This window comes from Photorhabdus thracensis (assembly GCF_001010285.1).
Lineage (GTDB): Bacteria > Pseudomonadota > Gammaproteobacteria > Enterobacterales > Enterobacteriaceae > Photorhabdus > Photorhabdus temperata.
Map to the genome: position 1 here is coordinate 3,398,352 of NZ_CP011104.1, position 115,343 is coordinate 3,513,694.

Annotated in this window: 97 protein-coding genes, 8 pseudogenes and 1 riboswitch (2 of these 106 cut by a window edge); of the genes and pseudogenes, 72 read left to right on the forward strand and 33 right to left on the reverse strand. The window is 43.1% G+C overall.

What is annotated here, in order from left to right:
• Together qseG and VY86_RS14635 are read right to left on the reverse strand one after the other, a co-directional pair.
• Positions 1-91 carry the start of a two-component system QseEF-associated lipoprotein QseG gene (gene qseG / locus VY86_RS14630; RefSeq protein ID WP_046975486.1) on the reverse strand. It extends 752 nt beyond the left edge of the window, so the window shows 91 of its 843 coding nt (coding positions 1-91); its start codon is at positions 89-91; its stop codon lies beyond the left edge, outside the window.
• 3 nt (positions 92-94) lie between these two features.
• Entirely contained in the window at positions 95-1,534 is a 1,440-nt protein-coding gene (locus VY86_RS14635) for a sensor histidine kinase (RefSeq protein ID WP_046975487.1), read from the reverse strand.
• Positions 1,535-2,328: 794 nt separating this feature from the next.
• Between VY86_RS14635 and VY86_RS14640 the strand changes: the two genes are divergently transcribed.
• From VY86_RS14640 to VY86_RS14695, 14 genes and pseudogenes are all read left to right on the forward strand, one after another.
• On the forward strand, positions 2,329-2,601 hold the full coding sequence (locus VY86_RS14640; RefSeq protein ID WP_021323918.1) for a type II toxin-antitoxin system Phd/YefM family antitoxin: 273 nt from the start codon (positions 2,329-2,331) through the stop codon (positions 2,599-2,601).
• 572 nt (positions 2,602-3,173) lie between these two features.
• On the forward strand, positions 3,174-4,550 hold the full coding sequence (locus VY86_RS14650; RefSeq protein ID WP_046975489.1) for an IS4 family transposase: 1,377 nt from the start codon (positions 3,174-3,176) through the stop codon (positions 4,548-4,550).
• 322 nt (positions 4,551-4,872) lie between these two features.
• Entirely contained in the window at positions 4,873-5,877 is a 1,005-nt protein-coding gene (locus VY86_RS14655; RefSeq protein ID WP_046975439.1) for an IS110 family RNA-guided transposase, read from the forward strand.
• A 1,103-nt stretch (positions 5,878-6,980) separates the two neighbouring features.
• A pseudogene (locus tag VY86_RS23575) lies at positions 6,981-7,119 on the forward strand (IS1 family transposase); the annotation flags it as partial.
• 90 nt (positions 7,120-7,209) lie between these two features.
• Positions 7,210-8,475: an IS4 family transposase gene (locus VY86_RS14660; RefSeq protein WP_046975490.1), complete on the forward strand. Its 1,266-nt coding sequence runs from the start codon at positions 7,210-7,212 to the stop codon at positions 8,473-8,475.
• A 243-nt stretch (positions 8,476-8,718) separates the two neighbouring features.
• Positions 8,719-8,997, forward strand: coding sequence for a hypothetical protein (locus tag VY86_RS25405; protein WP_202967584.1), 279 nt, complete (start codon positions 8,719-8,721; stop codon positions 8,995-8,997).
• On the forward strand, positions 8,894-10,003 hold the full coding sequence (locus VY86_RS14665) for a radical SAM/SPASM domain-containing protein (RefSeq protein WP_202967585.1): 1,110 nt from the start codon (positions 8,894-8,896) through the stop codon (positions 10,001-10,003). The genes VY86_RS25405 and VY86_RS14665 overlap by 104 nt, the downstream gene beginning before the upstream one ends.
• A 63-nt stretch (positions 10,004-10,066) precedes the next feature.
• Positions 10,067-10,312 carry a hypothetical protein gene (locus VY86_RS14670; RefSeq protein ID WP_036812610.1) on the forward strand — a complete coding sequence of 82 codons (246 nt, stop codon included), beginning with the start codon at positions 10,067-10,069 and terminating at the stop codon, positions 10,310-10,312.
• A gap of 85 nt (positions 10,313-10,397) precedes the next feature.
• Positions 10,398-11,171, forward strand: a complete 774-nt coding sequence (locus tag VY86_RS14675) for an alpha/beta fold hydrolase (protein WP_046975491.1) — start codon at positions 10,398-10,400, stop codon at positions 11,169-11,171.
• On the forward strand, positions 11,158-11,517 hold the full coding sequence (locus tag VY86_RS14680) for a tautomerase family protein (protein WP_046975492.1): 360 nt from the start codon (positions 11,158-11,160) through the stop codon (positions 11,515-11,517). Before VY86_RS14675 ends, VY86_RS14680 begins: the two co-directional genes overlap by 14 nt.
• Positions 11,505-11,987: an SAM-dependent methyltransferase gene (locus tag VY86_RS14685; protein WP_046975493.1), complete on the forward strand. Its 483-nt coding sequence runs from the start codon at positions 11,505-11,507 to the stop codon at positions 11,985-11,987. The genes VY86_RS14680 and VY86_RS14685 overlap by 13 nt, the downstream gene beginning before the upstream one ends.
• A 48-nt stretch (positions 11,988-12,035) precedes the next feature.
• Positions 12,036-12,770 carry a radical SAM protein gene (locus VY86_RS25410; protein ID WP_202967586.1) on the forward strand — a complete coding sequence of 245 codons (735 nt, stop codon included), beginning with the start codon at positions 12,036-12,038 and terminating at the stop codon, positions 12,768-12,770.
• A 48-nt stretch (positions 12,771-12,818) separates the two neighbouring features.
• The gene (locus VY86_RS25415; protein WP_202967587.1) at positions 12,819-13,496 is read left to right on the forward strand and encodes a hypothetical protein; all 678 of its coding nucleotides are present in this window, start codon (positions 12,819-12,821) and stop codon (positions 13,494-13,496) included.
• A gap of 12 nt (positions 13,497-13,508) precedes the next feature.
• On the forward strand, positions 13,509-14,309 hold the full coding sequence (locus VY86_RS14695) for a class I SAM-dependent methyltransferase (protein WP_046975494.1): 801 nt from the start codon (positions 13,509-13,511) through the stop codon (positions 14,307-14,309).
• 580 nt (positions 14,310-14,889) lie between these two features.
• Here the strand turns inward: VY86_RS14695 and VY86_RS14700 are convergent.
• Positions 14,890-16,110 carry a trans-sulfuration enzyme family protein gene (locus tag VY86_RS14700; RefSeq protein WP_202967588.1) on the reverse strand — a complete coding sequence of 407 codons (1,221 nt, stop codon included), beginning with the start codon at positions 16,108-16,110 and terminating at the stop codon, positions 14,890-14,892.
• 528 nt (positions 16,111-16,638) lie between these two features.
• Between VY86_RS14700 and VY86_RS14705 the strand changes: the two genes are divergently transcribed.
• Positions 16,639-17,136, forward strand: coding sequence for a hypothetical protein (locus tag VY86_RS14705; protein ID WP_046975495.1), 498 nt, complete (start codon positions 16,639-16,641; stop codon positions 17,134-17,136).
• Complete coding sequence (locus tag VY86_RS14710; protein WP_238591482.1) at positions 17,136-17,513, forward strand: hypothetical protein; 378 nt, start codon at positions 17,136-17,138, stop codon at positions 17,511-17,513. The genes VY86_RS14705 and VY86_RS14710 overlap by 1 nt, the downstream gene beginning before the upstream one ends.
• 7 nt (positions 17,514-17,520) lie before the next feature.
• On the opposite strand, the gene VY86_RS14715 is transcribed toward VY86_RS14710, so the two are convergent.
• Together VY86_RS14715 and purL are read right to left on the reverse strand one after the other, a co-directional pair.
• A complete protein-coding gene (locus VY86_RS14715) occupies positions 17,521-18,897 on the reverse strand; it encodes an IS4 family transposase (protein ID WP_046975165.1) in 1,377 nt (458 codons plus the stop codon).
• A 137-nt stretch (positions 18,898-19,034) separates the two neighbouring features.
• The gene (gene purL / locus VY86_RS14720; RefSeq protein WP_046975496.1) at positions 19,035-22,922 is read right to left on the reverse strand and encodes a phosphoribosylformylglycinamidine synthase; all 3,888 of its coding nucleotides are present in this window, start codon (positions 22,920-22,922) and stop codon (positions 19,035-19,037) included.
• Between the two features lie 267 nt (positions 22,923-23,189).
• Between purL and mltF the strand changes: the two genes are divergently transcribed.
• Positions 23,190-24,611 (forward strand): membrane-bound lytic murein transglycosylase MltF, encoded by a 1,422-nt coding sequence (mltF, locus tag VY86_RS14725; RefSeq protein ID WP_046975497.1) that lies wholly within the window; start codon positions 23,190-23,192, stop codon positions 24,609-24,611.
• Between the two features lie 76 nt (positions 24,612-24,687).
• On the opposite strand, the gene tadA is transcribed toward mltF, so the two are convergent.
• A complete protein-coding gene (gene tadA, locus VY86_RS14730; protein ID WP_071881034.1) occupies positions 24,688-25,194 on the reverse strand; it encodes a tRNA adenosine(34) deaminase TadA in 507 nt (168 codons plus the stop codon).
• Positions 25,195-25,663: 469 nt separating this feature from the next.
• Between tadA and VY86_RS14735 the strand changes: the two genes are divergently transcribed.
• The 3 genes from VY86_RS14735 (at position 25,664) to VY86_RS24860 (ending at position 27,254) form a co-directional block, all read left to right on the forward strand.
• Positions 25,664-26,491 (forward strand): phage tail protein, encoded by an 828-nt coding sequence (locus VY86_RS14735; RefSeq protein WP_046975498.1) that lies wholly within the window; start codon positions 25,664-25,666, stop codon positions 26,489-26,491.
• A 1-nt stretch (position 26,492) separates the two neighbouring features.
• A complete protein-coding gene (locus VY86_RS14740; protein ID WP_046975499.1) occupies positions 26,493-26,927 on the forward strand; it encodes a tail fiber assembly protein in 435 nt (144 codons plus the stop codon).
• Between the two features lie 180 nt (positions 26,928-27,107).
• Positions 27,108-27,254: a hypothetical protein gene (locus VY86_RS24860; RefSeq protein ID WP_158019969.1), complete on the forward strand. Its 147-nt coding sequence runs from the start codon at positions 27,108-27,110 to the stop codon at positions 27,252-27,254.
• 2 nt (positions 27,255-27,256) lie between these two features.
• On the opposite strand, the gene VY86_RS14745 is transcribed toward VY86_RS24860, so the two are convergent.
• A complete protein-coding gene (locus VY86_RS14745) occupies positions 27,257-28,741 on the reverse strand; it encodes an aldehyde dehydrogenase family protein (protein ID WP_046975500.1) in 1,485 nt (494 codons plus the stop codon).
• 331 nt (positions 28,742-29,072) lie between these two features.
• Entirely contained in the window at positions 29,073-30,209 is a 1,137-nt protein-coding gene (locus tag VY86_RS14750) for an ABC transporter substrate-binding protein (RefSeq protein ID WP_046975501.1), read from the reverse strand.
• Between the two features lie 687 nt (positions 30,210-30,896).
• On the opposite strand from VY86_RS14750, the pseudogene VY86_RS26550 reads away from it, so the two are divergent.
• The 3 genes and pseudogenes from VY86_RS26550 to VY86_RS14765 form a co-directional block, all read left to right on the forward strand.
• Positions 30,897-31,113: pseudogene (locus VY86_RS26550) on the forward strand (hydroxylamine reductase); the annotation flags it as partial.
• Between the two features lie 182 nt (positions 31,114-31,295).
• The gene (locus VY86_RS14760; protein WP_046975503.1) at positions 31,296-31,628 is read left to right on the forward strand and encodes a DUF6694 family lipoprotein; all 333 of its coding nucleotides are present in this window, start codon (positions 31,296-31,298) and stop codon (positions 31,626-31,628) included.
• 153 nt (positions 31,629-31,781) lie between these two features.
• Positions 31,782-31,953, forward strand: a riboswitch (M-box (ykoK) riboswitch).
• 74 nt (positions 31,954-32,027) lie between these two features.
• Complete coding sequence (locus VY86_RS14765) at positions 32,028-33,095, forward strand: magnesium transporter (RefSeq protein WP_046975504.1); 1,068 nt, start codon at positions 32,028-32,030, stop codon at positions 33,093-33,095.
• Positions 33,096-33,290: 195 nt separating this feature from the next.
• Here VY86_RS14765 and VY86_RS14770 read toward each other — a convergent pair whose 3' ends face one another.
• Both VY86_RS14770 and metK read right to left on the reverse strand, forming a co-directional pair.
• Positions 33,291-33,791 (reverse strand): SprT family zinc-dependent metalloprotease, encoded by a 501-nt coding sequence (locus VY86_RS14770; RefSeq protein WP_046975505.1) that lies wholly within the window; start codon positions 33,789-33,791, stop codon positions 33,291-33,293.
• Positions 33,792-33,940: 149 nt separating this feature from the next.
• The gene (metK, locus tag VY86_RS14775; protein ID WP_046975506.1) at positions 33,941-35,113 is read right to left on the reverse strand and encodes a methionine adenosyltransferase; all 1,173 of its coding nucleotides are present in this window, start codon (positions 35,111-35,113) and stop codon (positions 33,941-33,943) included.
• Positions 35,114-35,747: 634 nt separating this feature from the next.
• On the opposite strand from metK, the gene speA reads away from it, so the two are divergent.
• Both speA and speB read left to right on the forward strand, forming a co-directional pair.
• Positions 35,748-37,652, forward strand: coding sequence for a biosynthetic arginine decarboxylase (gene speA / locus VY86_RS14780; protein ID WP_046975507.1), 1,905 nt, complete (start codon positions 35,748-35,750; stop codon positions 37,650-37,652).
• A 174-nt stretch (positions 37,653-37,826) separates the two neighbouring features.
• On the forward strand, positions 37,827-38,750 hold the full coding sequence (gene speB / locus VY86_RS14785; protein WP_046975508.1) for an agmatinase: 924 nt from the start codon (positions 37,827-37,829) through the stop codon (positions 38,748-38,750).
• 151 nt (positions 38,751-38,901) lie between these two features.
• Here the strand turns inward: speB and VY86_RS14790 are convergent, their stop codons facing one another.
• The 8 genes from VY86_RS14790 to leuA all read right to left on the reverse strand — a co-directional run bounded on the left by VY86_RS14790 (position 38,902) and on the right by leuA (position 48,688).
• Positions 38,902-39,621, reverse strand: a complete 720-nt coding sequence (locus tag VY86_RS14790) for a TerC family protein (protein WP_046975509.1) — start codon at positions 39,619-39,621, stop codon at positions 38,902-38,904.
• A gap of 92 nt (positions 39,622-39,713) precedes the next feature.
• Positions 39,714-40,400, reverse strand: a complete 687-nt coding sequence (gene mutH / locus VY86_RS14795) for a DNA mismatch repair endonuclease MutH (RefSeq protein WP_023044018.1) — start codon at positions 40,398-40,400, stop codon at positions 39,714-39,716.
• A gap of 624 nt (positions 40,401-41,024) precedes the next feature.
• The gene (sgrR, locus tag VY86_RS14800) at positions 41,025-42,695 is read right to left on the reverse strand and encodes an HTH-type transcriptional regulator SgrR (RefSeq protein WP_046975510.1); all 1,671 of its coding nucleotides are present in this window, start codon (positions 42,693-42,695) and stop codon (positions 41,025-41,027) included.
• A gap of 438 nt (positions 42,696-43,133) precedes the next feature.
• On the reverse strand, positions 43,134-43,304 hold the full coding sequence (locus tag VY86_RS24865) for a hypothetical protein (RefSeq protein ID WP_158019970.1): 171 nt from the start codon (positions 43,302-43,304) through the stop codon (positions 43,134-43,136).
• A 703-nt stretch (positions 43,305-44,007) separates the two neighbouring features.
• Entirely contained in the window at positions 44,008-44,613 is a 606-nt protein-coding gene (gene leuD, locus VY86_RS14805) for a 3-isopropylmalate dehydratase small subunit (RefSeq protein WP_158020037.1), read from the reverse strand.
• 7 nt (positions 44,614-44,620) lie between these two features.
• Positions 44,621-46,030: a 3-isopropylmalate dehydratase large subunit gene (gene leuC, locus VY86_RS14810; protein WP_046975512.1), complete on the reverse strand. Its 1,410-nt coding sequence runs from the start codon at positions 46,028-46,030 to the stop codon at positions 44,621-44,623.
• Position 46,031: 1 nt separating this feature from the next.
• Positions 46,032-47,123, reverse strand: a complete 1,092-nt coding sequence (gene leuB, locus VY86_RS14815; protein ID WP_046975513.1) for a 3-isopropylmalate dehydrogenase — start codon at positions 47,121-47,123, stop codon at positions 46,032-46,034.
• Positions 47,124-47,125: 2 nt separating this feature from the next.
• The gene (gene leuA / locus VY86_RS14820; protein ID WP_046975514.1) at positions 47,126-48,688 is read right to left on the reverse strand and encodes a 2-isopropylmalate synthase; all 1,563 of its coding nucleotides are present in this window, start codon (positions 48,686-48,688) and stop codon (positions 47,126-47,128) included.
• A 1,064-nt stretch (positions 48,689-49,752) separates the two neighbouring features.
• Between leuA and leuO the strand changes: the two genes are divergently transcribed.
• The 29 genes from leuO to lpxC all read left to right on the forward strand — a co-directional run bounded on the left by leuO (position 49,753) and on the right by lpxC (position 82,945).
• Positions 49,753-50,697, forward strand: coding sequence for a transcriptional regulator LeuO (gene leuO, locus VY86_RS14825; RefSeq protein ID WP_046975515.1), 945 nt, complete (start codon positions 49,753-49,755; stop codon positions 50,695-50,697).
• Positions 50,698-50,934: 237 nt separating this feature from the next.
• Positions 50,935-52,734 (forward strand): AMP-dependent synthetase/ligase, encoded by a 1,800-nt coding sequence (locus VY86_RS14830; RefSeq protein ID WP_193386986.1) that lies wholly within the window; start codon positions 50,935-50,937, stop codon positions 52,732-52,734.
• Between the two features lie 178 nt (positions 52,735-52,912).
• On the forward strand, positions 52,913-53,479 hold the full coding sequence (locus VY86_RS14835) for an RBBP9/YdeN family alpha/beta hydrolase (protein WP_046975517.1): 567 nt from the start codon (positions 52,913-52,915) through the stop codon (positions 53,477-53,479).
• A gap of 812 nt (positions 53,480-54,291) precedes the next feature.
• A complete protein-coding gene (locus tag VY86_RS14840) occupies positions 54,292-55,335 on the forward strand; it encodes a nucleotidyltransferase domain-containing protein (RefSeq protein ID WP_046975518.1) in 1,044 nt (347 codons plus the stop codon).
• Positions 55,336-55,352: 17 nt separating this feature from the next.
• Positions 55,353-56,375, forward strand: a complete 1,023-nt coding sequence (locus VY86_RS14845; protein WP_052760851.1) for a hypothetical protein — start codon at positions 55,353-55,355, stop codon at positions 56,373-56,375.
• Positions 56,372-57,223 (forward strand): inositol monophosphatase family protein, encoded by an 852-nt coding sequence (locus VY86_RS14850; protein WP_046975520.1) that lies wholly within the window; start codon positions 56,372-56,374, stop codon positions 57,221-57,223. Before VY86_RS14845 ends, VY86_RS14850 begins: the two co-directional genes overlap by 4 nt.
• Positions 57,220-57,879 carry a hypothetical protein gene (locus VY86_RS25960; RefSeq protein WP_238591483.1) on the forward strand — a complete coding sequence of 220 codons (660 nt, stop codon included), beginning with the start codon at positions 57,220-57,222 and terminating at the stop codon, positions 57,877-57,879. Before VY86_RS14850 ends, VY86_RS25960 begins: the two co-directional genes overlap by 4 nt.
• A gap of 5 nt (positions 57,880-57,884) precedes the next feature.
• A complete protein-coding gene (locus tag VY86_RS25965) occupies positions 57,885-58,352 on the forward strand; it encodes a radical SAM protein (RefSeq protein WP_238591485.1) in 468 nt (155 codons plus the stop codon).
• Positions 58,345-59,016, forward strand: coding sequence for a dTMP kinase (locus VY86_RS14860; RefSeq protein WP_046975521.1), 672 nt, complete (start codon positions 58,345-58,347; stop codon positions 59,014-59,016). Before VY86_RS25965 ends, VY86_RS14860 begins: the two co-directional genes overlap by 8 nt.
• 49 nt (positions 59,017-59,065) lie before the next feature.
• The gene (locus tag VY86_RS14865) at positions 59,066-60,247 is read left to right on the forward strand and encodes an MFS transporter (RefSeq protein WP_046975522.1); all 1,182 of its coding nucleotides are present in this window, start codon (positions 59,066-59,068) and stop codon (positions 60,245-60,247) included.
• A 952-nt stretch (positions 60,248-61,199) separates the two neighbouring features.
• The gene (gene ilvI / locus VY86_RS14870) at positions 61,200-62,927 is read left to right on the forward strand and encodes an acetolactate synthase 3 large subunit (protein WP_046975523.1); all 1,728 of its coding nucleotides are present in this window, start codon (positions 61,200-61,202) and stop codon (positions 62,925-62,927) included.
• 2 nt (positions 62,928-62,929) lie between these two features.
• On the forward strand, positions 62,930-63,421 hold the full coding sequence (gene ilvN, locus VY86_RS14875; protein ID WP_023043363.1) for an acetolactate synthase small subunit: 492 nt from the start codon (positions 62,930-62,932) through the stop codon (positions 63,419-63,421).
• An 88-nt stretch (positions 63,422-63,509) separates the two neighbouring features.
• Complete coding sequence (gene cra, locus VY86_RS14880; RefSeq protein WP_021323946.1) at positions 63,510-64,514, forward strand: catabolite repressor/activator; 1,005 nt, start codon at positions 63,510-63,512, stop codon at positions 64,512-64,514.
• A gap of 630 nt (positions 64,515-65,144) precedes the next feature.
• A complete protein-coding gene (gene mraZ / locus VY86_RS14885) occupies positions 65,145-65,603 on the forward strand; it encodes a division/cell wall cluster transcriptional repressor MraZ (protein ID WP_021323947.1) in 459 nt (152 codons plus the stop codon).
• Positions 65,604-65,605: 2 nt separating this feature from the next.
• Positions 65,606-66,550, forward strand: coding sequence for a 16S rRNA (cytosine(1402)-N(4))-methyltransferase RsmH (gene rsmH / locus VY86_RS14890; RefSeq protein WP_046975524.1), 945 nt, complete (start codon positions 65,606-65,608; stop codon positions 66,548-66,550).
• Positions 66,547-66,867 (forward strand): cell division protein FtsL, encoded by a 321-nt coding sequence (ftsL, locus tag VY86_RS14895; protein ID WP_036842735.1) that lies wholly within the window; start codon positions 66,547-66,549, stop codon positions 66,865-66,867. Before rsmH ends, ftsL begins: the two co-directional genes overlap by 4 nt.
• Positions 66,868-66,894: 27 nt before the next feature.
• Entirely contained in the window at positions 66,895-68,661 is a 1,767-nt protein-coding gene (locus VY86_RS14900) for a peptidoglycan glycosyltransferase FtsI (RefSeq protein WP_046975526.1), read from the forward strand.
• A complete protein-coding gene (gene murE, locus VY86_RS14905) occupies positions 68,648-70,135 on the forward strand; it encodes a UDP-N-acetylmuramoyl-L-alanyl-D-glutamate--2,6-diaminopimelate ligase (protein ID WP_046975527.1) in 1,488 nt (495 codons plus the stop codon). Before VY86_RS14900 ends, murE begins: the two co-directional genes overlap by 14 nt.
• Positions 70,132-71,511: a UDP-N-acetylmuramoyl-tripeptide--D-alanyl-D-alanine ligase gene (gene murF, locus VY86_RS14910; RefSeq protein ID WP_046975528.1), complete on the forward strand. Its 1,380-nt coding sequence runs from the start codon at positions 70,132-70,134 to the stop codon at positions 71,509-71,511. Before murE ends, murF begins: the two co-directional genes overlap by 4 nt.
• On the forward strand, positions 71,505-72,587 hold the full coding sequence (gene mraY, locus VY86_RS14915) for a phospho-N-acetylmuramoyl-pentapeptide-transferase (protein ID WP_046975529.1): 1,083 nt from the start codon (positions 71,505-71,507) through the stop codon (positions 72,585-72,587). Before murF ends, mraY begins: the two co-directional genes overlap by 7 nt.
• Positions 72,588-72,589: 2 nt before the next feature.
• Positions 72,590-73,900: a UDP-N-acetylmuramoyl-L-alanine--D-glutamate ligase gene (murD, locus tag VY86_RS14920; RefSeq protein ID WP_046975530.1), complete on the forward strand. Its 1,311-nt coding sequence runs from the start codon at positions 72,590-72,592 to the stop codon at positions 73,898-73,900.
• Positions 73,900-75,093, forward strand: coding sequence for a cell division protein FtsW (gene ftsW / locus VY86_RS14925; RefSeq protein ID WP_046975531.1), 1,194 nt, complete (start codon positions 73,900-73,902; stop codon positions 75,091-75,093). Before murD ends, ftsW begins: the two co-directional genes overlap by 1 nt.
• Positions 75,090-76,157, forward strand: coding sequence for an undecaprenyldiphospho-muramoylpentapeptide beta-N-acetylglucosaminyltransferase (gene murG, locus VY86_RS14930; RefSeq protein WP_046975532.1), 1,068 nt, complete (start codon positions 75,090-75,092; stop codon positions 76,155-76,157). Before ftsW ends, murG begins: the two co-directional genes overlap by 4 nt.
• A gap of 56 nt (positions 76,158-76,213) precedes the next feature.
• Positions 76,214-77,689, forward strand: coding sequence for a UDP-N-acetylmuramate--L-alanine ligase (gene murC, locus VY86_RS14935; protein WP_046975533.1), 1,476 nt, complete (start codon positions 76,214-76,216; stop codon positions 77,687-77,689).
• Positions 77,682-78,602 carry a D-alanine--D-alanine ligase gene (locus tag VY86_RS14940; RefSeq protein WP_046975534.1) on the forward strand — a complete coding sequence of 307 codons (921 nt, stop codon included), beginning with the start codon at positions 77,682-77,684 and terminating at the stop codon, positions 78,600-78,602. The genes murC and VY86_RS14940 overlap by 8 nt, the downstream gene beginning before the upstream one ends.
• A gap of 1 nt (position 78,603) precedes the next feature.
• The gene (gene ftsQ, locus VY86_RS14945; RefSeq protein WP_046975535.1) at positions 78,604-79,410 is read left to right on the forward strand and encodes a cell division protein FtsQ; all 807 of its coding nucleotides are present in this window, start codon (positions 78,604-78,606) and stop codon (positions 79,408-79,410) included.
• A gap of 38 nt (positions 79,411-79,448) precedes the next feature.
• Complete coding sequence (gene ftsA, locus VY86_RS14950; RefSeq protein ID WP_012777290.1) at positions 79,449-80,705, forward strand: cell division protein FtsA; 1,257 nt, start codon at positions 79,449-79,451, stop codon at positions 80,703-80,705.
• 63 nt (positions 80,706-80,768) lie between these two features.
• Complete coding sequence (ftsZ, locus tag VY86_RS14955; RefSeq protein ID WP_036842753.1) at positions 80,769-81,929, forward strand: cell division protein FtsZ; 1,161 nt, start codon at positions 80,769-80,771, stop codon at positions 81,927-81,929.
• A 98-nt stretch (positions 81,930-82,027) separates the two neighbouring features.
• Positions 82,028-82,945 (forward strand): UDP-3-O-acyl-N-acetylglucosamine deacetylase, encoded by a 918-nt coding sequence (lpxC, locus tag VY86_RS14960; RefSeq protein WP_036839045.1) that lies wholly within the window; start codon positions 82,028-82,030, stop codon positions 82,943-82,945.
• Positions 82,946-83,036: 91 nt separating this feature from the next.
• On the opposite strand, the gene VY86_RS14965 is transcribed toward lpxC, so the two are convergent.
• The gene (locus tag VY86_RS14965; RefSeq protein ID WP_046975536.1) at positions 83,037-83,561 is read right to left on the reverse strand and encodes a DUF721 domain-containing protein; all 525 of its coding nucleotides are present in this window, start codon (positions 83,559-83,561) and stop codon (positions 83,037-83,039) included.
• A gap of 32 nt (positions 83,562-83,593) precedes the next feature.
• Here VY86_RS14965 and secM point away from each other — a divergent pair, with 32 nt between their 5' ends.
• From secM to mutT, 3 genes are all read left to right on the forward strand, one after another.
• A complete protein-coding gene (secM, locus tag VY86_RS14970) occupies positions 83,594-84,118 on the forward strand; it encodes a secA translation cis-regulator SecM (protein WP_046975537.1) in 525 nt (174 codons plus the stop codon).
• Positions 84,119-84,200: 82 nt separating this feature from the next.
• Positions 84,201-86,912 (forward strand): preprotein translocase subunit SecA, encoded by a 2,712-nt coding sequence (gene secA / locus VY86_RS14975; RefSeq protein WP_046975538.1) that lies wholly within the window; start codon positions 84,201-84,203, stop codon positions 86,910-86,912.
• A 117-nt stretch (positions 86,913-87,029) separates the two neighbouring features.
• Positions 87,030-87,422: an 8-oxo-dGTP diphosphatase MutT gene (mutT, locus tag VY86_RS14980; RefSeq protein WP_046975539.1), complete on the forward strand. Its 393-nt coding sequence runs from the start codon at positions 87,030-87,032 to the stop codon at positions 87,420-87,422.
• 38 nt (positions 87,423-87,460) lie between these two features.
• Here mutT and yacG read toward each other — a convergent pair whose 3' ends face one another.
• The 7 genes from yacG to nadC form a co-directional block, all read right to left on the reverse strand.
• Positions 87,461-87,658, reverse strand: coding sequence for a DNA gyrase inhibitor YacG (gene yacG / locus VY86_RS14985; RefSeq protein ID WP_046975540.1), 198 nt, complete (start codon positions 87,656-87,658; stop codon positions 87,461-87,463).
• Positions 87,659-87,676: 18 nt separating this feature from the next.
• Entirely contained in the window at positions 87,677-88,429 is a 753-nt protein-coding gene (gene zapD, locus VY86_RS14990) for a cell division protein ZapD (RefSeq protein ID WP_046975541.1), read from the reverse strand.
• Complete coding sequence (gene coaE / locus VY86_RS14995; RefSeq protein ID WP_046975542.1) at positions 88,422-89,045, reverse strand: dephospho-CoA kinase; 624 nt, start codon at positions 89,043-89,045, stop codon at positions 88,422-88,424. Before coaE ends, zapD begins: the two co-directional genes overlap by 8 nt.
• Before the next feature lie 91 nt (positions 89,046-89,136).
• Positions 89,137-90,336, reverse strand: coding sequence for a protein transport protein HofC (gene hofC / locus VY86_RS15000; RefSeq protein ID WP_046975543.1), 1,200 nt, complete (start codon positions 90,334-90,336; stop codon positions 89,137-89,139).
• Entirely contained in the window at positions 90,336-91,781 is a 1,446-nt protein-coding gene (gspE, locus tag VY86_RS15005; protein ID WP_046975544.1) for a type II secretion system protein GspE, read from the reverse strand. Before gspE ends, hofC begins: the two co-directional genes overlap by 1 nt.
• A gap of 41 nt (positions 91,782-91,822) precedes the next feature.
• On the reverse strand, positions 91,823-92,248 hold the full coding sequence (ppdD, locus tag VY86_RS15010) for a prepilin peptidase-dependent pilin (RefSeq protein WP_046975545.1): 426 nt from the start codon (positions 92,246-92,248) through the stop codon (positions 91,823-91,825).
• Between the two features lie 201 nt (positions 92,249-92,449).
• Positions 92,450-93,340, reverse strand: a complete 891-nt coding sequence (gene nadC, locus VY86_RS15015) for a carboxylating nicotinate-nucleotide diphosphorylase (RefSeq protein ID WP_046975546.1) — start codon at positions 93,338-93,340, stop codon at positions 92,450-92,452.
• A 276-nt stretch (positions 93,341-93,616) separates the two neighbouring features.
• On the opposite strand from nadC, the gene ampE reads away from it, so the two are divergent.
• The 10 genes and pseudogenes from ampE to VY86_RS23585 all read left to right on the forward strand — a co-directional run.
• Entirely contained in the window at positions 93,617-94,471 is an 855-nt protein-coding gene (gene ampE / locus VY86_RS15020; protein WP_046975547.1) for a beta-lactamase regulator AmpE, read from the forward strand.
• Positions 94,472-94,701: 230 nt separating this feature from the next.
• The gene (locus VY86_RS15025; RefSeq protein ID WP_046975548.1) at positions 94,702-95,280 is read left to right on the forward strand and encodes a hypothetical protein; all 579 of its coding nucleotides are present in this window, start codon (positions 94,702-94,704) and stop codon (positions 95,278-95,280) included.
• Between the two features lie 8 nt (positions 95,281-95,288).
• On the forward strand, positions 95,289-95,510 hold the full coding sequence (locus VY86_RS15030) for a helix-turn-helix domain-containing protein (RefSeq protein ID WP_046975549.1): 222 nt from the start codon (positions 95,289-95,291) through the stop codon (positions 95,508-95,510).
• A 332-nt stretch (positions 95,511-95,842) separates the two neighbouring features.
• Positions 95,843-96,115 (forward strand): hypothetical protein, encoded by a 273-nt coding sequence (locus VY86_RS15035; protein WP_046975550.1) that lies wholly within the window; start codon positions 95,843-95,845, stop codon positions 96,113-96,115.
• 47 nt (positions 96,116-96,162) lie between these two features.
• Positions 96,163-96,531: a hypothetical protein gene (locus tag VY86_RS15040; protein WP_046975551.1), complete on the forward strand. Its 369-nt coding sequence runs from the start codon at positions 96,163-96,165 to the stop codon at positions 96,529-96,531.
• Between the two features lie 490 nt (positions 96,532-97,021).
• Positions 97,022-97,786 (forward strand): pyruvate dehydrogenase complex transcriptional repressor PdhR, encoded by a 765-nt coding sequence (pdhR, locus tag VY86_RS15045; RefSeq protein WP_046975552.1) that lies wholly within the window; start codon positions 97,022-97,024, stop codon positions 97,784-97,786.
• A gap of 188 nt (positions 97,787-97,974) precedes the next feature.
• Positions 97,975-100,638 (forward strand): pyruvate dehydrogenase (acetyl-transferring), homodimeric type, encoded by a 2,664-nt coding sequence (gene aceE / locus VY86_RS15050; protein WP_046975553.1) that lies wholly within the window; start codon positions 97,975-97,977, stop codon positions 100,636-100,638.
• Positions 100,639-100,651: 13 nt separating this feature from the next.
• Positions 100,652-102,250 carry a pyruvate dehydrogenase complex dihydrolipoyllysine-residue acetyltransferase gene (gene aceF / locus VY86_RS15055; protein ID WP_046975554.1) on the forward strand — a complete coding sequence of 533 codons (1,599 nt, stop codon included), beginning with the start codon at positions 100,652-100,654 and terminating at the stop codon, positions 102,248-102,250.
• Positions 102,251-102,458: 208 nt separating this feature from the next.
• Positions 102,459-103,886 (forward strand): dihydrolipoyl dehydrogenase, encoded by a 1,428-nt coding sequence (gene lpdA, locus VY86_RS15060; protein WP_046975555.1) that lies wholly within the window; start codon positions 102,459-102,461, stop codon positions 103,884-103,886.
• Positions 103,887-104,001: 115 nt separating this feature from the next.
• A pseudogene (locus VY86_RS23585) lies at positions 104,002-104,579 on the forward strand (transposase); the annotation flags it as partial.
• Between the two features lie 124 nt (positions 104,580-104,703).
• Here VY86_RS23585 and VY86_RS23590 read toward each other — a convergent pair.
• Positions 104,704-104,835 (reverse strand): annotated as a pseudogene (locus VY86_RS23590) (hypothetical protein); the annotation flags it as partial.
• Between the two features lie 241 nt (positions 104,836-105,076).
• Between VY86_RS23590 and VY86_RS15070 the strand changes: the two are divergent.
• Entirely contained in the window at positions 105,077-105,286 is a 210-nt protein-coding gene (locus VY86_RS15070; protein ID WP_046975557.1) for a YbfA family protein, read from the forward strand.
• A 137-nt stretch (positions 105,287-105,423) separates the two neighbouring features.
• Positions 105,424-105,832, forward strand: a pseudogene (locus VY86_RS15075) (transposase); the annotation flags it as partial.
• On the opposite strand, the gene VY86_RS26690 reads toward VY86_RS15075, so the two are convergent.
• On the reverse strand, positions 105,735-106,775 hold the full coding sequence (locus VY86_RS26690; protein WP_228939527.1) for an MATE family efflux transporter: 1,041 nt from the start codon (positions 106,773-106,775) through the stop codon (positions 105,735-105,737). The pseudogene VY86_RS15075 and the gene VY86_RS26690 overlap by 98 nt on opposite strands.
• A gap of 248 nt (positions 106,776-107,023) precedes the next feature.
• Between VY86_RS26690 and VY86_RS15085 the strand changes: the two are divergent.
• Both VY86_RS15085 and VY86_RS26565 read left to right on the forward strand, forming a co-directional pair.
• Positions 107,024-107,329: pseudogene (locus VY86_RS15085) on the forward strand (IS982 family transposase); the annotation flags it as partial.
• A gap of 55 nt (positions 107,330-107,384) precedes the next feature.
• Positions 107,385-107,471 carry a hypothetical protein gene (locus tag VY86_RS26565; protein ID WP_420800628.1) on the forward strand — a complete coding sequence of 29 codons (87 nt, stop codon included), beginning with the start codon at positions 107,385-107,387 and terminating at the stop codon, positions 107,469-107,471.
• Positions 107,472-107,588: 117 nt separating this feature from the next.
• Here VY86_RS26565 and VY86_RS24205 read toward each other — a convergent pair.
• From VY86_RS24205 to VY86_RS15105, 3 genes and pseudogenes are all read right to left on the reverse strand, one after another.
• Positions 107,589-108,442, reverse strand: a pseudogene (locus VY86_RS24205) (IS5 family transposase).
• Between the two features lie 818 nt (positions 108,443-109,260).
• Entirely contained in the window at positions 109,261-109,443 is a 183-nt protein-coding gene (locus tag VY86_RS15100; protein WP_162200378.1) for a hypothetical protein, read from the reverse strand.
• A gap of 503 nt (positions 109,444-109,946) precedes the next feature.
• Entirely contained in the window at positions 109,947-110,984 is a 1,038-nt protein-coding gene (locus tag VY86_RS15105) for an IS5 family transposase (protein WP_046976644.1), read from the reverse strand.
• A 409-nt stretch (positions 110,985-111,393) separates the two neighbouring features.
• On the opposite strand from VY86_RS15105, the pseudogene VY86_RS15110 reads away from it, so the two are divergent.
• Positions 111,394-112,767, forward strand: a pseudogene (locus VY86_RS15110) (IS4 family transposase).
• 193 nt (positions 112,768-112,960) lie between these two features.
• Here VY86_RS15110 and modF read toward each other — a convergent pair.
• Positions 112,961-114,436 carry a molybdate ABC transporter ATP-binding protein ModF gene (gene modF, locus VY86_RS15115; RefSeq protein ID WP_046975558.1) on the reverse strand — a complete coding sequence of 492 codons (1,476 nt, stop codon included), beginning with the start codon at positions 114,434-114,436 and terminating at the stop codon, positions 112,961-112,963.
• Positions 114,437-114,612: 176 nt separating this feature from the next.
• Positions 114,613-115,343, reverse strand: partial view of a molybdenum-dependent transcriptional regulator gene (modE, locus tag VY86_RS15120; RefSeq protein WP_046976904.1) — the 3' portion only. The gene runs 61 nt beyond the window's last position; the window shows 731 of its 792 coding nt (coding positions 62-792); its start codon lies off the right edge, out of view — the gene reads right to left on this strand; its stop codon occupies positions 114,613-114,615.

The window sequence follows — 115,343 nt, forward strand, 5'->3', positions numbered from 1 at the left end:
GTCTGGCGACAAAAGCGTTTTTCCCAGGCTGCACTGCAATATTCTGCCGATCCGTCTTTTGTACAAAACGGTAAGTAGACCTGTTATGCATTATTTATTCATTCTCAGCAGTTAATGGCAATTCAATACGAAAACAGACGTCAGCAAATTCGCTCTGAATTAATAACAGTTCCCCCCCCATACGCTTAATACAATCCTGCGCAATACTGAGCCCAAGACCGCTGCCTTTCACTGCGCCTTTACGCTGGAGCGTTCCCTGGTAGAACGGTTCAAAAATCATGCTACGTTCTGATTCAGGAATTGGTGTACCTGTATTGGCAACATCAATTTGAACACATTTGCCGATCTGACGACTTGAAACCCAGATGTTACCGGATTCAGCGCCATAGTGCACCGCATTGGAGTAGAGATTATCAATAACCCGCATTAATAGTGTCGGTTCTGCCCAACAAATATCAGTATTAAGCTGAATTTCTGTCTGAATATTCTTTGATCTTGCCGGTAAACTGTGTGATAAAACCACTTCATTAACAATTTCCCGTAAAGAAACCTGCTGTTGTTCCGCCGGGCTATCTGCCAGTTTACGGTTATAATCCAGTAATTGCTCGATCAATTGCTGTAAATGTTTACTACTATTATCAAGAATCGCAACCACTTCTTGCTGATCAGCCGTTAATGGGCCTGCAACTTCATCAGCCAATAATTCTGTTCCTTCCCGCATACTTGCCAGCGGTGTTTTCAATTCATGAGAGATATGACGCAAAAACTCATGGCGTTGTGATTCCAGCCAGGCCAATCGTTCACTGAGCCAAACAATCCGTTGCGCCAGGGAACGAAGTTCTCTTGGTCCCGGAAAAGAATCTATACGAACCCCCAATGATCGCCCTTCACCCAGTCGGTTAATCATTCGTTCAATACCTTTAACCGGCCCGATAATCATACGGGTAAATAACGCGACCAGTAATGCACTAAGCAGAAACAAAATGAGGCTCTGCCAGCCAAAAAATTGGCCTTTATCAGCAATATCTCTCTGTAGCTGTTCTCCTCGGCTGAAAATAACATCACGGGTAGCCTGTACCATCTGACTATTGGCATTAGAGAACTGTTCAAGCAACTGAGCGGCGGGTTCGGTGGGTTCACTATTGAGACAAGTGATTTTTGTTAATTGCAACAGTAAGTTGTCAAGCGTCTTAATATGCTGCTGATCATCAAGTATCGCCATCTGATCTTTCAGCATCTTAGAATATTGTCGATATTGCCTTTGGTAGAGGTTTTCCAGCGTTTTATCCCCCAACACACAATATTGGCGGTAACTGCGTTCCATCTCCAACGCAATACCCGTCATCGCCTCACTGCGGCGGGCATCAGCCAACGTGGTACGGTTTATATCAGCCGCTTTCTCACTGAGCTGATCAAGACTTTGATAAGCCTGATAAGCCAAAACCAATAGCGGCAATAACACCAGCCAGAAGGCCATGACAACTAATTGGCGCAATGAGCGCGGAAACAAACGCCATTTTTTCAAGGAAATCATCTCACAACCTGCCAGTACACTTATGCTAACCGACAAAGGGCAGATAGAAAAACCCATCGGCGGGTAAATTTTGCTGCTACTGATAAATAGTTAAGATGCGAACAATCAACAATGTCGCAGGCAGAAACCTGGAATTATGATGGCGGGATAGTAGTTTTTGCTACTACCCCGCCAGTGAGGATAACGTATATCTGCTGTTTATCTACAATCAAACATAGGTTGGTGCCTCACTCCACGTGTCGCCCGATGTTTGATAAGGCTCGAAAGCGATATCACTGAGTTGGACGGTAGGCACCTTAATCTGGCATCATTCGATAGTTTATGTGGTATATCTCCACCTTGTTGTGGACCGACATAAGAAGTTGAATGAGCTACTGGGCTAACTTAATGCAGGTTCCGTGCCAACGTTAAAATTAAAATCATAATAAATTGATTTTATTATTAAAAATAAAAAACTTAACGTTTCAGCTACAAAATATCTTGTTTCTGGCATAAATAAAATTTGTCTTCTGTCGCCAATTACAGACACCTGAAATCATGAAAATAAAAATATATATAAATCAAATAATTAAATGTCTCCTTTTTGAGACATTCATAATGGCGTTTGTCGGGTAATTGAGACAATGAAGAAATAGGGCCTGAATTCCTAAGAATTTCCGGTACAAGACTTCTACATTTGAATCATTAGCACTAGTATCATACTAGTGGTCTATATTTGCCCCAGATATGGCCTTTATCAGCAAATGATGTATTATTAAAGATAGAAGCAATAAGGTTTCTACTCGGAGGACAATATGTATCAAACCCAAAATTCGCGGATTACGACAGTTTCTGCGTTTAAAAAAGAATTGGCTTCTATGGATGTATCTCAGCCAGTCATAGTAACCCAAAACGGGGAGCCGCTATATGTGGTTCAAGATCCTACTCAATTTGAGATGCAGCAAGAACAAATGGCATTGCTGCGCTTGCTATCTTTTGCTGAAAAAGACGTAAAATCTGGACGAATCGTGTCATCCAATGAACTGCGAAATAACCTACGGAACTTAGCAAGCAGTGATCGTAAATAAAATTGAATATACTCAGACGTTTGAGAACCAGCTTCATGAACGCTTTGACTATTTAACCAGACATATAGGCACAGAAGCATCTTGGGAAATGCTAGAAACATTTTTAAACAGCTTTGAAGTCCGTATTCTTAAGCATCCCAAAAGTACTCCATTGTGTGAAGGAACAGCTGATATTGGGTTAACCAGCTACCATGACTATATAGACCCTAAATTGCAACTACGAGCAATCTACAAGATAGATGAAACAAACCATACCGTAATTGCTATGCTGCTCCTAAGTACACGGCAGAGCTTACCCCAAGCACTGATCCAATATTGCCTACGTAGGGACTGAACTTCTGAAATTTCATTAACAAAAAGGGCGAACAATTTCTGTTCACCCTTTTCATATCAGTTGAGAATATCCTTCAACTGCTGTGGCTTCATAAGCCTATTTATCCGGTGCGCCGTAAAACCCTGTCCTTCAGCTGTCTTTCATACACAAATCCCCTGATAAAAAATCGGGGGATTTTTTTGAATCTTTTTCTATTTTGCTGATCTTAGTAATAACTATTTCATTGAGGTACGGTAAAATGTTCCAAACTCACGCAGAACAATGGGCTTATGAGACTTTTTCTCGCGCAAATTTGGGCGATAGCCGACGAACCCAGCGTCTTATCAAATTCACCGCCTCTTTAGCCAACCATATCGGGCAATCTATTGTGCAATCACTCAAAACACCTGCGGATATTGAAGCCGCTTATCGATTTACGCGTAACCGGGCCATTGACGCAACGGCCATTGCAGAGGCCGGATTTGCAGCAACGGCTGAACAAGCTAAGTCCTATGACTGTTTGCTGGCATTGGAAGATACAACCTCACTGGAGTTCACTCATCAGACGGTTCGGGATGAAATGGGCTATACCTCATCACGAAAAAGTGCCACCGGCCTGCATGCCCATTCCGTTTTGCTTTTTGCCCCCAGAGAAGAACAGGTCATTGGCCTGATTGAACAAACGCGCTGGACGAGAGAGCTGAGTCATTATGGCAAGAAAGCGCAACGGGCTTCCCGGCCGTATAAAGACAAGGAAAGTTATAAGTGGGAACGCGCCTCTCAGGCAACAGAAACTCGTCTTGGCAGTGATATGAATAAGGTCATTTCAGTTTGTGATCGCGAGGCAGACATTATTGACTATCGGACCTATAAAATCACGCATCAGCAGCGTTTTATTGTGCGTTCAATGCAAAGCCGTTGCATTGAACAAAGCTCAGATAAACTTTATCTGTTCAGTGAATCTTTGCAGCCCGCAGATAAAAGAACCGTTCAGGTTAAACAACGAGGTGGGCGTAAGGCGCGTGAAGCTCTCTGCGACGTCCGTTACGCCCCTGTCACGCTCAAAATGCCGGCCAATAAACGAGGGGAGCCGATACCGCTGTATTATGTGAGTTGTCAGGAAACGAATAACGACAAGGAGCTGAGCTGGCACATTCTGACATCGGAGCCGGTAAAAGGTAAAGAAGATGCCCACCGTATTCTGGACTACTATGAAAAACGCTGGCTCATTGAAGAGTTTCACAAAGCGTGGAAAAGTGGCGGGACACAGGTAGAAGCGCTACGGATGCAACGTAAAGAAAATCTGGAAAAAATGGTGGTGATCCTGGCGTTTATCGCCGTGCGTGTTCATCAGTTGCGCTATGTGGGTCTCAATAGATCAGAGGCGGAAAAACAGAGTTGTGAAACGCTATTAAGCCCGCTAGCGTGGAAGTTATTGTGGGTAAAGCAAGAAAAGAAAAAGGTCCCTAAGACAGCGCCAAGTGTTTACTGGGCCTATATTAATTTGGGAAAACTAGCGGGTTGGTATGACTCAAAACGAAATGGCCGAGTGGGATGGGAAAGGCTGTGGCAAGGATGGTTCATGTTACAAACCATCCTTGAAGGTTATTTACTGTCCAAGTCTCTTGATCTATGAAATATGATCAAGAGACAGGGTAAGCCAGGGAACTATTTTTGGCTTTATTATGCAGCTACTGCCAAGTCTATGTGCAATCGTTATCTCGATAATAAATGCTTTTTCAATAAAAGTGGGAAAGCGGTTCAGGTTATGAGCCAGCTTCCAATGCGTAGCTAGTTGGCGGTTCTTCTCCTATCTTGCCATGGTGCTCAGTTCTCCGACATAAAGTGAAAGACACCAGGCCCCAGTTTTGTGAATGCAAGATTAGGGTTAATGAGATGGTCACCCCCACCCTGTGAGAGGTACGCTAGCAGGGTATTTTATTTTAGAGGGAACCATCATGCAAAACGTTACGCTTATTGGTATCGATCTCGGTAAACATTCCTTCCATGTCCACTGTCAGGACAGGCAGGGTAACGCCCTGCTGCGTAAGAAGTTTTCCCGCACTCAGCTTATTAATTTTCTCGGTTCCTGCAAGGCTGCAACCGTAGTGATGGAGTCCTGCGGTGGGGCGCACTTTATGGCTCGCCGGATCGCTGATTTAGGCCATGAGGCAAAGCTGATTTCTCCGCAGTTCGTCCGTCCTTTTGTTAAGAGTAACAAGAACGATTTTGTCGATGCTGAAGCTATCTGCGAGGCAGCTTCCCGGCCCTCCATGCGCTTTGTGCCCCCCCGCACAGAAGACCAACAGGCGATGGCCGCCCTCCATCGCGTCAGAGACTCACTGATACGGCAACGCGTTAAAACCCCCAATCAGATGCACGCTTTTTTGCTGGAGTTCGGCGTCAGTCTGCCGCGCGGTATTGCCGTGATACGACGTCTGGCCGCTGTGCTGGAAGAAAATGACTTTCCGCCTTATCTGGCAAGGGTTCTGAGCAGACTCCACAGTCATTATGTTTACCTCAGCGGAGAAATTGAGGAAGTCGATAAGGAACTGAAAACGCATCTGGCGGAAGATGAAACCGCGCAACGCCTGCTGACCATTCCTGGCGTTGGGCCGGTAACGGCGAGTCTGTTAGCCATGCGGCTGGGGGACGGTAAAAACTATGCCAGCAGCCGTGACTTTGCGGCTTCAACAGGGCTGGTTCCCCGCCAGTACAGCACGGGTGGAAAAACGACACTGATGGGCATCAGCAAGCGGGGTGATAAAAATCTGAGGCGGCTGCTGGTACAGTGTGCCAGGGTCTTTATGCAGCGGCTGGAGCATAATCCAGGGCGTCTGGCAGAGTGGGTGAACAGGCAGCTTGCCCGCCATCACTCGAACGTTGTGGCGTGCGCGCTGGCGAATAAACTGGCACGAATAGCCTGGGCCGTTACGGCACATCAGACGGTGTTCATTAAATAAAAGAGCCAACGAAAAACGGCGTTAGCTCAGAAAGTTAAGCAGTTACCATCTGGTTTTGCGACGACAGATAATTGATGACATGAACGGCATATCGGCCTGCTGATGAACCTGATATAAAAAATGGCTCTCTGAAGCCGACCGGTTTTTAAGGTTCGGCAGGCACGGAACTCATCGTGGCGCGGGCATGACTGCTCACCAGACGCCGAATAGATTTACGCAAGCCCACCATACATCAAAATTTGTGTTGCAAAAACGGGGGTGACCATAGATTTTTATATGTGTTGATAGATAACGTATTTCATCCTTCATCTGTTAACATAGTTCTTGGCATGATGGTAAGGTAGAGTCGTTTTTTTATTTCTACGGCTGTAGTACGGCATCTAATTCATACTGTTTCTTGAATGTTTGTTGAAAATCTTTCAGCGTCTCCAGTTTTCTTTTCCTGATGAAGATAAGTCATTCCACCATTTGTCACAGAGTGAATTATAGAATAGTGAGCAATTAGTCGAAGTTTTATTGTTAGTGTGTCGCTTATATTCTGTCGCTATATCTATGCATGTTAAATAAAATCTGCCCAGCTTTGAAGTATGCATATCCTAAGTTATATAACTGCTTTTCAATACACTTTTGGCAATAGCGAATTTGGACATGCTGCCCTGAGTAGCTTTTCTGTTTCTCCGGGTAAAAAACATCAATAAAAAGGGACCTTAGTGAAAAAGGGGAGGAAAAGTAAGTGCGATTAACATATTTGTTTTTTTCATATAGGACGAATAAATCATTAGGGTTAAAAGTCTCAAATTCACTTCTTGCTTGATAGGGAACACCGGGCTTATCCTCCCAAACTCCATTAGTTATATCCAGTCCGTTTTAAAACTCGAAAAATAAAGCTCTGCAATGATTCACCCAACGCCGGGCTAAAACCGTTTTTCCTTTTACTCATACCAACCTTCCCCCTGATTTTAGCTCGTTCAGAAAAACCAGATTAAGTAGCCGTCTTTGCAAAGGCCGGCGCACAACGCAGCGGCCAATATTAGTTGAACACTACATACCAGAAATGAGCATAACTTGTAAGAATTAAGTGAACACAACCAAGACTATTGGAGCATATTGTTGGAAAACGTTACACACATGAGGATAGAGCGAACCAATCTCACCCTACGGACACGGTTAAAGAGGTTAGCGAGAAGAGCGATTGGCTTTTCCAAATCAGAATCTATGCACGACACATATACAGGATCTTAAGCAGTAACCGTATATTTTAGATAGCAAAAAGGCTTCATTTATGATCTGATAATCGTCGCCAAACTCATATCAAAATCAAGGATGAAGCCTGTGACAATTATCGCTATAAAACATCAGTTAATGCAATTCTTCAGTGACGTTTCTTTGCAAAAAATTGCCTTCCAGTGTGGGTTTATTCAGCGCGTGAGAAATATTGAGCCTCGCGTGTTGAGCCTCAGCCTTATTGCCGCGCTTAGTACGGGTAACGTGACGTCGATTGCCCAATTACATCAAAAATTTAATGGCCTGTGCCCCGATAAAAAACAACAGGTCAGTTATCGCCCTTTTTATAATCAACTCTGCAAAGCCGCCTTCATCGAATTTGTTAAAATATTAGTGAGATTTGCCATGGCACAATGGGTAGAAAAGCAGGTCGCTGTGCCCAAAAAACTGACAAAATTTCAAAATGTTATTTTACAGGATGGCAGTTCATTCAAAGTTCATCCGGCACTGGCTGACGTTTTCCCTTGTCGGTTCAAGACCACTGCCGCTGCCGTGGAATGTCATCTGACGCTGTCCCTGTTCACCCAGTCTCCGGTCAAGATGACCGTGACCGCCGATACAGCGTCAGAGCGGGCTTACCTGCCTGCACCGGCGACGCTGCGCGACCAATTATTACTGGCAGATGCGGGTTATCTCGATTTTGATTATTTTGAGCGCGTATCACATTCAGGCGGTTCATTTGTTGTCAGGGGAAGTAAATCACTCAATTCTCAGGTCATGACAGCACGCAACGGTCAGGGAAAATTATTACCCAAATTGTCTGATAAACCCTTGAAATCTATCACCCGCAGAACTAACCGTTCAGAGGTACTGGATCTGATTTGTCGGCGTAATGGCTATGAGTTTCGCCTTATTCGTCGCTGGTTTGCCGAAGAAAAACGCTTCTGCGTGTGGCTAACTAATTTGCCCGTGGAAGAGTTTACAGCCAGTGACATCATGGATATTTATCGTTGCCGCTGGCAAATAGAACTGTTGTTCAAAGAACTCAAATCGCATACCAATTGGCGCGGGTTTACCACACGGAAAGAAACGTTAGCCACGGGGCTTATCTGGCTCAGCTTACTGGCTTTGTTGCTCAGGCGCTTGCTGGCAAGACAATTATTCCCTGCGGTCTCATTGCTTAAAGCAGCCCAAAATACAGAGAGCTGGCTTAGGCCAATAATAGAAAACCTGCTCCAAAAGGCATGGTCGGAAACATGTTTTTGGCTGGAAAAAGCGCAAATATATTTATGCCAAAACGCGTTCAAAACACCACAGAGAAAATCGTGTAAAAACAAGACATTAGATGCATGCTTTGAAAGGCTTAATTCTTAAGATCCTGTATATGATGCACGACAAAGTGATTGGTATGTTTATCGAAAGAGAGTATTGCTATTGAATTAACTAGTTGGAGAAATAATTCATTTGCATAGCAATATAACGCATTGCATTCAGTTTGACTAATTAAGGATACACTGCTTTACTTAATTACATTCGGCATACAAGTTGATTGCATCCGAGTAACAACACACTCATGGCAAGACATTCATTCATAATTTATAAAAATAAGGTTGTGATATGTCTCTGAATAAAATCGTCTATCAAGACAATGTCGGCGGTATTGTTGCTCTTCTTCCCACGGGGAAAGTGGCTTATTTTCATCCCTCGGTGAAGCCTTATATCGAACAATTTAACCGGGGCGACATGCCGAAAGATATGGCTTTTTTTGAAGATTTTATTCTCGAATCTCCTTTTGTCGCGCTGGATAATTTTCACCTTTCCGCACCTGCGTTGCCAGCATTGTTATGCCTGGTCGGGGAAAAAGCGGGACAACGAACTTTCCACCGAAAGAATTAAGGCGCTCATTGATGAGTTCGAGGCCTTGGGGGTCTTGCAAGTCTTTCTGACTGGGGGCGAATTGTTTGCCCATAAAGATGCTATCGAGATCATTCAGCACGCCCGGCAAAAGCCATTTAGTACCCAAATTTTTAGTAATGGCCTGCTCATTACGGAAGAAAAACTCAAGCGCATCCCCAAAGGTCAGTCGTTTTTTGTCAGCTTTGATACCGCCGTACCGGAACGAACCGTGCGAGGAAAAATGAACTTCCCGAAATTAAGAGAATGCTTCGAGCTCATGAGTCAGTATGGCCATGTCGTCCGCACCGCCGTGTCTGTCCATAACCAGAATATCAATGATGTTGAAGAAATCTTCCAGTGGTGTGTGGACAACGGCTTTCCCCGCCCGCAATGGCTGGAAACACATCCCATCGGCAGGGCATTGCTCAATCCACATATCATTTTACAACCTGAACGGCTTGATGAAGTCTTTGCGATTTACGAACGTTGTATGGATCGCTTTCAGGGAGATGATGCCGATTCCCCGCATGAGTCCCTGATGGGGAAAAAGACAGGCGCGTTCACCTCCGATGACATTCACGGCGTTGAGACCATTAAGTTTTGTCAGACCTTGGAGTGGGCGACCCAACAAGAAAAATGTGGCCGTTCAACGGCTTATGTGAATAGCTCTGGGGAAGTGTTTCCTTGCAGTAACTGTATGAGTAACAAGATGTATGGTGCCGGAAATATTAAAGATCGGTCCTTTCAGGAGATATGGGAGACAGGCTTCTCAGATTTCAGGGGCAAGACCTTTGCCAGACATACCGTCTGTCAGTCCTGCGATGTTCAGCAAAGTGGCGTCTGGTGTCAGTTTCGCTGTCCTCCGCTTGCGAAAAATGTGTCCGGGGATGAAGCGGGCTGTGGCGCAACCGAGTATCTGCGGCTGTTTATGATTAAATCGCATCAGTATTGGACGTTAAGAAGACGCCAGGGTTTGAAGCTCAAATTGATCGCACCGGACAATTAAGTCGCGGCTCATTCTGGCAGTGGCTTTTTTGTTGTTTCACTCACAGCAATAGGAGCAAAAGCAATGAGTAAAAAAAGAGTTCTCGATATGATCCCGGATGAAGGGGCATCGATTGTCGCCTCTCCCGGAAAGAAATTTACCCGGATCCATATGGATCTATCCGCAGATGATGGCATTACTCTAGCGATGGTCGGCGCTGCAACGTCTTTAGCCAATAAAGAGAATCGCCATTCCATTACGCTCAAACCGACGAAAGAAGGGATTACCTTAGCCATGGTAGGGGCAGCCTCTGCGGCCTTGAAAAAGTAATCACAGGTGTTGCGTATGTGCATTCTCAATTCTGTACATACGCACACTTTTTGCGAAGACGCGTTTTGCAGACAGGTCCGGGACGATGAACCCTACTTCTCAGCACTATCATTTAAAAGATGCGGATCACCAGCCTTTTCGAGTGCATATGACGGTGCCCGATACCCCATCATCTCCGCTTTGCTGTGTGTTCTTGCATTCCGGTCACATGACGGCATTTGATGCCCCCGCCCGGGAAAATGAATTCTTCTCCGCACTGCAACGGAATTTAGCAGCGCTTGGTATCGCGACCCTTGATTTTGATTTGCCTGATAAAATGCAAGCGGACGAAATCGCCTGCGCGACGGATATCCAAAAACGATATGAACGCTTCAATCAGGTGATTCAGGCCCCACTTTTTGAACCATTCAAGCGCAACTACTGTGTGATCGGGCTGTCCTTAGGCGGACAAATCCTATTAAAGCTGCTTGAAGATTCAAATCATGCCCATGCTCACTGCCGACAAGTTTTTTTACTCAGTACCGTGGTTGAACAACCTGTGTATGTCTATGCAAACCCCGATGCCATTCATCTAATTTATGGCAGCCGGGACTGCATTGCCTATTGTGATGAGACAACCGAGACCGTCGAACAAGTCTGCTCCCCGGACACTTATTCAAAAGACAGCGCTGACTATGTGGTGACACGCAAATCACAAGAGAAACACATTCATATTCTTCAAGGTGTTGGACACTTGATGGATATGCAGACGACAGACAACCCGCCCTGCGATCCGGCCGATTATCTTGCGGCTCTGATCGCCGGCGAATCCAAATCTCCATGTACCGCATCTGTTGAGGCGAATCATGCCAATCATTGAATACCTCTCGCTGGAACCTGCACCGCCAGAAGCATTTTTGAAAACTATCTGTGACCGGATTCAGGTGATCTTGCAGCTCGCGCCCAATCATGTGTGGTCGTTCTGGCACCCGATCGATCCGGCTTGTTTCTTCAAACCGGACTGGGAAACCGCGAGCGCTTCGGCCCCGCTGGTCAAAATTCGCTGTAAATCCACGTACTCCAACCAAGCCGTGCAAGACATCATCACCTGTGTTGCCAATGGCATTGTTGAGGTATTTGGCGTCAACCGGGATGAGATCTATATCGTTGTCGATCGGGTACATCCTGACCATTTATTCGTAAGAGGGCAGCTATGGAGCCAGTAGATACCACTATATTTACCCTACACCCGATTGGCTGGGTGAGAAATGAGAGAACGACCACTCAAGACGATTTCTGGGGCAGCGTGATCTCAACCATCACGCTCGATAGCAACCAGTTCACCCCGGCAGCGACGCAAGGTTTGAGTGAGTTTTCTCACTTGGTAATTGTGTTTGCGATGCACAAAGTCCCTGCTGAAAAAATCGTCACCGGTGCAAGGCACCCGCGGGGTCAGACGGAGCTGCCGCTAGTCGGCATCTTCGGGCAACGGGCCAAAGCGCGCCCCAATCGGCTAGGGGTGTCTTGCTGTGAACTGCTGGCCTGTGATGGGCTGACCTTAACCGTCAAAGCCCTTGATGCCATTGATGGCACACCGGTGATCGACATCAAACCTTATATGCAAGCCTTTGAGCCACAAACAGAAATACGTGAGCCTGCATGGATCTCGGCCATTATGGCACAGTACTATGACTAACGAGTGATTCATGCCCTGAATCATTACTGACATTCGAGGAGCATCATCATGACGCGCATGGCCCATCCGACTGTTTTAGAAACATTGTTACATGACAATCCAGAACTCAATATTCCGGTTCACGAGTACAATATTAATGTGACCTCAAATCACGGGGATATTCTCAATGATGTAGACACCTTTCAGGCCTACAAAGACTTTGATGGTGCCGGCAAAGAGACCCATCTCTACCTGCACTTGCCTTTGTGTGATTACATCTGTCACTACTGTAATTACGTCAAACGACGGATCAAAGCCAATGACAAAATGCATGAGCTGGAGATTTGGGCAGATTTGCTGATTCAGGAATCCAATTTGTATCTGACGCAGGTGCCGTGGGTGCGTCAGGCGCAGATTAAGTCATTCTACATCGGCGGCGGCACTGGCGCATTATTACTCAATAATCCGGTGGCGATCACCAAACTGATGACCTATATTCGCGAGAATTATCAGTTGGCGGATGACTGTGAAATCAACATTGAAGGCAACCCGGAAAATTATCTCCCGCAGCATGTCGAACTCGCCCTGTCGCTAGGATTTAACCGCTTCAGCATCGGCATTCAAAGCCTGCAAAATGAGGTGAATGACTTCACCAATCGTCGTCATACAAAAGAAGACGCCCTGAATGCCATTCACGTTTTAAAACAAACGGGGAAACCCTTCAGTACCGATATGATGTTTGGCCTGCCGCACCAAACCATCGACACGGTCACGCAAGATATCCGCACGCTGGTCGAAATTTAGGTACCGGCGATTACCATCTATCGGCTGAGAAATTCTGATCGGGAAAGTATGGGCATTGGCAACGCGTCGGTATGGAATGCAGATCGGCAGAAAGAAAAGCTCGATGCACAACACTTGCTGCCGGGTGTGATTGACACCTACAAAATGCGGGATGCGATTACCAAGATCCTTTGGGCCAATGACTATCACCCCAGTCCATGTGGCTGGTGGAATAAAAAAGGCACCTACAAGGATAGCAATATTCCCCGTGTCTCTAAAGATAAGTGGGAAAAATACAACACCATGATTGCTTTAGGGCCGGGCGCGTATGGCTGGCTCTCCGGCGGCAATGACACCATCATCCAAACGCACAATCAGACCAACATCAACCTCTATATGACCTACATGCAAAGCAACCCGACTGCGCCCCCACTCGCATTTGGCCGTGTTCTTGAAGGCAATGTCGCCATCGGGACTAAGCTCGCCTTCGCTTATAAAGCCAATCAGCCGATTCGGGTGCAGGATTATCAGACTCAGTTTGGGGTTCACATTCTTAAAGAAGCGCCTTACAAGCAAGTCTTTGATACCTTGATTCAGAAGGATCTCATCACCCTATCCGAGGACCAGTCTTATCTTTTACCGACATGGAAAGGCGAAGAGCTCCACGAAGAAGTCATGTATGTCTATTTCCATCAGATGATTGGCGGTGCGGATCAGATTCTGTGTCGGCGGGTTTCCAGTGCATAAGGGCGAATGACCATGGTCAGCAAATCCGTGACTCAGGCGGCCCCGACATCGCCCAACGAGGCCGCGTTTAAGGATTTTTTCTCTGAGCAGGCCGCGGTGTATCAGCAGTTTCGCCCGCAGTATCCGGCTGCCCTATTCGAATATTTACGGTCATGGGTGACAGGCGATCCTCCTGTTTGGGATTGCGCGACAGGCAACGGACAGGCCGCTCAAGGCCTTGCCACCTGCTTTTCGACGGTTATCGCCACCGATGCCAGCGCGGCACAAATCAATCTTGCTAAAGCCTGCGCAGGGGTGATTTATCAGGTCTGCCCGGCTGAGCACCCGCCATTTCGTGATCAGTCCATCGGTTTAATCACGGTTGCAGAAGCCATGCACTGGTTTGACCTGCTCCGCTTCTATGCAGAAGTGGCTCGGGTACTCCAACCCGGTGGGGTGCTGGCCTGTTGGAGTTATGGTCACTGCCATGTGTCTGATACCATGGACGCTGTGATTCATACGTATCGACAGACCACGTTGCAAGACTATTGGCCCACCGAAGCCAAACAAGCGGACGTCACCCACTACCCACTGCCTTCAGGATTTGAAGCCATACCATCCCCCACCTTTTATATGCAGGCGGAATGGAGATTCGAGCAATTAATGGGCTACTTATACAGTTGGTCCGCCACCCGGCGGTATCAACTGGCTCGGCATCACAATCCGCTTGATGCTGTTGAACAAGCTTTGCTACCGCTGTGGGGAGATGCGCATCAATCCCGGATGATTCAATGGCCGATGCAGCTTCGCATCAGTAAAAAGCCTGTCCACTAATTTGCTTAATTTAGACGCTGGATCTGGTTTGGTGCGCGGTGACGTTTCTCGATCAATATCGAACGCGCCCCACATGCTTTTGGAAAGAGCCAAAAGCATGGAAAAAGTCTTCTTTCACACGCTCGCCAGAACCGGATTTTCAAGTACATCCCTGTACTCAAAATCCTCAATCCCGACTCCTGCGGGTTTTTTCTTCATTTGAATGGGTGCTCTTTTTTTGAAGAAATCAAAAGATGGACTGGTAGATGATTTGAACTCGGAGTGAGGGAAAAAATTCAAGGAAGAATTTTTAGATTTCTCAACTCAGGAGGAGCTTAGAAAACGCTCCCGTTTTGCTATGATGATGTTGAATAAAAAAGAGTTTTTCGCCTGTCTTTGAGCCCTCAAAAACAGGCTGGGATGCACACGATGCAGTTAAAGGGAGCGGTGAAGGTTGGCGCGTAACATACCTGACCCGATTCAAATGGATACATCCCAAAAGAGTCAATGTAGCGAGTTCAATGTAATCAAAAGAAGCGATAAAGGTGAGCACGCAACATACCGAAAGCAGACTCAAAAATAGACATAGAACGATTCATCCTCACATATTCTCATAAAAGGCTTGCGCTAAATCCGCCACAATATCCTGCACATCTTCCAGCCCCACAGACATTCTGACCAAAGATTGGTGAATCCCATACGCCTGTAAGGCCTCTTCCGGGTAAGCCGAATGCGTCATCGAGGCCGGATGCTGAATCAGCGTTTCAACATCCCCAAGGCTCACAGCCCGCTTCACCAACTGAAGTCGATCGAGAAACGCCTGCGTTGCAGCCTGATCTCCTCGGTATTCAAACGAGATCAACCCGCCATAGAGATCCAGCAACTGGGTTGCCAGCGCGTATTGGGGATGAGTGGCTAATCCGGGATAGTACACCTGTTTGACCATGGGATGATCCTCGAGAAAGTGGGCGACCGCCAGCGCATTGAGACTATGCCGTTGCATTCGAATGCCTAGTGTTTTCAACCCACGCAACACAAGAAAAGCCGACAAAGGCGACAGTGTGGCACCCGTCAAACATCGCAAGCCATGCATCCGAACCGTTTTCATCGTCTCTTCACGGCCCAGCACCACCCCGCCAAGGACATCCCCATGGCCGCCGATGTATTTGGTCAGGCTATGAATCACCATATCTGCGCCGTGCTCAATCGGCCTGAGCATCATGGGCGAGGCTAAGGTGCTATCGACTACCATTTGCGCATGGTAAGGTTGGAGAAGAGATGCCACCGCCTGAATGTCAATGAGTTCCAGTAAAGGATTGGAGGGACATTCAAAAAACACCAGTACTGTCTTGTCAGACAGCACCTCCCTGAGCTGTTGAAGATCAGTCATGTCAATCAAAATCACCTGCACACCAAATTTCGGTAATTCCTGAGTCAGCAAATTATAACTGTTGCCATACATCTTATTGTGCGCAATCACAACATCCCCGGACTGAAGTAAACTCCAGACAACGCTGCTGAGCGCCGCCATCCCAGATGCGAACGTCACTCCGGCTTCTGCGCCTTCCAGATCAGCCAGTCTGGATTCTAATAACGATTGGGTTGGATTATGGACCCGGCCATACACATAGCGCTGTTTTTCACCCGCAAACACCATGGCGGCCTCTTCACAGGTCTCAAAGGTATAAGAGGCGTTCACATACAGTGGCGGGGAAATCGCCTGATATGGGTCTTCAAATTGTTCTGAAGCACTATGAATGGCCCGCGTTTCCAGTTGCATCGTTCTGTTTGTATTCTTTTGAGAGATATCGCTTTGAGACATATTGCATCCGCCATTGAATTCATATTCTTTCAAAGTATAGCAGTGAACCCTTTTGCAGGTGCTGTAATACTCTGTAATAGTTTTTGTTCCGGCTGAAAAATAGACTCTCCCAATATTTCAATCAAACGCAAGAACTTAGGCCAGTTAGCCAGCATGCCAATCAGGGGCATCAATCAAGAGACTGGGTGACACAAACAGAATAAGGAACAGCAATGGAGATGGATTTATCAGGTGTGTGGTGTTGTGACGACGGGTTGACCTATCAGTTCAGACAACATCAGGATGGCAGTGTGTTTATTTGCGGGAGCGACACAACATGCACACATGTCGGCGTCGGAAAAGTCATCGATCAGTGCCTACCATCTGTAAACCTCTCATAAAATAGGGAGGATTACAATGTATAACAACTAATCACGTACAATTTCCTCTGTTTTGCAGAAAGACAGTTTGGGTTCAGATTTAAAAAGCACTATCAGACTATTTTCCGCAGTATTTTGTGATATTTAACGCACATTAAGGAGATGAAAAATGTCTAATCAAACTGTGAATGAACAACATCCGCAATATGCGGTGGTAGAAGGGGAAAAACGTGCTATACGCACGATTAAACTATTTATTTCTCTGGGTTTTATCGCAGAGGCTGGATTTCTTTTAATGAGTTTTATTTTATTTCCCGACAATGGCCTGCTGGTATGGCGTTTGGTATGGGCTCTTGGTTTATGCGGTATCGGCATGGGGGCCGCCGTTGGGGGATTGACCTATCTGCTTTCAGCCCGTTTTATGCCTGGAAGCGCTGGAGCTTATATCATGACCGCAGTGAGTAGCGCTCTGTTTTTCAGTGTTTGCCAGACACTTTGCTGGGGGCTGGATCACAACGTGGGGCTGAACTATTGGGGCTCAATAGAAATGCCGTTGTTGTTCCTTATTAAGGGATACACTGCTGCACTCATTGCTGGCATTTTAGGCAGTTTTCTTCTTAACTCGATAAAAGGTGCAAGATTCCTTGACTGTCTAAAGGTGTTTTAGTGAATAAAGAATCGAGTTTGCCCAACAGCTTCGCTATTTCCGTATCTCTGGCTGTGCTGGCTGCATGCCTGAATCTTATATTGTGGCGTGCCGATATTCTGGAAATGGCGCACAACACTGCGCTGAAAGGGTTAATGGCTGTCTGGTATATATTGGGCTGGGGTTTTGCTCCAGGTTGCCTGACCGCGCTCACCATCAATTCAATCAGAACAAGATTATCTCAGATGGTGGGGGCGGTGGTCGCCATGCTGATAAGTTTTCTGCTGGTTACGGGGATTTGCGGCCTGGTTTATGCTTACCTGACAAATTCCGCTTTCATGCAGATTGCTATGGGTGGCGAGGCTCATCATCATTCCCCGGTAAGCCCTGTCTCTTGATCATATTTCATAGATCAAGAGACTTGGACAGTAAATAACCTTCAAGGATGGTTTGTAACATGAACCATCCTTGCCACAGCCTTTCCCATCCCACTCGGCCATTTCGTTTTGAGTCATACCAACCCGCTAGTTTTCCCAAATTAATATAGGCCCAGTAAACACTTGGCGCTGTCTTAGGGACCTTTTTCTTTTCTTGCTTTACCCACAATAACTTCCACGCTAGCGGGCTTAATAGCGTTTCACAACTCTGTTTTTCCGCCTCTGATCTATTGAGACCCACATAGCGCAACTGATGAACACGCACGGCGATAAACGCCAGGATCACCACCATTTTTTCCAGATTTGCTTTACGTTGCATCCGCAGCGCTTCTACCTGTGTCCCGCCACTTTTCCACGCTTTGTGAAACTCTTCAATGAGCCAGCGTTTTTCATAGTAGTCCAGAATACGGTGGGCATCTTCTTTACCTTTTACCGGCTCCGATGTCAGAATGTGCCAGCTCAGCTCCTTGTCGTTATTCGTTTCCTGACAACTCACATAATACAGCGGTATCGGCTCCCCTCGTTTATTGGCCGGCATTTTGAGCGTGACAGGGGCGTAACGGACGTCGCAGAGAGCTTCACGCGCCTTACGCCCACCTCGTTGTTTAACCTGAACGGTTCTTTTATCTGCGGGCTGCAAAGATTCACTGAACAGATAAAGTTTATCTGAGCTTTGTTCAATGCAACGGCTTTGCATTGAACGCACAATAAAACGCTGCTGATGCGTGATTTTATAGGTCCGATAGTCAATAATGTCTGCCTCGCGATCACAAACTGAAATGACCTTATTCATATCACTGCCAAGACGAGTTTCTGTTGCCTGAGAGGCGCGTTCCCACTTATAACTTTCCTTGTCTTTATACGGCCGGGAAGCCCGTTGCGCTTTCTTGCCATAATGACTCAGCTCTCTCGTCCAGCGCGTTTGTTCAATCAGGCCAATGACCTGTTCTTCTCTGGGGGCAAAAAGCAAAACGGAATGGGCATGCAGGCCGGTGGCACTTTTTCGTGATGAGGTATAGCCCATTTCATCCCGAACCGTCTGATGAGTGAACTCCAGTGAGGTTGTATCTTCCAATGCCAGCAAACAGTCATAGGACTTAGCTTGTTCAGCCGTTGCTGCAAATCCGGCCTCTGCAATGGCCGTTGCGTCAATGGCCCGGTTACGCGTAAATCGATAAGCGGCTTCAATATCCGCAGGTGTTTTGAGTGATTGCACAATAGATTGCCCGATATGGTTGGCTAAAGAGGCGGTGAATTTGATAAGACGCTGGGTTCGTCGGCTATCGCCCAAATTTGCGCGAGAAAAAGTCTCATAAGCCCATTGTTCTGCGTGAGTTTGGAACATTTTACCGTACCTCAATGAAATAGTTATTACTAAGATCAGCAAAATAGAAAAAGATTCAAAAAAATCCCCCGATTTTTTATCAGGGGATTTGTGTATGAAAGACAGGTCCTTCAGAGGGTGTCAATTACACAGCAATACTACCCTAACTGCTTACGAGCATTACGGAAAATCCGCATCCACGGACCATCTTCGTTCCACTCCTCTGGATGCCAAGAGTTATTCACAGTACGGGATACCCTTTCAGGATGTGGCATCATCACGGTTGCCCGCCCATCAAGGCTAGTGACTGCGGTAATACCATTCACGGAACCATTGGGGTTAGCCGGATAGTTTTCCGTAACCTGACCATAGTTGTTCACGTAGCGCAGAGCCACTAACCGGTTGCTTTCAAGCATCTTAAGATGCTGGCTATCGCGGAATTCCACTTGCCCTTCACCATGAGAAACAGCAATCGGCATACGTGAACCCACCATATCTTTCAGGAAGAGTGACGGACTGTCCGTAATTTCCACCAAACTGAAACGAGCCTCAAAACGTTCTGAGCGGTTACGAACAAAACGCGGCCAATGTTCCGCACCTGGGATCAGCTCCCGCAGGTTAGACATCATCTGGCAACCATTACAAACACCAAGCGCCAAAGTATCAGGCCGTGTAAAGAAAGCAGCAAACTCATCACGAACACGTTCGTTGAACAGAATTGATTTCGCCCAACCTTCACCGGCACCCAGCACGTCACCATAAGAGAAACCGCCACAAGCAACCAGTGTCTGGAACTGTTCCAATCCGATACGTCCAGACAGCAAATCACTCATATGCACATCAATAGCTTCAAAACCTGCCCGGTGGAAGGCAGCAGCCATTTCAACATGAGAGTTAACACCCTGCTCACGCAGGACAGCCACTTTCGGTCTTACTTGCTGCAAAATGTAAGGCGCTGCAATATCTTCTGAAATATCAAACGTCAGTTTTACATTCAGTCCGGGATCTTGATTATCCCATTTGGCCTGATGCTCCTGATCTGCACACTCTGGATTATCACGCAAACGCTGCATTTGCCATGTGGTTTCAGCCCACCATAGACGCAGAGTACTGCGATTCTGGCGATATACTTCGGTGTTGCCACTAAAGATGACAAAATCATCACCCACTTTGGCCTTACCCAAATAATGCACACAGTCAGACAATCCATGTTCTGCCAGCAGGTTTTCAACAAACGCTTTATCAGATGCACGGATCTGAACCACAGCACCTAACTCTTCCGTAAACAACGCTGCCAGAATATCTTCATCAAACACACTGATATCAGCTTCAATGCCACAATGACCGGCAAAAGCCATTTCAGCCAGCGTTACCAGCAAGCCACCATCAGAACGGTCGTGATAGGCCAGCAATTTCTGTTCTGCAATCAGTTGCTGAATCGCATTGAAAAATCCAGCCAATTGTTCGGCGCTACGTACATCAGCAGTCTTGTTACCAAGCTGGCGGTAAACCTGTGCCAACGCGGTACCACCCAATGTGTTCTTCCCTTGCCCCAAATCGATTAACAACAACGCATTATCGTCATCAGTGCAAAGCTCAGGCGTTACTGTACGACGCACATCTTCCACCCTGGCAAAGGCCGTAATCACCAGCGATAAAGGTGACGTCATTTCACGCTCTTCACCTTTGTTATGCCAGCGGGTTTTCATCGACATGGAATCTTTACCCACTGGAATAGTCAGCCCCAGAGCAGGACACAACTCCTCACCCACAGCTTTAACTGCCGCATACAAACCGGCATCCTCGCCAGGATGACCCGCAGCAGACATCCAGTTAGCTGAAAGCTTAATACGTTTCAAATCCTGAACATAAGCGGAAGCGATGTTAGTTAGCGCTTCACCAACAGCCATACGGGCAGAGGCGGCAAAATCCAGCAGAGCGACTGGCGCTCGTTCACCCATAGACATCGCTTCGCCATAGTAGCTATCAAGACTGGCGGTAGTCACAGCGCAATCTGCCACCGGGATCTGCCACGGGCCAACCATCTGATCACGGGAAACCATGCCAGTCACAGTACGATCGCCTATCGTTATCAGGAATGTTTTTTCCGCCACAGCCGGCAAGTGCATAATGCGCTTAACAGCCTCCGCCAGATTGATATCCCGGCGCTCGAAGCTTTCACCACTGGCTTTTAATGTACTGACATTGCGCAACATTTTTGGCGTTTTGCCCAGCAGCACATCCAGCGGCATATCAATTGGCTGGTTATCAAAGTGTTCATCATTCAGCAGCAAATGACGCTCTTCTGTTGCCTCGCCAATAACGGCATAAGGTGCCCGTTCACGCCGGCAAATCTCTTCAAACAGAGGAAGCTGTTCTGGCGCAACAGCCAGTACATAACGTTCCTGAGATTCATTACACCAAACTTCCAGTGGACTCATTCCCGGCTCATCATTAAGAATTTTACGTAATTCAAACCGTCCACCGCGACCACCGTCACTGACCAGCTCAGGCATAGCATTAGAAAGCCCACCAGCACCGACATCATGAATAAACAGAATCGGGTTGCTTTCACCTAACTGCCAACAGCGATCAATCACTTCCTGACAACGGCGTTCCATTTCCGGGTTATCGCGTTGAACAGAAGCAAAATCCAGATCAGCATCAGACTGACCGGATGCCATAGAAGATGCCGCACCACCGCCCAAACCAATGTTCATAGACGGGCCGCCAAGCACAATTAATTTGGCACCAACAGAAATTTCACCCTTTTTAACATGTTCATCACGGATATTACCCATCCCACCCGCCAGCATGATGGGTTTGTGGTAGCCACGTAATTCACTACCGTTATGGCTGTTTACTTTTTCTTCATAGGTACGAAAATAGCCCAGCAGCGCCGGACGACCAAATTCGTTATTAAATGCTGCACCGCCCAGAGGACCTTCAGTCATGATATCTAAGGCGCTGACGATCCGATCCGGTTTACCGAAATCCTCTTCCCACGGCTGTTCAAAACCCGGTATCCGCAAATTGGATACCGAAAATCCCACCAGCCCGGCTTTTGGCTTGGCACCTCGACCCGTCGCGCCTTCATCGCGGATTTCTCCGCCAGAACCTGTCGATGCCCCCGGCCACGGGGAAATTGCGGTTGGATGATTATGCGTTTCAACTTTCATCAGGATATGGGCCTGCTCCTGATGATAATCATATGAACCGTCTTCCGCACTGGCAAAGAAACGGCCAACAACAGACCCTTCCATGACAGCGGCGTTATCTTTATAAGCTGACAGGACATAATCAGGTGTCTGCTCATAGGTATTTTTAATCATTTTGAACAGTGATTTTGGCTGTTCCTGACCATCAATAATCCAATCAGCATTAAATATTTTATGGCGACAATGCTCTGAATTAGCCTGAGCAAACATATAAAGCTCAATATCGGTTGGGTTACGCTCCAGTTTCTGGAAAGCTTCCATCAGATAATCAATCTCATCCGGGGCCAACGCCAATCCAAGTTCAATATTGGCTTTCTCTAACGCACTACGCCCTGCTTGCAGAATATCAATGCGTTTTAATGGAGCGGGTTGCTGATGAGAAAATAATTTCTCCGCCTGTTCCAGTTGAGTAAAAACCGTTTCCATCATCCGGTCATGCAGAAGCGACGACAGCATTTGCCATTGTGCATCACTCATTTCATCACACTGAACATAGTAAGCCAGACCACGTTCTAAACGCACAACCTGAGACAGACCACAATTGTGAGCAATATCGGTTGCTTTCGAAGACCACGGGGAAATGGTTCCCGGACGGGGAGTCACTAACAGCAACGTACCCTGTGGTTCGTGTTCAGCCAGAGAAGGTCCATATTTTAATAATCGTTGTAATTTTGCTGAATCAGCATCACTCAAAGTTGCATTAATTTCTGCGAAATGAACATATTCCGCATAAATATCATTGACCGGAAGTTGCTGTTCCTGACACACAGAAAGGAGCTTGGTGATACGAAATGCCGATAAAGCGGGTGAGCCACGCAGAATTTCCATAGTAATACATTCTCTCATCTTAGAAGCAAAGCCTGACTGATGCCTCAGGGGGAAACGGGCACATTATAGAGGATTGCGACCAGTGACGAAACCGTTTGCGTGACGATTATTAATGCTCATTATCTTATCGCCAGGCTATGCAAATGGTATCAATTAAGTTGCGTCGTAAGTTTTTGTTCCGCAAAATGCTCAATCACTGGAAATTTAGCCATGATAATATAACGCGTTTTTACATCGCACCACATCGCGTTATACAGAGATAACTGTTTGAATAATATAAAAATAAACTATTTCGTTATCATTGTTATCGCTCTTTTTTCTGCTGCAATCATCAGTCTGAACATCAGTTGGCCGAATAAACAGCAGGAGCAGATTAACAGGATCATGACCAGGGGAGAGCTACGGATCAGCACAATCAGCTCACCTTTGATTCATCTTACAAGTAAAAAAGAACCCAATGGGTTTGATTACGAGCTGGCGAAACGCTTTGCTGATTATCTTGGCGTTAAATTGGAAATCAAATTCAGAACAAATCTCAACCAGTTATTTGATGATCTGGAAAAGGGTGACGCGGATTTTTTGGCTGCTGGTCTTACCTATAATGAGGAGAGACTGGAGCAAACCCGCACGGGTCCAGCTTACTATTCTGTTTCTCAACAGCTGATTTACCGCAAAGGGACTCTACGTCCCCGCTCTTTTAAGGATTTGAAAGGCAAATTGCTGGTCACTTCCGGTTCAGCTCATGTCAGTACGCTGAAAAAGATAAAAGAAGAGTCTTACCCGGAACTTGAATGGGATGAGACACAGCAATACAACACCCGGGAATTACTGGAACTGGTGTCAGAGGGCAAACTGGATTACACCTTGGGCGACTCTATCAATGTCGCGTTGCAACAGCGTACTCACCCTAATCTGGCCGTCGCTTTTGATATCAGTGAAGATAATCCCCTGACGTGGTATTTAAAACGTATTGATGATTACAGCCTTTATGCCGCCATGCTGGATTTTTTCAGCCAGATGACGGAAGAAGATGTGATGCCACGGCTGGAAGAGAAATATTTTGGTCATGTCGGCTCATTTGATTATTTCGATACACTCTCTTTTCTCAGTGCTATTGATCATATTCTGCCTGCTTATCAACCTCTGTTTGAGAAATACTCTGGCGAAATCAGCTGGCAACTACTGGCTGCAATTGCCTGGCAGGAGTCTCACTGGGACCCGCAGGCAACCTCTCCCACAGGTGTGCGTGGCCTGATGATGTTAACCAGCCCGACGGCTAAAGGGTTAGGTGTTGTTGACCGCCTTGATCCAGAAGAAAGTATTAAGGGCGGCGCAATCTATTTGCAAAATCTGATGAAACGACTACCTGAAAACATCCCTAAAGATGAGCGAATCTGGTTTGCACTGGCTGCTTACAATATGGGCTATGGTCACATGCTGGATGCTCGTAAACTAACGGCATCACAGAAAGGAAATCCCAATAGCTGGCTTGATGTAAAAGCCCGAATACCCATGTTAAGCCAGAAAAAATACTATACCAATACCACCTATGGCTATGCCCGTGGGCATGAGGCTTATCGTTATGTCGAGAATATCCGCCGTTATCAGCTTAGTTTAGTTGGCTATTTACAGGCCAAAGAAAACCGGAAAAAATTAACATCCCAAGCAGAAAAATCAAAAGCAGAGTAAGCAATTTGCTAGCTATCATGACACCCCATTCTGACCGGATGAGGCTTCCCAAGTCTGACGCAAACCTCACGACGTATTAACTTTCTTCCTGCTGTTTTCTGGCGGCTTTTAATACCTTATGTTGCTCCCGACGTTGTTTAAAAAAAGCACTCAACATCGTGGAACACTCTTCAGCAAGTACGCCGCCTGTAATTTCAATCTGATGATTCATACCGGGATGGCGCAATATATCAATCAAAGAACCGACTGCGCCGGTTTTCATATCGTTGGCGCCATAAACCAGTCGCTGTATCCGGCTATGCACCATAGAACCCGCACACATAGTGCAAGGTTCAAGAGTGACATATAACGTGGTATTCAACAGACGATAATTTTGTAATCGCTCTCCCCCTTTCCGTAACACAATAATTTCAGCATGAGCAGTGGGATCATGCTTAATAATGGACTGATTCCAGCCTTCAGCAACGATTTTATTATCAGCGACCAATATAGCACCAACAGGAATTTCCCCCTGCTCCCATGCTTTCATTGCCTGTTCCATTGCCTTACACATCCAATATTCATCACTATATATTTCAATCACTGCCGTATCTCATTTCATTATATCAGGGACAATTATAACGATTTACTTCACTTATTTTCCAGATATATTTGCTTATCATTCCCCTGAAAGTATATATCTGAGACTGTTTAATATATTCTCCACAAATGAAATTCATATTATTGAGCAATATTATACATACCTACTACAAATAATTAGAAAAAACAGACTTAGATAATGACAATCACCCAACTTTTTCAGACCCTAAATGGAATTAATAGAAATCATTTTCAAACATCAAATACAAATAGTTTAGATATATTTCAGATTACAAAACATTAAAATACTTATTACCACCAATTATATAAAAATAGTTAACCCCATAAGTTATAAAAATATTCCATTATTCTTTTTTCTCACTAAACTATAGCAGGCGTGAATAGGGAAAAATTATTTCTATAAAAATTCATTATATTGCTTATAAAATGCAGTACTTAATTGGAGAAAATATATGAGTCAAAAGAATGATTTCAAGGCTTTTTCTATTAGTGAAAATGCAAATATAGTGAATCAAGAAATATATGAAAAAGATCAAAATTTGCAAACTGGGTTTCCAACAGGAAATATTACCGCCGAACTATTAAATAAGGCATTACGTCAGTCGTCAACCATATCCACTGTCGTCGCTAATTTTATCGCAACACAATCTGGCGATGATGTTCTGGATAATGGGGATATAGACAAACTCACCGCCCAATTCAAAAAAGCGTTAGAACAAAAAAACACAACGGAAATTCGCGATGCCTCATTAACAGAAAAAGGGATTATTCAACTCACAGACCAAATAGGCAACAGTAATACACTCGCTCCAACTCAGAAGCTTGTTTCTGATGTAAATGATAATGCTAATAATCGACTGGCAAAAGACCAAAACGGCGCAGACATTCCTGATAAAGCTGAGTTTATAAAGAACCTTGGTTTATCAGATACAACAAAGATAACGATAGGGAATAGTGAAAATCAGGTACCTGATATGTCATTTTTTACCGCTAACCTGAATCAAGTCGGATGGCAAAAACTACCTTCGGGTTTAATTGAAATGTGGGGAATAGCATCAGTTAAAGGCAATGCTTATGCCGAACCTGGTGCTTTAAATAACTTTCCAATCCCATTCCCGAATACATGTCTCAACGTCACGTTAACTCACGTTGGTAACGCCCCTCAACATGCTGGCACATTTTCAATAATGATGGTCAATAATGGCCAATTCCAATGTTTTAGCAGTATTGCAAATTTACAAATTCCTGTAGCAGCATTTTATAGAGCAATAGGGTATTAATATGAATGAAAAAAACTATATATTTAGCGCATTAAATAAAGCATTTTATCCGCTATCATTACAGCAGGATTACATTGAAGCAGGCTCATGGCCAAACGATCCCATATCTGTAACTGATGACATATTCAATGAGTTTTCGGGAATGCCGCCCATAGGAAAAATACTTTCCTATGGCGAAGATGGCCTTCCTTGCTGGGAAGATATTCCACCACCAACAAAAGAGCAATTGATATCTATAGCGGAAATCCAAAGAGCGCAATTTTTATCTCTTGCAAATGAAAAAATAACGCCGCTTTCTGATGCTGTAGAACTTGATATGGCAACAAATGAAGAGGCACAATTGCTGAAAGAATGGAAAAAATACCGAATTATGCTTAATCGGGTTGATACTTCGAAAGCATCGGAAATAGACTGGCCCATTTCACCATTACCGTAATTAACAAAAAGACCGGGATTAGATCACTGAGCCAGGACATACGAGGAAAATGTATTTATTAAGCATCATATATTTACCCCTGTTAAATTTTAGCCGCCAAACGATATATTAGTGAGTGGTTATTTCCCTGTTTTGCTATGGTCTCAGTAATAAAGATATGGCGGCCAAAATGGTGCCTAGATGGGCGATCAAACCGGCTTAATGGGGAAAAATGGACACAGCATTTTTCATAATGAAAAAACCAACCTCATTATTTTGAATGAGGTTGGTCAGCGGTCTAAGCCTTCCAGACTGGAAGGCTTCTTTAAATCACTAATGACTGATTGATATTATTCTTCACTGGTTTTGATGTAGATACTCTTAACCTGAGTGTAAGAATCCAGTATCATTTTGTGTGTCTCTCTTCCAAGACCTGATTTTTTGTAGCCGCCAAATGGTGCGTGAGCCGGCAGCTCATGGTAAGTGTTAATCCACATACGACCCGTTCTGACGGCTTTGGCTACACGTAATGCGCGGTCGATATCCTGTGTCCAGACAGCGCCAGCCAAACCATAATCAGAATCATTTGCCATTCTGATCACGTCTTCTTCTTCACTGAATGGAATGACGGTCAATACAGGGCCAAAAATTTCTTCGCGTGCTACCTGCATTTCATTGGTCACATCGATAATAATGGTTGGTTGAATAAAGAAACCATCATCATAACCTTCGCCAGTAATCCGTTTGCCGCCAGTCAGGATAGTTGCGCCCTCTTTTTCCGCAATATCGACATAGCTGAGAATTTTTTCCATTTGTTCCTGGCTGACCTGACTTCCCATCTGTGTTTCTTTTTCCAGTGGGTCACCAACCCGGACAGATTCAAATTCTGCTTTCAGGGAGTTGAGGAATTCATCATGAATATCTTTATGCAGGAATAACCGGGAACCTGATTCACACGCTTGCCCTTGATTCAGCAAAATAGCTTTGGCCGCATATTTTACGGCTTTTTTCATATTGGCATCAGGGAAGATAATATTGGCTGATTTACCGCCAAGTTCCAATGTAGCAGGGATAAGCTTTTTGGCCGCGGCTTCGGCTACGGTATAACCTACTCTGGTGGAACCCGTGAATGCCACTTTTTCGACATCTTCATGGTCCAGAATAGCTTGACCAACGACGGATCCCCGACCTGTAACAATATTGACCACCCCAGCCGGCAGGACTTTATTCAGTATCCGACCCAGTTCAAGCAGTGTGATGGGTGTCATTGTTGCTGGATTAATCACAATGGTGTTACCCGCCGCAAGAGCCGGAGCCAGTTTCCATGCTGCCATCAATAACGGGAAATTCCAGGGAATGACCTGTCCGACAACACCAATGGGTTCACGGATCACCAAGCTGAGTGTATTACTATCGAGAACTGAAGCTTCATCAGTATGGGCACGGATCACACCGGCAAAATAGCGGAAATGGTCAATGGAGGCAGGGATATCCATATTCCGGGACTCATTTAATGGCTTGCCGGTATCCAGCGATTCAAGCATAGCAAAACGTTCTTGTTCTGCTTCCAGCAAGTCAGCTATTTTCAGTAAAATGGATTGTCTTTCGATTGCGGAGGTTTGACTCCAGGCGGGGAACGCTTTTTTCGCGGCACTGACAGCAAGATCAACATCTTCAGCATTACCGGATACATATTTAGCCAGCAATTCTCCTGTTGACGGGTTAAAACTTTTAGCTGTTTCTTTGGATACACTATCTACCCATTGCCCATCGATAAGCATTTTATAGGATTCAACAGGCCACATCTCTTTCTCAATATCATGTAATCGTTTCATTAACATACTCCGGTTACTTTGGTTTAATAATAGTGATAATTAGAATCTATTTCATCAGGTTATTTTATTTTCCATGATTATTAATAACGCTATTGAGATAGCCTCTTAATATAGTTTCAGTATGTGAATATCTGTGTGCTTTATATTTATTAGCTAACCAAGTTTATCTTGTCATATTTCATATTTTTTAGCACCAGTATAGTAGAGTACAAAATAATGGATGTCTATTAGCGTGTTATATAAAATATCATGCATATTAACAAGCGGAAATTATAAATAAACAGTGAAATTAAATATCCGTTGGAATATTCCAACGGATTGAAAGGAAATATTATTTTGCTGTGACCCAGAATACTCCGCTACCATCAAGGGCTGTAAAAGTTTTATGCAGATATAGACTGTCGGCTTGTGGATCAATATCTTCGAACAGATTCGGGTGCAGGAATTTCGCTATAACTTCAACGGCAATAATGTTAAACGGCGTATCGTAGTATTGGTGATACAGTGCGATTACCCGCTTTTCTCGGAATGCTCTTAATACATTCAGTTTTGGTCGTGTCAGTAGTTTTTCCAGCCGTTCCTGTGACTGTTTTAGATTACCGGTATAACCCAATGGCACTGAAAGGCTTTCAGGGCGAACTTTGTCCCAATCTGCGGCGGTCATCAGATAAAATTCAGGATTGCTGACGATTAATTGTTCTTCGTTTACCTCTCCACCCATACCTGGGAACCAACGGGCACCGAGGTTATCACCTCCTGCGGCAGTAACAAATTCACCAAAATTGCCATTACCGAAAGTTTTACAGCAATGCTCCGCGCCAAACATTCCGGCATGGCGTTCGATAAACACAGGGGGCCGCTGTTCTTTGCCCAGCGTACCAACTCGTTCATTAATTGTTTTCATCCTCTCCTGATAGAAAGCAATAAATTTTTGTGCGTTTTCTTCCTCGCCGAATACTTTCCCAAGTAACGTCATACTGGGAATAGTATTTGTCAGTGGATATTGCCGGAAATCGATAAAGATAACGGGAATACCGGCTTTCTCAAGTAAAGTAATGGTTCTGCTATCATTGAGTTTGGCTTGGAGGCCAATATCAAAAATAACCAGGTCGGGTTTATAAGTCAGTGCTTTTTCAACGCTGAAATCGCTTTGATAAGGGTTAGGAAAAACGGGAATCTTTCGTAACTGGGGGAAGTCTTTTTCATAGGCGGTTGCCAGGTCTGGCGATTTGATTTTCAGTGCATTATCCCAAGCGATAATACCTTTAAGCGGATTATCAGGATGAAGAATATTCAGAGCAATCAATACCCGGCTGTCAGCCAGCATAACCCGACTGACCGGTGCATCAACGTTAACCTCCCGGCCGGCGACATCCTTGACGATGATTTCTTTTGCCTGAGCAAAGACAGGCAATAGTATCAATATGGCAGTCAGAAAATATTTTGCAGTACGGTGGATGACTGACATTATTTCTCCTTGGTTTTGAGTTTTATCTGCTGGTTTTCAAAATGAGATTCTGTATCAGAAGCTCATTGTTGCTTAAATAAAGAACATTCTGGGTTGGACTGTATATTTGAAAGTTGTGATTGACCGTGAAATGCAACGGAAAGTCGTAATACGCTATCTATTAGAATAGTTAAGTAAGGCGATAAACGCAGGTACGATCTCATCTGATTGGTCCAAATCTGTTTATGCTAAACCCGGAATGATAATGATAACAATTTATATTAATCAAATGATTTTAGTATCTCTGGTAAACAATATTTTTATTTTTTAATAATAACAATGAATTAAGTGATATTTTCTATCAGGTCAACTTATGTTCCTGCCTTAAAATACTTCCGCTTTTCGAAGTTGCGCCAGATCAAACAATCTGAACTCCTGCGGGTAATGGTTGTGCTTACGCGCAAGGGGTGTGTGGTAAAACAGTTTTGCTCCACGTGCATTTTTCTCCACACTGACCAATGTTAACTTCGATACTTTGCGGATTATCGGCTATATCAAAGAAGCTATTTATCTGCGGGAATTACTGGCAAATCGCTGTCGTTTGGCGAATTCCGTGATTAATGTTAATCATCCGGTGGCGATCCGCAACCTGTATCTGTGAATGTGCACCCGGTCACAGGTAAAGCAATTCTGATTTCAGGCCATGACCTGAAAGATTTGCCTCGTCTGCTTGATGTCGATCAATGTAACGATGCTTACTCAGCGATTATGTTAGCGATTCGTTTAGCTGACTCTGCTTTCTCTTGGTGTGAAAAATATTTATACCGGACCAACAGCACCTGCATTCTTGACAGATAATTTGCTGGCAATATTCAATGAAAAATTTGGTATGCGTCCAATCACCACGGTTGAGCAGGACTTATAGGATATTCTGACAGCTTGATAAATCGTTGTCAGGGAGTTCTGGCAAGGAGAAATTGTTTTGGAATAGAATAAATGAAAAGTTTCACCTTATCCCTATTTCTTTATCAGTTTAGCTAATTATAAACAGTTTATTGTTTCTGCTTCTGTTATTATTCCCTTGTTTGATATTCTGCGGGGGTGAATATGAAAAAATTGTTAGCAATTTGTTTGTTAGGATCTGTATTAGCTAGCTGTGATAACCAACCTAAAATTGATGCTTCTAATGAAATCGCGTTGAAAACGTCCATTGAGAAAGTAAGAAATGCGCTGCCCGGTGATAAAAAGGCCAAATTTGATGAATCAATTCAGGCAGCTATGTTTAATAGCCTCGATTTTAATGATTTGGCTAAATCAGGGGCTAATGGCGACATAAAAGAATTGAAACAAAAATTTTATAAATCCCTGGATGGTAAAACAGCTGACCAACTGATTACTGAAGCTGAAAGAGTTGAAGCTAAGAAATCAGAAAATAAATAATTCCTTCATAGGATTATTTGCACTAAACGGCAAAAGGTGAAAATCTGTGCCGTTTTTTTATTATTGTTAGCAACTTAAATGAAATCTAAACAAGCAGGCGATCAATCTTGAATTATTTAGATTTTTGCTTACAATTTGTGCCGCATTCTAAGTGCAGTATCTCGTTAGGCGAGGCTCCTATACAAACACAGGTTGCTGATCTGACGACGTCGAGAGACGCCCAAGATTAGGACAGGATATATCGAACCAAGGTATATCCCCATGTAACTTTCTGAGAATTCAGGATACGTTGTATAGTGCTAAAACTGAGACGTGGAGATAGCTGTTGCATTCTCTCATCTGGTTTCGCCCCTATGTGAGTACTGTTTGAAGTTCACAACAGTAATAGGGACTAACATCATGAAAGTCACATCCCATGAAAAAGTAGATGTATTAGCTACGGCTAATCATTCCATTAATGATAAAAACGCTGATCAGCAGCAGCATCAATTGAAAAATGAAGATGCAACTGTCAGTGCATATATGAGCCAATGTTTTATTTCTGTATCCGTTGCTGACTCTGTTTTATCAGTAAAAAGCAATCTGATTGAGCAGCTTGAAGGAGAGCAGATCCCAACCTATTTATACGTCATTGATGATGAAGGCTATCTGAATGGCATATTACCGGTGAAGGTGTTATTGACGGTAGCCGATGATTTATTTGTATCAGATATTATGAGGCAAAGTTATTTTTCCGTATCACCGGAACAGTCGCGTTATGATATTTATAGTTTGATAAATCACAGTGGCATGGATAGTGTACCGGTTATTCATTTTGGCAAATTAGTGGGAGTATTGCGACCACAGGATATTGCTGAATTGATCGAAGATGAAAATACATTCGATGCCCATTTGCAAGGGGCGACCTTGCCTTTAGATGAACCTTATCTCAGCACCAGCCCGATAACATTATGGCGTAAGCGGGTTGGTTGGTTATTGTTGTTATTTGTTGCAGAAGCTTATACCAGCGCGGTACTTAAAGCTTTTGAAGATCAACTGGAGGCGGCAATTTCTCTGGCGTTTTTCATCCCGTTATTAATCGGAACGGGGGGCAACAGTGGTACACAGATTACTTCGACATTAATCAGAGCAATGGCATTGGGGGAAGTGAGTTTACGTAATTTGTGGGCTGTGTTACGTAAAGAAGTTTCCGCTTCATTTTTAGTTTCTGTAACGATTGGTTTTGCCGCGCTTATCCGTGCTTGGATCTTAGGTGTAGGTATTGAGGTGACAATTGTTGTCAGTTTGACCATCATTGCCATTACCGTCTGGAGTGCCATTGTTTCTTCCATTATTCCGATGGTATTGAAAAGGTTTTCTATTGATCCGGCTGTTGTATCCGCGCCTTTTATTGCCACGTTTATTGATGGTACTGGTCTGATTATTTATTTCGAAATAGCTAAGTTAGTGATGACAGAACTGGTTTAATATTATCAATAAGGTGTCCATAATAATTGGGCATCTTATTGGTCGGATGTGAGTTACTTCCACGATTTTTGGCAGTGAAAGTAATTAATTTCTTTATTTATTAAAATAGGCTTGTCATATACCCAATAGATTTCAAGCCGCCGCGCTGCAATTTGAAATCTATTGGGTATAGTAAAATAATTTAATCTCATTTTTTTATAATTTAGCAGTAAGCTTTTCTCCACATTTCTTACAGATATAATGGCTCTCTGCCCGTAATATCTTATTATGGCGTCGCAGAGTCAGCTCATGTTGTTGGCAGCGACAGTAATAAGTGAAAGTTTTACTGCGCACTGAATCGACTTCAAACTTATGTGTTCGGCTAGCGGTGGAACCTAATACTTCTTCCATCATCCAACGCCATTGTTTTCCATGTGGAGGCACTTTGCCAAAATAGCGGTAAACCAATAGGTGAGCCAGTTCGTGGGGGATAACTTCATCAATAAAAGCTTGTTGGTTTTCAATCAATAGCACCGGATTAAGGCGGATTTGCCAATCTTTTATATATGCACTGCCTGCGGAGGTACCACGCTGGCGGTAATTTATCGTAGGTTCTGGAAAATCACGATTGAGATATAAGTTTGCCTGTTGCAGCTTTTGCCGCAAAATACGCATAACCGCTTGTTGTAAGGCAACTGGAATTCTGACTGATTGCATGTGTTAAGAATCGAAGCAGGCGACGATAGTCGAATGTTAATAGAAATCCTTAAATAAGCCAGATAAAAATAGCAATTTCAAGATTTCTTCAATAACCCGCTAATGTTAAGAAAAGCCCGGTTCAGTTATCCAAACCGGGCTTTTTGCTTTTACATATTGACCGCTGATTGCTTCAGGCCAGCAGCGTCACGCAGGATTTCTGCTTTATCTGTCGCTTCCCACGGGAACTGTGGGCGACCAAAATGGCCGTAGGCAGCTGTATCACGGTAGATTGGATGTAACAGATCCAGCATCTGAATCAAACCATGAGGACGCAAATCGAAGAATTCACGCACCAGCAGAGTCAGGGTTGCTGTTGAAACTTTTTCCGTACCAAACGTTTCCACCATAATGGAAGTTGGCTCTGCAACGCCGATAGCGTAAGAAACTTGAATTTCACAGCGATCAGCTAGGCCCGCGGCAACAATATTTTTTGCGACATAACGTGCAGCATAAGCCGCTGAACGGTCAACTTTGGATGGATCTTTACCGGAGAATGCACCGCCACCATGACGAGCCATGCCACCGTAAGTATCTACGATAATTTTACGGCCAGTCAGGCCACAATCACCCATTGGGCCACCAATGACGAAACGGCCGGTTGGGTTGATGAAATATTTGGTTGTTGGAGTTAACCACTCAGCAGGCAGAACCGGCTTGATGATCTCTTCCATGACGGCTTCTTGTAGATCTTTCTGATTAATCGCTTCAGAATGCTGTGTTGAAAGGACAACTGCGTCAACACCGACAATTTTGTTGTTATTGTATTGGAAAGTTACCTGACTTTTAGCATCAGGACGCAGCCACGGCAGTACACCATTTTTCCGGACTTCAGCCTGACGCTGAACCAGACGGTGTGCATAGGTGATAGGCGCAGGCATCAGTACATCGGTTTCGTTGGTTGCATAACCGAACATTAGCCCTTGGTCACCAGCACCTTGTTGTAGTGGATCTTCGCGGTCAACACCTTGATTAATATCCGGTGACTGTTTACCAATCGCACTTAATACTGCGCATGAGTTTGCATCAAAACCCATCTCAGAATTAACATAACCAATCTCTCGAACTGTTTGCCGCGTAATTTCTTCAATATCAACCCAGGCGCTGGTAGTAATTTCACCACCAACCATAACCATGCCGGTTTTAACATAGGTTTCGCATGCAACGCGGGCTTTTGGATCTTGTTCCAAAATAGCGTCAAGAACAGCATCAGAAATTTGGTCTGCGATTTTATCAGGATGCCCTTCGGAAACAGATTCAGAAGTGAAAAGGTATGTGGTCATTATATAACGTTACCTTAAAAATATAATTTCAGTTTGGAAACGGATGGATTAACATCTAGATGGCTATTCTAGGGTAATTTTTATCCTTGTTCCAGATTTTTTTAGTTCAAATGGTAATTTTCATCTGCTGACAAATAATTTCTTTGTTTATATGTGAGTTTTGTTCAATTTCATTTTGCAATTTTGTGTAATTGCGAGTATAAACAGCGGCCGTAGTTGGATTCTTTGTGCTACAGATTCGCAGAGAGCTATACTAATAGCTTTTGTTTCTCAATTGAGAAAATGGCTCCTTGGTATGAGTCATGTGTGGGGGTGAATGGGGTAATGAACCATTATCTGCTGATTGCTAATGGCCAACAGCCACACTTGTCGTCGGATATATCCGCGTCTTTTTCCTTTCTTTTTAATATGTCTTTAATTCGATGTTATCTGTTGCCAACAAATAGGCCGGATATGTCGTACAGGCGTATTATCACTCGATAATTTTGTCATTGTTTAGTAGTAACTAAACGCTTTTTACAACCTTAAGAGCATGCTGTTCCCTGATATTTCTCAACACGCGAAACGATGGTGTTTTGAGTTATTTATTAATTACAGGCGAAGGCGAAACTCTAACTCCATTAAGGAGACTGCCATGAATGATAATATCGCTCGTAAAATGCAACAGACTTACAATATTGCATATTGGGGAGGGAGTTACTACTACGTCAATGATCTCGGCAATGTCAGTGTTTGTCCAAACCCTGATTTGCCAGGGGCAAGAATTGATCTTGCGGGATTGGTGAAAAGAGTTCAGGAGGAACAGGAACATTTACGCTTGCCGGCGCTATTTTGTTTTCCTCAAATCCTGCAACATCGTTTGCGTTCAATTAACGCGGCATTTAAACGCGCCAGAGAGTCGTATGGTTATAAAGGCGACTACTTTTTAGTTTATCCCATTAAAGTTAACCAACAACGCCGTGTCATTGAATCACTGGCCAGTTCTGGTGAACCTTTAGGGCTTGAAGCTGGTTCCAAAGCGGAGCTGATGGCGGTGTTGGCGCATGCGGGGATGACCCGTACCGTAATCGTGTGTAATGGATATAAAGATCGTGAATATATTCGTCTGGCGCTGATAGGTGAAAAGCTCGGTCACAAGGTTTATCTGGTGATAGAGAAAATGTCTGAAATTGCTCAAGTATTGGAAGAGGCTGAACGGCTGAATGTGATCCCTCGTTTGGGCGTTCGTGCACGTTTAGCATCTCAGGGTTCGGGTAAATGGCAAGCCAGTGGCGGTGAAAAATCGAAGTTTGGACTAGCTGCGACTCAGGTACTGCAATTAGTTGAGATCCTGCGTGAAGCAGGCCGGCTTGATAGCTTGCAATTACTGCATTTTCACCTTGGCTCACAGTTGGCGAATATTCGTGATATCGCAACAGGTGTTCGTGAATCAGCCCGTTTTTATGTCGAATTACATAAACTCGGTGTCAATATTGAGTGCTTTGACGTTGGTGGTGGATTGGGTGTCGATTACGAAGGGACCCGTTCTCAATCTGATTGTTCTGTGAACTATGGGTTGAATGAATACGCCAACAATGTCATTTGGGGTATTGGTGATGCCTGTGATGAGCATGGTTTACCACACCCGACCGTTATCACCGAATCTGGTCGTGCCCTGACGGCTCATCATACGGTGTTAGTATCCAATGTTATCGGGGTTGAACGTAATGAATTTACGCAGACAACGCCACCGGCAGAGGATGCTTCCCGCCCGATCGCTAGTCTGTGGGAAACCTGGCAGGAGATGCATTTTGAAGGGAATAGACGTTCTTTACGTGAATCGTTGCATGACAGCCAGCTTGATCTGCATGATGTTCATACACAATATGCTCATGGCATGCTGGATTTAACTGAGCGGGCTTGGGCGGAAGAGTTGTATTTGAATATCTGTCGTCGTATTCAGCAGGATCTTGATCCAAGCAACCGTGCTCACCGGCCAATTATTGATGAGCTGCAAGAGCGTATGGCAGACAAATTCTATGTGAATTTCTCTCTGTTCCAGTCTATGCCGGATGCATGGGGTATCGACCAGTTGTTCCCAGTTTTACCGATTGAGGGGCTGGATAAGCCATTGGAACGCCGTGCTGTGTTGTTAGATATCACCTGTGACTCCGATGGCATCATTGATCATTATGTAGATGGTGATGGTGTGGCAACGACCATGCCTATGCCCGCTTATGATCCTGATTACCCGCCAATGATTGGTTTCTTTATGGTGGGAGCATATCAGGAAATTCTTGGCAATATGCATAATCTGTTTGGGGATACCGCGGCTATTGATGTTTATGTATTTGATAATGGCGAAGTGACTTATAACCAAAGTGAAGAAGGGGATTCAGTCGCTGATATGCTGCAATATGTAAAACTGGACCCTAACGTACTGATGGTTCGTTTTCGTGACCAGGTAAAAGGCACCGATCTGGATGCCAGCTTGCAAGAGCAATTTTTACTGGAATTTGAAAGTGGTCTTTATGGCTACACATATCTGGAAGATGAATAATCTTCTGGCGTTAACTAAGCCTCTTTATATACAGATAAGGTTATTAATATCAGTTAAATATCAAGGATACATGAATATGGGGTTCTTTCAGCGATACCCATCTTGTCATGGCTTTGAGTATTTATTCTGTAATGAAATAGCTTTGTTCTGTCGGGAGACTGTTGAGGATATATCATGACAATAAGTACCTTGGGCAACCAACAAGATAACTCTTTGGTTTCTAATGCCTTCGGTTTCCTGCGCTTTCCGCTGAACTTCCAGCCGTATTCCAGCGATGCAGAGTGGGTGATTACCGGGGTGCCATTTGATATGGCAACATCAGGCCGTTCAGGCAGTCGCCACGGGCCTGCGGCTATTCGTCAGGTTTCTACCAACCTGGCGTGGGAAAGCAGCCGTTGGCCGTGGGATTTTAAATTACGCAATCATTTGAATGTTGTGGATTGTGGTGATTTGGTCTTCGACTTTGGCGATGCTCAGAATATGAGTGATAAGTTACAGGCTCATGCTGAAAAACTGCTGGCTTCTGGTAAGCGTATGCTCTCTTTTGGCGGTGACCACTTCATTACGTTGCCTTTATTGCGCGCTCATGCCAAACATTTCGGTAAAATGGCGTTGATTCATTTTGACGCTCATTCTGATACCTATCCAAACGGCAGCAAATTTGATCACGGCACCATGTTCTATCATGCGCCAAACGAAGGGTTGATCGACCCACATCATTCAGTACAGATTGGTATCCGTACCGAGCATGGTCAGGATGATGGTTTTACGGTGCTGGATGCCGCTCAGGTTAATGACCGTGATGTGAATGATTTGGTTGCTCAGATAAAAGAGACTGTTGGCGATATGCCGGTTTACCTGACTTTTGATATCGATTGTCTTGATCCTGCTTTTGCACCTGGTACCGGTACACCGGTAATTGGCGGTTTGACAACCGATCGCGCATTGAAATTATTGCGTGGTTTACAGCCGCTGAATATTGTGGGTATGGATGTGGTGGAAGTTGCGCCAGCTTATGACCAGTCCGAGATTACCGCTCTGGCAGGTGCGACTATCGCGCTGGAGATGCTTTATTTACAAGCGGCTAAGAAAATCTAAATTCTTCTGTATTAACATATAGCCTTAGGGGATAGTGAATAATCTTGTAATGAGTTGTGAATCTATCCCCATATAACAAAAAACGCCGGAATAACCGGCGATTTTTTGTTACATAGAAAATGATATTTTTAGCGCTATTGCAGAGTCATGACTAATTTTCTTTCTTCTTCTTTTTCCCACGCATCAGATTCAGTGTTTCTACTGCCATTGAGAAGAACATCGCAAAGTAGATATAACCTTTAGGTATGTGCATTTGTACGCCTTCCAGAATAAGGGTAAAGCCCACAAGGATCAGGAATGACAGCGCCAACATTTTTACTGAGGGGTGACGATCAACGAATTCGCCGATAGGACGAGCAGCCAACATCATGACAGCGACTGCGATGATAACCGCGGCCATCATAATAAACAGATGATCGGAGAGACCAACGGCGGTGATGACAGAATCCAGACTGAAAATAATATCCAACAGCATAATTTGGATAATAGCGCCTAAGAAAGAGTGAACGGGGCGTTTTAAGCCTTCTTCATTGCCCCCCTCAATGGCTTCGTGAATCTCTTTACTGGCTTTCCATATCAGGAACAGGCCGCCAAAGAATAAGATTAGGTCTCGGGCAGAAACATCATGTTCAAAAACCGTTAAGATCGGGTAGGTCAGCCGGATAACCCAGGCAATGGATGCCAGCAGCCCCAGGCGCATTAGCATCGCGCCCATCAGCCCGATTTTGCGTGCTTTATTTTGTTGATGAGGAGGGAGTTTTGCCACAACAAGTGACAAAAAGATAATGTTATCAATCCCTAAAACGATTTCCAGAATTGTCAGGGTGGCAAGTGCCATCCAAGCATGGGGATCAACAATCCATTCTAACATTGCTTATTAAAACCTTAAGGTAAAGACTCAATTATACGCATGACTGAGTACAAGGTAAGTATATCAATGAAAAAACCTGTCAGAGATCAATTTTAAATCAGGAAATGGCGAGCCAGTAGCGGGGCCGTAAAATTCTTCCTCAGATAGAACCCCCGGGGCAGAGTCATAATAGGCTGTCCATGTGCTCCGATTGCTTCTGTTAATGCTTTGCTGTTGGCTGCTTTAGGGCGTAACTGCAATACTTCACCATGACGGGCCGTAACGCTCTCTACTTTGCCAAGTACGATAAGATCCATCAATTCCTCCCAGTCATGACGCAGTAACTCTTCCTCTTCTTTATTAGGGCTCCATAACAAGGGGGAACCAACCCGGCGTTTAGCTAAAGGAATTTCCCGTTCACCTTCAACGGGTATCCATAGCACCCGCGATAATTTGCGCTTTACGTGACAGCTTTCCCAGGTAATACCACTGTTTCCTGTTAATGGTGCAACACAGACAAACGTGGTTTCTAATGGATAACCCCTTCTGTCTATAGGAATAGTTTTAAGCTCAACACCGATATGCTCGAAATCCTGCTCTGGTTTACTGCCGGCACTGGCACCGAGATAATATTCTAACAACATGCCTACCCAGCCTTTATCCCGTTTCAGATTGGGTGGGATGGGTAAATCTGCTTTTGCCGCCAGTTCTCCCATTGATAAACCAGCCAGGAGTTGGGCGCATTCAAACAACTGTTGTTCATTATCCGGTGGAAGAGGAGGGGAAAAAAATGTGTTCATTTGGGATATCCGCTTTTTAGGTCAAAAAATAACCTTACTCTCTGTGAATAATAAATCTGGGTTTTACGTAATAACTAATAAAGTGATAATAGCATGATATACAAACATTTTTTATTGCTGTTTCAAGTATTGTAAGATTGAGTGACTCTGTTGTTCACCTATTGCTGGTAATAATGAACAGGATCTTACACCATGTTATCCACAGTTTTATGGGATAAGTAGACAAAAATGAGATCACTGGTTTGATTTACAGGTTTGACTAACACTTTTTTCTACAAAAAACCTGTTTTTTGCTTAACTAAAAAGCATAACCTGTGGGTAACATCGTTATTGGTTGTTTTTTGTTCTCCCCGGCTGATGTTATCCATTATGGTCGTGATGGGTGTTTGAAATAGCGAGGTAAATGGCTGCTATTTCAATGAAAAATAAATACTATTTCATTTTTTGTCTATAGATTGATAATTCATAACATAAAGCTATACTTGAATTACCCCTGCCTTTTTCACATAGATATCCACAGAAAAAGTGAATAAAAGTGGGTTTGTACACCTGTGTATGTTCATAACTCTGGCTTTTTCTGTGAATTACCCCTTATTAGCCAGCCTCTGGGAATCCTCTTCCTTATTAGGAAGAGGGGTAGTCAAATGGGTTAAACCAGGCAGATTTGAAATCAAACCAGCCAAAGGTGTTCATTTTGACGCCTCGCATACTTCGCTGGCCTTGTAACTCAAGCCAGTGGTGGAACAGCGGATAGAGCCAATGTTCATCAACTATTTTTTCGCACCACTCTTCAAGCGATAATTCTTGTCGTCGCCATTGTGATACTTCTTTATTCAAGTTATCACCGAGGCATTTTTTCAATAATGGTATCTCATACAATGTAGCGAATAGCGAAAATTCCAGAGGATTATAAAAATTGGCGGTAGAAAGCCAGAAGTCACTTTCGGCGTCGCCATTGAACCATGTGTCATAATCCACAATATTAATTTTCAATTCGACACCACATTTGGTCAGTATGGTCTGAAGGATCTGACTGATTGTGTGGTATTCGTGATGTTGATGATAAAGAGTGACGGTCAGATGAGTAATATCCTCTGGTTTGCTCAACTCGGGTATAAGCTTACTGTGATGCCAGCGCAGTAACAGACCATATGCGGGCGACCAGTGGCGTTGATAAAAAGGGTCGCAATGCGCTAACAGATTTATTGGTGTTAACAGGCTGCATAGCCATTGGCGAACATCTTCTCGCCTGCATTGAGCCGAACGGTGGTCATGCAGCAGGAAATAACAACCTTCTTCCATCCTGCTTTCTAACGAGTTATTACCCGCGCTGTCACTTTCCAGATGCAGGGTTGTACAAACCAGTTTCTCGGCTAATTCTGGCAGAATCCATATATTCACCTCATCAATCAGCGCCCGAAAGCCAAAGTAATTATCAAAGGCACGAATTTGTAATTTCTGTGAGCTGTTTTTTATTACCTGGTAAGGGCCAGTTCCTACTGGCGTACGAGAGAAGTTTGATAGTTGCTGCCACTCTTGAGGCAAAATCATGGCGTGTGGGCTGCCAATCAATAAAGGGAGCCAGTGATCAGGTTCTGAAAGAAAAATATCAATCACATGTGGCGTGGGGGTGGTGACTTTATCAATATGGGAGAAAAGAGGTAGATGGCGTAACCTTTGTATCGAAGTAATGACATCCTCCATCTGTAATTCTCTGCCGTGGTGAAAATGGATGGCCGGTCGCAGATAAAAGCGCCAATGATTTGGAGATAGCTGTTGCCAGTGATGAGCTAAATCAGCTTCTGGTTCCCCATTTTCCTCATTTATACGTGTCAGACTGTTAAATATCTGCCTGACCAGATGAATTTCAGAACGGCGTAAAGGTGATCCAGGTAACAGGTTAGGGAAAGGGCGGTAGTAGAGTATCCGCAGTAAGTTTTTTCCTTGACGGAAACGGCGTTCAATCTGGGATAGCACCATCTGACGAACGGTGTTTTTATCGCCAACCAGCTGAACCAGTTTCTCAATGTTCTGTTGCTCAAGCAGCTCTTCAGCCCGTTGTTGCTGGAGTTTCCTCCCATCTTGCAGGAAATTCAGCTGAGAACGTTTCCCCCGACCGGACTCTGCCTGCCACTGTAACCAGCCAGCTTTCTGCATGTTGTTGAGCAGTGAACGGATATGGCGTTTTGAACAGTGCAATACATTTGCCAGCTCTTGTAACGTTGTTTCAGCCTCTTTTCCTTGATGGTGTTGCCATAATCGGATGAATTGTTGTTGTAAGCGTGGGCTGGGCATAAAAGAGGAACTCCGTAGTATTATTGATCAATTTTTGTTTCCTTATATTAAGCCGATAATTATCACTATTGAAAGTAGCTCAATAGGCCAGAACGAAATCTGGCTTCTCCCCCAATTTTCTTGAGTAATGGTGATTTGCCAGCCAGTAAGAAAGCTTACTGGCTTTTTTTCTTATTGTATATTGTGTGTACTGTTATTCTATACAGTCTCTTTTTTACGTATCAGCTTAAAATGAATCATAATCTGGTATTGATAGAGATTTGTCCAGCTACAGTTGCAGTTCCTGCCTGGTCATTTCTTTAATATGCTAGGCTAACCTCTATTTTTGGGGGGAAAGGCTCAGGGCTGACCTTCGGATCAACTGAAAAACTGTTCAAAACTGGAAAATATGGCGATCTGAGTCCGTGTTGGGTAGGGCAGGGTTACTTTTATTTTCTACTACTCTTTTTTAGCGGGAACCTGTTCGGTGACGTTTCCGGAATCCTGACGCTTTTTCAAGACATCATTTTTAACGGATTCTGCAACTCGGTTCTGAAAAGCCATAAGTGCTTCTCTGCGGGCCAAAGCCGCCGCTGACAACTGTGGCCGATTATAAGATTTCAATGACATATAAGGATTCCTCATCAGCCAGATCTTTTCGGTAGATATATTTTACGCCATCTGAGTATTTTTTCAACAAACGCTCATAATATTGAGCCAATGTTGGTTTCATTGGGAAGTAAATAATAACTTTAACTTTGTTTTTATGTGAAGCGCAAAAATCTAATATTGCTTTTCCACCGTCACTTCATAATCGTATTTCTCTATATCGCATTCAATCGATGGGTATGTATTGACGGTTATATTTGATAATTATGTAATCCGCATATTCGTCACCTGTGAGGGTTATGTTTTACTGATGAAGTAAACATAATGAGTAATACATAGGGGAAAGAATTTATGACTGAGTACAACACTGCGTCACGTTACACTTTGACGTTTCGACGGCCAGATCCCCGCACACTTGGCAGAAGCTGCGCAAAGCAGTGATATGTCCTGTTCTGATGAAAACAACAAATTTCATTACTTGCTGACCGACGATGAAGATGACATAGGCTCATTGTTGGAACTGATCTGTCCAATCTGAGAATGGTCGCTTGCGCGGCATCATGGCGGCTGGGGGGCTATTCACAGCCCTTTTGTCAGGGATATTTCATGTTGCACTTTGCTTATTTTTCACACGTTAGGCCGAAGAAAAAACTTATCCACATATCCATAGGTCAGATCTAATAAAATCCCGTAGCACAAAACTACGGGATAAATAAAGGAAAGGTTAACGCAGGAAAACCGGTTGTTCCTGCTCGTAGGCGATTATGGCGTCCAGATGCTGTAATGTCAGGCCGATGCTGTCCAGACCATTCATCATACAGTGACGTCGGAAGCTGTCGATTGCAAAATCGTAGCTTTTATTGCCGGCGTGTACTTGCTGTTGTTCCAGATCGACGGTAAAACGACAAATTGTGTTTTGCTGAACCAATTCAAATAGTTCATCGACATCTTTATCATCTAATTTCACTGGCAGTAACTGGTTGTTGAAGGCGTTACCATAGAAAATATCCGCAAAACTTGGCGCGATAACAACTTTAAAACCATAATCCGTCAAGGCCCAAGGGGCGTGTTCACGGGAGGAACCACAACCAAAGTTTTCACGAGCCAGAAGGATACTGGCGCCCTGATAACTGGGCTGGTTTAATACGAATTCAGGATTAGGTTTCTGTCCTGCATCATCAAGGAAACGCCAGTCGTGAAACAGGTGCTGACCAAACCCGGTACGGGTAACTTTCTGCAAAAATTGTTTTGGAATAATGGCATCGGTATCAACGTTTGCAGCATCTAAAGGAGCGACCAACCCGATATGTTGAATAAACTTTTCCATAATTCCTCCTTTATGACTTCTGTGCTGGATGACGTATGTCGATAAAATGACCATTAATCGCTGCTGCCGCTGCCATCGCCGGGCTGACCAAATGTGTGCGTCCACCACGCCCTTGGCGTCCTTCGAAGTTGCGGTTACTGGTAGAAGCACAACGTTCACCTGGTTGCAGACGGTCATTATTCATTGCCAAACACATTGAACACCCCGGTAAGCGCCATTCAAAACCGGCACTTATGAAAATTTTATCCAAACCTTCTGCTTCTGCTTGTGCCTGAACGGGACCCGATCCTGGAACGACGATCGCCTGAACGCCCGGTGCAACTTTATGGCCTTGTGCGATGACCGCGGCAGCCCGTAAATCTTCAATGCGGGAGTTAGTGCAGGAGCCGATGAAGACTTTATCGATCTTCACATCTGTCAACTTAATACCTGGTTTCAAGTCCATATAAGCCAGCGCTTTTTCAGCAGATGCACGTTCAACAGGATCATTGAAAGATTCCGGCGCGGGAATGGCCTGATCAATCGCGATGACTTGCCCTGGGTTGGTTCCCCATGTGACCTGCGGCGAGATCTCTTCCGCGTTAATAGTAACAACTGTGTCATATTGTGCAGCAGGATCAGATTTCAGTGTCTTCCAGTAAGCAACAGCGTGCTCCCACAGTTCTCCTTTTGGTGAGAACTGACGGCCTTTTATATAAGTAAATGTGGTTTCATCCGGCGCGACTAACCCCGCTTTAGCGCCCATTTCAATTGCCATATTACATAAGGTCATACGGCCTTCCATACTGAGCGCTTCAATCGCCTTACCACAGAATTCAACCACATAACCTGTACCACCCGCACTGCCTGTTTTGCCGATGATTGCCAGAACGATATCTTTGGCGGTAATTGCATCACCGACATCGCCAATCACTTCGATTTTCATCGTCTTAGCACGGGCTTGTTTCAGCGTTTGGGTTGCCAGTACGTGTTCAACTTCAGAAGTACCAATACCGAAAGCCAGTGAACCGAATGCGCCATGCGTTGCGGTATGGGAATCACCACAAACGATCGTCATTCCCGGCAGGGTCATGCCTTGTTCCGGTCCGATTACATGAACAATTCCCTGATAGGGATGGTTCAGATCATATAATGTGATACCGAATTCGGCACAGTTTTTCATCAACGCCTGCATTTGAATACGCGCCATGTCACCACAGGCGTTAATATCTTTTGTCTGCGTGGATACGTTATGATCCATTGTTGCGAACGTTTTACCTGGCTGGTGCACCAATCGGCCTTTCGTGCGCAAACCATCAAACGCCTGCGGGGAGGTCACTTCATGAACCAAATGGCGATCAATATAGAGTAACGGGGTTTCATTCGGCACTTCCCGGACAATATGAGCGTCATATAATTTCTGATATAAAGTCTTAGCCATGTTAAATACCCTCGGCTACATAACGGGCGATAATGCTGCCCATTTCATCAGTGCTGATTGCTTTGCCATTTCCAGCTAAATCTGTTGTGCGATAGCCCTGTTCCAGCACATGGTTAACCGCCTGTTCAATCGCATTAGCCGCATCATGATGACCTAAGCTGTAACGCAACAGTAAAGCGGCAGACAGGATCTGGGCTATCGGGTTAGCAATGCCTTTTCCAGCAATATCCGGTGCAGAGCCACCCGCCGGTTCATACAGGCCAAAACTTTTTTCGTTCAGGCTGGCGGAAGGGAGCATTCCCATGGAACCGGTAATCATGGCGCATTCATCGGATAAAATATCACCGAAAATATTGGAGCACAGCAGCACATCAAATTGAGATGGATCTTTAATCAACTGCATGGTGGCATTATCAATATACATGTGGTTGATTTCTACATCTGGATACTCTTTTGCAATCTCAGTAACTACTTCCCGCCACAATACGGAACTCTGCAACACGTTTGCTTTATCAATAGACGTGACTTTATTACGGCGTTTGCGGGCTGATTCGAAGGCGATACGGGCAATACGCTCAATTTCAAAGCGGTGATAAATCTCAGTATCAAATGCACGTTCATATTTACCCTGGCCTTCACGTCCTTTGGGTTGACCAAAATAGATACCGCCGGTTAATTCACGGACACATAAAATATCAAAGCCTTTGGCAGCAATATCACTGCGTAAAGGACAAAATACTTCTAATCCAGCATATAAGCGGGCAGGGCGCAAGTTGCTGAACAGTTTGAAATGTTTGCGTAATGGCAACAGCGCACCGCGCTCAGGCTGTTCTGCTGGCGGTAAATGTTCCCATTTAGGCCCCCCCACGGAGCCGAACAATATGGCGTCAGCCTGTTCACAACCTGCTATGGTTGTTGCCGGCAGTGGACAGCCGTGACGATCGATAGCAATCCCACCTACATCATATTCGCTGGTGGTGATACGGATATTAAAGCGCTTACGGATTGCGTCCAGTATCTTATGAGCCTGCGTCATAACTTCAGGGCCAATACCATCACCGGGTAAGATTGCAATATGATAACTGTTCGACATGTTTACACCATTTCCTTTGTATTTTGCTGTATGCGTTGTTTCTCTTTCTCAACTTGCTCTGCGCGCCAGATACTATTGAGCACATGAATCATTGCCTTGGCTGAGGATTCAACGATATCTGTTTCGAGCCCCATGCCGTGGAAGCGACGTCCAAAGCATTCGACGACAATATTGACTTGACCCAGCGCTTTTTTCCCTTGCCCTTTCCCCGATAATTGATAAGAAACCAGTTCAATCGGGTATTCAGTTATTCGGTTGATTGCTTGATAGATAGCATCTACCGGGCCGTTACCAGTGGCTGCTTCTGATTTTATCTCTTTACCACATGTTAAACGTACCGCTGCTGTTGCTATCACGTTGGAGCCAGATTGGATATTAAAGTTATCCAGATGGAAAAATTCTGGCTCTTGCTGTTGCAGATTGATGAAAGCTAACGCTTCCAAATCATAGTCAAATACTTGGCCTTTCTTATCTGCCAGACGCAAAAAGGCTTCGTATAAGCTATCCAGATCGTAATCTTTGTCCTGATATCCCATCTCTTCCATACGGTGTTTCACGGCGGCACGACCGGAACGGGAAGTCAGATTCAATTGAATTTCTTTCAGACCGATGGATTCCGGCGTCATAATTTCGTAAGTTTCGCGATTTTTCAGCACGCCATCCTGATGAATACCGGACGAGTGGGAAAATGCATTGCTGCCAACAATCGCTTTATTCGCGGGGATCGGCATATTACATAACTGGCTGACTAACTGACTGGTACGGTAAATTTCTTGATGATTGATATTAGTATAAACGCCTAACATTTGCTGACGGACTTTAATTGTCATGATCACTTCTTCCAGCGAGCAGTTGCCGGCACGTTCACCCAGACCATTCATCGTTCCTTCTATCTGACGGGCGCCAGATTGTACTGCGGTGATAGAGTTGGCGACAGACATCCCCAAATCATCGTGGCAATGTACGGATAATATCGCCTTGTCAATATTAGGAACACGTTCGATCAAGTTAGTGATGATGCCGCCAAATTGATAGGGTGTGGTGTAACCGACAGTATCTGGAATATTAATCGTCGTTGCCCCTGCTTTGATGGCGTTTTCAACAATCCGACACAGATTATCAATCGGTGTGCGGCCGGCATCTTCACAGGAAAATTCAACATCATCAGTGTAACGACGTGCCCGCTTGATTGATTGAGCGGCCATCTCCATAACATTTTCGAATGTTTTTTTCAGTTTGGATTCAATATGTAAGTTGGAGGTAGCCAGGAAAACGTGAATTCGAAAAGCCTCCGCAACTTTTAAGGCTTCAGCGGCAACATCAATGTCTTTTTCTACACAACGGGCTAAGGCGCAAACACGGCTGTTTTTTATCTGCCTGGCGATAGTCTGTACAGATTCAAAGTCACCAGGAGAAGAAATCGGAAAACCAACTTCCATGACATCAACACCCATTCTCTCCAAAGCCAATGCAATCTGGAGCTTTTCTTTCACACTTAAACTGGCTTGTAATGCCTGTTCTCCATCACGTAATGTGGTATCGAAGATAATAACTTGCTGGCTCATATCATGCTCCTCTCGTGGTTATTTTTTGCGCCCAGCAGGTAAAAAAAACCCGCGCATGGCGCGGGTTCTTGTTTATGTCTGGTTTGGACCAACTCCGTTTTGAATCAACTCTGTTTTCTGTCCACCAGCATACCGCGCATATCAGATACGATTAGTAGTAGGCTTAGTAGACAAATTGAGTGAATCATATTGATCCAACCTTTCAATAGTATTAATGAGTGTTTGGTACTCGGATGCTTTTATTGATACGTTATCTTAAAAGTGATGTCAAGAATTCATTTAGGCATATGATTCTTGGTTTTGCTTTTCCAATGACTGTAAATTGAAGTGTTGATCTGTTTATATTTAAAAAGATTTTATTTTGTCCTTTTGTGTTTGGGTTGGACTTTAGTGATAAACTCAAATTTATATAAAAAATAGCGCATTATACTGATTAATTAAAATTAAGTATTTTTGTGCCGGGAGCTGGAAGTGGATTTGTATTTTTCTGAAAAACATCGTTTGTCATTGACAAATAGGTATAAATAGAAAGTTATGTTATAAATAACGTTTCATAATTCTGCTACACATGGCCGTCTTCAAGTCATTGTTATATATAGAATTATGAGTAGTATAAGATGTAGCACTATTTTGGGATCTTATTTATATCGTTGAAAAAATAATTTCATAATATAATGACTCTGATAAAATTGTTTAATAATAATAAATCAGTAATTTTATTATGAATTGAGTCATTCTTTGATTTATCATCACACACGGAATGCTAGGGTGAATGAATTGTTAACATAATTGTACTTTTTTGTGAATGAATAATGAACATCTACATTTTCTACTAACTGAGATTATATATTTTTAACATTAATAAGGGGATGCGCTGGTTAGCTATGCGTATTCAGATTTGTACAAGGACGAGTCTTAATTATTTATCATCAAAATGATTAAGATAATTGATCTCGTTAATAGTACTAGTAAAAGTCATCGTAATATCTGAGTAATGAATGAAGGTATTTCCGATGTTTTGTTATTAGCCGAGGTCATCTGAATGAGTTTAGTGGAGTTAAACAATGGCTGAATACACCTCAGTAACTGCAACCAAAAAAGATCCAAGTGAAATTCATTTACGTAATGTGGATCTCAATCTGCTGACTGTTTTTGATGCAGTGATGCAAATGCAGAATGTAACACGTGCGGCACAGATATTGGGAATGTCACAACCTGCTGTTAGTAATGCAGTTTCTCGCCTGAAGTTAATGTTCAATGACGAATTATTTGTACGTTATGGGCGTGGAATACAACCGACGGTAAGGGCTCATCAATTATTTGGTCCTGTCCGTCAGGCATTACAACTGGTATATAATGAGTTACCTGGGGTTGGTTTTGAGCCTGATAATAGCGACAGGGTTTTTAATCTCTCAATTTGCAGCCCTTTAGATATTAGACTGGCAGCAAAAATAGTGGAACAGGTAAAACAAAATACACCAAATCTGGGTGTTACGATTCGATCATATCTGCATGATAATATTGAGCATCAGCTCAGGTATCAGGAAACTGAGTTTGTCATTAGCTATACACAGCTGGAACGTATGGATTTTCATCATTACCCGTTATTCAATGATGAGTTGGTCCTGGCCGTTTCCAATAATCATCCAAGAATTGAAAATAGTATTAGTGAACAGCAATTGTATGAGGAACATCATGCAGTTGTATCATTGGATAATGCCGGTTCATTCAGTGCTCCCTATTATGAAAATGGAGAATATCTGCGTTCTGTAGTTTATCAGGGAACTGACTTGAATAGTGTGCTGCATATTGTATCTCAAACCTATTTGGTTGCGGTTACTCCAAGATGGTTGGTTGAACACTACAGCGAACAATTAGCAATAAGAGCTGTTTCATTACCATGGGATAAAGTAAGCCGTCCGTGCTATTTGATTTGGCACGAATCTACAACAAAAGATAAAGGGCATCAGTGGATGAAATCGCTGTTGAGCCAACTTAGCGGCAGTTAATTAACTTGAAACTCACTACTGGATAAACCGGTAGTGAGCTCTTTATTTTATCACAAATGTATCAACTTTTGATAAATATTCTTTTCCTGTTGTTCAGGAATAGGTAGACTGCAAGGAAATAGCTAACACCTGTAAGCTGAAAAGCGAATCAGTGATGCAAAAAAGCATTATCAGAGAATAAAACCACTGTTTTTTCTCTGATGAGAAGAAAATGTTTCTAACAGGAAAAGAGTTGTGATAACTGAAAATTTACATCCTTATCACTTGATAAACCGGTTGCAGCAACAAATCAAACAAAACCCAGAGAGAATTGCTTTTCACCAATGGTCTTCAGATGAACAACTCGAATTAAGCTGGAGTGATATTGACGAAAAGACAAAAGCCATTAGCCGGGCATTGCTGGAGATTGGGGTTGATGTACAGGAAAAAATTGGCCTTTTTGCGCATAACAGCATGGCGTGGTCTCTGACAGATATCGCAGTATTACAACTCAGGGCGGTCACTGTTCCTTTGTATGCAACCAGCAGTCAGGAGCAGGCTGGCTTCATTCTTAATGATGCTGGTGTGCGTATTCTGTTTGTTGGTGGGCAGGTGCAATATGATGTCGCGGTCACTTTACCAGAATTGTGTCCTCAGCTGAGTCACATCATAGTATTAGATGAATCAGTTGATTTGCGTGATTATTCATTAGCACAGCATTTATCTGACTTTATGACTGATAATAAATTACAACATCAGTCTGAGTTGGAAACCCGTATTGCTAACCATAATCTGGACGATCTTTTTACGCTTATATATACATCCGGTACAACCGGTGAGCCTAAAGGTGTCATGCTTGATTACCGTAATTTAGCTTATCAGTTGTATTCACATGACCATCGCCTGACATTAACTGATCAGGATGTTTCTTTAAGTTTCCTGCCGCTATCCCATGTTTTCGAACGCGCATGGAGCTTTTATGTGATGCATACAGGCGCGCAAAATGTTTATCTGACTGATACTAATTTTGTTCGTCAGGCTATGGCGGATATTCGCCCGACAGTGATGTGTGCAGTGCCGAGATTTTACGAAAAAATTTACAGTGCGATTTTTGAAAAGGTTTCTCAGGCCCCCTGGCATCGGAGAAAATTATTTAACTGGGCGATTAAATGCGGTGAGAGTCAGTTTTTACGTCAGTTGCAAGGTAAAAAAAGCTGTCCCTGGTCAACTGCGATGTATCAATTGGCCGATAAATTGGTGTTGAGCAAACTGCGCAATATCTTGGGTGGCCGGGTTCGTTTTTTACCTGCGGCCGGCGCACGTCTGGATGAAACGATTATCCTGTTTTTCCTTGCTGTTGGAGTAAATATCAAATATGGCTATGGCATGACAGAGACTTGCGCCACAGTTTCCTGTTGGCAAGAGCAAGGTTATGTGCTTGGCTCTATTGGTACACCATTGCCTGGGATTGACGTCCGTATCGGTGAAGAAGATGAGATACAGGTGCGTGGCCCAATTGTGATGAAAGGCTATTTCAATAATCAGGAAGAAACTGACAGGGCATTCGCTCAAGACGGTTGGTTGCGTACAGGTGATGCCGGTAAGTTAGATGAAAATGGTAATTTGTTTATTACTGAGCGCCTGAAAGATTTGATGAAAACATCAAACGGTAAATATATTGCCCCACAAATGATTGAAGGTACTCTAGGGCAAGATCGTTTTATTGAGCATGTTGCTGTTATTGCTGATGCCCGTAAATTTGTATCCGCCCTTATCGTGCCTAGTTATGATGCATTGGAAGAATATGCAAGATCAATCAATCTCAAATATCATGATCGGGTTGAATTACTGTGTAATAGTCACATTATGGCTATGTTTGAGCAACGTCTAAAAGAGATTCAGAAAAACCTTGCTCACTTCGATCAGGTAAAGCGTTTCACATTACTGCCAAATCCATTTTCAATGGAAACAGGGGAATTAACGCCAACACTGAAATTGCGAAGGAAAATTATTATGCAGCGTTACCATAACGAAATTGAATCCATGTATCGAGATTAATTTCTGGCGCTTTATATAGATAGCGTGACCGGCTATTCAAGGGAAATTTAAGGTGGTATTGCAGTAATATTCTACTTTAAATTTATCTCAGGAGTATCCGGTTTTAAAAATGAAATGATAGTATTTTATACTTGTGCGCATAGTAAATAAGACACGTTTTGTATAATGAGGTGAATTGATGAATTTTGATAATGTAGTTATTGTTCATGGCCTTATGGCGACTCCTGATCATCATTGGTTTCCTTGGCTTAAAGGTCAATATGAACGGTTAAATGCCCATGTAATTGTGCCGGAGATGCCTGAATCTCATGCTCCTTCACCTCATTTATGGCAAGAAAAGTTGCAGGAGAGTGTACCTAATCCTAATGAAAAAACGCTTTTTATTGGGCATAGCTTGGGTTGTATTGCCACACTCCGTTATATTTCATCTTTACCTGATAATGTAAATATTGGGGGGATTGTATTAATTGCCGGATTTTACGAAAAATTATCGACTTTACCCGAATTAAGTATATTTACTGAGGAGAACTCGGATTTTCATCCGCTTATACACAGAATAAACCAACGAATAGTAATATTATCGCTTAATGATGAGATTGTACCTCCACAGTTTACATTAAATTTAAGCCAGCAGCTTCGGGCTGAATTATATGGTTTCCCTGGCGGTGGGCATTTTTTAGATCACGACGGTTTTACTGTTTTTCCTAACTTAGAAAAGGTATTAAAAGACAATTCAATGTTGTAAAGAAATGTCTTGTTGTTTTGTAGATATGCCAAGTTTACTTATACTCATAACTTGGCTATTTAAATCAATATGGTTTATGACCACGTCTCGATGCATCTTTAAATCCATAGGGTATATCGTATTCTCTAGTTAAAATGGGGTAAATAGGTTTTATCTGAATGAATTATTCACAATAGCTATTCAGCAATGGCGTAGCCGTAAATGTCTCAATTTTGATCGCAGAGGTGAAAAAATTAAACCACAAGCTGCTATCGAAGTTCTCTATCGTCTGACGAAGGGTGAGATCTGCTGACAAAACGGGCACTTCACGTCAACTTTGGCCATCAAGAATTCTTTAATAAATGACAGAATTTTACATGATGATCACCGCATTGAATACATGACCGAAAGAATAATAACAATAAATTCAAATAATTACGTCAAATAGGCCTATTGGAAAGCATACCAAGCTTGATGCAAATTTTATCACAAAAATCAACAAATAATTTACATTTTTTCAATGGGTTATATTTTTAGTTGTGATAGTATCCACAAATATTTAACTATTATATAGCTGAAATAATAAAAACTGTTAATATTACAAAGCTGAATTAAATTTTAATCCAGTGTATTGGTCAAAACAAACATCCCAGAGGGGTATAAAATGAATGTGATAACAGTACAAGCATTTAGACCACTAACTCATGATGAAACATTAAATTATGATAATGGTTTAATGAGCTCATCACCTAATTAATAGAAAAAGGAATAAAGGTATACCATAACCTTTATTCCTTTATTTGTGCTTCCATTTATAAGATAAAAGGTAAGGTATGGACATTATTAACGTAAAAAGGAAAATAACAGCAATAATAAATAAAAAATTTAATGATACTGATCTGTATACTTGCTACTTGTCAGGCTCAGTCATTGAAGGGTTTGCAACACCAAAATCTGATTATGATGTCTATGTTATATTGGAGGGAGAACTAGAAAAAGAATATGAAGAGATATTTATACCATCCGATATAGGAATGTTAGAAGTGACAATAATCTCTTTAAAAGAGATAAAAGAAATCATGAGGATAATCAACAATGAAAGCTCAAATTCCGATTGGTATAAATTACATTTATCTCATAGGATATTAACAGGGGAATCGATTATAAAATCAAATAATTTTAACACATTAAAAGGAGGAATAAATAAAACTAAATTATGTGAAATACTTAAGACCAAAGCAAAAAACTTTGGAGAAAAGTGTTTTTCCGATGGGATTGGAAATATTTTAAATAATGACCTAATATCAGCAGCCTTCAACTTTGAACGAACAGTTAATTCAGCAATGGATTATATCCTGGCTTTAAGTGGAAATACATCCACTTTAATAAAGTGGCGCTATCAAAATGCAATGAAAGTGTTTGGAAAAGACCATCCAATAACATCTATATACTTGATGGTTTGTTCAAAATTTAATGTAACCAATGATATTTCAACAATTGATTACATAAACTCAGTCGCTAAAATGTGGCAATTAACTTTAGACTATTGTCAAGGAAAAGATATTTTTAGTTACAATGTATCTTTTACAAAAAAAAGAATAGCTAATACATCTGACATTTCATTATTAGATGAAAATAATAGACCAATAATAAAAAATTTATGGTATAGAGTCTTATGCAAAGATGGAAAGTTAATACTTTTCGCAAAAAAATCATTATGTGAAATTAGTTCAGATGCATATAAAGTTTGGTTAGTAATAGATAATGAAAAAACAGAGTTTGAAGTTGTTTCAGAGTTGGAAAAACTTGGAATAACTAATACAAATGCTAATTTTTATATATCGGAATTCGAAAGACTAGGGGCATTAACAAAATAATACATATGGGGAATGCAATGGAAAGAATAAAGATTATAAGTAGGCACCACTGCTGGAGAACATTAAAGGGAACCAAAACTAATAATTTTCAAGAATATTTGAATCAAATAAATAATGGATGCCAATTACAAGAAACAATATTTCATCTACGCGATGCAGAAGAAATGTTAATGGACTTAAGTAATTTGTCATCACCCATATCAAGATTATCAAGCACTGAAATAATACATATTTGGAATGAACTAGTTGATTATTTAAATATAAATAAACTTACCTCTGATATGGGTAACTTAGTAAATGGATATGGCTTAGATCCAGAATTAGCCTTATACGGTACTGAACTATGTGAGTTAAAAAGAAATAAAGAAAACATCCTATCCACAATAATAAACAAAGGAATAACAAATAAATTAGAATTAATATATTCAAGAGGGCTTGATAAGTCAGTGAAATTAAAGGACGCTCCACAAAAAACAATTGATTTATATGATGAGTTTCGTTACGAATACAGTAAAAGCATTAATTTATTTTCATTGGAAACTTGCCCCACATTAAACATAGAAAACATTTACCAAGATCATTACCTGTGGGATAAGGTTTTTACGATAGCTAAAAACAAATTATTTATTATTTCGGGAGGAATCCCCATTGCGTTATCTTATCATGCAAAAACACTAGACAAAAATATATATTTCTGCGAAATACATCGTGAAAATGATAGTGGTTTACTGCATAAAAGAAAATTATTCAATGAGATATACCCAAAATTTAAAGGAAAAGAAAACGAAAGTTGGCTGATAATTGATAAATCCTACACAGGAGGTAGCATTCAATTAGCTTACAAGATGCTTGTAAATTTAGTTGGGTACAAATCGCAAATATATAAAGTATCATTTTCCCCCAAAACATTAGGGGCATTTTCATCGTCAGATTATGCAATTTATGCAGGCAGATTATTTGATGTAAAAAAGACAATAGCATATTTAACAGCCGAGGATTGGCATAAAAAACTCATCTATTTGGGAGATCATGTCATATGAGGTATGTATTCAATAATGAAGTTAGCAATTATTTAGAAATACACCTTCACAAACTCAGAGAAGAGATTCGTAGAATATGGCTTGCCAAGCTTTCTACTATTCATATCGGATATGATAACAAATACCATGGCGAAACAGTAGAAATAGATATCATTTTAAATAATATAATTTACGAGCACTTGGATAAATCAGAACTCAAGGTCACCATTATTTCAGAAGACGATTCTGAATCACAATCTGTAAATATTAAAGATAAGGTTTCCTTACTAATTGATCCTATTGACGGTACTCATAACTTGCTTATGGGTTATCCTGCCTATACTACATCAATAGCTGTTTACAAGAATGATAGATACATTATGGGCTGGGTATATGATATTCCAAGAGACATTATATATAAAGCATCATTGGGAGAAGGTTCTTATATACAAGGCATATATACCAGCAAGCGAATATATACCAGTCCCTCATTTCAACTGAACGATTTGAGAGTATCATTTCATAGGGCGAAAAATAATCAGTATACAGAGATTCAGAATAAAATTATTAATGAAGTAAATAAAGTAAGAATCTCATCTTGTTCAAGTTTAGATATATGCCTGATCGCTAGTGGCGTTTTACATGCATTCTTAGATTTATCACTTATGGGTCACGAACGTTGTGTAGATATAGCAGCAGCTAAACTAATCCTTGAGGAATCAGGGGGATACATAATGACTCGTGATGGAAATAGTTATGATATTCTATCACCTACAGATTCTTTATTTTTTGAGAAAAAAGCAATCATAGCTGTTTCTTCTAAAAGTGCAGGGGATACAATATTAGAATTAATGAGGATACAAAAATGAACACTATAGAATTAAAAATCAGAGTATTATGTTCTGGATTAAAATATGATAAAAACGTGATATATGAGTATAGTAAACGAAATTTTATTCCTAAAAGAAGGGCGTATGGAACAAGTGATAGCTCTAAATTAGAAACAACACATTCCGTACCCCAAGAGGTTATTTTAGAAGATGGTACAATTATTGCCTGTAACTATAATGAAGATTCTGATTATGATTTAATATATAAAAATGGAGATTTTTACATAAAAGCCGAAAATATTTTGTTTAAAGTTATATTTCCCATTAAACCAGACATATATGGTATAGAACTTTCAGATGGCAGTAGAGTAGAAGAATACGTCACGGTGTACGGTGATACAACTTTGGGTTTTTTCTCTCCAGGGCATTGTTATTATTTTAATGATGGCCGTCAGTGTAAATTTTGTTCATTAGGTGAAGCTAGAAATAGTTTATCAGATCATAAAAAGTCTATTAGACCGTCAAAAGTAATTGAAGTTATGAATATAATAGAAGCTAACAATATTAATAGATATAAAAGAGTACTCATCAATGGTGGTACAACTCGTAATTATGATATTGGTTTTGAAATGCACAAACAATTATTAATTTCTATAAAACCTTTTTGTAAAAAAATAACCTTAACAGTCATCTGATATCAATGCCACCTAGAAATCTAAATAAAATAAAGGGGATTTCTGAATTTGTTGATAGCTGGGCTATTAGTTTAGAAATATTTAATCCTAAATTATTTGATCAGATATGTCCTGGTAAATCACAGGACTACGGGAGAAATAATCTATTAGAAGCATACTTAGCTGCTGTTTCAGAGTTAGGTGAAGGCAATGTTTATGTTGGGTTTGTAGCGGGGTTAGAACCTTTAAATGATTTAGTACAAGGAATGGAGTTTTTTTCAAAAAATGGCATAGTTCCAGCAATAGCAATTTTTCATCCCGATCATGGTTCTGAATATCAAAATCACCCCAGACCTATTTTTGAAGATATTTATAAAACATATGTTGAGATGCATAAATTATATCAAAAATATGGATTCAAACCATTTATTATCGGTAGTGGTAGAAATTCACTTGATACTGAAGCGTACTACGGGGAAAAAAGAAATGATTAAATGCGGTTTATTTATAGCTTTTGAAGGAAATGATGGTGCAGGTAAATCAACGATTTCACGCGAAGTTTATGATATTTTATCTCTAGATTATAATAATATTGTTTTTTTAGATAAGAATTATCCTTTACTACCATCTGGATATAGTATGTATCACATGGGAAAAATACGAGATATCCTTTGGGATTATGACATTTCAGCTCCATTGGGTGAACTTGGTAACCGGCATTGGATTCTATTGATAGCATCATGGTTTTCTGTTTTAGATAGTTTAATTATTCAACCTTGTTTATTGCAAGGTAAAATTATTATATGTGATAGTTGGTATTATAAATATCTAGCAAGATTCTTACTTAAATCCACGGAATTAGCAAAATTAAGTAAATCGGTTCTATCTATAAACACAAAACCAGACATGGTTATATATCTTGATGTTCCTCCAAACATTGCTGAAAAAAGGAAAAAAATATTAAAACCCAGTGAATCTGGAAAATTAGAGACAAATGAAAAGTATGATTTTATAGAATATCAAAAACACGTTCTTAATCAATACCAGACGTTTTATGATGACACTTGGAAAATTATTGATACTGACACATTAACTAAAGATGCAGTAATTAAATCAATAGTGGATATTATTCAAGTGGAAATACTGAAAAAAATGTAATTACTGCAAGCTCTATATTTACTAAGGTTATTTTAGCTGGAGGAAAATAATGGATAAAGAATTTAGAAAATTAATATTAGCCTCCTCAGGAAATTCTTTCACCTTGTATTTGGAGATGATAATATCATTCACGCTAATCACATATCACTGGAATGGTGGAGCGATATACTCATCTTTATATACAATTTCATATGCTGTATCGTTACTATTTCTAACGCCCTATGTTTCGTCATTTGTAGATGAAAATACAAAACCCAAAAAGTACATTATTATCATTTCGTTACTTTGCGGTGTTATTACCACTTTTCAATACGATATTGATGACATTAATATATATATTCTTTATTCTTTTATTAAAAACATCCTTCGTTTATTTTTAGGACCTTCTAATTTTTTAATATTAAAAAATATATCAACCAAGCAATTTGAAAAAAACTTTAGTTATTGGCAGGTTTTATTTCAAATATACAAAATGTTGGCCCCATTATTTTTAGGTTTTGTTCTTATCTATTACTCAGTAAAACAAATTCTTATTTTAATATCAGTGCTTTATTTTATTTCAGCAGTCTTATATATTTTTGTTTCAGAACCATTGATTAATGTTAACCGCAAAAAAAACAAAATATCACTAATTAATTACTTTAATATAATGGAAGATAATAGAATATTGTTTTCATTTATTATTATTTCCATTTTAACTTGTTTTGGCTATCTATCAGATAGTCTAATAGCTCTTAGCTTTATGAAACAGGGATTAAATGGAAGCCATTATAGTTTTGCTATGTGTCTTTCAGGTGTTTCAGGTGTTCTAATTGGTTTAGTATTTGGAAAGTATAAGATTAACATATCTTTAAATATTATGTTATCTTCATTCTTTTTATGGGGTTCGGGGTATCTTTTAATAGGAATAACAAATCAATTTAACGATTTATTTCCTGATAAAATCAATTTATTTTTTATATTTTTAGCAATGGTAATAATAGGAGTAGGATCGTCTATGAATAATATTATTGTTACCATTTATATGCAGAAATTCGCAAATAATGATAACTCGGCCAAAATATTTGGCTTAACGTCAATTTCTGTTGGTTTTTCCATGTTTTTTGGCCCTTTGATAGGTTCCACAATATCTTATTTCCTTTCCATAAGCATCGTTTTTTTTACAACATTTATAGGTATTTTTTTAACCATAATTGTGGTTGTTTTAATAAATCGTAAATCCACGTCATAAATGTCTTGTTGTTTTGTAGATATACCAAGTTTATTTATATTCATAACTTTGATATTCTAATTAATATAAATTATGACTAATGAAAAATAAATTTATGATGGATTGAATTAAAGTTTAACTTAAATAAGCGAAGTGAAATGGTTAGTACTAAAATATATGTTAGTCACTATGGAAAATGAATTTATATTGAGGGCTTTTGGTGTAATTTTATATTCTTAAAGAGTTAATTGTTTATTCCGTAAATTAATTTTCTCTTAAGGTGTTAATTTTTTAATAATGTATTGCATAGAGTTTTCTTTAATATGTAAATATACTTTTCATGAGTTATTAAGGTTATTTCGTGAGCCGTGTAAATAATTTTACTTATTTTAAATAATGATTTTACTGATTATTATGTCGGGTTATTTAATGATGGAAATTAATATTTATGTATCTAGGTAAATATTGAATGTGTGGAATTAGCCTCCCAAGAAAATAATGGTTTCTATTGTATTCTATAATTAAAGTGAGGTAAATAGATTTTACCTGAATGAATTATTCACAATAATTATTCAGAAACGATGAAATTATGATTAAATTATTTGAGGTATTCGTCCGCACTTCCTTTATCAGATTTATGCTGTGGTGACTTAAACGATTTTGAAAACTGTTTTTTAGTTTTTTATCGTATATATACCGGATAATACCTATATGTTGTCGTTCTTTTCAGGTATAGCCACTCATATTCTACTTACTTTTAGCTTCTTGATAGTAAGATAACGCTTACAGAAGGCATTTAGAATTGCCATAAAGTTGCTATTCTGCCTTTACTCACATTGCTAACACCTGTTTCTAGCGTTATGTTAATTAACTCAGCATCAATATATCGCTGAGAGGCCATTCGCCTTACTAAAATAAAAGTGGAAGGAACTTCCGATTTATTCACTTGCAAACAGAGCCTGGAGGAAAACCTATGGAGATGTTATCAGGAGCTGAAATGGTCGTCCGATCGTTAATTGATCAGGGCGTTAAGCATATATTCGGTTATCCGGGGGGGGCAGTACTGGATATTTATGATGCCCTGCATACGGTTGGGGGCATTGAGCATATCCTGGTACGTCATGAGCAGGGGGCAGTTCATATGGCTGATGGTTATGCTCGTTCTACCGGGAAGGTTGGTGTGGTATTGATTACTTCCGGTCCAGGAGCAACCAATGCCATTACCGGTATTGCCACAGCTTATATGGATTCAATTCCAATGGTTGTATTGTCCGGTCAAGTCGCCAGTTCCTTGATTGGTAATGATGCATTCCAGGAATGTGACATGGTAGGGATATCCCGCCCGATCGTGAAACACAGCTTTTTGGTGAAAAAAGCAGAGGATATTCCGAAGGTACTGAAAAAAGCCTTCTATCTAGCTTCCAGTGGTCGTCCGGGGCCGGTAGTCATTGATTTACCAAAAGACACGGTAAATCCGGCAGTAAAACACTCCTATATTTATCCTGAGCAGATAAGTATGCGTTCTTATAATCCGACGGTGCAAGGGCATAAAGGGCAGATTAAACGGGCATTAAGAAAACTGTTGAATGCAAAGAAACCAATCATATATGTGGGTGGTGGGGCAATTAATGCAGATTGTTCAGCGGAATTGCTGGTATTGGCAGAAAAATTCAATATTCCGGTTGTAAGCTCCCTGATGGGGTTAGGCAGTTTTCCGGCAACTCACCAGCAGAGCCTGGGAATGCTCGGTATGCACGGTACATTTGAAGCTAACAAAGCAATGCATAATTCCGATGTGATTTTTGCTGTTGGTGTACGTTTTGATGATCGTACAACCAATAATTTGGCAAAATACTGCCCGGAAGCAACGGTTTTGCATATTGATATCGATCCAACATCAATTTCGAAAACTGTTACCGCAGATATACCTATTGTTGGTGATGCTAAACAGGTGCTGCGGCAAATGTTGGAACTGTTGGAGACAGTGGAAGACACACAGGACCCGGATGCACTGAAAGATTGGTGGTTATCTATTCAGCAATGGCGTAGCCGCAAATGCCTCAATTTTGATCGCAGTGGTGAAAAGATTAAACCGCAAGCGGCTATCGAGGTTCTCTATCGTCTGACTAAAGGTGAAGCTTATGTCACTTCGGATGTTGGACAACATCAGATGTTTGTTGCATTGCATTACCCATTTGACAAGCCAAGACGTTGGATCAGTTCCGGTGGTTTAGGGACGATGGGATTTGGCTTACCGGCTGCATTGGGGGTCAAACTGGTGAAACCGGAAGCAACAGTCGTCTGTGTGACGGGGGATGGTAGTATTCAGATGAATATTCAGGAATTGTCCACGGCGTTGCAATATGGGCTGCCGGTACTGGTTCTGAACCTGAATAATCGTTTCCTGGGGATGATAAGACAATGGCAAGACATGATTTATGCAGGCCGTCACTCTCAGTCCTATATGGAATCTTTGCCTGATTTTGTCAAACTGGCTGAGGCTTATGGTCATGTTGGCATTGCTATCCAGAGTTATGACGAACTGGAAAGTAAATTGGCAGAAGCCTTGAAAGAGGTGACTGAAAATCAGCGGCTGGTATTTGTTGATGTCACAGTGGATGAAACTGAACACGTATATCCTATGCAGATCCGTGGAGGAGCAATGGATGAGATGTGGTTAAGCAAAACGGAGAGAACCTGATTATGCGCCGGATTTTATCTGTATTACTTGAAAACGAATCAGGGGCTTTGTCCCGTGTTGTTGGTCTGTTTTCTCAACGTGGCTACAACATTGAAAGTTTAACTGTAGCGCCAACTGACGATCCAACGTTATCACGAATGACAATTCAGACTAAGGGCGATGCCAGGGTACTTGAACAGATTGAAAAGCAATTGCACAAGCTGGTGGATGTACTACGAGTCAGCGAGTTGGCATCGGGTTCTCATGTAGAACGTGAAATTATGCTAGTGAAATTGCAGGCCAGTGGGTATGGACGTGAAGAGATCAAGCGCAGTACCGATATTTTCCGTGGGCAGATCATTGATGTGACTTCTACTTTATATACCGTACAACTGGTAGGAACCAGCGATAAACTGGATGCATTTCTGGATGCCGTTCGTGACGTTGCTGAAATTGCTGAAGTTGCTCGTTCCGGTATTGTCGGTGTATCTCGTGGGGATAAAATTATGCGATGAAAAATCGCAAACTGCGGGGCAATATACATACATTTATGAGGCTCTGCGATAAAGTAGGGCCTTTTTTGGTATCTATGAAGGAGTTAATGTGAAACTGGATGAAATCGCCCGCCTTGCAGGTGTTTCACGCACAACGGCCAGTTATGTGATTAATGGTAAAGCCAAACAATACCGAGTCAGTGATAAAACGGTAGAAAAAGTGATGGCTGTGGTCAAAGAGCATAATTACCATCCTAATGCTGTGGCAGCCGGTCTCCGTGCAGGACGCACTCGTTCTATTGGTCTGGTTATTCCAGATTTAGAAAATACCAGCTATACCCGCATTGCGAATTATCTCGAGCGTCAGGCTCGTCAGTGTGGTTATCAATTATTGATAGCCTGTTCTGAAGATCAGCCTGATAATGAAATGCGCTGCGTTGAGCACTTGTTACAACGGCAGGTGGACGCAATTATTGTTTCTACCGCATTACCGCCGGAGCATCCTTTTTATCAGCGCTGGGCAAACCGCTCTTTACCTATTGTTGCGCTTGATCGTGCATTAGAAAATGAACATTTTATCAGCGTAGTGGGCGATGACTTTGAAGATGCCAAAATGTTGGCCCAAGAGTTTCGTCAATTCCCCGCTGAATCTGTGCTGTATCTCGGCGCATTACCTGAACTGTCAGTCAGTTTTCTGCGTGAACAGGGATTTCGTGAAGCATGGAAAGATGACCCTCGTCAGGTTATGTACCTTTACTCAAACAGTTATGAGCGTGATGCCGCGGCTGAAGTGTTTGCCAAGTGGTTGGAGACTCACCCAATGCCACAGGCGTTGTTCACTACCTCTTTTGCTCTGTTACAGGGAGTCATGGATGTTACGCTTAAACACAGTGGCCGGTTACCCAATCAATTGGTCATTGCGACTTTTGGTGATCATGAATTATTGGATTTCCTCGAGTGTCCAGTGCTTTCTGTAGCGCAGCGTCATCGTGAAGTGGCGGAGCGGGTATTGGAACTGGTATTGGCGAGTCTGGATGAAAAGCAGAAGCCAGGACCCGGTATCACACGGATACACCGTGACTTATGCCGGCGAGGAAGCTTGAGTCGGAAGTGATGATAAAAGCTCCTCATTAATTCTTTGATGGGGCGCTTTTGCTACCCGATGTGTAAAAGAGGTCTGCAAGGACAACTTTGAGACAATTTTTATCTGAGTGTTTTAGCACGCTTAAATACAATTTCGTTCATACATAAATTATTTAGTAGAAGGAAGGGCAGGTAGCAACGTCTTTTCAGATTGGTGTTTGTCTATTTTCTGCTTTATTTTTACTGCTATTTATACATTAAATTGATTTTAATAACATTTATCGCATGATGTTTTTATTACCAATTGGTTTTAACGTTGAATGCATCAAATTAAATGATAAATATTTCTGTACAGTTGTCGAATAGTAATGAAATGTAAATTATGTAAATAAATTAATAACACAATTATTTTTTCATTATCTTGTCATAAACATTTATTCTCCTTTGCTGGTAAAATTATTCAAAATTATCATGGCCTTAATTATTATTGATATTGCTAAATTTAATAATTATACCCCTTAACTGCCAAAATTCTTCTACCAAATATAGCTAAAGCGCATCGGCTCTGGCTTGACAAGGTTTTCGTCCCATCCGTAAACTCCTTATTGTGGGGATTAGTGGGATAAAGTGGTAATTTTTGATCGCCTAAGGCAACCTGAAGATGTTTCGTGGAGCAACGCTGGTTAATCTCGATAGCAAGGGGCGGCTCGCCGTACCTACCCGATACCGGGTTATGCTAAACGAGGAATCACAAGGGCAAATGGTGTGTACCATTGACCTCCATCAGCCATGCCTGTTGCTTTATACACTACCTGAATGGGAAATTATTGAAGAAAAGCTCTCCCGCTTATCCAGCATGAATCCGGCGGAGCGCCGGGTACAACGTTTGCTCTTAGGTCATGCCAGTGAATGCCAAATGGATAGTGCAGGACGTCTTTTGTTAGCGAATACACTGCGCCAGCACGCAGGGCTAGCCAAAGAGGTCATGCTGGTTGGTCAGTTCAACAAATTTGAACTGTGGAATGAGCAGACTTGGTATCAACAGGTTAAGGATGACATTGCGGCTGAGCGATCTACTCAGGAACCTTTATCAGTACGGCTACAGGACTTATCACTATAAACATGGCAAACAGTCATTTTAAACATACCAGTGTATTGCTGGATGAAGCAGTCAATGGACTGAATATTCGTGAAGATGGAATCTATATTGATGGCACATTTGGCCGTGGTGGGCATTCGCGTCTGATTTTGTCGCAACTGGGAACAGCAGGTCGTTTAATTGCAATTGATCGTGATCCGCAGGCAATTGAAGCGGCAAAAGCGATCACAGATCCGCGTTTTTCAATAATACATGGGCCGTTTTCTGCATTGGCTCACCATGTAGAAGAAGCCGGGCTGACCGGCAAAATCGATGGTGTATTACTGGATTTAGGTGTTTCCTCACCGCAACTGGATGACCCGGAGCGTGGTTTTTCTTTTATGCGTGATGGGCCATTGGATATGCGGATGGATCCGACTCGCGGGCAATCAGCAGCCGAATGGCTAATGAAAGCAGACGCGGATGATATTGCATGGGTGTTGAAAACGTTCGGTGAAGAACGTTTCGCTAAACGTATTGCCAGAGCAATTGTCACACATAATCAGGAAGAGCCCATTACCCGGACAAAAGCGCTGGCCGATTTGATTGCTCAGGTCAGTCCGGTGAAAGAGAAGCATAAGCATCCTGCGACCAGGAGCTTCCAGGCTATCAGGATTTATATCAACAGTGAGCTGGAAGAGATTGAGCGGGCGCTGGATGGTGCATTACAGGCGCTTGCACCACAAGGGCGGCTTTCAGTTATCAGTTTTCATTCACTGGAAGATCGCATTGTTAAGCGATTCATTCGTCATAACAGTCGTGGGCCACAGGTGCCGGCAGGATTGCCACTGACAGAAGCGCAACTGAAAGCGCAAGGTGGGCGTAGCCTGAAATCTGTCGGCAAGATGAAACCCTCAGAGGAAGAAGTGGCTGATAACCCGCGGGCTCGTAGTTCTGTTCTACGTTTTGCTGAAAAAGTTAGCGAATAATGGCAGGTGAACGTCACGGGTTAACCGGTATTATCGGCAGCGATTTATTTAGGAATGCCAAAATACCGTTGATCCTTCTAATAGCTGTCATGATTTCAGCCATAGGTGTTGTAACCACGGCACATGAAACCCGTTTGTTGACGGCTGAAAGAGAACATCTGGTATTAGAACGTGATGCGTTAGATATTGAATGGCGTAATCTGATCCTTGAAGAAAACGCCCTTGGTGATCACAGCCGGGTTGAGCGGATAGCCGTTGAAAAAATGCATATGCAGCATGTTAATCCTGCACAGGAAAACATCGTTGTTTCACAGTGAATTAATTTGATGATTATAAGGTAAGCGATGAAAGCAGCACGCTTTGCGAAGTTAAAACGGCAAGAAGATAAAGCCAGTTTTGTCAGCTGGCGTTTTGCCTTGCTGTGTGGAGGCATTGCCCTTGCTTTAGTTTGCTTGTTGCTGAGAGTGGCTTACTTGCAAGTCATCAATCCGGAGCAATTGGTTAAAGAAGGGGATTTGCGTTCCCTGCGCGTGCAGTCAATTCCGACTGCACGCGGTATGATCAGCGATCGTATGGGGCGACCTCTGGCTGTCAGCGTTCCGGTAAATGCGGTTTGGGCAGATCCGAAAGAGGTATTTGAAAAAGGGGGAGTTACTGATGATACCCGATGGAAAGCCTTGTCTGATGCGATTAATCTGCCGGTTGAACAACTTATCAGTAAAATTAATGCTAATCCTAGAGGTCGCTTTGTTTATCTGGCGCGTCAGGTTAACCCATCGGTTGGTGATTATATTCATAAGCTGAAATTGCCGGGAATTTATTTGCGTCAAGAATCCCGGCGTTATTACCCGTCAGGTCAGGTCACTGCTCATATTATTGGTGTGACTAACGTTGATGGTCAGGGCATTGAAGGTGTCGAAAAAAGTTTTGATCGCTGGCTGACCGGTCAGCCAGGTGAACGGACGGTACGCAAAGACCGTTTTGGCCGTGTCATCGAAGATATTTCCTCTGTTGATAGTCTGGCGGCACACAATCTGGTATTGAGCATTGATGAACGTTTGCAGGCACTGGTTTACCGCGAACTGACCAATGCGGTCGCCTTTAATAAAGCAGAATCCGGTACAGCGGTATTGGTGGATGTGAATACCGGCGAAGTGCTGGCAATGGCAAACAGCCCATCTTATAACCCAAATAATCGCATCAATACGCCAAAAGAGGCGATGCGTAACCGTGCTATCACCGATATTTTAGAGCCAGGTTCCACTGTTAAGCCTATGGTGGTCATGGCTGCGCTGAATGATGGTATTGTCAAAGAAAATACCGTTATTAATACAATACCTTATAGGATTAGCGGCAAGGAAATTAGAGATGTGGGCCGTTATTCTGAATTATCTATCACTGGTATCTTACAAAAATCAAGTAACGTTGGTGTTTCTAAGCTGGCGTTAGCGATGCCTGCGACAGAGTTAGTGGATGTTTATTCTCGTTTTGGGTTGGGAAAACCGACCAATCTGGGGTTGGTCGGAGAAAGCAGTGGCTTATATCCAATAAACAGACAACGGTGGTCAGATCTTGATAGGGCTACCTTTTCTTACGGCTACGGGTTGATGGTTACGCCATTACAGTTAGCACGGGTCTATGCAACGATTGGCAGCATGGGTATCTATCGTCCCCTGTCGATTACCAAAGTTGATCCACCCGTACCAGGCACCAGAGTCTTTCCTGAGCCAATTATGCGTACGGTCGTTCATATGATGGAAAGTGTGGCTTTGCCCGGTGGCGGCGGAGTAACGGCCGCAATAAAAGGTTATCGGATTGCAATCAAAACGGGTACTGCGAAGAAAGTCGGGCCGGATGGCAAGTACATTAATCGATATATCTCTTATGCCGCAGGGGTTGCTCCTGCAAGTAATCCAAGATTTTCGCTGGTTGTGATCATTAATGATCCACAAGCAGGTAAGTATTACGGCGGTGCGGTTTCTGCGCCGGTATTTGGTGCCATTATGGGCGGTGTTCTGCGCATCATGAATGTGGAGCCGGATGCTTTGGCAGCAGGTGATAAAAATGAATTTGTGATTAATAAGAAAGAGGATACAGGTGGCAGATCGTAATCTACGCGATTTACTCGCGCCATTGGGTATTGATGCCCCAGAGTGCGCGTTACGCGAAATGACATTGGACAGCCGTAAATCGGCTGCCGGAGATCTGTTTGTTGCCATTAAAGGGCATCAGGCAGATGGTCGACACTACATTCCTCAGGCCATCGCACAAGGTGTCGCGGCGGTTATTGCAGAAGCTCAGAGCGGGGCTGATAACGGGACCGTGCAGGTTATGCACGGTATTCCGGTTGTTTATGTGAACGATTTGAATAATAAGTTGTCAAAATTAGCTGGTGAGTTTTATCGCCATCCTAGTAATAAATTGTGTCTGATTGGTGTTACTGGAACCAATGGAAAAACAACCACTACTCAATTGCTTGCTCAGTGGAGTCACGGATTAGGTGAAACCAGTGCAGTGATGGGAACTGTTGGTAATGGTTTACTGGGGCGTGTGGCGCCAAGTGAAAATACCACCGGTTCAGCCGTTGATATTCAACTGGATCTGCAACAACTTGTTCGGCAAGGGGCGACCTTTGCGGCAATGGAGGTCTCTTCTCACGGGTTGATTCAGGGGCGGGTGGCCGCGTTGCCATTTGAGGCGGCGATATTCACCAATTTGAGCCGTGATCACCTTGATTACCACGGTGATATGGAACACTACGAAGCAGCTAAGTGGTTGTTATTCTCTACTCACAATGTGAAACAGCAGATCATTAATGCTGATGATGATATTGGCCTGAAATGGCTATCCCGTTTACCACAAGCGGTGGCTGTAACAATGGAAAACCGTCTGCCGGAAAACTGGCAGGGGCGTTGGTTGGCGGCGCGTGAAATAAAATATCACGATAAAGGTGTCTCTATTACCTTCGAGTCCAGTTGGGGAGGCGGTACAATTGATAGCTCCCTGATGGGCGCATTTAACGTCAGCAACCTGTTGTTGGCACTTTCCACCTTATTAGCTTTGGACTATCCACTGGAAAAGCTGCTTGAAACTGCTTCCTGCCTGTCGCCGGTCTGTGGACGGATGGAAGTATTCACTGCACCGGGCAAACCGGTTGTTGTTGTCGATTATGCTCATACACCTGATGCGCTGGAGAAAGCTTTAGCAGCTGCACGTTTGCATTGTAAAGGTAAACTTTGGTGCGTTTTTGGTTGTGGTGGCGATCGCGATAAAGGCAAACGTCCTCTGATGGGCGGCGTGGCAGAACAGTGGGCTGATTATGTGATTGTGACTGATGATAACCCGCGTAGTGAAGAGCCTCAGACAATTGTTGCTGACATTCTGACAGGTTTTATCGATCCGGGTCGTGCGATAGCGATTCATGGCCGTGTTGAAGCGGTAACCAGTGCCATTATGCAGGCAAGAGCAGATGATGTTGTATTGATAGCGGGTAAAGGCCATGAGGATTATCAATTGGTAGGTCATCGTCGCCTGGATTATTCAGATCGATTGACAGTTGCCCGGTTACTGGGGGTGATCGCATGATTTCCCTCACACTACAACAACTGGCGCAAATCACTGATGGCGCACTGAAACAGGTTACTGAGCAGCAGGTCGCAGGTATCTGTATCAGTGATGTTACTACTGACAGCCGTAAAGTTGGAAATGGCAGTCTGTTTATTGCATTGAAGGGTGAGCGTTTTGATGCCCATGATTTTTCTGTTGATGCAGTAAAAGCGGGGGCCTGTGCTTTGCTGGTCAGCCGTGAACTGGATGTTGATTGTCCACAAGTTGTGGTCAAAGATACTCGTCTGGCTATGGGGCAATTGGCAAGTTGGGTTCGCCGACAGAGTAACGCCCGTGTCGTTGCGCTGACGGGGTCATCCGGTAAAACATCGGTGAAAGAGATGACCGCTGCGATTCTGCGTCAGTGCGGTAATACGCTCTATACAGCAGGTAATTTGAATAATGATATTGGTGTGCCGCTGACATTGTTCAGACTGACAGAACAACATGAGTTTGTTGTGATTGAATTAGGCGCAAGCCATATTGGTGAGATTGCCTATACCACGGAAATGATCCGACCAGAAACGGCATTGGTAAATAACCTGTCTACTGCACACCTAGAAGATTTTGGTTCTCTGGCTGGTATTGCAAAAGCGAAAGGAGAAATTTTTGTCGGTCTTCCAGAAAATGGAACTGCCATCATCAATATGGAAAGCAATGATTGGGCGCACTGGCAACAGGTTATCGGTGACAAAACAGTACAGCGTTTTTCTATACAACAAGCATCAGACACTGATTTTTACGCTACAGATATTCAGGTCAAACAGCTGACTACTGACTTTTTTCTGCATACCCCCGCCGGCAACACAGAAATCACTTTGCCATTACCTGGAAAACACAATGTTGCCAATGCGTTAGCTGCCAGTGCGTTGGCAATTTCTGTTGGCGCAACGCTAAAAGATATCCGTCTTGGCTTGTCCGGGCTGAAACCTGTACCAGGTCGGTTGTTTCCAATCAATCTGGCAGAAGGAAAATTGCTACTTGATGACACTTATAACGCCAATGTCGGTTCGATGACCGTTGCGGCTCAAGTGTTATCACAGATGCCGGGTTACCGGGTGATGGTCGTTGGCGATATGGGCGCGTTGGGTGAACAATCAGAAGATTACCATCGTCAGGTTGGTGAAGCCGTAGCTTCTGGTGGTATTGACAGAGTATTTAGTGTGGGTACATCAAGTGCTTACATTAGTGAAGCGAGTGGTCGCGGTCAGCATTTTGCGGATAAAGCCGCGTTGGTTGCAGCATTGGTTCCACTATTACAACAACACAAAGTGATTTCAGTTTTAGTTAAAGGTTCGCGCAGTACTGCAATGGAAGATGTCGTCAGCGCATTACAGGAGAGCTTCACATGTTAGTTTGGCTGGCCGAATATCTGGTCAAGTATCACACCGGCTTTAATGTCTTTTCTTATCTGACGTTCAGAGCCATCGTCAGCCTGCTGACTGCACTGGCTATCGCATTATGGATGGGGCCGCGCTTAATCGCTTTCCTGCAAAAATTACAAATTGGTCAGGTCGTTCGCAATGATGGGCCGGAATCTCACTTTAGCAAACGTGGTACACCGACGATGGGTGGTTTGCTGATCCTGTTTTCAATCACGATTTCTGTACTGTTGTGGGCACGTTTGAATAACCCCTATGTCTGGTGTGTGCTGATTGTTCTGATTGGTTACGGTATTGTTGGTTTCGTGGATGATTACCGCAAAGTTGTGCGCAAAGATACTAAAGGATTGATTGCACGTTGGAAGTATTTCTGGCAGTCCGCCCTAGCGTTGGGTGTGGCATTTGCGATGTACAGCGTCGGGAAAGATACCCCGGCAACACAATTAGTCGTGCCATTCTTTAAAGATGTGATGCCGCAACTGGGTGTGCTCTACATTCTGTTAACCTACTTCGTGATTGTCGGAACCAGCAACGCGGTGAATCTGACTGACGGGTTGGATGGTTTGGCAATTATGCCAACCGTTTTTGTTGCGGCTGGTTTTGCCCTGGTGGCATGGGCAACAGGTAATGTCAATTTTGCCAACTATCTGCATATTCCTTACCTGAACTATGCTGGTGAACTGGTTATCGTCTGTACTGCGATTGTTGGTGCTGGATTAGGTTTCCTGTGGTTCAACACTTATCCGGCTCAGGTTTTCATGGGTGATGTGGGTTCTTTGGCATTAGGTGGAGCACTTGGAACCATCGCTGTATTGCTGCGCCAAGAATTTTTGCTGGTAATTATGGGCGGTGTATTCGTGGTGGAAACCCTGTCAGTTATCTTACAGGTGGGGTCTTTTAAACTGCGTGGACAGCGTATTTTCCGTATGGCGCCTATTCACCATCATTATGAATTGAAAGGCTGGCCGGAACCGCGCGTTATCGTGCGTTTTTGGATTATTTCTCTGATGTTGGTACTGATTGGCCTGGCAACATTGAAGGTACGTTAAGCATGGTAGATTATTTGGGTAAAAAAGTCGTCATTATCGGGTTGGGGCTGACCGGTCTCTCCTGTGTTGACTTTTTTATGGCGCGAGGTGTGATCCCCCGTGTGATGGATACCCGTTCAACACCGCCTGGCAGAGATAAATTACCTGATGATGTTGAGTGTCATAGTGGAAGCCTGAATGTTGGCTGGTTGATGGATGCTGACTTGATTGTTGCAAGCCCAGGGGTTGCCCTGACAACAGTCGAGTTGCAGGCTGCGGCTAATGCAGGCATTGAAATTGTTGGTGATATCGAGTTGTTTTGCCGTGAAGCAACAGCACCGATAGTTGCAATTACGGGTTCTAATGGCAAAAGTACTGTCACCAGCCTGGTTGGTGAAATGGCGAAAGCGGCTAATTGGCAGGTAGGGGTGGGCGGTAATATAGGCCTTCCTGCATTAGAATTATTGAAGAAACCCTGTCAGCTTTATGTTTTAGAACTTTCCAGCTTCCAATTGGAAACCACATATAGCCTGAAAGCCGCAGCAGCTGTTGCGCTTAATGTGACTGAAGACCATATGGACCGCTATCCGCAGGGTTTATCTCAGTACCGGGCAGCTAAATTGAGAGTTTATCACCAGGCGAAGAGATGCGTTGTGAATGCTCAGGATGCTCTGACATTACCTGAAACGGGTATGGACAGCCGTTGTATCAGTTTTGGTGTCGATTGTGGTGACTACCAGCTTGATAGTGAAAATGCACTTTTAAAAGTTCACAACCAATCACTGCTGGCGACAAATGAAATCAAACTGACAGGGCGGCATAACTACGTAAATGGATTGGCTGCGCTGGCGTTAGCCGATGCGGTTGGGATCCCCCGTAAAGCCAGTTTGTCGGCATTGAAAGTTTATCCGGGGCTTGACCATCGTTTCCAACTTGTCCATATGAAGAATGGGGTGCGCTGGATTAACGACTCTAAAGCGACCAATGTTGGCAGTACAGAAGCGGCGCTTAATGGTCTGAAGCTGAATGGCACTCTTTATTTGTTGTTGGGCGGTGATGGAAAATCGGCAGACTTTTCTCCGCTCAAGCCTTTCCTTAGTGGAGATAAAGTTCGGCTTTACTGCTTTGGCCGTGATGGGAAACGATTGGCGCAACTCCGTCCAGAAATGGCGACATTGACTGAAACGATGGAACAGGCGATACGTGATATTGCACCGAGATTGGCTGCTGGCGACATGGTGCTGTTATCTCCCGCTTGTGCAAGCCTTGATCAGTTCCGTAATTTTGAACAGCGCGGTCATGAATTTGCCCGTTTGGCAAAGGAGTTGGGCTGATGTCTATTCCGGGGTTCAGTAGATTAAAAGACTGGGTTATTGGTGGTCGTGAAACTGATGTCATCAATAGGGTGTTGTACGATCGCACACTGGTTTGGCTGACACTCGGATTGGGGATTATCGGCTTTGTCATGGTGACTTCAGCGTCAATGCCGGTTGGGCAGCGTCTTGCAGAAGATCCTTTCCTGTTTGCCAAACGTGATGCGATTTATCTATTGCTGGCTTTCGGGTTGTCATTAATCACATTGCGTATTCCGATGGATTTCTGGCAGCGCTATAGCAACCTGATGCTGCTTATTTCCGTTATTCTGCTGCTGGTTGTGCTGGTGGTAGGAAGCTCAGTAAACGGTGCATCGCGTTGGATTGCTCTTGGGCCTTTGAGAATTCAGCCTGCTGAATTATCGAAACTTTCTTTGTTTTGTTATCTCGCCAGTTACTTGGTGCGTAAAGTAGAAGAAGTACGGAATAACTTCTGGGGATTCTGTAAGCCAATGGGCGTGATGGTCGTGTTGGCTGTACTACTTCTGGCCCAGCCTGACCTGGGAACGGTGGTCGTGCTGTTTGTAACAACATTAGCCATGTTATTTCTGGCGGGAGCAAAACTATGGCAGTTTCTGGCGATTATTGGTTCAGGGGTATTCGCGGTGGTTTTGCTGATTATTGCGGAACCTTACCGTATACGCCGTGTCACTTCCTTTCTGGATCCCTGGGAAGATCCATATGGCAAAGGTTATCAGTTAACGCAATCTTTGATGGCTTTTGGTCGTGGGGAGTTTTTAGGGCAAGGGTTAGGAAATTCAGTACAGAAGCTGGCATACCTACCGGAAGCACATACTGACTTTATTTTCTCTGTTTTGGCAGAAGAATTAGGTTACGTAGGTGTGGTTTTGGTGTTGTTAATGATATTCTTCGTCGCTTTTCGCGCGATGACTATAGGTCGTCGCGCATTGCAGATGGATCAGCGTTTTTCCGGTTTTCTGGCTTGTTCAGTGGGTATCTGGTTCAGTTTTCAGACTCTGGTTAACGTTGGGGCAGCCGCAGGTATGCTGCCGACTAAAGGGTTGACGTTACCTCTGATTAGTTACGGTGGCTCAAGTTTGCTGATTATGTCGACAGCTATCATATTGTTATTAAGAATTGATTTTGAAACACGTTTGGCAAAAGCCCAGGCGTTTGTAAGGAGTCCACGATGAGTGGCAAAACCCGACGTTTGATGGTGATGGCAGGTGGAACTGGAGGGCATGTCTTTCCGGGCTTGGCTGTGGCTCATCATTTAAAAGACCAGGGCTGGGAAGTTCGCTGGTTGGGAACAACAGATCGCATGGAAGCCGATTTAGTGCCAAAACATGGCATTGAGATTGAATTTATTCAGATTTCTGGCCTGCGTGGTAAAGGGATCAAAGCACTGTTAGTCGCTCCGGCACGAATTTTCAAAGCAATTCGTCAGGCAAAGGCGATTATACGTCGTTATCAGCCAGATGTTGTACTCGGAATGGGGGGATATGTTTCTGGTCCGGGTGGCATTGCTGCGTGGATGTGTGGTGTTCCGGTTGTCCTGCATGAACAGAATGGTATTGCCGGGCTGACAAACCGGTGGTTGGCGAAAATTGCGACAACGGTTTTACAGGCATTTCCCGGTGCGTTCCCAAAAGCACCTGTTGTTGGGAACCCTGTTCGCGAAGATGTGCTGGCATTACCCACACCTGAGCAACGTTTGGCAGAGCGTGAAGGCCCAATTCGGATTTTGGTTGTTGGTGGCAGCCAGGGAGCGAGAATTCTGAACCAGACAATGCCCGAAGTTGCTGCCCGTATGGGTGATAAAATTACAGTTTGGCATCAGACAGGTAAAGGGGCTGAAGAAAGTGTCCGGAATGCCTATAACAATTCAGTTAAATGCGAACATAAGATTACTGAATTTATTGATGATATGGCGCAAGCTTATGCTTGGGCTGATCTGGTGATTTGCCGTTCTGGCGCGTTGACGGTCAGCGAAATGGCAGCGGCTGGATTACCTGGGATTTTTGTCCCATTTCAGCATAAAGATCGCCAGCAGTACTGGAATGCGTTACCACTGGAAAGGGTTGGCGCGGCAAAAATACTGGAGCAACCCCAATTTACGGTTGATGCAGTCATCGAATTGTTAATTCAGTGGCAACGTCCACAATTGTTGAAAATGGCAGAGAAAGCCCGTTCAGCAGCAATTGTTGATGCAACTGAGCGAGTATCGGCTGCATTGATCAATGCAGCGAAAAAGTGATTCAGATCGTCTTAAACAGGACGGTGAAGTAAACCTATATAGTGAAGAAAAAAAACGTGAATACACAACAATTGGCGAAATTAAGAGCTTTCGTGCCTGAGATGAGAAAAGTCAGGCATATCCACTTTGTCGGCATTGGTGGTGCTGGCATGGGGGGGATCGCCGAAGTGTTGGCTAATGAAGGTTATCAGATTAGTGGATCTGATTTGGCGCCAAATCCGGTAACTCGACAACTCACTAAACTGGGTGCTCAGATTTATTTTAACCATCGTCCTGAAAATGTACTGGATGCCAGTGTTGTTGTAGCTTCAACTGCAATACAGGCGGATAACCCAGAAATTATCGCTGCGCGTGAAGCCCGAATCCCGGTCATTCGCAGAGCAGAGATGCTGGCAGAACTGATGCGCTACCGTCATGGTATTGCTATTGCCGGTACTCATGGCAAAACAACAACAACAGCGATGATTGCCAGCATCTATGCACAGGCTGGCTTAGATCCCACTTTTGTTAATGGTGGTTTAGTTAAAGCCGCAGGAACACATGCCCGTCTTGGCAGCAGCCGTTATTTAATTGCGGAAGCTGATGAAAGTGATGCTTCTTTCCTGCATTTACAGCCGATGGTGGCGGTAATTACGAATATCGAAGCGGACCATATGGATACCTATCATGGTGACTTTGAAAACCTGAAACAGACATTTATCAACTTCCTGCATAACCTGCCTTTCTACGGGCGTGCGGTAATGTGCATTGATGATCCGGTTGTCAAAGAGTTAATCCCTCGCGTGGGACGCTATATCACGACTTATGGCTTTAGTGAGGAAGCAGACGTACGTATTACTCATTATGAGCAAAAAGGTGCACAGGGGTATTTTACTGTCAGTCGTCAAGATATGGCTGATCTGAAAGTCGTATTGAATGCACCGGGCCGCCATAATGCGCTGAATGCAACGGCAGCAGTCGCTGTTGCGACTGAGGAAGGCATTTCTGGCAGTCATATTCTGGCTGCGTTGGCGGATTTTCAGGGAACCGGGCGTCGTTTTGATTTTCTGGGGAATTTTTCTCTGGAACATGTTAATGGCAAAGAGGGCAGTGCAATGCTGGTTGATGATTATGGTCATCATCCAACGGAAGTGGATGCAACCGTTAAAGCTGCCCGTGCAGGCTGGCCGGATAAACGTATTGTGATGGTATTTCAGCCCCATCGTTATACCCGGACCCGTGACCTGTACGATGACTTCGCTAATGTATTGAATCAGGTAGATGTATTACTGATGCTGGATGTTTACTCTGCTGGCGAAGCCGTTATTCCAGGGGCGGATAGCCGTTCGTTGTGCCGTACAATCCGTAACCGCGGTAAGTTGGATCCAATTCTGGTATCTGATCCGGAAAAGGTAGCTGCTGTGTTGGCACAGGTATTGGACGGTAATGATTTAGTTTTGGTTCAAGGTGCCGGAAATATAGGCAAAATAGCGCGTAATCTGGCTGAAACAAAATTACAGCCATCTTTGAATGAGGAAAAACACAATGGCTGAGAAAGTCGCGGTACTGTTGGGAGGAGCTTCCGCTGAACGTGAAGTTTCACTGTTATCGGGACAAGCCGTGCTGGCTGGATTGAAAGAAGCAGGTATTAATGCACATCCGGTTGATACAAAGGACTTTCCTGTAACTCAGCTGAAAGAGGCGGGATTTGATAAAGTCTTTATCGCGCTTCATGGGCGAGGTGGGGAAGATGGTACTTTGCAAGGTGTCTTAGAATTTTTGCAGTTGCCTTATACCGGTAGTGGCGTGATGGCTTCTGCATTGTCGATGGATAAATTACGGACAAAACAGTTATGGCAGGGGGTCGGGCTAACTGTTTCACCTTATGTTCCAATTAATTCTAAGCAATTTGAACAATTTACTGATTTGCAACTCAAAGAGTATGTAGCCGATTTAGGTTTGCCATTAATTGTTAAGCCAAGTCTGGAAGGTTCCAGTGTTGGAATGACTAAGGTGAATGAGATTTCAGAGTTGCGTGGCGCTCTGGAAGTAGCATTTCATTATGACACTGACTTGTTGGTAGAAAAATGGCTGTACGGCCCAGAATACACGGTAGCTATCCTCGGTGATACGGCTTTACCTTCTATTCGTATTCAACCCACTGCTGTTTTTTATGACTATGATGCAAAATATCTGTCTGAAGAAACAAAGTATTTTTGTCCAAGTGGCTTAAATGATGAAAAAGAGCAACAACTGACAGAAATAGCACTTAAAGCTTATAAATCAGTTGGATGCAGCGGCTGGGGAAGGGTGGATATCATGATGGATACTGATGGCGGTTTCTATCTGCTGGAGGTGAATACTTCTCCGGGGATGACCAGCCATAGTCTGGTGCCGATGGCGGCGCGTCAGGCCGGGTTAAGTTTTTCACAATTGGTGGCAAAGATTTTGGAGTTGGCTGATTGATATGTCTCAAGCGGCCCTGAAAGTGAGGGAGCGGGATAACGAAAATAACAGTTCCCGCCCCAGTAACGGCTCTTATTTGGCTGGGCTTATTTTCTTTCTGATGGTACTTGGGACCATTATTTGGGGTGGCTTGGCCGTCCTGAACTGGATGAAAGATGCTAATAGATTGCCTATTTCAAAACTGGTGGTAACAGGTAAGCGTCATTACACTACCAACGATGATATCCGGCAGGCAATTTTGTCATTAGGGCAACCGGGAACTTTCATGACGCAGGATGTGAATATTATTCAGCAACATATTGAACGGATGCCGTGGATAAGACAAGTCACTGTTCGTAAACAGTGGCCAGATGAACTGAGAATTCATCTGGTAGAATATGTTCCTTATGCGCGTTGGAATGATTCACAGATGCTGGATGCTGAAGGGCTGGTATTCAGTATACCAGCTGAATGGGAAGCTAAAGGCAATTTTCCGGTGCTTTATGGTCCACAAGGCAGCGAGAAAGAGGTACTTGATGGCTACCTGGCTATGGCTAAACTTCTTGCTGCCAATAAACTGAAATTGAAAGTGGCGGCAATGACTGCGCGTCGTTCCTGGCAACTGACACTGGATAATGATATCCGGCTGAAGCTGGGAAGAATGGATACAACAGGACGTATTAAACGTTTTATCGAGCTTTATCCGCTGCTACAGCAGAACACAGAGAAAAGAGTAGATTATGTGGATTTGCGTTATGACAGTGGTGCCGCGGTAGGTTGGGCACCTTTACCAATTGATGCTCCTAATGCCCGGATCAATGGGCAATAAACAGTTACTGGCGAAATATAGAGGCAGGCAGAACAACAATGATCAAATCGACGGACAGAAAATTAGTAGTTGGCCTTGAAATTGGCACAGCAAAGGTATCTGCCCTTGTTGGTGAAATTCTGCCCGATGGTATGGTTAATATTATCGGGGTGGGAAGCTGTCCATCCCGCGGTATGGATAAAGGCGGTGTAAACGACCTAGAGTCGGTTGTCAAATGTGTGCAGCGGGCTATCGATCAGGCTGAATTAATGGCGGATTGTCAAATTTCTTCTGTTTATCTGGCGTTATCTGGAAAACATATCAGTTGTCAGAATGAAATCGGGATGGTTCCTATTTCTGAAGAGGAAGTCACCCAGGAAGATGTAGACAATGTTGTTCACACTGCCAAATCCGTTCGTGTACGTGATGAATACCGGATACTGCATGTTATTCCTCAAGAATATGCTATCGATTACCAGGAAGGCATTAAAAATCCGGTGGGACTTTCCGGCGTGCGTATGCAGGCGAAAGTTCACTTGATTACCTGCCATAATGATATGGCAAAAAATATTGCAAAAGCCGTTGAACGCTGTGGTTTGAAAGTCGACCAGCTTATTTTTTCCGGGCTGGCTGCCAGCTATGCTGTTTTGACTGAAGACGAGCGTGAACTGGGTGTTTGTGTGGTAGATATTGGCGGCGGGACGATGGATATTGCAGTGTATACCGGCGGAGCACTGCGTCATACCAAAGTCATCCCTTATGCCGGTAACGTCGTCACCAGCGATATTGCTTATGCCTTTGGTACTCCACCAAGCGATGCAGAAACGATAAAAGTACGCCACGGTTGTGCACTAGGTTCGTTGGTCAGCAAAGATGAAAGTGTGGAGGTACCAAGTGTCGGTGGGCGCCCACCACGTAGCTTACAGCGCCAGACGCTGGCTGAAGTCATTGAGCCGCGTTACATCGAATTACTGAATTTAGTGAATGATGAAATCCTGCGATTGCAGGAACAGTTACGCCAGCAGGGTGTTAAACACCATCTGGCTGCGGGTATTGTCCTGACCGGTGGTGGTGCTCAGATTGATGGTTTGGCTGAATGTGCCCAGCGTGTATTCCACGCTCAGGTGCGTATTGGTCAACCTCTTAATATTACTGGTCTGACGGACTATGCGCAGGAACCCTATTATTCAACAGCGGTAGGGTTGCTGCATTACGGAAAAGCCTCTCACCTTAATGGTGATGCGGATATTGAAAAACATGCTTCAGTGAGTCGCTGGTTTAAAAAAGTCAGTAGCTGGCTGAAAAAAGAGTTTTAATTTTATGCAGAGACTGCATCTGTTTTTTGGTCTCGATATAAAGGCACAAAGCGGAGAGAAACTATGTTTGAACCAATAGAATTAACCAATGACGCGGTGATTAAGGTCATCGGCGTCGGCGGTGGCGGCGGTAACGCTGTTGAGCACATGGTGCGTGAGCGCATCGAGGGTGTTGAATTCTTTGCAGTAAATACGGATGCTCAGGCATTGCGTAAAACTGCTGTCGGCCAGACTATCCAGATTGGTAATGGTATTACTAAAGGTCTGGGGGCTGGTGCAAACCCGGAAGTTGGTCGTACTGCTGCGCAAGAAGATCGTGATGCATTGCGCACTGCTCTTGATGGTGCGGATATGGTATTTATCGCTGCGGGTATGGGCGGTGGTACTGGCACTGGCGCAGCACCTGTGGTAGCTGAAATCGCAAAAGAACTTGGGATTTTGACTGTTGCCGTCGTTACCAAGCCTTTCAATTTTGAAGGTAAGAAACGTATGGCGTTTGCTGAACAAGGGATCACTGAACTATCCAAACATGTGGATTCATTGATTACCATTCCTAATGACAAACTACTGAAAGTTCTTGGCCGCGGCATTTCACTACTGGATGCTTTCGGGGCAGCGAATGACGTCTTGAAAGGGGCGGTTCAGGGTATCGCTGAACTGATCACACGTCCAGGTCTGATGAACGTTGACTTCGCTGACGTGCGTACCGTGATGTCTGAAATGGGCTACGCGATGATGGGTTCGGGTATTGCACAGGGTGAAGACCGTGCAGAAGAAGCTGCTGAAATGGCGATTTCCAGCCCGCTGCTGGAAGATATCGACTTGTCAGGTGCTCGTGGTGTTCTGGTTAATATTACGGCTGGCTTTGATCTGCGTTTGGATGAGTTTGAAACAGTGGGTAACACTATTCGGGCATTTGCATCGGATAATGCAACCGTCGTTATCGGTACTTCTCTGGATCCAGACATGAATGATGAGTTGCGTGTGACCGTGGTTGCCACCGGTATTGGTATGGATAAGCGCCCTGAAATTACGCTGGTTACCAATAAAGCATCTCAGTCAAGTGTAATGGAACACCGTCATCAGCAAATATCTGGCGGTATGTCTTCGCTGTCAGAAGAAAATAAACCCGCTGCAAAAGTGGTGAATGACCAAAGCGCACAAACCAGCAAGGAGCCCGATTACTTGGATATTCCTGCATTTTTGCGTAAACAGGCCGATTAATAGCTAAAAAATTGGATTCTCCGCTTTTTGTGCTAAACTTCCCCGCCAGCCATAGTGTATAGTGGTTGGCAGGATGGATAACATTGCGAGATAAAATGATGATCAAACAAAGGACACTTAAACGTATTGTTCAGGCGACTGGCGTCGGTTTGCACACCGGTAAGAAAGTCACGCTGACAATGCGCCCAGCACCGGCTAACACCGGGGTCATCTATCGCCGCACTGACTTGAATCCACCGGTTGATTTTCCGGCAGATGCAAAATCCGTGCGTGATACTATGCTCTGTACTTGTCTGGTAAATGAGCATGACGTGCGAATCTCAACGGTTGAGCACCTGAATGCAGCGCTTGCAGGGCTGGGTATTGATAATATTATTATCGAAGTTGACGCGCCAGAAATTCCTATTATGGATGGCAGTGCCAGCCCGTTTGTTTTCCTGCTGTTGGATGCGGGTATTGAAGAGCTGAACACATCTAAAAAATTTCTGCGCATTAAAGAAGCTGTGCGTGTGCAAGAGGGCGATAAGTGGGCCGAGATGACACCTTATAATGGTTTCAGTCTGGATTTCACTATTGACTTTAATCACCCCGCGATTGATTCAAGTTCTCAACGTTACTGTCTGGATTTTTCAGCGGAAGCGTTTGTTCGCCAAATCAGTCGTGCGCGTACTTTCGGCTTTATGCGTGATATTGAGTACTTACAATCTAAAGGCTTATGTTTAGGCGGCAGCTTTGATTGTGCGATTGTTGTTGATGACTATCGCGTGCTCAATGAAGATGGCCTGCGTTTTGAAGACGAATTTGTCCGCCATAAGATGCTGGATGCAATCGGTGATCTGTTTATGTGTGGCTATAACATCATTGGCGCATTTACTGCGTTCAAATCTGGTCACGCGCTGAACAATAAACTGCTGCAAGCAGTTTTGGCTCAAGAAAGTGCATGGGAACTCATCACTTTCGAAGATGAAGCTGAAATGCCGCTGGCTTTTCGTGCTCCATCGACTGTAATGGCATAACGTTTTAGTGTGCCAGAGAATAACTCAATGATGTATCTCAGTGGGTTATGTTATCAGTGATTGGGCTCTCACTGATGTTCTTTACTTAGCGTTAGCATTTCTTCTTAGCTGTGCTGGCACTCTCTCCGGCCAGTGCAGCTAATCGCTCTAATCTTTCCTTCAGCTTCTTGGGACTACGATTCGCTAATATAATTAGTTCCTTAGCGCTTTCCTGGCTTAACTGACGTACCGGTAAGATTTTGTGATTTTCACTCGTTGTTTTTGCGAAGCTCTGCGCACTATTGTTATGCTTAATCATTAGTGATGGATTAATCCTGATGTCGATGGAAGACAATGATGGTAGAATTTCGCTTCTTAACGCAGAGAGTAACGTTGGCAGCTCGTAACGTAATCTGGTCATCCAACTGGCGTTTCCTGCTTCCAGTACCAGAATTTGTTTGCGATAATTGGCAACCCGGCACCACGGATGTAACTGTGCAGGAAGCAGGCTGGTAACGGCCCGATTAAGTTTTAACAAAGCGACGGCACGTTGCTGGACGATATGCAGCGGGCTTTTTTCAACGGCAGCGGCGTCTTCAAAAAGAACATCTAATGATTGTGGGCGGCTATCGCGCATAATAAAAATAGCTCCGATATGATGAAGGATTAATGGGTATTCTAAATCTTTGGCGACAATTTGGCAGACGTTATTTCTGGTCACATCTATTATTAGGGGTGGTTGCGGCAAGTATTGGCGTTCCTTCCATTTTTGCAGGTGTTACGGATAATATTCCACAAGCTAATACGTCATCCAGCCAGAGTTGGCAAAATCAGGCTCTATCGGCGTTTGATAACCTGTTCTCATTACAAAATGTTCAACGTCAGCCTGCCAATGGTGTTAATTACTGGCAACAACATGCTGTACGCAATGTTATCCGGCAGCTTTCTTTTGCTTTTTCTGTTTCCCAGCCTATGAGTAATGAAACAGCAAAACAAAGTACCCGGTTAAGCTCTTCCAGTATTCAGCAGCTTGTGTTGGAAACACTGAATGCATTGTTAATTAGGGAACCTGTGCCACCTGAGCCGGTTTCAGATATACAGTTTCTGACTGTTGCACCACAATCTTCTCATACTCAAGTGTTTTGGATTGCCAAAGCTCAAGGTATTCGTGCAGGCCCTGCTGCTTACCTCTGAATCTTCGTTTTTTTACAAATTCCGAAATAAATAACTATTTGCTGGCTGCGAGATAACGGCCTTATCTGAGATGTAATTAACTATGCTGATTAAATTATTAACTAAGGTTTTTGGTAGTCGTAATGATCGTACACTGCGTCGCATGCGTAAAGTTGTTGATGTCATCAACCGCATGGAACCCGAATTTGAAAAATTATCTGATGAAGAGTTGAAGGGTAAAACAGTCGAATTTCGAGCTCGTTTGGAAAAGGGTGAGTCGCTGGAAGATTTGTTGCCTGAAGCATTTGCAACAGTACGCGAAGCGAGTAAGCGCGTGTTTGCTATGCGCCATTTTGACGTTCAGCTACTGGGTGGTATGGTTCTGAATGAGCGTTGTATTGCTGAGATGCGTACCGGTGAAGGTAAAACACTCACAGCGACTTTGCCTGCTTATTTGAATGCACTAACTGGACGTGGTGTTCACGTAGTCACCGTGAATGATTATCTGGCACAGCGTGACGCTGAAAATAACCGTCCATTGTTTGAATTTCTGGGGTTAAGCGTGGGTATCAACCTGCCAGGTATGCCCGCACCCGCTAAACGCGAAGCATATGCAGCGGATATTACCTACGGCACAAACAACGAATATGGCTTTGACTATCTTCGTGACAATATGGCATTTAGCCCGGAAGAGCGTGTTCAGCGTAAATTGCATTATGCGCTGGTGGATGAGGTTGACTCCATTCTGATTGACGAAGCGCGTACCCCATTGATTATTTCCGGCCCGGCTGAAGACAGCTCTGAACTTTATATCAAGGTCAATAAGCTGATCCCTAAACTGATTCGCCAGGAAAAAGAAGATTCAGATACTTTCCAGGGAGAAGGCCACTTTTCTGTTGATGAGAAATCCCGTCAGGTTAACTTGACAGAACGCGGTCTGGTTCTGGTTGAGCAATTGTTAGTGGAAGCGAAATTGATGGAAGAAGGTGAATCTCTGTATTCACCCACTAACATCATGTTGATGCACCATGTTACTGCTGCCCTGCGTGCCCATGCTCTGTTTACTCGTGATGTTGACTACATCGTGAAAGAGGGTGAAGTCATTATTGTCGATGAACATACTGGCCGTACTATGCAGGGGCGTCGCTGGTCTGATGGATTGCATCAGGCTGTCGAAGCTAAAGAAGGTGTAGAAATTCAGAATGAAAACCAAACTCTGGCTTCGATTACTTTCCAAAACTATTTCCGTCTGTATGAAAAACTGGCCGGCATGACCGGTACGGCCGATACAGAAGCATTTGAGTTCAGCTCTATTTATAAGCTAGATACCATTGTGGTGCCAACAAATCGCCCAATGATCCGCAGTGATTTGCCAGATCTGGTGTATATGACTGAAGCAGAAAAAATTGAAGCTATCATTGAAGATATCCGCGAACGTACCAGTAAGGGGCAGCCAATATTGGTGGGAACGATTTCTATTGAGAAATCTGAACTGGTTTCCCGTGAGCTGACTAAAGCCGGTATTGAGCACAACGTGCTTAACGCTAAATTCCACGCAATGGAAGCGGATATTATTGCTCAGGCGGGTCAGGCGAGTGCGGTAACTATTGCGACTAACATGGCTGGTCGTGGTACAGATATTGTGCTGGGTGGCAGTTGGCAGGCAGAAATTGCTAAATTGACGGAACCAACAGAAGCTCAGATTGAAGAGATTAAAGCTGCATGGCAGGAGCGCCATGATATCGTTCTGGCGGCGGGTGGTTTGCACATTATTGGTACCGAACGTCATGAATCCCGTCGTATCGATAATCAGTTACGTGGGCGTTCTGGTCGTCAGGGAGATGCCGGCTCATCCCGTTTCTATTTGTCAATGGAAGATTCACTGATGCGTATTTTTGCATCTGATCGTGTCACTGGCATGATGCGTAAACTGGGCATGAAACCCGGCGAGGCGATTGAGCATCCGTGGGTAACCAAAGCCATCGCCAATGCTCAGCGTAAAGTAGAAAGCCGTAACTTCGATATACGCAAACAATTGCTGGAATACGATGATGTTGCTAACGATCAGCGCCGTGCTATTTATGCTCAACGTAACGATTTGCTGGATGTCAGTGATGTTAGTGAAACTATTAGCAGTATTCGTGAAGATGTATTTAAAGCAACTATTGATGCTTATATTCCGCCTCAATCTTTGGAAGAGATGTGGGATGTAGAAGGTTTGCAGCAGCGTTTAATGGCTGATTTTGATTTGGCGCTACCGATCAAAGAGTGGCTGGATAAAGAGCCTGATCTACACGAAGAAACTTTGCGTGAGCGTATCCTTGAACAGGCTGTTGAAATCTATAAACGTAAAGAAGAGATTGTCAGCACTGAAATGATGCATAACTTCGAAAAAGGTATCATGTTGCAGACGCTGGATATGTTGTGGAAAGAGCATCTGGCAGCAATGGATTACCTGCGTCAAGGTATCCACCTGCGTGGTTATGCTCAGAAAGATCCAAAACAGGAATATAAACGAGAATCTTTCGCCATGTTTGCAAACATGCTGGAGTCGCTGAAATATGAAGTGATTAGCACATTGAGCAAAGTTCAGGTGAGATTACCGGAAGAAGTCGAGGCTCTGGAGCAGCAACGTCGTGCGGAAGCTGAACGTTTGGCAAGACAACAGCAATTAAGCCACGAAGTGGAAAAAGGCGCTTTGATGTCTAAAACAGAAGCTCAGATTGCCAGTGGTGCCCGTAAAGTGGGTCGTAATGATCCTTGTCCTTGTGAGTCGGGTAAAAAGTATAAACATTGCCACGGGCGCTTGCAGTAATGATAAAAAGGCGGGAAACCGCCTTTTTACTGTTAGCTTTAAGCAGGTGACTTTGGATGTGAACCTTGATTGTTGGTTGTTTAGCAACCGAAACGAATAAATGAAGATAATAGTAATATGGAAAAGAAACACCTACATATAGCCGCTGGGATTATCAGAAACTCACAGCATGAAATTTTTATTACTCAGCGTCATGCTGATACTCATATGGGCGGTTTTTGGGAATTTCCTGGCGGGAAAGTCGAGAAAGAGGAAACATCTGAACAGGCTTTAGTGCGTGAGTTACAGGAAGAAGTTGGTATTACCGCTACTCATTATGAATTGGTAAAAACGGTTGAACATGATTTTCCTGACAGGCTGATTACCCTGTATTTCTTCTTGGTGAATGGATGGGAGAATGAACCTTTCGGCAAAGAGGGGCAACTTTCCCGGTGGGTATTACAGAAAGATTTAATTGCTGACGAGTTTCCACCTGCTAATCGCAGCATTGTTGCATTACTTACTGCTTAAATTGCAAATAGCCGCATTATGATTAACGCGGCTATTTATTATTGTTCCGGTTGTTCACTCCAATCATCACTATCGGAGTTTTCACTTTGGCTTGGTATCCGTTTCTCTTCATTTGCCCACTCGCCTAAATCAATTAACTGGCAACGTTTACTACAAAATGGGCGGTATGGACTTATTTCTCCCCAAACTACGGTCTTACTACATGTTGGACATTCAATCGTTAATAATTCAGACATAATCACTTTCCTAATATGTTAGCAGCATGCTAATTCAAATGGTAAATGGACAGGTACGGCTCCTTTTTCACTATCCAATGGTAAAAAACGGATAGCAAAGCGGGTCTTGTGACCGGAAATTTGAGGAAATAGTAAAGGTTTTAATGGCAAACGTAACCTCAGTAAATCTGCCCCTTCTGCTGTATCCTGATGAAAACCGTTTTTACTGATTTCTGAACGGAAGATAGCCGATTGGCGGATTAATTCTAAAATACTTTCCAATGCTTGCTGGAGTGGTAGCAAGCTATCAATCCAGAATGAAACTATTTTATCTCTTTCTGATTGCGGCAAGTGAAGCCATAAATGCAAGGTGGGTAGATCAAAACCACAACAGCCACTTGGAATGCTGAGGCGCTGGCGCACCATACTGATAATTTTATCTTCTTTAAGGGATTGCCCTAGTCGTGGCGCTTTGCTTAATGCAGCAGCCCGCTCTTTCAATTTTAATCTGAAACTATTGACGATGTTAACATCAACATCAGGTATTTCAGCCCATTGTTTTAATTTTGTCTGTTGGCGTTCTAATTCTTTTAGCAATTCTGAACGCACCTCCCCGCGTTCCAGAACTTCAAGTAGTTCAGCAACTGTGCGGAAGAAAGCGAGGCTGCTTGCCAGTGAATCTAAGTGGCGTTGGCTGGTGAGTTGGTGTAGGGAAGACTCAATTCGCAACCATGATCGCATTTTTTCATTTAGTGGGTGTTCAAAAATGATTGTAGAAGTTGTGTCACTCATCATGATTATCCTGTCTGGCTGATTCAGCTAATCTTAAATATTGTTGATGTAGTTCGGCAACACGAGGAGCAATTGCCTGTACGTTATCATGATTTGAGATAACGTCATCGGCATAAGCCAGTCTCTCACTACGGGATGCTTGTGCGGCCAAAATATTTTCGACTTGTTGGTAGCTAATACCATCACGGGTAGCTACCCGGCTGATTTGTACTTCAGGTGAAACGTCAACGACCAGGATCCGATCTGCCATATGCCCTGCATTGTTTTCGACTAATAATGGAATAACCCAAGTAACATAAGGTGCAATTATCTGTTCTAATTGCCGTCTGGTTTCTTGACGTATCAGAGGATGAAGAAGTTGATTAACCCACTGTTTTTCTTGTTTATTTGTAAAAATCTTCTGGCGCAACAGTGCCCGGTTAAGGCTACCATCCGGCATCAATATGTCATGACCAAAGTGTTCTGTAATGGCTTGTAAAGCAGGTGTTCCAGGAGCAACGACTTCTCTGGCAATAATATCTGCATCAACAAGAGGAACACCGAGAGCTGCAAAAGCGTTGGCGATAGTGGTCTTACCGCTGCCAATCCCACCTGTGAGTGCAATAATATAAGTCATCCTATCCCTTCATATTACTTGATAGTATTTCGGGATTGTAACCGAAAGGGGGCAGATGACCTAGAGGCAAAACCAGAGAATCGTTTTTACTTCAAGTGAGTACCGTACCCAGCTGAAAAATAGGTAAATACATTGCGAGCAATAGTATGCCGACAATAGCGGCTATTATGACTATAAGTATTGGTTCCAGTAACTGAGTCATATTGTCAGAAATTTCCAATGCTTGTTGTTGGTACCAGTTGGCAAGATTTCCCAATAACAGTTCCAGATTACCAGACTCTTCGCCAACACTGACAAACTGTTGACACAATGCAGGAAAACAAGATTGTTGCTTCAGTGTTTCGCTCATTGGTATCCCTTGATTAATTTGGGTTCGTAAAAATTTAGTCGCTTTTAAAAAGACCGGGTGATTTATTGATGCAATAGCACTGTCTAACCCTGCGGTGAGTGTCAAGCCGGCTTTTTGTGTCATAAACAAAATATGAAAAAGTTGCCCTAATTGCTGACAGCTAATTAATTTTGCAATAACGGGTAAACGTAACATCAGATTTTTCTCACGGATAATCCATATCGTATGATGTTGGCGTAATTGCAGGTAAAATAGAAATAATGCTATTAACCCAATAGCGCTATAGACACCATATTGAATCAGCCAGTTTGATGCCATTAATAAAGTGCGGGTTAGCAGAGGAAGTTGTGCGTCAAATGAATGATAAATATGTTCAAATTCAGGTAAGACAAAAATCAGCATCAATAAAATAATGATGCTGGCAACAACAGTAATAATCAGAGGATAGCGTAGTGCTTTTGTTATTTTTTTCTGCAATGCGTCTTGTTGTTCCTGTTGTTTAACCAATAATTGACAGCAGATTTCTAATTGCCCGGTTAGTTCTCCAACAGCAATGAGTTGGCAAAATAAAGGAGGAAAGAGAAATGGATAATTTTTTAATGAGGCGGAGAGTGATTCTCCCCGTGTAATTTTCTTACTGATATCTGACAATACACAATGCCATAATGGATTGCCACATTCACGAATAAGAATATTCAGGCAATCCAATAATGGCATTCCTGATGATAATAGTGTTGCCAATTGACGAATAAAGTTCAGACGGTAGCCAATCTGTTGTTGGTGGTAAAATATCCATTTCTCACATTTTATATTATAAGGTTGCAATCCGGCATGGATAAGTTGCTGATATAAAACTTTACGGCTATCACATAGTGATTTACCTTTTGATATTTCGCCTTTGTTGTTAACTGCTTGCCAATTATAAAGATAATGAATTTTCATTACTCTTCCTGCCCTGTAACCTGGTAAATCTCTTCCAGTGTAGTGATTCCTTGCTCTACTAATAAAATACCCGATGAAAGTAAGGTGTCTTTTCTTTGAGTCATAATAATATTTTTTATATTTTTGGGATTTTGTTCTGATAATATTTGTTGAATTTCATGTGTTATTTCCAAAAATTCATAAATAGCGGTTCGACCATAGTAGCCGGAAAAACAATGTTCGCAACCGACGGCTAGCCATTGCCTGATAAATAAAGAATTATTTCCAATATTAATAATCGTTTCTTCTGTTTGTTGATTGCGACAATGAAGACATAATTTTCTGACAAGCCGTTGGGCGATAATTAATTTTATACAAGACGCTGCCATATAACCTGAAATACCCAGATTCTGTAGGCGGGATAATGTATCTACGGTAGAATTAGTATGTAGTGTAGAGAGCACTAAATGGCCTGTTTGTGCTGCTTTTACTGAGATTTCGGCTGTTTCGCTGTCACGAATTTCTCCTACCATGATGATATCGGGATCCTGCCGTAATAATGCCCGTAATACTTTGGCAAAATTGAGTTCAATTTTACTGTTCGTTTGTGTCTGATTAATACCGTTAAGTGGGATTTCAACGGGATCCTCTACACTGCAAATATTCTTTTTATTCTGATTCAGATATTGTAGGCAGCTATATAAAGTTACTGTTTTTCCACTGCCTGTTGGGCCGGTAACTAAAATCATTCCTTGTGGTAATCCTAATTTTTGTTGGAGCTGATTTAATAATTGATCAGGAATACCTAATTGATCCAGTGACAGTTGCCGCATGGTATTTAATATCCTGAGCACAACTTTTTCTCCGTGTATTGTTGGCAGGGTGGCCATACGGATAGCGTAGTTGTGCCGTGCGTCATACCAATCAAATTGTCCATCCTGAGGTAGTCGTTTTTCAGCAATATTCAATTTCGCCATTATCTTAAGACGTGCGGCAATACTTGCATTCATCTGAGGCGATGGAGAGGATAAGAGATGCAATGCACCATCAACCCGGATACGAATACGATAACCTTGCTGGAATGGTTCAAAATGAATATCAGATGCACGCCGTTGAATTGCAGTTAATAAAGTTTGATTAATAAGTTGAATGACTGGTGCATCATTCTCATCTGCATTGATATCAGTTGTGAGGGGTAATAAAGATGCCTCTTCCTCGGGTAAGTGATTGAGTGAAATATTTTGGTGCAATACGGATTCAATTTTTGCCCGTGGCCAAATCTCTACATTAACGATACGTCCGGAAATAAAGCGTAATGCTGATAATAAATCATCATTAGGTAATTCGCTGCTGGCAATTGTTATCGTATTATCATCTTTTTTTATCACAACAGATTGATGGCGCTGACAAATATCATGAATTTCTCTTTCCATCAATGTATTTCCTGTTTCCGAAGGTGAGTTCATTATTGTTTCCTGCGTAAATATATGTTCATAAGAATGATGAATTAAAACTTGAATATTTCCTGACACCGGTTCTTTAATGATACACTTGCTGACTCACATTTATTTATCCATCTGATCGTACCTGTTTGTATCTTTTGTATCGGACTCAAAATAACCCTGATATCTTTCAAGCTTTGCTGACCATTAATGGTGATTTCTCCATCTTTAACTGAAATGCTTCCAATATATCTGCTATTATGGTTATTGGGAATTGATGCTGCCCCTGAATTGCAACCTTTAAAATCTTCAGTTTCAAAACTGCAAAGTTCTATGCCTGATTTATAAGGTACAATAGCTTGTAACATATCTGTTAAGGCGGCTTTCTGAATATATCCCTGATAACTGGGAATACCAATAGCACTTAAGATCGAAATAATGGCAATAGCAACCATAATTTCCATTAATGTGAATCCTTGTTGTTGTCTCATGTTTTTTCTCCGTGTTGTTGTATTGCGACATAAATAATGAAGGAAAAGGAAAAAAATAAAATAGAGTATATAGAGATTATGGAATTGGCTCGAAAAAAGATTTTTGGATTGCAATGTTTTCAGAAATATTTACGGTGGTGTTCGCAAATCTGTTAGTTATGGATTGCTGATTTACACCACCATCAATATTATTGTTGATGTTTACTGAAAGCGCATAGATAGATCTAATGCTTTGATATGTTTGGTTAATGCTCCAACGGAAATAAAGTTAATGCCTGTTTCGGCATAGCTGCGCAGGGTATCCAGGGTTATATTACCTGATACTTCTAAAGCGGCTTTACCTGATGTGATAGCGACGGCTTCTTTCATCATTGGAATAGTAAAATTATCTAACATAATAATATCAACATTGGCTTTCAGTGCCAGAATCAGTTCATCCAGGGTTTCGACTTCGACTTCAACAGGAACATCAGGGTGAGAATAACGGGCTTTATCTACTGCCTGTTTAATAGAACCGTTGGCAATAATGTGGTTTTCTTTAATAAGGAAAGCATCAAATAACCCAAGACGGTGATTATTTCCCCCGCCGCAAAGTACCGCATACTTTAGGGCTATGCGTAATCCTGGCAGTGTCTTGCGGGTATCGAGTAACTGGGTTTTTAAACCGGCAAGAAGGCGGACATAATGGCTAACTTCTGTTGCAACACCAGAGAGAGTCTGAATAAAGTTAAGGGCGGTGCGTTCACCGGTCAGCAATACAGGTGCGGGGCCCCGTAATACACAGAGTTTTTGATTGGCTGTAATTGCATCACTGTCTTTTACCAACCATTCAATGGAGGTTTGGTCACTTAACTGAGTGAAAACTTCATTCAGCCATTGTTGCCCACAGAAAACACCTTCTTCCCGGGTAATAATTATTGCGGTGGCTTGTTTATCTGCTGGAATTAATTGACCGGTAATATCAGAAGTGAAATCTGTGTTGCCACCCAGATCTTCTTTTAGGGCGAGGGTTACACTGGCTGGAATGTCGTGCTGTAAGCGTTCCATCAGAACAGCACGGCGCTGATCTGCACTATAATTTTGTTTCGTCATTAAAAAGCTCCAGAGGTGATAACAATATTGACGGTTTTAACATGCTACCCTGTGTAGTGAACAACTACTATCTTAGTTTTGTCATCAGATTGAAGGAATAAAAATGCGGGTGCTGAAAGTTGGATTGATGGTGTCAGCAAAATTTTTTCGCTTCGCCACGATTTGCGGCCACAAGGTGAGCAGCCAGCGCATAATATCAGTTTGCCTCTAGGGAAGTTTGGTGACCCTTATTTCGATTAGACACATTATCAGCAATTTTTGCAGGAGTAGGAAAGAATGACCCTCTTTATACTGTTGTTAGTGTTGGCGTGGGAGCGAGTGTTTAAAATAGGTGAACATTGGCAATTGGATCATCGTCTTGGACCATTTTTTACCAATATGAAGTCTTTTTCATTATGGAAAAGCCTATTGATGACATTAGCTGTCATGCTACTTACATGGCTACTGATTGAAATGCTTGATGATCTTATATTCGGGATCTTTGAGCTGATTTTATGGGTGTTAATTTGTTTACTATGCATAGGCGCGGGGCGCTTACGGTACGATTATCGTGAATATTTTCGTATTGTTCATCAGGGGGACAGGGAGCAATTAAGAGAGCATCTCGCTCGCCTCGCCATCATTCATGGCTTACCCTCTGATGCCAGTAAAGAAAATGAGTTACGGGAGATGCAAAATGCGCTTCTATGGATAAATTTTCGTTATTACCTGGCGCCGATTTTTTGGTTGATTGTGGCGGGTCAATTAGGGCCGGTTGCTTTGATGGGATATTGTTTCTTAAGAGCTTATCAGGGGTGGTTGGCACAATATGGTACTCCACTTCAGCGCGCGCAATCTGGCGTTGATAGTCTATTGAATTGGCTAGACTGGATCCCTGCTCGCTTAGCTGGAATTGCTTATGCCTTATTAGGGCATGGTGAGCGGGCTTTACCGGCGTGGGTTGCCTCTCTTAGCGATTTGAGAACTTCACAATACAAAGTGGTATGCCAGCTTGCGCAGTTTTCATTAAGCCGCGAACCCCATCTTGATTCAATTCTGACGCCTGTTGCAGCGGTGACATTGGCGAAAAAGGTGACTTTTTCTATCATTGTCGTCGTTGCTTTTCTGACAATTTATGGCGCATTGGTTTGATTGGTTTGTAGTCTCAATAGCTTAATTACCTATAAAGGGAGCCGTGTAAATAGCTCCTTTTTTCTTTTCTATCAATAAATTAATTTTATCTTCCAACTATAATCACGGTGATTTACATATTATTCGAGGTAATATTCTGTTTATTTAATGATAAAAACTTATTGTAATACGATAACTTTTGAAGTACTTTAACGAAAGTTTAGTTGAACATGTATATGGAATGACACAAAATGTGTGGTAAACAGGAGTTTGTGACTAACTCCAGAATAAGGCTTCTTAGCTTTCTGGCTATTATTATTGCTTCTGTGATGGCGGTTGCTGATATGGGCTTCCATATTGTTTCCTGGTCATTATGGGGTGATACCACTCGTCAGGCTGTTCTTCAGGCGTATAGTGATCTTATGCCCGCATTGACTGAAAAGGGATTTAAGCAATCTTTGTTAAGTCAGGTGCTTTACATATCGTTGGATACAATACCCCGCATCATATCAACTGCTTCCTATGTCTTAATCGGAATTTTGTTTTTTCGGTTTGCTAAAGGTGAAATATGGAGTGACCGTAATATTTCCGGTTCATTCATTATTGGTTTCCTGGTGATTCTGGAACAGCTTCTTTACCCAGTGATTAATACATTACAAGGGATGGCCTTATCTGTGGATTTAGGAAAAGGGCAACGTGTATTCAGTTTCTCACTTGGCGTTAATTCAGAGTCTTTGTTTATTATTATGTTTGGTGTGTTCCTTCTAATATTTAGCTTAATTATGCGTGAGTCAAAGAAAATAAGCGATGAACAGCGTTATTTTATCTGAGAATCGCCATGAGTATTATAATAAGACTGGATGTGCTCTTAGCAAAAAGGAAAGTGAAGTCTAAAGAGCTGGCTGCAATTATCGGTATTACTGAGCAAAATTTATCATTGCTGAAAAATGGTAAGATAAAAGGTATCCGTATTGATACGCTGGAAAAAATTTGTAAATATTTACAATGCCAGCCCGGAGATATATTGGAATATGTGGAAGATGGAGAGGATAATCGTTAATTAAGTCACTGTGGATCTTTTTGTATCTTGTAAGATGGAGCTTAACATTAATTAGTTTTAAATGCATGAAAATATCACTTATTTCATGTTTTTTATCTAGCTTGTTATTCCTGAGCGTTCATGGAACACCAATAAAGACGATTTTTCCCAGTAATGAAGGGATATTTTACTCTATGGGGAAATATTGTTCTGATATCCCGTGGAATGCCAGAAAGATAAAATGCATATGTAGATATTACTTACTTGATCGTAAGAAATGATCTCTCTTTTTATATGGTTTTTTATTTAAGTTAAATTTTTATAATATATACAGTAATTGAAGGATGTTAAGAATGAATAAATTTCTCATTGCTTTATTATCAATATTTGTGATTACGGGATGCTCTGCGCCACAGTTTAGTGGTGGCTATATTTCAACCTGTGGTTATCTTGAATGTAATGTTAAAGATATAATTTCGGGTACTGAAGTCAAAGTAAATACTCCGCGTTCTGTGCCTAATTTTGATAAAAATACATCAATCCAAGACAGACAAATTATACAGTCTGGTGGACGACCATCTTTTGAAGAAGAGAGTTACCGTATTGGGGGATCTTTTAACTTCTAATTTAATTTCCCTGATTATTTTCTTTAGTTTTATTTAAGGCATTTTTTATGAATTCTATAAAAAAAATCACCATTATTCCTTTAATTATATTATTTACTTTATTAACCGGTTGTACATCGTGGGAAAAACCGGGAGCAACTCAGTATGAAAGAGACAGGGATTATGCTGAATGTAAGGCACTTGGTTATTCTCAATTACCATCAGACTGGACCAGCGAAGTTGTTCATTCTTTCGAGACAAAACGTTTTTCCTGCAAAGATGAAGACAAGAAAGAAGATAAATCTTGTCATTATTCTATTATTGTGCCAAAAACTGAAGTTAATCGTTGGGATAAAAATGAATCTTCAAGGCGTTGGGTAATTTCATCCTGTATGTATCAAAAAGGATGGCATGAAGAAACCCGCTATTGGTTTTAATATAGTACGTTTTTCCATCAGCAAGAGTTATGTAGGACTTTTGCTGGTGGTTCCTCACATATTTTGCAAATATTCCTTTCTGATCACAGGTTTTAACCATTCTGTTTTGCTGATTTGAGCTACATTTATAATCTAATGGAATAGTCTTTGTGTTTAAAATCAACAAGTGATGATTGGGTATCTATACTTTTTAAATAAATATTCAACTATTTCTTTGCTGTAACAGATTCATTACATCTATTTATACGTTTCAAAAGGTTAGGTTAAAATATCATTGCAGAGGATTTATTAGCCTATTAGTTATCAGCTTTTGCTAATTTTTAAAAAAATTTGTTAAAATTTGCAGGTTTTTATGATTTAGCTCAAGGTCTTTATGGACAGCTGGTGAATACTTTGTTACTTTTATGGCCCTGTAGTTTAAATTGGTATTACCAATTGACTCCAGTAGGGACCGAAGCAATGTTTATCCATTAACTGGCTTACAGTAAATATGGCTTATAGCAAAATCCGCCAACCAAAATTATCAGATGTTATTGAGCAGCGTATCGAGCATCTCATCCTTGAAGGATCTTTACGTCCAGGGGAGAAATTGCCGCCTGAACGTGAGTTGGCGAAACAGTTTGATGTGTCACGCCCTTCACTGCGCGAAGCTATTCAACGGTTAGAATCCAAAGGTTTTCTCTTTCGCCGTCAGGGTGGGGGAACATTTGTTCAGAGTAACCTATGGCAAAGTTTCAGTGATCCACTGGCACAACTACTGGCTGGTCATCCAGAATCTCAGTTTGATCTCCTTGAAACCCGCCATGCTTTGGAAGGTGTCGCAGCCTATTACGCGGCATTGCGTGGTACTGACGAAGATTTTGAACGCATTCGGGAACATCACCTGATTATTCAACAAGCTCAGCAAAGTGGTGATGTCAATGCTGAGTCCGAGGCTGTTCTGCAATATCAGCTCGTTGTTACCGAAGCGGCACATAATGTGGTTCTCCTTCATTTATTGCGCTGTATGGTACCTATGCTGGAACAAAATATCCGGCAGAATTTTGAGTTTCTGTATACCCGTCGGGAAACGCTGACAGCAGTCAGCGATCATCGAGCGAAAATTTTTGAAGCTATTATGGCAAGGCAACCAGAGAAAGCCCGTGAGGCTTCCCACCGCCATTTAGCCTTTATTGAAGATGTTTTATTGGATCTCAGCCGTGAGCATACCCGCCGGGAGCGATCACTGCGGCATTTCCAACAACATCCAGAATAAAATTAGCTGTGCAGATCCTGAAGTTTGCTGCGTCTGCATAGCTAGTCGAGTCCCTTTACTGAGGGCGCTAGCGGCAACAACAGTGAGGGCCTATCTTCCAGTCATGACCGGCTGAACGTCAAAGGGTATGACGGGAAGATAGGCTCCAAGACAATCATTAGAAACAGATAACAGATAAGGAATACACCATGTCAGACATTTTGAAAAATGACGTGGATCCGATCGAAACTCGCGACTGGTTACAGGCGATCGAATCGGTCATCCGTGAAGAGGGTGTTGAGCGTGCCCAGTTCCTGATTGATCAGGTACTAAACGAAGCACGTAAAGGTGGCGTGAATGTTGTGGCAGGTGCTGCTAACCGCGATTATATCAACACCATTACTGTTGAGGATGAGCCTGCTTACCCTGGCAACCTGGAGCTGGAGCGCCGTATTCGCTCTGCTATTCGCTGGAATGCTGTGATGGCTGTTTTGCGGGCATCTAAAAAAGATCTGGAATTAGGTGGTCATATGGCTTCATTCCAGTCTTCAGCAACCATGTATGAAGTTTGCTTTAACCACTTTTTCCGTGCCCGTAATGAGAATGACGGCGGTGATTTGGTTTATTTCCAAGGACACATCTCTCCTGGCGTCTACGCGCGTGCTTTCCTTGAAGGCCGTCTGACTGAAGAGCAGATGAATAATTTCCGTCAGGAAATTCATGGCAACGGTCTGTCTTCTTATCCGCATCCAAAACTGATGCCTGAGTTCTGGCAATTCCCGACGGTTTCCATGGGATTGGGGCCAATTGGCGCTATCTACCAAGCTAAGTTCCTGAAATATCTGGAACACCGTGGTTTGAAAGACACCTCCAAGCAAACCGTTTACGCATTCTTGGGTGACGGTGAAATGGATGAGCCGGAATCCAAAGGTGCGATTACTATCGCAACCCGTGAGAAACTGGATAATCTGGTATTTGTTATCAACTGTAACCTGCAACGCCTGGATGGCCCGGTTACGGGTAATGGCAAAATCGTTAACGAGCTGGAAGGTATCTTCAGCGGTGCGGGTTGGCAGGTTCTTAAAGTTCTTTGGGGTGAGCGTTGGGATGAATTGCTGCGTAAAGATACCAGCGGCAAATTGATCCAACTGATGAACGAAACTCTGGACGGCGATTACCAGACGTTCAAATCCAAAGATGGTGCTTATGTCCGTGAGCATTTCTTCGGCCGTTATCCAGAAACGACAGAATTAGTCAAAGACATGACTGATGATCAGATTTGGGCGCTGAACCGTGGTGGTCACGATCCTAAGAAAGTATTTGCTGCCTTGAAAAAAGCGCAGGAAACCACCGGAAAACCAACCGTCATCCTGGCTCAGACCATCAAAGGTTACGGTATGGGTGATACGGCTGAAGGCAAAAACATCGCTCATCAGGTTAAGAAGATGAATATGGAAGGCGTTCGCCATTTCCGTGATCGTTTCAATGTCCCTGTTGCTGATGAGCAAATCGAAAACCTGCCATATGTGACTTTCGATAAAGACTCTGAAGAGTACAAATACCTGCATGAACGTCGTGCAGCGCTTGGTGGTTATTTGCCAAGCCGTCGTACTCATTTTGAAGAAAAGCTGGAACTGCCAACGCTGGCAGATTTTGGTGCATTGCTGGAAGAACAAAACAAAGAAATTTCTACCACTATCGCTTTTGTTCGTGCACTGAATGTGATGTTGAAGAACAAGTCAATCAAAGATCGTCTGGTTCCAATCATTGCCGACGAAGCGCGTACCTTCGGTATGGAAGGTCTGTTCCGTCAGATTGGTATCTACAGCGCTAATGGTCAGCAGTATACTCCGCAGGACCGTGAACAGGTTGCTTACTATAAAGAAGACGCGAAAGGCCAGATCCTGCAAGAAGGTATTAATGAGCTGGGTGCAGGTTCATCATGGTTGGCGGCGGCGACTTCTTACAGCACCAACAACCTGCCAATGATTCCATTCTACATCTACTACTCTATGTTCGGGTTCCAGCGTATTGGCGACCTGTGCTGGGCAGCAGGTGACCAACAGGCTCGTGGCTTCCTGATCGGCGGTACTTCAGGTCGTACAACTCTGAACGGTGAAGGTCTGCAACACGAAGATGGTCATAGTCACATTCAATCTCTGACTATCCCTAACTGCATCTCTTACGACCCGGCGTTTGCTTATGAAGTTGCTGTGATTATGCATGACGGTTTGGAGCGTATGTATGGTGAGAAACAAGAGAATATTTACTACTACATCACCACGCTGAACGAAAACTATCACATGCCGGCAATGCCACAAGGTGCAGAAGAAGGTATCCGTAAAGGTATCTATAAACTGGAAAGCCTGGAAGGCAGCAAAGGTAAAGTTCAGTTGTTGGGTTCTGGTTCTATCCTGCGTCATGTTCGTGAAGCGGCGCAGATTCTGGCTAACGATTATGGTGTGGGTTCTGACGTATACAGCGTCACTTCATTCACTGAACTGGCGCGTGATGGTCAGGATTGTGAGCGCTGGAATATGTTGCACCCAACAGAAACGCCACGCGTACCTTATGTTGCTCAGATCATGAATGAAGCACCGGCAGTGGCTTCTACTGACTACATGAAACTGTTCGCAGAACAAATTCGTAACTTCATCCCTGCAAGCGAATTCCGCGTATTGGGTACTGATGGTTTCGGTCGTTCCGATAGCCGTGAAAACCTGCGTCATCATTTTGAAGTTGATGCTTCCTACGTGGTTGTTGCTGCTCTGGGTGAGCTGGCTAAACGTGGTGAAATTGATGTGAATGTTGTGGAAGAAGCAATCAAGAAATACAACATTAATCCAGAGAAAGTTAACCCGCGTTTGGCATAAGAGGTAAAGATCAATGACTATCAAAATCAACGTACCGGATATCGGTGCAGATGAAGTTGAAGTCACCGAAATCATGGTGAAAGTTGGCGATACAGTGGAAGCTGAACAATCGCTGATCACGGTAGAAGGTGATAAGGCTTCGATGGAAGTTCCATCCCCTCAGGCGGGTGTTGTTAAAGAAATCATCGTTGCGGTTGGCGATAAAGTTGAAACCGGCAAGCTGATTATGATTTTTGCTTCCGCAGAGGGTGCTGTAGAAGCTGCACCTGCTGAAGAATCAGCGGCGATACTATTATCCTCTCGTATGGCAGAACCAGAACCTGTGGTTTCCGCAGCCAGAGATGTTCATGTACCCGATATCGGCGGTGATGAAGTTGAAGTTACCGAAGTGATGGTCAAAGAAGGCGATACGGTTACAGCGGAACAGTCACTGATCACCGTAGAAGGTGATAAAGCCTCTATGGAAGTACCGGCACCGTTCGCCGGTACGGTTAAAGAGATTAAAATCAAGGCCGGTGATAAAGTGAAAACCGGTTCTATGATCATGGTATTCGAAGTCGCGGGAGCAGCGCCTGCACCTACTCCTGCGGCCTCTGCTCCGGCTCCGGCGGCTGAACCTGAGAAAGCAGTCCCTGTTCTGGAAAGCAGAAGCTTCGTAGAAGAAGATAAAAACGATTTCATTGAAAATAGTGCTTATGTTCATGCAACACCGGTGATCCGTCGTCTGGCGCGTGAATTCGGCGTTAACCTGGCTAAAGTGAAAGGTTCAGGTCGTAAAAACCGTATTTTGCGTGAAGACGTTCAGTCTTACGTGAAAGACGCGATTAAACGTGCTGAATCTGCGCCTGCATCAGCCGGTGGCGGTCTGCCGGGAATGCTGCCTTGGCCGAAGGTGGATTTCAGCAAATTTGGTGAAATTGAAGAAGTTGAGCTGGGTCGTATCCAGAAAATTTCGGGTGCTAACCTGAGCCGTAACTGGATGATGATCCCCCATGTTACACAGTTCGACGAAACGGATATCACTGAAGTTGAAAACTTCCGTAAACAGCAGAATCAGGAAGCTGAGAAGAAACAGCTTGGCGTGAAGATCACCCCGCTGGTGTTCATCATGAAAGCGGTTGCAAAAGCGCTGGAAGAGATGCCGCGTTTTAACAGCTCTATCTCAGAAGATGGTCAGAAACTGACGCTGAAAAAATACATCAACATTGGTGTGGCAGTTGACACACCTAATGGTTTGGTGGTTCCAGTGTTCCGTGACGTCAATAAGAAGGGCATCATCGACTTATCCCGCGAGCTGACAGAGATGTCTAAGAAAGCCCGCGCAGGTAAACTGACTGCATCTGATATGCAGGGTGGATGCTTTACTATTTCAAGCCTGGGCGGTATCGGTGGCACAGCATTTACGCCAATCGTTAACGCACCGGAAGTGGCTATCCTGGGCGTATCCCGTTCATCCATGAAGCCGGTCTGGAATGGTAAAGAGTTTGCACCACGCCTGATGCTGCCTATGTCACTCTCCTTCGATCACCGTGTGATCGATGGTGCTGATGGTGCTCGTTTCATTACATTTATTAATCATGCAATGAGCGATATCCGCCGTCTGGTGATGTAATCTCAAATAGGCCGGCCATGCGCCGGCCTGATTGTTATTGCTGTGGCAGGGAAACAGCTTGCATCTGGTTAGTTTGTTGCGAGTTCTGTCACGTTAACGCGCTTTTCAGGTTATTAACAATTCTGTAAACTGCTCGCGGTGTGTAGGTCCCGGTGGAATATATCGTTTTTGGCGTCTGACCCGCCGGACAAACAATTAAGAGGTCATGATGAGTACTGAAATTAAAACCCAGGTTGTGGTACTTGGGGCAGGTCCAGCAGGGTATTCTGCTGCTTTTCGTTGCGCGGATTTAGGTTTGGAAACTGTCCTGGTGGAACGTTACTCTACCTTAGGTGGTGTTTGTCTTAACGTTGGTTGTATCCCTTCTAAGGCATTGCTTCATGTAGCAAAAGTTATTGAAGAGGCTAAGGCTCTGGCCAATCACGGTATCGTTTTTGGTGAACCAAAAACTGACATCGAAAAAGTCCGTGTTTGGAAAGAAAAAGTTATCAATCAGCTGACTGGTGGTCTGGCTGGTATGGCTAAAGGCCGCAAAGTTAAAGTTGTTAATGGTGTTGGTAAATTTACCGGTGCTAACACACTGGTTGTTGAAGGTGAAAATGGCGCAACAACGATTAATTTTGATAATGCCATTATTGCCGCGGGTTCCCGTCCTATCCAATTACCATTCATTCCTCATGATGACCCTCGCGTATGGGATTCTACAGATGCACTGGCGCTGACAACGGTTCCTGGGCGTCTGCTGGTGATGGGCGGCGGTATCATCGGTTTGGAAATGGGAACCGTTTACCACGCTCTGGGTTCTCAGATTGATGTTGTTGAAATGTTGGATCAGGTGATTCCTGCGGCTGACAAAGATGTGGTGAAAGTATTCACTAAGCGCATCAGCAAACAATTCAACCTGATGCTGGAAACGAAAGTAACGGTAGTAGAAGCCAAAGAAGAGGGTATCTACGTCACGATGGAAGGCAAAAACGCACCGGCAGAACCACAACGTTATGACGCAGTTCTGGTTGCTATTGGTCGTGTACCTAACGGTAAGATGCTGGATGCAGGTAAAGCAGGCGTTGAAGTTGATGACCGTGGCTTTATCCATGTTGATAAGCAAATGCGTACCAACGTACCGCACATTTTTGCTATCGGTGACATCGTTGGTCAGCCAATGCTGGCGCATAAAGGTGTTCACGAAGGTCACGTTGCGGCTGAAGTTATCTCTGGTAAGAAACACTACTTCGATCCAAAAGTGATTCCATCCATTGCTTACACTGAACCAGAAGTTGCATGGGTTGGTCTGACTGAAAAAGAAGCGAAAGAGAAAGGTATCAGCTATGAAACGGCAACTTTCCCATGGGCCGCTTCTGGCCGTGCGATCGCTTCTGATTGTGCTGACGGTATGACCAAACTGATTTTCGATAAAGAAAGTAACCGTATTATCGGTGGTGCCATTGTAGGTACTAACGGTGGTGAGCTACTGGGTGAAATCGGTTTGGCAATTGAAATGGGTTGTGATGCAGAAGATATCGCGTTAACTATCCATGCTCACCCAACGTTGCATGAATCTGTCGGTCTGGCGGCTGAAATCTTTGAAGGCAGCATTACTGACTTGCCAAATGCTAAGGCGAAGAAAAAGAAATAATTTCTTAAATCGCCTGATGTAATTAACCTGAACTCTGGATAAAAGATGGAACTAAATGCCTGTTCCAAGATCAGAATTTTCGACCAAGAAAAAAGAGATCTTATCAGGAACAGGCATGGATAAATTAGTTGAACTCTTCTGCGATGTTGATGACTTTTGCCGTGTTTTCATTCCACTCTGGGAACAGTAGTGTATCGAGGAAGGCATCGCCAACGCAGACGTCATGGCCGCATGAGTGCCAGCGAGATTATGACCATCGTGATTGCCTTTCATATGTCACATTATCGGGATTTCAAAAACTTTTACTTTGGATTAGACCGGCGATATCACCAACAAGACTTTCCCACCTTGCTGAGTTATACCCGCTTTCCGAGCGTCGTCTCCTCAGCTTTAGGGCCCCTTTGCAGTTATTTGACGCATGTGAAAGGGAAATCCAGGGGGCTCGCCTTTATCGACTCCACCTGCATTCGTGTTTGTCATCACGTTCGCATCCCTCGTCATAAAATGTTTGACGGTATTGCAAAACGAGGAAAATGGTCAATGGGAGGGTTTTTCAGTAAGGGATATATCAGTCAGGCTCTATTTGATGATTTAAACGCAACAGGCGTGACATTCATCACCGATACGCGCAGTAACATGAAGGCAAAAGTGCTCTCGGTGTGGGATAAGATGGTGTTATCAAAGCGTTTCATCCGCTCCGCCAACGCCTGCGACCGCAACGTACGGCGATGTCGAGCAACAGCGGCTGCAACCTGTGCTGGCTGCCAACTGGCACTGATCGGTAACAAAACCCGCGATGGTTATCGCGAGTTTTCATAACCACAAAGTTACTTTTTCGACAAAGTAACTCTCTGACCCAGTCGGCCAGTTTGCCTGACTGATGTTTCAGCTGTTGTATAAAAGCTCTGGCGCACTGAACCAGTAACGTACGTAGCTTTTTGTTATCCCGTTATTAATTCCACTCTCATTAACTGTTAACCAAATGTTATCGTTTGCTTGTAATATTACATTTTTATCATATTTAATGTAATAAAATTACATGATATGGAAAATAGAGTGATGATAACTGCTTAAAAGTGGTCGGATAAGTAGTAAATTTTCATTTTGTGCGGTAAAATTTTAAACAATTTACAGATGAATTATTTTTGGGGTTCTGCTGCCTGGCAGGATCTTTTTTAGGAGGGTCTAATATGTCTGCATATCGTAAATATCCTCGGCACCAGATTCTGTTACGTCGTATTGGTGCTATTACTGTAGGTGTGTTGGCGCTACCAGTGATGTTGTTTCGTTGTGATCGTGCCCGTTTTTACAGTTACTTGTACCGTGTATGGGTAAAAACCAGCGATAAGCCTGTATGGTTAGAGCAATCCGAGCTGGTTGCTCAAGTCAGAAATAACTGATGTTTGGCGGGGAATCTGGTTTCCCGTTGTTGATAGATAGTTAAATAACCCGAATTCTGGATAAGAAATTGACATGAAGCCTGTTCCAGGAGCAGTGTTTTGGTGCAGGCCGAAACAGCTCCGGGGAGGAACAGGCTATGAACAACTTAGTTGAAATTTTCTGTGATGTCGATGATTTTTGCCGTTTTTTCATCCCTCAATGGGAACCATTTTGTCTTGATAGCGGGCATCGTTTACGCCGCCGACAAGGTCACATGTATCCTAGTGAAATCATGACCATTTTGGTCCTTTTTCATCTGTCACATTACCGGGATTTTAAACATTTTTATCTGGAACACATTTGGAAATATCACCACAACGATTTTCCCACCTTGCTCAGCTATTTCCGTTTTGGCGCCACTATGCAGCTATCTGACTCAATTAAAAGGAAAACCTACAGGTATTGCTTTTATTGATTCCACGAGTTTGAGTGTCTGCCATAACATTCGCATTCCTCGGCATAAGGTCTTTGCCGGGATAGTAAAGCGCGGAAAAAATTCAATGGGATGATGTGATGGACGTCCCCTTTTAATGCCGTATTGCCCATCTCATCAATGCTGTTGGTCATACCTGACGCACTGCCCCGGCGAAGCCTGAAGAAAAGTATGCCGGAGAAATTTTTAACTTTGCCTCTCACAATATTCCCGACTTCAGCGTAAAGACTACATAGCAACTGGCTGAGATAGATAATGGAGATCACCATACAGGCAAGGAGAGTACCTATCGCGGAACCTTTCATACCCAGCTCAGGCATTCCAAACCGGCCAAACACCAAGCCGATGGTGAGAAAAATATCACTTATCTGACCGGCAAGACCCGCGATGAAAGTGATCCGGGTTTTGCCAATGCCATTGAAATACGAGGCCATAGAGACATTGAATACCATCACGCCGCCAAAAAAAACGGCATAAAAGAGATATTGTGATTCAAGTACGATACTGTCAGCCGGACGCGAGCTAAGCTCCGGTATCAGTGAAATCAGTGGTGCACACAGGGCGAGCACGACACCAGTTGCGAAACCCGTGAATCCCTGTGGCCCCTTCCGACTGTGCTTCTTTTGCTCGTGTTCCGGTGCCATGTGCATAAATAGCATCAATGTCGCTGGCAGTAATACCAGCCCGCGACAGAAGAAGCTGATGGCAACGGGCGACACTATCCTGATCGGGATTTGTTGGATGTTTGGCATCATTGTTACTGACAGCCGCGACCAGTTCAGCCATAGGGAGCTGTGTGGGCAGGAGTGAGTCTTCACGCTGCAGAACCAGAAAAGCGGCCCTTCCGAGATAGTGATAAAACGGCGCTTATTTGAGAACGGTTGGCATCGTTCATTACCCAGTGCGTTCAACATATAAAACCCCGACCAGACTTTTTTTGAGAATGCGTCGCTACCACCAATAACGGCAGCAGAAATCATCCCCCGTTGCATATACATAACACCGGAAGAGAGCATTTTATAGTGCTCATTTCGTCCAGTGATATCATCAACCGCAAGCGGATAATAGACATCACCACAGAAGAGATGCGCAACACGATCTGCCGAGTCATTAAGTTAAATTATTTATAACTTGTATGGGATCAATCTGATCTTGCAAAACCATTAAATAATCTAACCTGAGATTTGCTTAAGAAGAGAACTAAATGCCTGAGGCACGATCAAAGTTTTTGTCAAAGAAAACAAAATCGTGGAGATCCTCAGGCATGTCTAATTTAGAAGAGCTTTACTGCTGCGTCGATGATTTTTGCCAAAAATTTATCCCTCTCTGGCATCAACAGTTAATTGAAAATAGCTTGCTCAAACGTCGTCGCGAAGCTTCCCTTTCTCTCAGTGAAGTGATGACGCTCTTCATTTTATTCCACATGAGCCATTATCGTGATTTTAAAACGTTTTATATTCAGCATGTAAAACACTATCTTAAGGCCGATTTTCCCCGGTTGGTCAGCTACACCCGGATGTTAACCTTGAAGCAAAGAGCGCTCATTCCTCTCTGTGCTTTTCTTTCGTCACTATCATGAAAAACTGGAAGTTTGGTCTGGTGATAATATATCGGAATCGGACTACGTGATACTTCCTACTATTCCTACTAATAGCTCTGATGCTGAGATAGGTGAGGGACTGAGGCTCGCTCTTAGTCGCTGTATCGGTTAAATCAAGATCCCAGCCATAAAAAAGCTGGGATTTTTTTCCCTTTTTGGTTATTCGGCAAGCTGTTTTCTTTTCGGTGATTAGTTATCTGAGGATAAAAAAACAGGTATCCATTAGAGCCTATCCCAATAGGGTTTTGTTCCAAACTATAATCCCGCACGCAAAATGTAACATAGCTTCATAGTTTTCGACCTTCTTTTCCCATCGGATCAGTATCCGGCGAAAGCGATTCATCCAGCTATGAGTCCTCTCGACAACCCATCTTTGAGCTTTAAAGTCCGTATTCTGGCAGGCATCTGATTCTTCCTTGCGAGACTGGATGTGCGGCTCGTAGTGCCGACTTTGTAGATAGCCTCTCAGCCATTCAGCATCATATCCCTTATCCAGACACAGCCTGACCTTTTTACCGGGCTTGCCTGTCTGAAGTGCATCAAGCGTATCTGCAACCAATTTGATATCGTGCGTGTTTGCCGCGGCAACAACGAGTGAAAGAGGAAGCCCGTTAGCCTCGGTCATGAGGCTGCGTTTTACGCCTTGTTTCCCCCGGTCCGTGGGGTTACGACCTGTTTTTTTGTCCCCGCTAAAGGGGATTTGGTCATGCAACCATCCAGTGATAACCACGACCAGTCGATGATCGCGAGATGCTTGCAGGCCAGTAAACCGTTCTGCCAGAAGCGTTCAAAAACGCCGGCGTCACGCCATTCCTGAAAACGACGGTGAGCCGAACTTGACGAGCATATTCCTGTTGCATTCAGGGCGTTCCATTGGCAGCCCGTTCTGAGCACAAAGAAGATGGCATCCATAGCGGCGCGGTTATCAACCCGTTTACGATGTGTGCCCAGCGGATGCTGAGTTTTATGTTCGGGAATAAGTGGCGCCATTTTTCCCCAAAGTTCATCACTGAGCCGCCATTTGTTGTTTGCCATACTCTCTATACCTTCAGAAATTATCCGTTCTAGAATATTATACAACATGACAATTCCTTTTGGGATAGGTTCTTAATGCCAGATTTTGAAAAGGTACAGAGTAACCAAAAACAGCTTATTCACTATCATGTTTAATATATTTATCAACGATGTTATCCTTTGATTATTTTACATCTACCTAACCTGCTATAACCATTTAAAAGCACAAAATAGAAATATTAAAGCTTTTATATAAAAGACGGATTTAACTATAAGTAAAATTTTTTAAAATGACGTTAATTAAGTTTAATAGAATTCCATTAACCATTAAAAGAAAGTTAAAAATAAATCAACGAGAAAAAGAGTATTGTCCGAAAAAACATAAAAGAGTATTTTATGCCATGACGTGAAAACTGCACAGGATTACTGGTAAAACAGCGTCAATAAAGATAAAAAGTGAGTATGATTAGCGTTGATTAAACTTAATAAAAAACAGACATTAAATGTGGTAAAAACAATGGTTAAAACTTCATACCAGTTAAAACCAGAGGTTAAAAAATGGTTTTTAATAACAGTTTAAAACCTACCTATCATAAATCCATAAGTGAAAATAAAAAAATAATTTGCTTTATTAATAGTTATATACCCCGTAAAAAAAGATAAATAAAAATATTAATCGGTTAATCAGACAATCTATTTTAAAAAAGGAGCCAACTTTAATAACGTTTTCAATCGGGGAGTGAATTTTTTATCAGCCAGTTAAATAATCATTCATAAAAAACAGGAATAACAAAATCCGAAAATAAATGATTTAATCGAATACGAACTTGTTTACTCGCAGAATAATTATGTTGCACTTATTATGCGAAACCGCCAAATAATATTTATTAATTTTTCTTTACTGAAAATAAAATGGTGCGCTCTGTATCATTTTGTTCTATTTTTATGAAAACATTTCCTTTATTCCAATAATTGTCCTCATTTTTTAGGAACCCTGTGTTTTCAATGTAATTTATTATTTCTATTTTACGATTTGGATTGACATTAAAAAATACAACTTCATTAATCATTGGTTTTGTTCCATCGGGTGAATCGTAATAAATAACATAATCACTTGAAATAAATGGCATTCCTTTAATTTCATCAAAAGTGAATATGTTATATTCAATAAAATCATTTTTCGTATAAATAACATTTCATAATTTTGCTACACATGGCCTTCTTCAACCCATTGTTATATATAGAATTATGAGTAGTATAAGTTGTAGCGCTATTTTGGAATCTTATTTATGACAAATTAACATTCACAAATAAAAGAGGGATAATTAAAATCACACCCAAACAAACCAATATAATAAATGTTCTCTTTATAAGATTACTCAATTCCAATGCCAACATTTCTTTCTACACCTATGTTATATCCAGTTATATATTTAGGGAACCTCTAAAAACTCTCAATACAAAAAATAAGATCAATTTTGCACTCACCAATAAATGACCTTATTGTGTATGACTTTTTCTTGCTTTTTCAGGGGAAAAAATAAACTCATCGCTTTTTCATCACATACCGGAATTAAAAGGCATGAATGCCGGATTTTCCAAAATAAACCAAACGTTGTAAATTATAGCAGGTTGCCTTCAGAGTCATCGCAAAAGTGGCTCGCAGCTGGCCTATCGTTCGGATAAATTTTTCACCCATCTGAGAGAATGAGCCAAAGATATGTTCTACTCGTGCCCGGGTTTTCGCTATTTTCTTATTTCGGCCTTTCTGACAGTCTGATAAGGGCTTATTGCGTGACGCTTTCCTCTGAATATGAACACGATAGCCCTGTTCCTTCAGCTCACGTTCACGCATCTGGCTGGCATACCCTTTATCAGCATAAATGTCCCGACTTGTATTTGACCGATCCAAAACGGCTTCAAAAAACTGGCTGTCATGGACAGCTGCGGTTCCTGTCGCGATGTGGCGGATCACTTTATATTTTGTATCGACATTAATGGTCAGTTTATAGCCAAAATAACTTTTACCGTTCTTTTTCGTCCAGGTTGCCTCGGTGTCTTTCTGGCATCGTTTGTTTGCTGTCCAGTTATCCGGGGTTTTACCCTGACGGATTTGTTCATTCTCTTCCTTCTTATTGTGCTGCTTAGGAACTGGAATCAACGTGGCATCAATGATTTGACCCCCTCTAGGAATGAATCCCTGTGTCGAAAGCTGATGCTTCGCCTCTTCAAACAACGCTCTGGCACCTGCCTGGCCAATCCGTTTTTCGAAACACCAAATCGTGTTACGGTCTGGAATATTAATGACATCGGTCAAGCGACAAAAACGTTGCCAGCTCATTCGGTCAAGCAATTGATATTCCATCTTTTCATCGGAAAGATTATGGAAATGTTTCAGGATAATGATGCGAACCATCACCTCAGTCGGGAATGGCGGGCGTCCACCTTTGGGAGAAATAATACGTGGCGCGACAAGGTCTATGGTGTCAGCCAGTGCCGAGAAATCAACATACTTATCAAGAACAAGTAGCGGATCACCTAATTCATCGATTTTTCGACGGTGATATTCGGATGCCAGCTTGTCTTTTTTTAAAGCAGAACGAGGCGGTATCATGACAGCGCTACCTTGCAGAGATGTACTGTGCCTACATTTTACTCAATTTTGTGGCTGTGAAAAGTTTTTAGAGGTTCCCTTTAATATGTATTAGTATTTGACTTCTGTCTATATCAGTTATGGGGGATATAGTGTTCAGAAATGCGGGTAAAGACGAATAATAAGGCCTGGCGTTATCCCTTAGCATGACCGACATCTACCCATCCTGACTTTTCGGTATAAACCAACCTCCCTCTTTCTATATCACTTCTCTTGCTCATGAATTCTCCTATGATTTAGCAAAAACCGCCGTAAACCCTCGTCCAGTGCTGTCTTTCCTACACAAATATTTTAACCCGCCCCCTCGTTATTGAACTTTTTCCTCATAGATTGATCTCAATAACAAACACGACTTGAGGTAATCTTTATGTTTTCAACCTGCGCTGAACAATGGGCAAATGACACGTTTCAACACGCGGAATTAGGTGATAAACGCCGTACCAACCGCCTGGTGAAAGTGGCCTGTTCGTTTATAGGACAATCGCTCGTGCAATCTCTTGACTCTCCTGCCGATGTTGAAGCGGCCTACCGACTGACCCGAAATTCCACCATTGCGCCTCAGGCCATCGCCGAAGCCGGATTTACCGCCACCGTCGCTCACGCTCAACGTTATCATTGCCTGTTAGCGCTGGAAGACACGACAACCCTGTCATTTTCCCACGAGTTGGTCGCCGATGAACTCGGCTATACCACCTCGACGGAAAAATCCCGGGGCATGCAGGTACACTCGGTGTTGTTATTTGCGCCTGAAGAACAACAGGTCGTGGGGTTGATAGAGCAACAGCGCTGGTGTCGAGATGTCAGTGATTATGGCAAAAGCCGACAACGCGACACACGCCCTTATGAAGGGAAAGAGAGTTATAAGTGGGAACGGGCCTCACAAGCCGTCGACAGCCGGTTAGGGGAGCAGATGGCCAACGTGATTTCTGTCTGTGACCGTGAAGCCGATATCATCGAATATCTGCGTTATAAAACGAGCCAAAAACACCGTTTCGTCATCCGTTCGATGCAAAACCGGCGTATTGAGGAAATTCAGGATAAACTTTATGACTTTATCAGCCAGTTACAGAGTGCTGGAGAACGATTAGTTCAGGTCAGACAGAAAGGCGGGCGTCAGGCGCGTGTCGCGCATTGTGATATCCGTTATGCCGAAGTGACGTTGAAAATCCCCGAAGGAAAAAGCGGTGAAGCGGTGCGGATATTTTATGTCGGTTGCTACGAAAAAGGTCCTGAGGAGGGGCTTTGCTGGCATCTTCTGACCGCCGAACCCGTCAACAGTCAGGAAGACGCCCATAAAATATTCAGTTATTACGAGCGCCGCTGGCTGATAGAAGAATTTCACAAAGCGTGGAAAACGGGCGGCACGCAGGTAGAAGCGCTGCGTATGCAAAGCAAAGATAATCTGGAGCGCATGATAGTGCTGCAGGCCTTTATTGCGGTACGGATACACCCGCTGCGTTTTAGGGGTCTGAACAAAGAAGAAGCAGAGAAAGAGAGCGGTGAGACAGTATTAAGCCCCCTGGCGTGGAAATTACTGTAGTCAAAATAAGAAAAACGCCGTGTGCCGAAAAAAGCCCCGAGCTTGCATTGGGCCTTCATCAATCTGGGAAAACTGGCCGGCTGGTACGATTCCAAACGCACGGGTCGAGTCGGATGGGAACGACTTTGGGAAGGTTGGTTTCGGCTGCAAACCCTGATAGACGGCTATTTGCTGGCTAAATCAGTTGATTTGGAGAGCTGATCAAGAGACAGCACTGGACGAGGGTTTACGGCGGTTTTTGCTAAGTCATCATTGATACAAAGCTGTAATTCACCGGATAAATTGTTATGAACAGATAAAGCCAGCATGCTTGCATATGTATTGCTATGAGGTTGACATAAGCACACTTTACAATGCTGGCTTTTGTTTCAGTATTAATGCTCATTTTAATACTTTAATGATTGATTATTTCTGTTTTATAACGATATATGTCACCATCAGGAATAAATATCAGCCGGTGAGTAATGCATTGCGGAGCATCTTCCAGATGATGAGAAACAAACAGTAGCTGAGTATCACCGTCAGCAATCATGATATCAATAAAACGTAATATTAACTGACGGTTGAGTGGATCAAGCCCTTGCAGAGGTTCATCAAGAATCAATAAAGCCGGATGTTTAACCAGAGCACGAGCTATCAGAACCAGCCGTTGTTGTCCCCATGAAAGGCTGTGAAACGGGCTGTTGGCAACCTGAGCAGATAATCCCAGCAAAGCCAGCCATTCATTGGCCAGCTGTTGCTGGCGATCTGATACTGTCTGGTAAAGACCGATTGAATCGAAGAAGCCGGACAGAATCACATTACGAACACTGGTACTGACACGGTATTGCAGATGAATACTGTGACTGATATAGCCAATATGGCGTTTGATATCCCAAATCGTTTCGCCACTACCGCGCTGGCGACCAAACAGCACCAATTCATTACTGTAGCCTTGGGGATGATCTCCGGTAATCAGATTCAGGAGGGTTGATTTTCCAGCACCGTTTTGACCAATAATCTGCCAGTGTTCACCCGGGTTTACCTGCCAATCCAGCCCGTGCAAAATGGGTTGTTCGTTATATTGAACCACACCATTACGCAAGATAATCAAAGGTTGGTCAGGAGGTAACTGATCATCAATACGACATTCATCCGCTTCTGGTAAATGGATACCGTCAAGTTTTTCGCTGTGCACTAGTTGAGCAACCAGTGGATCCGCCATCACTTTTTCTTTTATACCAGCAGATGTCAGGTGGCAATCTGCCAGTACACCAATTTGATCAACAAAACCTGGGATTTCACTGAACCGGTTAAAGATAAGCACCAAAACGATGCCTTTTGCTGACAATGTTTCCAGTAATTCAGCAAGTTGACCACGGGCAAATGCATCAAGGCCATCAAAAGGCTCATCAAGGATCAGTAAATCAGGTGCAGCCATCAGTGCCTGGCAAAGCAATGTCTTTCGGGTTTCCCCGGTAGAAAGATATTTAAAACGACGGGAAAGTAAATCCATAATACCGAACTGTTTTGCCAGTTCCAGACAAAGCTCATTATCTTTATGATGAAGCTGAATAATTTCTGCCGCAGTGCGGCCGGTGTCATCCTCATCATCACTCAGCATATCAGTATTATTGCGTTGCCACTCTTTCTCAGTCAGTTTTTGTAATTGTTCTAAAGAGACGCGGGCACATGTGCGAAATGAGCAATTTCGTTCGCCGGAAAGTTGTACTAATTCATTTGACAGCGCACGGGCCAATGATGATTTACCACTACCGTTAGCACCAACAAAAGCCCAGTTTTCACCAGAAGTAATTTTTAGTGACGGTAACTGCAAGGTTTGGGTATCACTTAAACGGAAACAGCCTTGCGTTATTTGCAATTCAGACATCTTTTATTCCTTTTTAAGCAACGCAAATATCCTCTCACAAATAAGCGGAATGACGCTGAATGTCAATATTAACTTTTAATTAACATTTAATGTCAGATACCAGGGGATATGTGAGGTACACAACTGCATAATATCCCCGGATATTCCGAATTATTCAGTGATAATCGTGTCAATTTTCAACAAAGAGTTGCAATAATCACCTGATCAGCATTAAAAAGTGCAGTGATTTTATCTTTAAGATGCAGTTTCAGTTTATCAGCGCTTTGATTGGTCAGAGTAGAACAGAGGGTTTCACCACCATCAAGAACCATAAGAACTTCTGTGCTCTTTTCGCCAGTTTCGATTTTACTAACTTGTCCTGTCAGGGCATTGTCAAAATGGCTGGTGGGAAGTTGTTCTTTAGTCAATGTTATCCAGGGCGCTTTAATCAGAGCCAATACTTCCTTACCTTTTATCAGACCAAGACGGTCAGCACTCTGTTCTGTCAATGCCGCATTCAGTGATGTTTGACCATCTGCCAGTAATATGCGGACATGTTGCTGCACCTGATTATGGTCACGGTCAATAATTGTGCCAAAGAATTGATTACGGGCACTGGTTTGCAGAGAAAAACGGGAAATTGCAGCCAGCAAGCTATTGAGGGGAAGGGGATCATCTTTCAGCACATCAAAGGCTTTTTGTTGAATTTGTGCGAGTAAATCATAAAGTTGTAATAAACGTTCACCATAATGGGTAAGATTCGTCCCGCCGCCGCCCTTACCACCAGTAGCACGATCCACGACTGTTTCATCTGCTAACTGGTTCATTTCATTGATGGCATCCCAGGCGCTTTTATAACTGATGCCAGCCAGCTTTGCCCCCTGGCTGATAGAACCCGTTGCTTTAATCTGTTTCAGTAATAATATTC

Coding starts and splice junctions, on each gene's coding strand:
- VY86_RS14635 (WP_046975487.1), bottom strand. CDS start 1,534: ATGATTTCCTTGAAAAAATGGCGTTTGTTTCCGCGCTCATTGCGCCAA.
- VY86_RS14640 (WP_021323918.1), top strand. CDS start 2,329: ATGTATCAAACCCAAAATTCGCGGATTACGACAGTTTCTGCGTTTAAA.
- VY86_RS14650 (WP_046975489.1), top strand. CDS start 3,174: ATGTTCCAAACTCACGCAGAACAATGGGCTTATGAGACTTTTTCTCGC.
- VY86_RS14655 (WP_046975439.1), top strand. CDS start 4,873: ATGCAAAACGTTACGCTTATTGGTATCGATCTCGGTAAACATTCCTTC.
- VY86_RS25405 (WP_202967584.1), top strand. CDS start 8,719: ATGTCTCTGAATAAAATCGTCTATCAAGACAATGTCGGCGGTATTGTT.
- VY86_RS14670 (WP_036812610.1), top strand. CDS start 10,067: ATGAGTAAAAAAAGAGTTCTCGATATGATCCCGGATGAAGGGGCATCG.
- VY86_RS14675 (WP_046975491.1), top strand. CDS start 10,398: ATGAACCCTACTTCTCAGCACTATCATTTAAAAGATGCGGATCACCAG.
- VY86_RS14680 (WP_046975492.1), top strand. CDS start 11,158: ATGCCAATCATTGAATACCTCTCGCTGGAACCTGCACCGCCAGAAGCA.
- VY86_RS14685 (WP_046975493.1), top strand. CDS start 11,505: ATGGAGCCAGTAGATACCACTATATTTACCCTACACCCGATTGGCTGG.
- VY86_RS25410 (WP_202967586.1), top strand. CDS start 12,036: ATGACGCGCATGGCCCATCCGACTGTTTTAGAAACATTGTTACATGAC.
- VY86_RS25415 (WP_202967587.1), top strand. CDS start 12,819: ATGGGCATTGGCAACGCGTCGGTATGGAATGCAGATCGGCAGAAAGAA.
- VY86_RS14695 (WP_046975494.1), top strand. CDS start 13,509: ATGGTCAGCAAATCCGTGACTCAGGCGGCCCCGACATCGCCCAACGAG.
- VY86_RS14700 (WP_202967588.1), bottom strand. CDS start 16,110: ATGTCTCAAAGCGATATCTCTCAAAAGAATACAAACAGAACGATGCAA.
- VY86_RS14705 (WP_046975495.1), top strand. CDS start 16,639: ATGTCTAATCAAACTGTGAATGAACAACATCCGCAATATGCGGTGGTA.
- VY86_RS14715 (WP_046975165.1), bottom strand. CDS start 18,897: ATGTTCCAAACTCACGCAGAACAATGGGCTTATGAGACTTTTTCTCGC.
- purL (WP_046975496.1), bottom strand. CDS start 22,922: ATGGAAATTCTGCGTGGCTCACCCGCTTTATCGGCATTTCGTATCACC.
- VY86_RS14735 (WP_046975498.1), top strand. CDS start 25,664: ATGAGTCAAAAGAATGATTTCAAGGCTTTTTCTATTAGTGAAAATGCA.
- VY86_RS14740 (WP_046975499.1), top strand. CDS start 26,493: ATGAATGAAAAAAACTATATATTTAGCGCATTAAATAAAGCATTTTAT.
- VY86_RS24860 (WP_158019969.1), top strand. CDS start 27,108: ATGGGCGATCAAACCGGCTTAATGGGGAAAAATGGACACAGCATTTTT.
- VY86_RS14745 (WP_046975500.1), bottom strand. CDS start 28,741: ATGAAACGATTACATGATATTGAGAAAGAGATGTGGCCTGTTGAATCC.
- VY86_RS14750 (WP_046975501.1), bottom strand. CDS start 30,209: ATGTCAGTCATCCACCGTACTGCAAAATATTTTCTGACTGCCATATTG.
- VY86_RS14760 (WP_046975503.1), top strand. CDS start 31,296: ATGAAAAAATTGTTAGCAATTTGTTTGTTAGGATCTGTATTAGCTAGC.
- VY86_RS14765 (WP_046975504.1), top strand. CDS start 32,028: ATGAAAGTCACATCCCATGAAAAAGTAGATGTATTAGCTACGGCTAAT.
- VY86_RS14770 (WP_046975505.1), bottom strand. CDS start 33,791: ATGCAATCAGTCAGAATTCCAGTTGCCTTACAACAAGCGGTTATGCGT.
- metK (WP_046975506.1), bottom strand. CDS start 35,113: ATGACCACATACCTTTTCACTTCTGAATCTGTTTCCGAAGGGCATCCT.
- speA (WP_046975507.1), top strand. CDS start 35,748: ATGAATGATAATATCGCTCGTAAAATGCAACAGACTTACAATATTGCA.
- speB (WP_046975508.1), top strand. CDS start 37,827: ATGACAATAAGTACCTTGGGCAACCAACAAGATAACTCTTTGGTTTCT.
- VY86_RS14790 (WP_046975509.1), bottom strand. CDS start 39,621: ATGTTAGAATGGATTGTTGATCCCCATGCTTGGATGGCACTTGCCACC.
- mutH (WP_023044018.1), bottom strand. CDS start 40,400: ATGAACACATTTTTTTCCCCTCCTCTTCCACCGGATAATGAACAACAG.
- sgrR (WP_046975510.1), bottom strand. CDS start 42,695: ATGCCCAGCCCACGCTTACAACAACAATTCATCCGATTATGGCAACAC.
- VY86_RS24865 (WP_158019970.1), bottom strand. CDS start 43,304: ATGTCATTGAAATCTTATAATCGGCCACAGTTGTCAGCGGCGGCTTTG.
- leuC (WP_046975512.1), bottom strand. CDS start 46,030: ATGGCTAAGACTTTATATCAGAAATTATATGACGCTCATATTGTCCGG.
- leuB (WP_046975513.1), bottom strand. CDS start 47,123: ATGTCGAACAGTTATCATATTGCAATCTTACCCGGTGATGGTATTGGC.
- leuA (WP_046975514.1), bottom strand. CDS start 48,688: ATGAGCCAGCAAGTTATTATCTTCGATACCACATTACGTGATGGAGAA.
- leuO (WP_046975515.1), top strand. CDS start 49,753: ATGGCTGAATACACCTCAGTAACTGCAACCAAAAAAGATCCAAGTGAA.
- VY86_RS14835 (WP_046975517.1), top strand. CDS start 52,913: ATGAATTTTGATAATGTAGTTATTGTTCATGGCCTTATGGCGACTCCT.
- VY86_RS14840 (WP_046975518.1), top strand. CDS start 54,292: ATGGACATTATTAACGTAAAAAGGAAAATAACAGCAATAATAAATAAA.
- VY86_RS14845 (WP_052760851.1), top strand. CDS start 55,353: ATGGAAAGAATAAAGATTATAAGTAGGCACCACTGCTGGAGAACATTA.
- VY86_RS14850 (WP_046975520.1), top strand. CDS start 56,372: ATGAGGTATGTATTCAATAATGAAGTTAGCAATTATTTAGAAATACAC.
- VY86_RS25960 (WP_238591483.1), top strand. CDS start 57,220: ATGAACACTATAGAATTAAAAATCAGAGTATTATGTTCTGGATTAAAA.
- VY86_RS25965 (WP_238591485.1), top strand. CDS start 57,885: ATGCCACCTAGAAATCTAAATAAAATAAAGGGGATTTCTGAATTTGTT.
- VY86_RS14860 (WP_046975521.1), top strand. CDS start 58,345: ATGATTAAATGCGGTTTATTTATAGCTTTTGAAGGAAATGATGGTGCA.
- VY86_RS14865 (WP_046975522.1), top strand. CDS start 59,066: ATGGATAAAGAATTTAGAAAATTAATATTAGCCTCCTCAGGAAATTCT.
- ilvI (WP_046975523.1), top strand. CDS start 61,200: ATGGAGATGTTATCAGGAGCTGAAATGGTCGTCCGATCGTTAATTGAT.
- ilvN (WP_023043363.1), top strand. CDS start 62,930: ATGCGCCGGATTTTATCTGTATTACTTGAAAACGAATCAGGGGCTTTG.
- mraZ (WP_021323947.1), top strand. CDS start 65,145: ATGTTTCGTGGAGCAACGCTGGTTAATCTCGATAGCAAGGGGCGGCTC.
- rsmH (WP_046975524.1), top strand. CDS start 65,606: ATGGCAAACAGTCATTTTAAACATACCAGTGTATTGCTGGATGAAGCA.
- VY86_RS14900 (WP_046975526.1), top strand. CDS start 66,895: ATGAAAGCAGCACGCTTTGCGAAGTTAAAACGGCAAGAAGATAAAGCC.
- murF (WP_046975528.1), top strand. CDS start 70,132: ATGATTTCCCTCACACTACAACAACTGGCGCAAATCACTGATGGCGCA.
- mraY (WP_046975529.1), top strand. CDS start 71,505: ATGTTAGTTTGGCTGGCCGAATATCTGGTCAAGTATCACACCGGCTTT.
- murD (WP_046975530.1), top strand. CDS start 72,590: ATGGTAGATTATTTGGGTAAAAAAGTCGTCATTATCGGGTTGGGGCTG.
- ftsW (WP_046975531.1), top strand. CDS start 73,900: ATGTCTATTCCGGGGTTCAGTAGATTAAAAGACTGGGTTATTGGTGGT.
- murG (WP_046975532.1), top strand. CDS start 75,090: ATGAGTGGCAAAACCCGACGTTTGATGGTGATGGCAGGTGGAACTGGA.
- VY86_RS14940 (WP_046975534.1), top strand. CDS start 77,682: ATGGCTGAGAAAGTCGCGGTACTGTTGGGAGGAGCTTCCGCTGAACGT.
- ftsQ (WP_046975535.1), top strand. CDS start 78,604: ATGTCTCAAGCGGCCCTGAAAGTGAGGGAGCGGGATAACGAAAATAAC.
- ftsA (WP_012777290.1), top strand. CDS start 79,449: ATGATCAAATCGACGGACAGAAAATTAGTAGTTGGCCTTGAAATTGGC.
- ftsZ (WP_036842753.1), top strand. CDS start 80,769: ATGTTTGAACCAATAGAATTAACCAATGACGCGGTGATTAAGGTCATC.
- lpxC (WP_036839045.1), top strand. CDS start 82,028: ATGATCAAACAAAGGACACTTAAACGTATTGTTCAGGCGACTGGCGTC.
- VY86_RS14965 (WP_046975536.1), bottom strand. CDS start 83,561: ATGCGCGATAGCCGCCCACAATCATTAGATGTTCTTTTTGAAGACGCC.
- secM (WP_046975537.1), top strand. CDS start 83,594: ATGGGTATTCTAAATCTTTGGCGACAATTTGGCAGACGTTATTTCTGG.
- secA (WP_046975538.1), top strand. CDS start 84,201: ATGCTGATTAAATTATTAACTAAGGTTTTTGGTAGTCGTAATGATCGT.
- mutT (WP_046975539.1), top strand. CDS start 87,030: ATGGAAAAGAAACACCTACATATAGCCGCTGGGATTATCAGAAACTCA.
- yacG (WP_046975540.1), bottom strand. CDS start 87,658: ATGTCTGAATTATTAACGATTGAATGTCCAACATGTAGTAAGACCGTA.
- zapD (WP_046975541.1), bottom strand. CDS start 88,429: ATGAGTGACACAACTTCTACAATCATTTTTGAACACCCACTAAATGAA.
- coaE (WP_046975542.1), bottom strand. CDS start 89,045: ATGACTTATATTATTGCACTCACAGGTGGGATTGGCAGCGGTAAGACC.
- hofC (WP_046975543.1), bottom strand. CDS start 90,336: ATGAAAATTCATTATCTTTATAATTGGCAAGCAGTTAACAACAAAGGC.
- gspE (WP_046975544.1), bottom strand. CDS start 91,781: ATGAACTCACCTTCGGAAACAGGAAATACATTGATGGAAAGAGAAATT.
- ppdD (WP_046975545.1), bottom strand. CDS start 92,248: ATGAGACAACAACAAGGATTCACATTAATGGAAATTATGGTTGCTATT.
- nadC (WP_046975546.1), bottom strand. CDS start 93,340: ATGACGAAACAAAATTATAGTGCAGATCAGCGCCGTGCTGTTCTGATG.
- ampE (WP_046975547.1), top strand. CDS start 93,617: ATGACCCTCTTTATACTGTTGTTAGTGTTGGCGTGGGAGCGAGTGTTT.
- VY86_RS15025 (WP_046975548.1), top strand. CDS start 94,702: ATGTGTGGTAAACAGGAGTTTGTGACTAACTCCAGAATAAGGCTTCTT.
- VY86_RS15030 (WP_046975549.1), top strand. CDS start 95,289: ATGAGTATTATAATAAGACTGGATGTGCTCTTAGCAAAAAGGAAAGTG.
- VY86_RS15035 (WP_046975550.1), top strand. CDS start 95,843: ATGAATAAATTTCTCATTGCTTTATTATCAATATTTGTGATTACGGGA.
- VY86_RS15040 (WP_046975551.1), top strand. CDS start 96,163: ATGAATTCTATAAAAAAAATCACCATTATTCCTTTAATTATATTATTT.
- pdhR (WP_046975552.1), top strand. CDS start 97,022: ATGGCTTATAGCAAAATCCGCCAACCAAAATTATCAGATGTTATTGAG.
- aceE (WP_046975553.1), top strand. CDS start 97,975: ATGTCAGACATTTTGAAAAATGACGTGGATCCGATCGAAACTCGCGAC.
- aceF (WP_046975554.1), top strand. CDS start 100,652: ATGACTATCAAAATCAACGTACCGGATATCGGTGCAGATGAAGTTGAA.
- lpdA (WP_046975555.1), top strand. CDS start 102,459: ATGAGTACTGAAATTAAAACCCAGGTTGTGGTACTTGGGGCAGGTCCA.
- VY86_RS15070 (WP_046975557.1), top strand. CDS start 105,077: ATGTCTGCATATCGTAAATATCCTCGGCACCAGATTCTGTTACGTCGT.
- VY86_RS26690 (WP_228939527.1), bottom strand. CDS start 106,775: ATGCTCTCTTCCGGTGTTATGTATATGCAACGGGGGATGATTTCTGCT.
- VY86_RS15100 (WP_162200378.1), bottom strand. CDS start 109,443: ATGATTAATGAAGTTGTATTTTTTAATGTCAATCCAAATCGTAAAATA.
- modF (WP_046975558.1), bottom strand. CDS start 114,436: ATGTCTGAATTGCAAATAACGCAAGGCTGTTTCCGTTTAAGTGATACC.